We start from the raw sequence: 115,343 nt of genomic DNA on the forward strand, positions 1-115,343 counted from the left end.
GAAGCCGCCTTTTTCCGCGTCGATGATGGCCTGCATCTCGGCGGCCTCCTTCTTCGCGTTGGCGACGGCGGGCGGCCCGAGCTGGGCGAGGAGCTTGTTGACGACGTCGACGGAGCCGGCGGTCTGTTCCTCGAGGGAGTAGGCGGCGAAATTCGGTGCGCCGAGGAGTGCGGCGCGTTCGGCGCGTTTCTTCATGATCGCGACGACGATGGCGCGGGTGTCGAACTCGCCGCCGCGGCTGCCGCGGGCGAGGGAGGCGGCCATGAGTTTGTCGCGGGTGGGGCGATGGGTGAGGTTGGTGAGGGGCGGCTGGCCGGTGGTGTTGACGAGGCGGAGGGCGAACTTGCCTTCCTTGCCGTCGGCCTTGGCGAGGTTCGCGGCGGTGGTGATCTCGGCGTCGGAGAGGCCGGCGAGTTCCTCGCGGGTGTCGACGTAGACGGTGGAGGCGGCGACTTCCTTGAGGGTGTTTTGGGTGAACTGCGTGCTGAGCGTGGCGAGTTCGGCGTTGAGTTTCTTCAGCGTGGCCTTGTCGGCGTCGGAGAGTTTGGCGCCGGCGCGGACGAAGTCGCGATGGTAGCGCCAGAGCAGGCGGGCGGACTCGGCGTCGAGGCCGAGGGTGTCGCGGGCGCTGTAGAGGGCGTCGATGCGGGCGAAGAGTTTCGGGTTGAGGCGGATGGCGTCGCCGTGCGCGGCGAGCTTGGGCGCGAGGACGCGCGCGACCTTCTGCATCTCGGGGTTGGTGTTGCTGCCGTTCAGCGAGAAGAAGATCGTGCTGGCGCGGCCGAGCAGGTCGCCGGATTTTTCCATGGCGACGATGGTGTTTTCGAAGGTCGGGGCGGCGGGATTGTCGGCGATGGCCTCGATCTCCTTGAGGTTCTCGGCCATGCCCAGCTCGATGGCGGGCAGGTAGTGCTCGTTCTTGATCTTGTCGAACTGCGGGTAATGCAGCGGCAGCGGACTCTCGGTCAGCAGCGGGTTGTCGTTCATAGCGGCAGGAGCGGGCTCGGCGGCGGTCGCGGACAGCGCGACGCCCAGCGCGAGCGCCACAGGGGCAACGGTGGGTCGGAACATGCCGCGGAACTTGTGCCGGAGCGGGCGCGACGGCAAGTGCGCTTCGACCAACGCGGCGGCGGGGCCGACGAGGCGGTGCCGGCTCAAGCCGACGGCGTCGCGGCGACGGCGAAGAGATCGCGGAGCGAGGTGCGCAGCTGCGCGGGGAAAATCGGCTTCGGCAGGATGCGGTCGACGGCGAGCTGGCGATATTTTTCCTGCACGATCGGGCTGATCTCGGAGCTGAAGACCATGACCTTGCCGCGGTAGGTGCGTTCGCGCAGGCGGCGGACGAGCTCGAGGCCGTTCATCTCGGGCATGTGATGGTCGGTGATGACGAGGTCGAAATGGTCGGGCGCGGCGTTGTTCAATTTCTCGAGCGCGAGGTTGCCGTTGGCGAACGACTCGACGGTGTGGCCGTCGCGGCCGAGCACGATGGTGATGAGCTCGCGGAGTTCCTTCATGTCGTCGGCATAAAGGATTCGCAGCGGCCGGCCCGGCGTGGATTGGGAGGAGGCGGGGGTCGAGGAGGTCACGAGAGTCGTTGTCATCGTAGACGTCAGACGCGAAATTGCACGGATTGGTTCTGCGAAAAGGATGCGAAAGTTTGCCCAGCGCGTCTGTGGGTTTTCCGCCGGGAAAACAGGGATCGGACGGCATGGGCGTCCGATCCCTGCGGGGTGAACGGAAGGCGGGCGCGACGACTCAATGTTCCGCGCGCGCCTTGGCGAGCGAGGCTTGCAGTTTGTCCCACGCGGCGGCCGCCTCGTCGCGCGCCTGGTTCCAGGTGTCCTGCGAGGCGCGGGCGAGCGCAGCGGTCTTTTCGTCGAAGGCGGCTTTGTCGCTTTTCACGGCGGCGAGGGCGTCTTTGCGCGATTGGGAGGCTTTGGCCGCGGAGGCGTCGGCTTCGAGTTGGCTGAGCTCGGCGTCGAGCCGGGCGATGATGGCGCTGAGGCGGGAGTTGAAGTCGCCGCGCTTTTCGTAGGCATACGTGCGCAGCTCGGTCCAGGTGTCGGCCGCGGGTGAGGCGACCGAGGTGTCGGCGTTGCGCGCATCGGTTTCGGAGGAGGAATTGCGGCCACACGCGGTGAACGCGAGCGCGCCGGCGAGGAGGAGGGGAGCGAGGATTTTCATGGGATGGGCAGGGCGGGTGGACGTGACCCGGCCGGAGCGCCACCTGGCGTGGTCGGGCATGCGGCTTCCGACCGCACCGGCGCGTCGGCGTGCGTCTCCCGGTGGCAAAAGGGGAACATCTCCGATGCGCCGCTCGGGGCGGCAGCGGAGGATTGACCGGGCGCGGGGTTTGCGGCGGGCTGCAGCGGTGTCCCGTTCCGTCGTCCTCCGCGAAACTCCGCGCTGCGCGCATTGCCAGCTCACGCCGCGCTGGTGCATTTGCGCGGGCGAGCGGATCGTGGAATCGTCGCTGCGGGTCGATGTGCTGCTGCATTTCATGGAGAGCTACCGGCCGAGCAGCACCGGGCACCTGATCAAGCGCGTCATGCCCGCGTCGGGCCAGCATCTCTTCCGCAAGCAGGCGCCGCTGCGCCGCGAGGACGTCGTGCAATCCGGCCGCGAGTTGTGGATTCTACACCCGCAAGGCGAGGAATTGCCCGCCGCGCCTGAGCCGGCGCGCCTGCAAGTGCTGCTGCTCGATGGCACGTGGACGCAGGCGACGGCAATGGCGCAACAGGTCGGCGCGTGGGGCCGCCGCGTGCGGCTGCCGATGGCGGGCGAGAGTCGCTACTGGTTGCGCACGCAGGCGGGCGAGGGGCGGTTTTCCACGATCGAGGCGCTGTTGTTCCTCCTCCAGGCGCTCGGCCTGGGCGAAGCGCACGCGGCGCTCCGCGCGCAATTTGAACTGCACGTCTACGCGACGCTGCGCGCGCGCGGGTTCAAGGAAAAGGCCGCCGCGTATCTCGCGACGTCTCCGATCCGCGAGGCGTTTCCGGAACTGCTGGCGCGGCTGGACGAGCGGCGCCCGAACCTTCAGGCGGCGTCGGGGGCCGCGGGCGGCTGAGCAGCGGGCGCAGCGAGAAATCTGGCCGCGATCAGCGCGATCGGCAGGCCGACGCACAACAAGTGCGCCAGGAAGGCAGGTTCCCAATTCGCCGGCGGGAAGGTCTTGGGCGGTGTGCGCGTCAGCGGGAGGAAGATGAGCTGCATCGTCAGCCACACCGCGACGCCGTAGAGCGGGCCGGCGATGCCGGGCTGGCGGACGAGATACGGGCGGAATTTTGCGGCCATGCAAAACAGCGCGGCGACGATGAAGGCGATGGCGAAGTGCAGCAGCACGCCGACGATGGCGTAGCCCCAGTCGACGGGATTGCGCGCGGCGGGCCCGAACAACGCGGCGGCGATGCCCTGGAGCAGTGCGACGACGTTGCCGCCGCGGTAAAGCGTCAGCCCGCACACGTAGACCAGATCGAGCGCGCCGGCGGCGAGACCGGACCAGACGATCGCGCGCGCTAGCGGCGAGGTGAGCGGGTTGGCGGAACGGGGCGCAGCGGGCATGGCGCGACGTTGCGGCGCGCGCCGGGGAGGCGCAACGTCCGAGAGCGTCAACGCGCGGCGGGCGCGCCAGAGTCCCCACGCGCCCGCGGCGACGACGCCCCCGAGCCACGGCGCGAGCGCGACCATCGTCGACGGCGCGCTCGCCCCGCAGAGTTCGCGCCCGAAAAGCGCGCCGCCCGCCGCGTAGGCGGCCAGGCAGCACACGCCCTTCGGCGCGAGCGCGAAGAGCGTGAGCGGCGCGGCTTGCCGGACGCGCCGGCGCCACCCGGGCTCAGGCCGTGACGGCGGCGGGCTCATAGGCGTCGTGATAACGCACCCAGGCCATCGGGAATTCCAGCGCGCTTTCGTTGCGGCCCTGCGGCGTGAGGTCGAGGAAGTTGTAGGTGTTCATGAGGTGATCGAGGCCACGGCCGTAGGTGGAGTAGGTGTGAAACACGCCGCCCGACGCGTCGCGGACGAAGACGCTGAGACCCGGCGCCTCCTCGAAGGGGAACGCCGGCATTTCGGCGTAGTTGTAGCGGATGCGCCCGGACGCGAGTTCCTCGGGTGTGAACGAAACGCGGAAGTCGTCGTTGAAGGAGCTGCCGTGGGACGAGACCCAGCGGAAGCGCCAGCCCATGCGTTGCTGGAAGGGCGCCAGTTCGTCGAGCGGCGCGCGCGAGACGACGGCGAGCGCGGTGTCGCGTGCGGCGAGATGCGGCAGCATGGCGTCGAAGTGATCCGACACGAACGAGCAGCTCTTGCAGCCCTCGCCCCAGCCGGGGCCGAACATGAAATGATAGACGATCAGCTGGCGCCGCGGGCCGAAGAGATCGGCGAGCGTCGCCGGGCCGTCGGGCGTGGCGAAGGTGTAGGGCTGCGCAAGGCGCACCCACGGGAGCGCGCGACGGCGCGCCGCGAGGGCGTCGCGCTGGCGGGTGAGTTCCTTTTCGGCGCGGAGGAGTTCGAGCCGGGCGGCGAGCCACTCGGCGGGTGAGGCGATGCGGGGAGCAGGTGTGGTTGGGTTTTTCATGGGAAAAATTCGGGCAAAGCGGCAGCTGCGGCGTGCGGCGGCACGTCGGCGGTGGAGGGAAGAGCGCGCGAGTTTTTCGGCTAGGCGCTCAGGGCGCGTTCGAGCGCGTCGGCCATTTTCTGCCAGGAAGCGGCGGCGCGGTCGGCGAAGGCGGCCCACTCGGGCGCCATTTCATGGTGCAGAGTGAGTTGGCAGGCGGTGGCACCGAGCGGTTCAATCCGGACGGTGACCTTGCTGGTGGCCGGCAGGGCGTCGCGCGTGGCCCAGGTGAAAACGAGGCGGTGCGGGCGTTCGAGCGCGAGGTATTCGCCGACGTGGTCGACGAGGGTTCCGGCGCGATCGACGGCGAAGGAAAACTGGCCGCCGACCCGCGCGTCGACGGTGAGGCGGACGATTTTCTCGTCGCGCACGGCGGGACCGAACATCCAGCGGCCGATCCAGGCGGGATCGAGCCAGGCGTCAAAGACGCGCTCGGCAGGCGCGGCGAAGCGCTTGCTGATGCTGGCGGTGGCGGGCGTGGACATGGCGGCGGATCAGCACGGGACGACCGCGTCGTAGTGCGCGCGCAGGCGGTCGTGCATCGCCCAGAGCTTGGGCGTCGGCTGGTTGCCGAGAATCGCGACGAGGAACGCCAGGTGCGTGTGCCAGCCGGCCGCGTAGTTCTTCTGCTCGGGAATATCGTCGCCCGTGGAACGATGCGTGAGGACGAGGAGGACTTGGCGGCCTTGCGGGGTAAGTTCGAACGTCACGACGGAGTCGTCCGCGCCGAAGGTGTAGCTGAGCACGTGCGGCGGATCGTAGCGCAGAACGCGACCTTCGAAGGTGACGCCGGGCTCGTGGACGTGCGCCCATTTTTCCGGCGGCGTTTCGCCGGGCGAGAGCTTCGAGTGGTGCATCTCGAAGACGACCTTGCCGCCGGCTTTCGGCTCGGTGACGCCGCCGCAGATCCAGCGGGAGCGTTTTTCGGGGTCAGTGAGGAATTCCCAGATCCGTTCGACGGGACCGGGCAGGAGGCGGACGATGCGGAGTTCGCCGCGGGCGGGGAACTGGGCGTAGGAGTCGTTCTGGATGGGCGTGGTCATTTGGAAGCGGATTTCTTTTTGCGTTCGTCGTCGGCGCGGAGTTCGCGTTCGAGGGCATCGAGGCGGCGGCTCCAGGCGCTGCGCGTGCGTTCTAGCCAGTCGGCGAGGTCGTCGAGGCCATCGCCATTGAGCGACTGGATGCGCGTCTGGCCCTCGGCACGAGTGGTGATGAGGCCGGCCTCGCGAAGGACGTTCAGGTGCTGGGAAATAGCCGGGGCGCTGACATCGAACTCGGCGACGATTTCCCCGGTCGTGCGCTCGCGCTCCGCGAGCAGTTCGACGATGCGGCGTCGGGTGGGGTCGGCGATGGCTTCGAGGCTTTGCATGGCACGAAGATTAAGTAATAACTTAATTAAGCAAGGTCAAAAATAAGAATCGCGCGCTGCGGCCCCAACCGCAGCTAACGGACACCCGCTCGCGCGCTTATGAGCGCCAAGCTGGCTCAAGTGCGGGCCGTCGCGCGCCGATAGGGAGACGAAGGCGTCACAAACGGCGCCTTAGCCTCGAAGCGTCGGCTGGGCCCGCCGACGCGCCTTTTGTCATGTCACCTGTCATTCCTCCCGTATCGCTCGCATCCTTTCTCGCGCCGTGCGCCAGCCGCCGCGACCAATGCCAGGCTCCCCAGCGATGAAGAACTGGACTGTTACGCGTCGCGTCGGAGTGGGTTTCGCCTGCGTCATGGCCATCGCTGGCGTGGTGGGCGGCGGCTCGTTCAACGCCTATCTGGCGATCGATCGGCTGACGGCCGAGATGGGCGAGCGGGCGCTGCCGGATGCGCTTCAGATCATGCGGATCCAGCAAGCGGTGAGGGAGACGTTCGGGCTCTGCCAATCGCTGGACGACCCGGCGACGCGGTCGCAGACCGAGCAACGGCTCCAGGCCAACGCCGTGGAGATCGAGGGCTTGGTGGCGCACTGTCGCGGGCGCGTGCAAGATTCACCGCAAGCGAAGGAATTCGGTGCCTTCGAGGAACGGCACAAGGCGTGGGAAGCGACTTGGCGGGAATTCGTGCAACTGCAGCAGGCGGGCACCGCCTCCGCCGCGCTCCGCGAGTGGCGCTCGGCCCGGCTGTTGCCCGCCTATGAAGCGGAAAACGCGAGCCTCGATACGCTCTCGCGCGCGAAGGTGGACCGACTCGAGCAACTGAACCAACGCGTGCGCGCCCAAGCCACGCTCGGGGTGCGCGTGCTCGTCGGCTGCATTTTCGGCGCGACGGTGGCTTCGCTGGTGATCGGATTGATGGTGGCGCGGTCGCTGGGGCGGCAGTTGCGCGACTTGGCGGACGCGCTCATGGGTGGCTCGGACCAAGTGGCGGTCGCGTCGACGCAGGTCGCCGCCGCGGCGCAAGGTTTGGCGGACGGAGCGGCGCAACAGGCCACTGCGATCGAACAGACGAGCGCGACGACCGCTGAGTTGACCGCGACCACGCGGCAAAACGCCGAGCGGGCGCGCGAAGCCAGCGACGGCGCCAAGCGCGCGCGGGAAGCGGCGGACACCGGCGCGCAGGCGGCGGCGAAGCTCAGCGCGTCGATGGGCGAAATGCGCTCCTCGAGCCACGAGGTCGCGCAGATCATGAAGTCGATCGACGAGATCGCCTTTCAGACCAATTTGCTGGCGTTGAACGCGGCCGTCGAAGCGGCGCGTGCGGGCGAGGCGGGAGCTGGCTTCGCCGTCGTCGCCGAGGAAGTCCGGGCGCTCGCCCAGCGCAGCGCCGCGGCGGCGCGCGAGACGGCGGACAAGATCGCCACCGCCCTGCAACGCAGTGACGAGGGCATCCGCGTCAGCGAGGAGGTCGTCGGTTGCCTTGCCACGCTCAGCGAGCGGGTGAAGGGGCTCGACGGGTTCATCGTCGAGATCACCGCGTCGTCGCGGCAGCAGCACGAAGGCGTGGATCAGATCAACGGCGCCGTCACGCAGCTCGATCGCGGCACGCAGGCGAACGCCGCGGCGGCGCAGCAGGCTGCGGAGGCGGCGCGGCGGCTCGACGAGCAGGCGGCGCGGGTGAAGGAGCTGGTCGGCGGCATGATGTCGCTCGTGGGCGGTCGTCGCTCCGGCGATCGCGAGGCCAATATGGGCGAAGCGCGCACCGGCGGACGGCGCGAACGTGACGAACTTCACGGCGAGATGGCATCTCCGGCACCGGCCGTGGTCCGGCCAAAACTTCCGCCGCGTGCTGTGGCGGGTAAAGGTCGCAGCTGATAGCTACGCCGACCGGCGCGGCAGCTGCGACGAGGCTGCGCGGTTTTGGTAAAGGCCCGTTCACCTGAGGGCATTGTCGCTTGCGAGTGGAAGGCGCGGGCACCGCTGCGTCGCCTCTAGCGCGGTGCGCTGGCTGCGGGCGAATCGGGCAGGCGTTTCAGTTGCCGCGCGACCCAATCGGCGTCGTCGAACCAGTCGCGCGCGCGATAGTAGGCGCGGAGTTGCTCGTAGCGCGCGACGGGATTAAAGCGGGCGCCGAACTTCAGTTTGCGCAGGCAAACGGGACACGCGTGCAGCGGCTGCCGGTCGGATTCCTCGAGCGAGTTGGCGCCGTTCATTACGCAATCGAAATGGATGCAGTGGTAGAGACCGAACATGTGGCCGGTCTCGTGCGTGAGAATCTTCGCGGCGCGGCGCAGCGCGATGTCGCGCCAGGCGGGGCCGCGCTTCTCGTCGAAAAAGGCCGGGTCGTAGCGTGCGAAACTGTAGACGCCGACGCGGTCCTCGAGGGAGGCCTGGCCGAAGACGTAGTTCCAGTCCCTGTCCGGGTAGAGGTCGTCCATCGTGACCGCGAGCAGGCAGAACGCGTCGGCGGGCAGGCGTGTGTGCAGCCAGCCGAGGATCGCGCGCGTGAGCCGCTGGCGCTTGTGGGTGAATTCGTTTTCGCGCGGGTCGAACTCGAGGTCGTGCGGGAAATACGCGGGCAGGATTTTCACCTCGAGCTGGAAGAACACGGCGGCGTAGTCGCGGAGCAGCGCGAGCGAGGGTGCGTCGTCGGCGGGAAATTCGCCGAGCGGGAGCAGATAGATCACGCGCCGCTGATCGTCGGCGCGGTGCGGCTCGCTCGCGCGGAACTCGTCGAAGCTCTGGCCCGGTTCGCGGTGGAAGAGCAGCCAGTCGCCGCGAGTCGGCGTGGCGATGGGCGGAAAATCCGCGTCGGGGCGGAACAGCTCGCGCGTGAGTTCCGGTTCTTCGTAGAGATTGCCGATGGCGGCGAGGCGCTCGTTCTCCGACGGACGTTCGAATGTGCCGCGCGCGGACGCTGCGTTCGCGGCAATCGCCAGCAGCAGGATATAGACGAGGTGGCGCGCTCCCGAGGCCATGGAGGGAGATTGTGCCGCCGCGGGACGGATTCAATCGCGGACGCGCACGGCGCGAGAGATTCGGGGTGATTTCGGCGGCGGGTTGGCTCAACCTGTCGCGCATGAAGCGTTCGCTCTCCCTCGTGTTTTCGGTCCTCGTGCTCGCGCTCGCCGGTTGCGGCCCGAAGGAAGCGGAAGCGCCGGCACAGCCCGAAAAGTCCGTGGCGGAGCAGCGGCGCGAAAACTGGTTCGGCGCGAAGCTCGCCGCCGAACCGGGCATCGCGTGGCGCGATAGCGGGCTCGGGATCAAGATGCTGAAGGAAGGCGAGGGCGCGTTGCCGCAGCGCATGGACAAGGTGCGGATGATCTACGTCGGGCGGCTGGTCGACGGCACGGAGTTCGACCGCTCGGCGCCCGACAAGCCCGCGGTGTTTCGCGTGCAGGAGCTCGTCACAGGGCTCGCCGCCGGCATCGGCACGATGCGCGCGGGCGGGAAGGCGTTCGTCTACATCCCGCCGCATCTCGGCTACGGCGGCATCCGCGCGGGCAAGGTGCCGCCGAATTCCGCGCTCATTTTCGAGGTGGATCTGCTCGAGCTGAACCCGAAGAGCTGAGCGGTGGGGCGCGGGTGTCCGGAACGGCGCGAGTGGTTCGTCGAAAGAGCGAACAACACTCATTCTTCAGCTTATGGAAACCCACCCGACTCCCACTCCCACGGCCGAACGCGAACTCGTTCTCCAGCGCACGCTGAACGCGCCGCGCGAAAAACTCTACCGTTGCTGGACGGAGCCGGCGCTCATGGTGCAGTGGTTCACGCCGCCGCCGTGGAAGACCGTGCGAGCCACGACCGACGTGCGCGCGGGCGGCGCGAGCAACATCGTGATGCAGTCGCCGGAGGGACAGGAATTCCCGAACCGTGGCGTCTATCTCGAAGTCGTCCCGAACGAACGGCTGGTGTGGACCGATGCGTTCGTCAGCGCATGGGAGCCGTCGGAGAAGGCGTTCATCGTGGGCATCATCAGTTTCGAGGACGCGGGCGACGGGCGGACGCTCTACACGGCGCGCGTGCGCCATTGGTCGGTCGCCGACCGCGAGGCGCACGAGAAAATGGGCTTCCACCAAGGCTGGGGCATCGCCACGCAGCAGCTCGAGGCGCTGGCGCAGAAAATCTGAAAAAAGGCGACGGCGCGAGTGCGGCGCGGATTCGGTGGCAGCCTGCCCAAATGCTCCGCCAGCTGTGCCGAGGTGGTCGCCGAGGACGGCGCGACCACCTTTCGCTGCGATCGCGCCGCGTCGTTTGCCTGATGTTTCGAGCGGTTAGTCGAAGCGGATCGTCGCGGTCACTGGAAAGTGGTCGCTCGGCGTCTGGCCGTTCTCGGCGTAGTCGAGGATGGCCGCATCGCTGACCGCAGCTGGCGCGCGGGCGAGGATCCAATCGATGCGCTCGCCCTGATGGCGCGGCGGCTCGTAACCGTGAAAGGTGTTCAGGCCCTCGTTGATCCGCTGCGTCGCGGCGAGCCACGCGTCGGTCAGTCCGGCGCGCGTCGTGAGGAGCGTGTAAGCTTCGCTCGCCCCGGCGAGGCAGTTGAAATCGCCGACCAGCAACAGCGGCAGCGCGCGGTCGACGCGGGCGAGGCGCTCGGCGATGAGCGCGGCGGATTTCGCGCGCGCCGCCTCGATCTCGTGATCGAAGTGCGTGTTCCAGAACTCGAATTCGCGGCCCGTGGCGCGTTCGCGGAAGCGCACCCAAGTGACCATGCGCTTGAAGCGATTGCCCCAGGTCGCGGAGCCCACGACGTCCGGCGTGTCCGAAAGCCAGAAGTGATCGAAGGCCACCGGTTCGAGTTTTTCGCGGCGATAGAAAATCGCCATGAACTCGCCGCGGCTGCCGCCCTCGCGTCCGAGTCCGATCCATTCGTAGGCGGGCAGATCGGCCGCCATGTCGCGGAGTTGTCCGTAAAGCCCTTCCTGCGTGCCGATGACGTCCGGTGCCTCGTGCGCGATGAGGTGCTGCATGATCGGACGGCGCTCGGGCCAGGCGTGCGGCGGCTGCGCGCTCGCGAAGCGCAGATTGAACGTCATCACGCGCAGCGTCAGCGGAGCCGGCTTTTCGGTGGCGGACAGCGAACCGAGCAGCACGACGGCGAGGGCGAGGAGGCGGGCGAAGGGCAGGTGCATGCCCGCAGCATGGCGGCGCGCCGGGCGGCCGCGATGCGATTTCTCGCGCGCTGTGCTGGTGCGGTGACGACGGGCGCTTGAGGCGCGGTGCGACTTGGCGCACAAAACGGCCCATGCCATTCGATCCGCGCCCGATTCTCCTCGAAGGCCAGCACGTCCGCCTCGAACCGCTCGATGAGCGGCACCGCGCACCGATGCTCGCCACGGCGCAGCAGCTGCCGGACGTGTTCCAGTGGTTCCTCACCGATACGCTGGCGAAGCCCGAGGTGTTTCACGCATGGTTCGACGATGGCCTGCGCAATTCCGCCGCCGGCACCGACGTCGCGTGGGCGGTCGTGCGCCGCAGCGACGGCAAGATCGTCGGCTCGACGCGCTACCTCGACATCCGCCGCGCGAATCGCGGGCTCGAGATCGGCAGCACCTGGTATGCGCGCGAGGCGCAGCGCAGCGCGATCAACACCGAGGCGAAATACCTGCTGCTTCGTCACGCGTTCGAGACGCTCGGCGCCGTGCGCGTGCAGTTGAAGACCGACGAGCGCAACGAGGCCTCGCGCCGTGCCATCGCGCGCATCGGCGGCCAGTTCGAGGGCATCCTGCGCAAATACCAGGCGCGCTTTGACGGCTATGTCCGCAACACCGCGATGTTCGGCCTGATCGCGGAGGATTGGCCGGCGAATCGCGCGCGGCTCGAGACCATGCTGGCGCGCTGAATTGGTCCGCGGTGGCGGGGCGGATATAGCGCTTGCCGAGCGCGCGGGGCGTTGCCTCGATTCCGCCCGCCTATCAACCCAACACCCCTATGAACGAACTGCGCTCGCGCCTCCTCGCCGGCTTGGCCGTCTTCGGCCTCGCCGCCTCGGCCCTCGCTCAATCCGTCCCGGCCAACCGGACGTTTTCGAATTACTACTTCTTCGGCGACAGCCTCACCGACAGCGGCAACACCTTCGCCCTCACCGGCTCGCCGCCCGCGCCGTATTTCGCCGGTCGCGTGTCGAACGGCATCACCTACGCCGAATATCTCGCGCCCGGACTTGCTGCCGCGGCGACGACCTCGGCCAACGCTGCGAAGCTGAACTTCGCCTTCGCCGGCGCCACGGCCACCGCCGGCAGCGCTGTGCCGAACCTCGCGCAACAGGTCGCGATGTATCAGGCCCGCGGCATCACCGCGAACGCCAACGGCCTCTACGTCCTGCTCGCCGGCGCCAACGACCTGCTCAACGCCGTCCAGGTCCCGGCCAACCAGAACGCCACCGCGATGACCGCCACCGGTGTCGCCGCCTCGACCGCCGTCGCCGGCGCCGTGCAGTCGCTCGCCGGCCTCGGCGCGAAGAACATCCTCGTGCTCAACCTGCCCGACATCTCGAAGACGCCGCGCTTCACCACCGGCTCCGGCGTTTCCGCCGCCTCGCTGATCCAGGCCGGCTCCTACGCGTTCAACGGCGACATCAAGACCCGCATCGCCGGCCTGAGCGGCCTCTCCGGCGTGAACGTCACCGTGTTCGACCTCGGCTCCATCTTCCAAACGATCGTCAACAACCCGCAGACCTTCGGCTTCTCGATCACCAACCAGGACCCGATCGACATCCTCGGCGCCGGCGGCAACCCGGGCGACGTCAGCCGCTACGTGTTCTGGGACGGCATCCATCCGACCACGAAGACGCACGCGCTCTTCGCTGCGGTGCTCACCGAGGTGCTCAACCCCGAGTTCGTGCTCGGCACCTTCGCCGCGCGCGGCACCACGGCGCTCGTCGCCACCGACCTCTCGGCCGACTCCCTGCAATCCCGCCTCGACGCCTCGCGCCTCGAGGTCGCCCGCCATCAGGCCGACGGTTTCGTGAACTTCGCCTCGAAGTCGGGCTCGTTCAACGCCGCCGGCTACCAGGCCGGCTTCGACTATTCCGGCAACGTCGTGACCGCGGGCTTCGACTACAGCCTCGCGTCCAACCTGCTGGTCGGCGTCGCCCTCTCGGCGGAGCACATCGAAACCGATCTGGATGGCGCGGCCGGCTCCTCCGTCATGCGCGGCCAGATGGTGACGGCATTCGCGCAGTGGAAATCCGGCAGCTTCTTCGCCGACGGTTCCTTCGGCGTCGGCACGCAGGATTTCAAGGACGTGACGCGCACCACCGCCCTCGGCGGCATGGCGACCACGGCGAAGAGCGACGGCGACCGCACCGCGGCGCACGTCCGCGCGGGCTGGAACCTCGTGTCCGACGCATGGCGCGTCACGCCGTTCGCCGGCCTCCGCTACGCCAAGGCCAAACTCGGCGGCTACACCGAGAGCGGCGTGCCGGGATTGAACTTCGCTTTCGACGGCCAGAACGCCAAGTCGTTCGACGCGCAAGTCGGCGCCGACGTCGACTACACGATGCGCGTGAACGAGCGGCCGTTCGTGCTCAGCGCGACCGCGATCTATCAGAAGGACGTGAACGAAAACACCCGCAGCCTCTCCGGCCGCCTCGCCGACACGCTGGCCGCCACCGGCACGGCGACGGTGGACGACGGCCTCGGCGAGACCTTCAAGCTCGGCGCGCGCGTCAGCGGCGCAGTGAGCAAGAGCTGGGGCTGGTCGGTCGGCTATCTCGCGGACTTCCGCAAGAACGGCGAGACGGCTCACCAATACTCGCTCTCGCTCTACACCGGCTTCTGAGCCGGCATCCAACGAATCGATTCAACTGCGAAGGCCGCGCGTGCAGCGCGGCCTTTTCTTTGCGGGCATGGGCACCACGAGAACGGGCGTCGTGGAGATTTGGGCTTTGCTCAAGCCGCGTGACAAAAGGTGGTCGCCGCCGTCCCGGCGGCGACAGGCGTCGGCAGGGACGCCGACGCCCACCTCAAGCGCTTTCAGCTAGTCGTCGCCGACCGATGTGGCGCAGGCTTCCAGCCTGCTCCGAGAGCGACAGGAAGGAAGCCGGTGCGACGAGTCCTCGTTTCCGGCCACAGCACTTTTATGAGTGCGCGAAATCCCAGAAGCGACGGGCGACTGGTTCGCCGCGCCCTCACTCCGGCATCCACTGCCGGAGGAATGCGACGACCTTGTCGGGATCGTGGGCGGATTTGCCGTCCTCGAGTGCGCCGGTGTCCTGCGTGGTGAGCATGTGGCCGTTGCGATCGAGCACGACGATGACCGGCAGGCCGTGCTGGATGGGATTGCCGTAGGCCTCGTTTACCTTGTCATTGCGCTTCTTGCCGTCGCGGTGGTTCACGTCGATCCACGCGACGACGTAGTGGGCCTTCAACTCGCGGCGCACGGCGCTGTTGTCTTCAAAAAGCTCGTGCAGGCGGCGGCACCAGATGCACCAGTTCGCGCCGAAGACGAGGAGCACATGCTTCTGGTCGCGCTTGGCGAGGCTGACGGCCTCGGTGACTTGGGCGGCGCCGTCGGCCTGGGTGTCGTAGATGTCGGGGCCGGCCTTGGGATATTCCGGCGCGGCGCGGAGCGAAACGGCGGCGAATGCCGCGAGGAGAGCGAGCGTGAACGTGCGCATGGGCGCGGACGTTAGCGGGCGCGGCGGCAAGCGCTAGAGGAATTTGCAGCGCGTCACTTCGGCCGCACCGGCACGAGAAAATCGAACTCGCACGCCGCGCCGCCGTCGCCGAAGCGCTCGTCCTGCCGGTCGAGATTCGGTCCACCGCTGTGGATGAACTTGGAGCGCGGCAGCCACGAGCCGAAGGCGTAGTTGATCGTCTCGCCGAGCTTCGCGACGGGCCCGCGGTGCGTGAAACACGCGTAGGTGCCGGCGCGGATGCGCCAGAGCGCGAACGGCGGGGCCGCTTGGCGCGACGGGGCGACGTTGATCGCGGCGAGATATTCCAACTCGTCCGGATGACGGCGGTCACCGTCGGCGGGACAGCGCACGGCGCCGTAGACGTATTGGTCGACCTGCGGTTGGAGGCTGGCGATCTGCGGGCAGAAGCGGCCGTAGAGTTTCGGGACGACGTCGGTGTTGTCGGCATCGGGCGACATCGGGCCGATGAAGCGCGCGGTGAGGCCGAGGAGATTGAGCGCGGGCAGTTCGATCAGGGTGGGTTCCATGGTGGTTTGACGGGGAAGGCGTTTGAGGCGGCGCAACGTGAGGCGCGGTCGCGTGCGGTTCCACGCGAGGCCGCCGCGGCGGCGGAATTCGCTCGGCGTGACGTCGAACGCGGCGCGGAAGGCGCGCGTGAAGGCCTCGTGCGACTCGAATTGGAAATCGAGCGCGAGCTCGAGGATGGGGCGGCGCGACTGGCGCAGTTCATCGGCGGCGGCGGTGAGGCGGCGCTTGCGGATGTAGGAGCCGAGCGAGTCGCCCGTGATCTCCGCGAAGATGCGGTGAAAATGCCAGAGCGAGAAACCGGCGCGGCGCGCGATGGCGTCGAGCGAGATCGGTTCGCGCAAGTGGCGCTCGATCGTGTCGGCGGCGCGAATGACGGCTTGGCGGTAGTGCTGCATCGGTGGGAACGCGGCGACTCTAGCAAACCGCGTGGAGGCGTCGCTTGATTTCTTGTGCGAATCCGTTTGGAGCGAGGCGGCCCGCGACCTCCGGGCGCGGGGATGCCGGACTATGCCGGCTTCCGCGCGAGCCAGAAGCGGCATTCGTCGGAGAAATCCTTCACGTCGGAGGATTCGGCGGCGATGCGGCGGCGCATCTCGTCCCACTCGTGCGTCCAGCCGGTGGCGGCGAGGTCTTCGAGAATCTCCGCGCGGTCGGGCAGGTGCATGAAGACGCGGTAGTGGTCGTCGTCGACGAAGTAGCGGTCGCCGAACTCGACGAGCGCCGGGTCTTGTTTGCCCTGCGCCCAGAGTTCGGCGTGGCGCGCCCAGTGGCGGCGCTCCGCCGGTTCGTCATCGCGATCGTGCGTGGTGAACAGCAACGGCGCGCCTGGGCGGACGAGCGCGTGCAGCCCGCGCAGCGCCGCGCGTCGATGCTCGCGTCCGGGAATCTGCATCAGGCCATTGAACAGGAAAAGCACCCCCGCAAACCCCGCCGGCGCCGCCCGGCGCCGGCGGCCCTTGTAACCTATTAGGTTACAAGGGCCGGTGCCTCGCTCGGGAGTGGCGGTGGGATTGTAACCTAATAGGTTACAATGGTCGGGGAGCTGGGTGGCGTCGGCGTGGAGGAAGCGGATGCGGCGGGTGAGTTTTTTCTCGCGGGCGAAGTGGCGGGCCTGATCGAGGAGTTCCTCGGCGAAGTCGAAGGCGGTGAGCTGCGTGTAGCCGAGCTCGGCGAGGGCGAGCGTGACGCGGCCGGTGCCGCAGCCGGCTTCGAGGAGCGGGGCGCGGCGGTCGGGGAAGTGTTGCTCGATGAGTTTCCGCTCGGAGGCCCAGAGACCGAGACGCTCGGCGGCACGCGAGTAGTGCACGACCGACTCGACGGCGTTGAAGTCGGCGCGGACGGTGGCGCCGGTGATCTTTGTCACTTTCTGCGCCATGTGGCGACGAACATGCCGTTGGCGTTCAGCTCGTGGGGGTGGAGGAAAAGCGTGGAGCTGGGAGCCGGGAGCTCGGAGCTGGGAGAGGGGAAGACGGGGGCGGGTTCGAAATCGTGGTGGGCGGCGGTGAAGGCTTCGGCGATGGCGGTGGTCTCGGCGCGGGTGAGGGTGCAGACGGCGTAGACGAGGCGGCCGCCGGATTTCAGCGAGCCGGCGACGTTGTCGAGGAGCTTGGCTTGGATGGCGGCGAGTTCGTGGACGTCCGCCGGCTGCGTGGTCCAGCGCGCGTGCGGGTTGCGCTGCCAGGTGCCGATGCCGCTGCACGGGGCGTCGACGAGGATGCCGTCGAATTTGGTTTTCGTGGGGAGCTTGGCGGAGCCGTCCCACGGGGCGGCGCGGTAGTTGAAGGCGCCGGCGCGCGAGGCGCGTTTCTTCAGGTTTTCGAGACGACGCAGGGAACGGTCGCTGGCCCAGAGGAGGCCTTTGTTCTGCATCAGGTCGGAGAGGTGGAGCGTCTTGCCGCCTTCGCCGGCACAGGCGTCCCACCAGGTTTGGCCGGGTTGCGGCGCGCAGGCGTGGCCGACGAGTTGAGAGGCGAGGTCCTGGATCTCGAAGCGGCCGTCGCGGAATTCGTCGGTGAGGAAGAGGTCGCGGGAGCCGGAGTAGCGATAAGCAGTAAGCTTTAGGCTGTAAGCCTCGGAGGCGGGCGCGCAGTCGCCGAGGCGGGCGGGGAGATCGCGGGCTTCGTTTTGCTTGGCGCGGAGCCAGAGGACGGGTTCGCGCTGGAGTTGGCGGAGCCAGTCGGGCGGGACGTCCATCTCGCTTTTCAGCCAGTCGGGGACGGCGCGGGCGGCGAGGGTTTCGGGTTTGAAGGACGCGGGGGCGTGATCGAAGCGCGCTTGGAGGTCGAGCGCGGCTTGGGTCTGTTTTTGCAGCGACTGCTTCGGCTCGAGCCAGCGGAACCAGCGGAAATAGGCGAACACGGCGCGGCTGACGGCGCGGCGCAGCGCGGGAGCGGAGCCGTGGCGCGTGCGGCCGAGCGTCTCGCGCAGCGCGGCGTCGGCGGGCGTGCCGGCCTGAACGAGTTTCAGGACGCGGGCGGTTTCGTTGAGGACGGCGGAATCGGGCACGCCGTGAAGAGAGCCGGTCAGAGGTGCTTCTTCAAGAATGCTTCGACGCGGGTGAATAACTCGGTGCGGTGCGCGAGTTCGCTGAGGCCGTGCGCCTCGTCGGGGATGAACCACGCTTCGTGGGGCACGCCGGCTTTTTTCAGAGCGCGGACGAGGCTGCGCGATTGGTCGGTGTCGGCGTTGCGGTCCTCCTTGCCGTGGGCGACGAAGATCGGGATGCGGACGTTTGCGACGGCTTGGAGCGGGGACATGGCGTCGAATTTGGCGCGGTCCTTCTCGGGGTCGCCGAAATCGCGGCGCAGCCACGCGTAGCGATACTCGTTTCCGTTGTCCTTGTCCTGTTGCATCAGTTCGGCCCAGTCGAAGACGCCGGCGAAGGTGATCGCGCATTTGTAGAGGTCCGGTTCGAACGCCGCGCCGCTCATGGCGAGGTAGCCGCCGAAGCTGGCGCCGAAGATCGCGAGATGGGCGGGGTCGGAGATTTTGGCGGCGACGAGGGCGCGCACGCCGTCGGTGACGTCGTCGTGCATTTTCCGAAACTCCATGGCCGGCGCGAGGGAGAGCGCGGCGTTGTAGCCGGAGGAGCCGCGGTAGTTCGGGCGGAAGACGACGTAGCCGCGCGAGGCGAGGAACTGGCTCCACGGCTCGTAGCCCCAGACGTCGCGGGCCCAGGGGCCGCCGTGCGGCAGGACGACGGTCGGCGCGGGTTTTCCTTCCACGTAGTTCTGTGGGAGCGTGACGTAGCCGTCGAGCGTGAGGCCGTCGCGCGTGCGGAAGCTCATCAGGCGGACGGGCGCGAGGAGTCTCTCGGGGAGCCAAGGGGCGAGGTCGGCGATCTTGCGGACCTTGTGGGCGGCGAGGTCGATGAAGTAGAGCGTGCCGGGATGGCGGTCGGAGCCGCTGGTGACGAGCAATTTCTGCCCGTCGCGGCTGCGGCTGGTGATGTGGTTGAGACGATCTGGCGGCAGAGCGGAGTCGATTGTCGCCTGCAGCGCCTGATCGGCGGCACGAAACCAAAAACGCGTCGGAGCCTGCTGCGCATAGGTAAGGCTGACGGGTTCACGTCCGTCGGGGGAAAAATGCAGCCGACCGTCGCTGAAATCGTATTTTTCGTCCGTGTAGAGCACGGGGCCTAGAGAGTTATTGCGCGTGTCGAAGCGGCGGAGTTCGCAGCTCCCCTCGTCGTTGAGATGCGCAATTAGCAGCACAGCAGAGTCGGTATCGACTGCGAGTGGAGTGTCGCGCTCAAAGTCGATCTTGATCGGAGTCCATTTGCCGTCGCTCGCCCGGCGGAAGAGTAATTGCTCGGCTTTTATTAGCCCGAATGCGTAGCGAATCTCGCCATCGCGGTCGCACAGCCATCTAGGCACACTGTCCACGTTTTGGGGCCGCGTGATAATCCCGACGACGTTCTTGTTGCGGTCGCCGAAATAGTTGAGGGAGTTTTTCCGCACGTCTATTTCCAGAACGCCGCGGTGATCAGGGACGAAAATTGAATCAGGACGCGTCCGAGGTTTTCCGAGAAATGTCCCGGTGTATCTGCTCAGTGTAACGATCCGTTTTTTCGGATCAGTTCGAAGCATCGAAAAAAATCCCCAATAATAGTGCTGGTCGCGGGCGACGTTGAAAACTACGCGTTCGTCACCAGCCCAGACAAACGAGTATATGTCATAGGTCTGGTCACCTCGTGTGCCATCCATGACATTGGTTGCGGTATCGTAAAAGAAAAGCCCGTAGGCGTCATGGAGAACATCGCAAACTCTCATGCCGATGTGAGTGCCGGAGGGATTAAGCTCGGCGCCGGCGACAGCGGGTGAGCGGAAGAAATATTCCACCGGAATCTGCTCTGGCGACGTAAGCGTGGATGCGGCGGGCAAGGACTGCGCCGGCTTCCCTGCGGCACGGAGCGAGAGCGCTGTCAGTAGTGCTGAACCGGCAAGTAAGATGACGCCGCGAACGGGGAGGCGAAGGTGGAACATGGAAATGTGCTGGCCCGCTCGGGGAAAAGACATGCGCTGCATCGTGGGGTCAAACCGACTTCGCGAAGCTGCGAGTCGGCGCGGGCGTTTGTCGCCGCCGGGACGGCGGCGACCACCTTTCAGCGCGGCCGTGCCAGGCGCAGCAGGGCTGCGTCCCGGCATCGCTGCGGGGTGGCGGGCGGAATCAGCCGCCGAAGGATTTTTTCCCCCAGCGGCGGACTTCTTTCAGTTCGGGGGTGCGGGCTTCGATCAGGGCGCCGGCGACGGCGGGATGGTTGCGCAGTTCTTGAAATGCGGTGCCGGTCACGCGCCATTTCAGCGCGAAGGAGGTTTCCGCGATCGGCGCGACGCGGCCTTCGAAGAGGAAGGCGATCTCGATCTTCGTGTCGCCGTTGGCGGCGTCGATGGCTTTGCGGAGCTTCGGGAGAAAATCGGCGACGCCGGGATGATCGGGCGTGAGGAGCCACGTCACCTTGCGGATGTTGTTCGGGACGTAGGCGTCGAGGTGGTAAACCTCCTTGATGTTCAGGCGCGCGCCGTCGTTGCCTTTCATCACGGAGCCGAGGAGGACGACGGGGAGATTTTCCGCGAGGATCTTGCCGTAGGTCTCGTAGGCGTCGGCATACATGTTGACCGAAATCGTCGCGCGGCGGCTGGCGAGATTGAAGAAGGCCCACGGGCGGTTGTCGCGTTTCGAGAGGCGCTTGGTGATGCCGCTCATCAGGCCGGCGAGGCGGAACTCGACGCGGTCGCCTTCGAGGAGAACGGTCTCCTCGGTGTGCGTGCTGAGCGCTTCGGCGAGGCCGGCGTAGGCGTTGAGCGGGTGGCCGGAGACGTAGAAGCCGAGGAGTTCTTTTTCGAATTGGAGGCGCTCCTGCGAGGTGAAGTCGGCGGCGGAGTCGGAAGCGGCAGCGGGCGTGTCGCCGCCGGGGACGTCGGCGGCCACCTTTTTGCCGCGCTTCGGCTTCTCGTCGGCGAGCATGTCGAGGAACGAGTGCTGGCCGGCGGCCTTGTCGCGAGCGTGGGCGGCTGCGCCGGCAAGAGCGGCGTCGATGCCGTCGAAGAGCGGCTTGCGCGGCGCGTGGCTGTAGTCGAAGGCGCCGGTCTTGACCAGGTGCTCGAGCACGCGCTTGTTGATCGCGCGGCCGTCGACGCGGCGCACGAAGTCGGCGAAGTCCGCGAACGGGCCGTTGGCCTCGCGCTCCTCGATGATTTTCGCGGCGGCGAGTTCGCCGACGCCCTTGATGCCGGCGAGGCCGAAGCGGATTTTGTCGCCGACGGGGGTAAAGTCGCCGCGCGATTCGTTCACGTCGGGGCCGAGGACGGTGATGCCCATCGCCTCGGCTTCGGCGATGAAGTGCGAGACCTTTTCGGCGTTGCCGAGCTCGGCGGTGAGCACGGCGGCCATGAATTCGACCGGGTAGTTCGCTTTGAGATACGCGGTCTGGTAGCTGACGAGCGCGTAGGACGCGGAGTGGGATTTGTTGAAGCCGTAGTTCGCGAACTTGTTCAGCAGGTCGAAGATTTCGTTGGCCTTGCTTTCGCTGATGTCGTTCACGCGTTTCGCGCCTTCGACGAACTTGATGCGCTCCTTCGCCATCGCGTCGGCGTCCTTCTTGCCCATGGCGCGGCGGAGCATGTCGGCGCCGCCGAGCGTGTAGCCGGCGATGATCTTGGCGCACTCCATGACCTGCTCCTGGTAGACAATGATGCCGTAGGTTTCCTTGAGCGATTGCTCGAGCAGTTGGTGCGGGTAGGCGACGGTGGACGGGTCGCGTTTGCCGCGGGCGTAGTCGGGGATGAACTGCATCGGGCCCGGGCGGTAGAGGGCGCAGATGGCGTTGATGTCGTTGATGTCGGTCACGCCGACCTGCTTGCAAGCGTTCTGCATGCCGCCGGATTCGAGCTGGAACACGCCGACGGTCTTGCCGGCGTTGAGGATGGTGTAGGTCTTCGGGTCGTCGAGCGGGATGGTCTCGATGTCGAAGTCGGGCTGCGCGGTGCGGCGGACGTTGGCGACGGCGTCGGAGATGACGGTCAGCGTCTTCAGGCCGAGAAAATCCATCTTCAGCAGGCCGAGTTTGCCGACGGCGTTCATGTCGTATTGCACGGTCACGTCGCCTTCCTGGAGCGTGAGCGGGACGAACTCGTCGAGCGGCTGGTCGGTGATGATGATGCCGGCGGCGTGCTTGCCGGTGTTGCGGACCATGCCTTCGAGCACGAGGCCTTGATCGAGGATTTTTTTCGCGACCGGGTTGCGGTCGTATTCGTTTTTCAGCTCGGCGGATTTTTCGATGGCGGCCTTGAGCTCGATGTTGAGCTCGTCGGGGATCATCTTGGCGAGGCGGTCGGCCTCGGCGAAGGGCAGGTCGTGCACGCGCGAGACGTCGCGCACGACCATCTTCGCGCCGAGCGTGCCGTAGGTGATGATGTTGGCGACGCAGTCGTTGCCGTATTTCTGGCGGACGTAGTCGATGACCTCGCCGCGGCGGCGCATGCAGAAGTCGATGTCGAAGTCGGGCGGCGACACGCGCTCGGGGTTGAGGAAGCGCTCGAAGAGGAGCTTGAAGCGGATCGGGTCGAGGTTGGTGATCCCAAGCACGTAGGCGACGAGGCAGCCGGCGCCGGAGCCGCGGCCCGGGCCGACGGGGATGCCTTTCGATTTCGCCCAGTGAATGAAATCCCAGACGACGAGGAAGTAGTCGATGAAACCCGTGACGCGGATGATCGAGAGCTCGAAGGCGAGGCGCACCACGAGTTCCTCCTCGAGCGGGAGGCCGTTGTAGTCGGGCGCGACGGGTTTCTGGCCGGGCGGGAGGTTGGTGAGTTTCGCGAGGCGTTCGGCGACGGCGGGGCGCGTCGCGACGTCGTCGTAGTTGAAGTTGTAACGCTTTTTCAGGCCTTCGTGGCAGAGCTGCTCGAGGTAGCCGCCGGGCGTGAGCTGGTCCTTGATCTCGGCGGGGAGCGGATACTTCGGGTAACGCTCGGAGCCCTTGGGGAAGGGGATGATGCCCGTCTCACACATCTCGGCGACGGCATGGGTGTTCACGACCGACTCCGGGACCTCGATGAAGAGCTTTTCCATTTCGGCGCGCGACTTCAGGTAGAACTGAGTGCCGTCGAATTTCATGCGGTCCGTCTCGGCGACCTTGGCGCCGGTCTGGATGCAGAGGAGCGAGTCGTGCGGGCCGGCGTCCTCGTGGTTCACGTAATGGACGTCGTTCGTGCAGATGACCTTCAGGCCGAACTCTTCGCCGAGCTTCAGCAGGCCGGGGATGATCTTGCGCTGTTCGGGGATGCCGTGGTCCTGGATTTCGACGAAGAAGTTTTCGCGGCCGAAGATTTCCACGAAGCGTCCGCAAGCCTGGCGCGCTTGCTCGTAGCGGTCGTGGAGCAGGTGCTGCGGGACGATGGCGGCGAGGCAGCCGGTGAAGCCGATGAGGCCGCCGGAATACTTCGCGAGCGTCTCCATGTCCGCGCGCGGCTTGTAGTAAAAGCCCTTGAGGTGCGCGTAGGAGACGAGCTTCAGGAGGTTTTGGTAACCTTGGAGGTTTTTCGCCAAGAGCCCCATGTGGTAGTAGCTCTTGCCGTCCTCGGAGCGGCCCGTTTTCTCGAGCGCGGACGTCTCGGTCAGGTAGATTTCGCAGCCGATGAGCGGCTTGATGCCGGCGGACTTGGCGGCGTTGGCGAACTCGATGGCGCCATACATGTTGCCGTGGTCGGTGAGCGCGAGGGCGGTCATCCCGAGGTCCTTGGCGCGGCCCATCAGGCGGTCGATGCGGCAGGCGCCGTCGAGCAGGCTGTAGTCGGTGTGGACGTGAAGATGGACGAAACTGTTGTCGGGAGCGGCCACGGGGAGGCATCGGAAGCCGCGCGGCGGGGTGCCGCAAGCGGAAAGACCTCACACCTTGCCGACACGCGAAGTTCGTTCATCCACGCAGCCTTAACCATGTCGGGCGGCGTCTCGCGACCGCGCCACGAACGCGGTTGCGGCAGCGCGCGACGGCAGGGCCAGGCGACCCCGCCCTGCATCCGAAAAAATAGCTGTTGACGCGGCTTCGCGCGCCCGGCTTCTTGTGGACCTTTCGACACTTCCCAACCACTCCCTTTCCCATGTCCATCGAGATCAAAATGCGCAAAAACGAGCCGATCGACCGTGCGCTGCGCCGCATGAAGAAGAAGCTCGACCGCGAGAACATCATCAAAGACGTGCGCGCGAAGCGTTACTACGAGAAGCCGTGCGAGAAGCGCCGCCGCAAGGAGAAGGTCGCTGCCTTCACCGCGATGCTCCGCGCCCGCTACGCGAACTGAGTTCCGCGTCGCTCCCGTTTTCCGAACCGGTCGCTGCCTAGTGCGCGCGGCCGGTTTTTTATTGTCCGAATGGCCCGGCGGTCGGCGGCACCACGCCGCTTGCCAGATGCGCAAACAGTTGTCCTAGTGACAGCTCACCCATGAAGCCCATCCTTTCGCTGTCCACCTGCTGGCTCTCGCAGCGGCACCAGGATGGCTACGAGATGCTCAAGGAGATGGCCTCGCTCGGCTTCGAGTGGGCCGAGCTCAGCCACGGCGTCCGCATCACGCTCGTGCCCGGCATCCTGCGCGCGGTCGAGGAGGGCGTGATCAAGATCTCGTCGTGCCACAATTTCTGCCCGTTGCCGACCGGCATCACACACGCGGCGCCGAATCTTTACGTCCCGAGCGCGAAGGATCGCCGCGAGCGCGAGCAATGGCTGCGACACAGCAAGCGCTCCGTGGAGTTCGCCGCGCAGGTTGGCGCCAAGAAGCTCGTGATGCACCTCGGCAACCTGGAGTTCTTCTGGATGAACCCGGTGCGGAAGGTCGAGCGCTACGTCGATGCGCATCCGGGAGAGGACCTCACGAAGGACGTCGCCTACCGGAAGCTGCTCGGAGGCGTGATGAGCAAGCTGCGGGCGCACAAACAGCTTTTCTGGGAGAACACCCGCGCGAGCATCGCGGAGCTGCTGCCCTACGCCACGAAGAACGGCATCGCGCTCGCGCTCGAGAATCGCGAAAAGCTCGAGGAGCTGCCGCTCGACGACGACTACGCGCCATACGTGGAGACGCTGCCACAGGACTTGCTCGCCGGTTACTGGCACGACACCGGCCACGCGCACATCAAGGCGAGTCTCGGCGTCATCGATCATCGCGAGCATCTCACGAAAAACGCGCCGCGCGCCATCGGCTTTCACTTGCACGATGTGAGCGCGGACGGGCACGACCATCAGGCGATCGGCTCGGGCAAAATCGACTTCGCCATGGTGAGCGAATTTTGGCGGCCGGAACACACGCTCGTGCTCGAGTTCAGCCCGCGGCTCACGGTCGAGGACGTGATCGTCTCGAAACAACGCGCCGAGCTACTGATCCGAAATCGATTCGGCGGTTGAGTCGGTAGCCCGCGATCTCCGAGCGCGGGTGAAGTGCGCAGTGGAGTGCGTCGACCCCGACGTGCTCGGATTTCAATCGCGACGCAGTTTCTCGAACGCGTTGAGGTCAACGCGTTCCACCCGCGTCGGCGAGCAACTCCGCGATCCAGCGCTTGTGCGGACCGGACAGCGTGACGCGGTCGAGTGCGTCGCGTGCGATCCACTCGAGCGCGGCGTCCGCGGCGATGCGTTTGCGCAGCGCGGCGTCGAGTTGCACCGCATAGATTTGCTCCGTGATTTGGAAGCGCGTGATTGTGCGCCGTTTCGTGGCGAGCAGGGCGGACGCGGCGGGTTTCACGCCGAGGTCGCTCGCCTCCGGCAGTTCGTGCACGCCGGCGAGGCGTTTGGCGTTCGTGTCGCCCCGGCGCAGCAGAACGCGTCCGCGATCGAGGACGAAAGTCCGCATGACGGACTTCTGCTCGATCTGCTTGGGGGCGAAACGCGGCAAAGCGTCCTGATTGCCCGCTCGGCGCGCGGCGCAGAAATCGGCGACAGGGCACGTCAGGCAAAGCGGCTTGGCACGGAAACAGACGGTCGCGCCGAGTTCCATCATCGCCTGGTTGTGCGTGCCGGGATCCGCGCCGACGATCAGGGCGTCGGCGAGCGGCGTGAAGTGTTTCGCCGCGTCGACTCCGGTGGCGAAGCGCTTCGTCTCGCCGGTGAGGCGGGCGAGGATGCGCACGACATTGCCGTCGACACACGCGGCCGGTTCCCCGAAGGCGATGCTCGTGATCGCAGCCGAGGTGTATGGACCGATGCCGGGCAATTCGCGCCACTCGGCCGGCGTGCGCGGCGGGGCGGGGCGTGCGACGAGGGCGTGGGCGAGTTTGTGGAGATTGCGGGCGCGCGAGTAGTAGCCGAGGCCTTCCCAGAGTTTCAGCACCTTCGTCTCCGGCGCGGCGGCGAGCGCGGCGAAGTCCGGCAGCGTGCGCAGCCAGCGATCGAAGTAGGGCAGCACGGTCGCGACCTGCGTTTGCTGGAGCATGAACTCCGAGACGACGGTCTTGTAGAGCGACGGCGCGTCGCGCCACGGCAGGCGGCGCTGGTGGACGCGATACCAGCCATGCAGCGCGGCATGGAAGTCGGCCCGGCGGGCGGTGAGTTGCGCGGGATGAGAGGCCACGAAGAGGCACGAGAAGACACAAAAAACCAGCAGAGGGAAGGAGGGTTTTGCGCAGACGTCGCCTCGCGGTGACAGAGTGAGGGCTCGGCAAGTTTTTCGTGTATTTTTGCGTCTCTTTGTGGCCACCTCTCCGCATGCCGAAACGGTTCGACGACGCCGCGGAAGAAAAGCCGAAGGCGCTGACCACTTACACGATCAAGCTCGACGATGCGCAGATGGAAAAGCTGCGCGCCGCCGTGGCGAAGAAGTATTGGGAGGAGGTCGAGGTGCCGTATGCGCGGTTCGCGTTCAAAGGCCCGAAGGTCAACGTCACCGCCTACACGAGCGGCAAGGTCGTCGTGGCTGGCAAGGAGACGGAGGATTTCGTGCAGAATGTCATCGAGGCCGAAGTCACGGGTCTCGCGCAACTCGGCTACGACGACGTGCATCATCCCGAATGGTTCGAACCGCACGCGGGCCTTGACGAGTCGGGCAAGGGCGACCTGTTCGGGCCCGTCGTGGCCGCGACCGTCATCGCCGAAAAACCCGCCATCGATGCGTGGTGCAAGGCCGGTGTGCGCGACTCGAAGAGCATCGAGGACTCGCAGATTCTGAAACTCGACGAGCTCATCCGCGGCACGTCCGGCGCGGTCGTCGAGGTCGTCTATTGCGGCATGGCGAAATACAACGAGCTGATGCTCAAGCCGACGGCGAACCTGAACCGCCTGCTCGCGTGGCAGCACGCCCGGGCGCTCGAGGCGGCGTTGCAGAAGAAATGGGTGCCGCGCGGCCTGCTCGACCAGTTTTCCAAGGAGCCGCTCGTGCAACGCGAGTTGAAGAAGCGCGGACTCGAGCGCTTCAACCTCGAGATGCGCACGAAGGCCGAGTCGGACCCGGTGGTCGCCGCCGCGTCGGTCGTGGCGCGCGCGGAATTCGTCCGGCAGATGCGCGAGCTCTCGCGCGAGTTCGGCGACAAGCTCCAGTTCGGCGCCGGCGCGCAGGCCAAGGCGCAGGCGGCGGCGATCGTGGAACGCTTGGGCGCACGGGCGTTGCCGCGGTTCGCGAAGCTGCACTTCCGCACGAGCTACGAAGTCGTGTCCGCTGCGGGCAAGCTCGACGAGCTGCCGCTGAAGGAACCGAAGGAGAAGACGGAATGGCGGCGGTGAGTTGAGTCAGCGATGGTCTCTCAAGCGCAACGAAACCGTCGGGCCTGTGGGAGCGAGCTTGCTCGCGACCCGCGCGCCGCTGTCGTGAGCAAGCTCACTCCCACAAGCAAGTCATGCCGGTGAAACGCCGCCAGCTCCGCGCGTTCGACCTGAAGCAGATTCACGGCTTCGAGGGACTCATCGGCGTCGACGAGGCCGGGCGCGGCGCGCTGGCCGGTCCGGTCGTGGCCGGCGCGGTGCTGGTGACGCGCGAGTTCCTCGAGGGAAAATGGGCGGTCGCGAAAGGTGGACGCGTCAACGACTCGAAGCAGCTCAGCGCGGAGGAGCGGGCGGAGCTGTGGACGGAATTCGACGAGCTGGCGCGCGCCGGACAGATCCACGCGACCTTCGGTGTGGCGAGCGTGGCGGAGATCGAGACGCTGAACATTCTCGGCGCCACGAAGCTCGCGATGCGCCGCGCGCTCGAGCAGATTTATCCGCCGACGGCGTTCGAGCGGAAGATCGAGCCGGATCTTTTCGCGAGCGAAGCGGAGCGCGCGGCCTTCCAGCCGACCGTCTCGTGCAAGGTGCTCGTCGACGGTCTGCCGCTGCGGCACTTCCCGTATCCGCACGAGGGACTGGTGAACGGCGACGCGCGGTCGCTGTGCATCGCGATGGCGTCGATCGTCGCGAAAGTGACGCGCGATCGGATGATGGACGCACTCGACAAGGTGCACGAGGCCTACGGCTTCGCGCAGCACAAAGGCTACGGCACCGAGGAGCATCGCGAGGCCGTGCTGAAGCTCGGGCGCTGCGTGGCGCACCGGGACAGTTTTTTGCGGAAACTCTTCGCCCAGCCACGCGACTTGGAGGGACAGCTGACGTTCTTCGGCGAGGAATCGGCCCCGGAGTCGCAATAGGTAGCCCGCGACCTCCGGGCGCGGGAGCGGCGGTTGCCGCGCATCAAAACACCCGTCCTCGGAGAGGCCGGGCTACCTTCGCTGCCGAGAATTCGCGGCGCGGAGCGGAGTCCGCGCCCTACCTTGACGACCGGCGTCGTGCCGTGCTGATTAGCCGACGCGCTCGCATGGCAGGCAAGAAGCACAGCTCCCTCGACAAGGTTCTCGGCCGGCTCGATCAGCTCGATCAGGCCAACCTGCAGAATCTCGTGCAGCGGCTTGTGCGCGAGCGGGCGTTGCTGGAGTCGGTGTTCAACACCTTGCAGGAAGGCGTGCTGGTGATCGATGCCGACGGCGAGATCGACTACGCGAATGAGGCGGCGATGCGGCTGATCGGCCTGAAGGAGGGCGCGACGGGCGCCTCGCTGTGGCGGCTCGTGCCAGGTTTGCGGGCTTCGCTCGGCGGAGGCGAAGGGGGCGAGGCGGCTGACCGCGGCTCTCCGCTCGTCACGCGCGAGTTCGAGCTGAACTACCCGCAGCCGCGCGTGGTCCGGCTGTATCGCGTGCCGTTTCACGAGGGTGCCAACGGCGGGATGCGCTACGCGATCATCCTGACGGACATCACGAACGAGAAAAAGACCACGGAAGAGCTGATCGAGAACGAGCGCGTGTCCTCGATCCTGCTCCTCGCCGCCGGCGTGGCGCACGAACTCGGCAATCCGCTCAACTCCCTCACGATCCATCTCCAGCTCATCGATCGGCGGTTGAAAAAGCTCCGCGGCACCAAGGATGGCGATGCGCTCGCCGAGTCGGTGCGCGTGTGTTCGGACGAGGTCGCGCGGCTCGACGGCATCATCAAGAATTTCCTCGAGGCCATCCGCCCGCGCCCGCCCGATCTCGCCGAGGTGAACGTCGTCGAGGTGATCGAGGACGTGTTGCGCTTCCAATCGCGCGAACTCGACGACCGCGGCATTACGGTCGACGGGGAACTGCCTTCGAGCACGCCGGTGATCATGGCGGATCGCGATCAGTTGAAGCAGGTGTTCTTCAACCTCGCGAAGAACGCCATGGAGGCGATGGCGCCCGGCGGCCGGCTCAGCGTGCGTGTGCGCACGGACGACGATTCGGTCTACGTCGCCTTCGCCGACACCGGCAGCGGCATCAAGGCGGGCGACATGGCGAAGCTGTTTTCGCCCTACCACACGACGAAGCCGAGCGGTCACGGCCTCGGGCTCATGATCGTGCAGCGCATCCTGCGCGAGCACGGCGGGCACGTCGGCATCGAGAGCAAGGAAGGCGTCGGCACGGTCGTGACGCTGCAATTCCCGCAAAAGCACCGTCGCGTGCGGATGCTGAAGTAAGCATGCGCGGCGTGGCGCGTCTCGTGTCCGGGTTGTGCTGGCTCGCTTTTGCTGCATGCCAGCATTCGGACCGTGCGTTGCCGGAGGCGGGCGTTGGTGCCGCGAGCTACGTCTTGCTCTCCCCGCCGGAGGAAGCGGCCGCGAGGGCAGCGGCGAAACCGGATGGGGACGACGCGGGTGCGGTTTCGGAGTCGGTTGCGGCCGTGTTCTTCCAAGCCGCGGAGCCGCTTGGTTTGCTCGCGGCGCCGCGCTATCCACGCGATTTGTGGCGTCCAGGTGCTTCGGCGGCGATCCTCACCGTGCGGGTGCGCATCGACGCCCACGGGCAGGTGCTCGATGTCGCGACAAGTCCTGCCGGGCTCTCGACGCATGGGCGCGCCGAAGACGTATTCCTGGACGCGGTCCGCGTGGCGGCGCGGGAATGGCGATTCCAGCCGGCGCGAGTGCTGCGCGCCACGCCGCCCCGGGAGCCGGGCGCGGCACCCGGTTTGCACGCCGAAACCGTGGCATCCGAGTTGGATCTCCAATTCACCTTTGTGCCGTAGTGCCGGACGCGAGGCCGCAAAGCTTGCGCAGGGTTGCGCAAAGGGCGGGGGGCCGGGCGCTTCGATTACGGGCAGGATGGCAGAGCCGGAATTCCTTCCCGCAGGTATGCCGCCGCAACTCCAACCCCAGACCGCCAAATACGCTTGGTCCACCATCGGGCGCGCTTCGCCCCCGAAGCGGGCCGCGGAGGAGCGCGTGGCGGATTTTCACGAGATCTACCGGGAGTTCGACGAGGCGACCGTGCGGGCGCAGGCGGCGCGCTGCATCCAGTGCCCGAATGCCGGTTGCGTGCAGGCCTGTCCGCTCAACAACCGCATCCCCGAGTGGCTGGCCCTGACGGCGGCGGGCGATTTTCTCGGGGCGGCTGCGTTGTCCCGCGCGACGAGCAACATGCCGGAAATCTGCTCGCGCGTGTGTCCGCAGGAGAAACTTTGCGAGGGCTCGTGCATCCTCACGTCGAAGACGGACGCGGTGGCGATCGGCGCGGTCGAGCGGTTCATCAACGAATACGCGTTCCGCCACGGCGGCTTCGAGCTTCTGCAGGCGCCCGCGAACGGCCGGCGCGTGGCCGTGATCGGTTCCGGGCCCGGCGGGCTCGCGTGCGCCGACGAGCTGGCGAAGCTCGGCTACGGCGTCACGGTGTTCGAGTCGCAGCTGATTCCCGGCGGCCTGCTGGTGAACGGCATCCCGGCGTTCAAGCTCGAGAAGCACGTGGTCGAGCGCCGCGTCGACCTGCTCGTGCGCCGCGGCGTGGAGTTCAAGCTCGGGGTGCGCGTCGGCTGGGACGTTTCGCTGGAGGAATTGCGGGAAAAATTCGACGCGATCTTCCTCGGGGTCGGCGCGCAGAAGCCGAAGCCGCTCGACATCCCGGGCGCGAATCTGCGCGGCATCGTCGACGCGTTGCCGTTCCTGATTCCGAAGAACGTCGATTCGCCGCTCGCGGAAGGCGCACAGGTCGACGTGACCGGCAAGCGCGTGGTCGTGCTCGGCGGCGGCGACACGGCGATGGATTGCCTGCGGACGGCTTTGCGCAGCGGCGCGAGCGAGGTGACGTGCGTCTATCGCCGCGACCTCGCGAACATGCCGGGCAGCCGCAAGGAATACGCGAACGCGACCGAGGAGGGCGCGCGTTTCCTGTTCCTCACCAATCCGACGGAAATCGTCGGCAACGCGAACGGCGACCTGATCGAGGTGCGTTGCACGCGCATGGAGCTCGGTGCGCCCGACGCTTCGGGGCGGCGCAAGCCCCGCGCGGTGCCGAACTCGGAATTCGCGATCGCGGCGGACATCGTGCTCGTCGCCTACGGCTTCGATCCCGTGCCTTGGCCGGAGGGCAGCGCGTTCGCGCAGATCGAGGTGGACGATTGGGATGGATTGAAGGTCGACCGCAACCAGATGACGAGCGTCGCGGGCGTGTTTGCCGGCGGCGACTCGGTGCGCGGGCCGAGCCTCGTGGTGCACGCGGTGCGCGACGGCCGGAAAGCGGCGCAGGGCATCCACCGCTGGGTGACGGAGCCGCGGGTGTCGGCTTGATCGCGCACGGTAGGTGCGGCGTGGCGGTTTGAAGCGGGCAAGGCGTGGGCGGAGCGCGCGCTTGCTGGCGCTTTCCCGGTGCGTGCCGGTGCGTGGGCGCGCGGTCGGCGCAGCGGCTCAGCGTTCCCGGTCGTTCGTGTTGTTGCGCGGATCGTCCTTGTCGCGGTGGCGTTCGGGGGGCGGAGCGGGAGTCGGGCGCGAAGACGGCGGAGGCGGAGGAGTGTGCGTTTCAGGACGCGGGGGCGATGACACCGGCGGCGGAGAATGCGGGCGCGGGCGATCGCCGTGGTCGCGCGTATCGGGCGGGCCGTCGTGATGGCGATCGTGCGTGTCGGGGCGCCGGGGTGGGACGGCGTCGTCGGGGCGGCGATCGTGGTTCTTGTCGCGATCGTGCGGACGGCTCGGGCGGATCGGAGGCGGCGGTGCCGGAGTGACGACCACGGGCGGCGGCGCGGGGCGGCGCGGTTCGACGGGTTTCAGGTAGTCGCGCGGGTAGTGCGGCCGCAGATAGTCGCGGGGGCGGTAAGGATAATAACCGAACTCAGGCCACGGATTATAGTAATAGCCGAAGTCGAAAAACGGGTCGTAGTTCGACGCGAGCGCCGTGGGCGGATACGTGGCGGAGTCGCGGGACGGAGCGGAGTAGGCGGCGCCGACGTTGCCCGGATTGAAGACGGTGACTTGGAACTCGCCGCTGGCCGTGACAGACACGCGGATGATGCGGTCGGCGGCGGCGGCGTTGCTCACCAGCACGTCGTCCGGCGAGAGCAAGCCGCGTTCCGTGAGGTAGCGCACGATCTCGTCGCGCTTGGCCTGGAGTTGCTCGGCGTTGAGTTGTCCGTCCTCCGAGGCGAGCAGGAGCGCGGTGTTGATCCGGTAGACGGTGCGGGTGACCACGCGCGGCGGGGGCGGCGTGGAGCAGGCGGTCAGCAACATCGCGATGGCGAGGAGCGAGACGGAGAGCGGCCGCAGGAGGGACATGCGAGGACTTTCCGCCCGAATCGGCCGAAGCGCAACCGCGCTCATGGCTCGGCATTCGCGGCGTCGCGTGCGGGGGGGAGCGCGCCGGGGATGTTCATCGGCATGCTGGCGCAGCCGAAGACGAGCAAAGAGAGCAGCGCGGCGGCGATCAACGCGAGCCGGCCGGCGGAGCGCGGGCACAAATTGGGCATGCGGCTTGGGACGTGAGCTGGGCGACGACGTTCCCGGCCGAAAGACAGGAGGGGTGACTTTGAGGAAAATCCCCGCGGCCCTGCACGGGAGCTTGTCCGAGGCGCAGTGGCTTGCCAGCGCCCGATCTCTCCGTGGGCAGCAGGCCGGGTATTCGCGAGCGGGTTCCTGTGCTGGAGAGCGCGCGGACGCAGTCGCCTTCAGCAGCGCTCGTATTTCCAGTTGCGGGTCTTGCCCTCGGCGAGCCAGGCGAGCGTGGTGGCGAGGCGGGTGGCGCGCGTCGCGGGGCGTTTCGCTTCGGTGATCCACTCGACGTAGTCCTTGCGGTGGCTGTAGCTGAACTTCGCCCACGTCGCGGCGGCGGTTTTGTTTTTCTTCAGCGCAGCGACGAGGTCGGCCGGGACGCGCAGCGGGCGGCGCGGCGCGATCTTGCGTTTGGGACGAGGCGGCAGGCCGGCGCGCGTGCGCTCGGCAGCTTGCTTCAGGAAGGTGACGATGACCTTGTCGGCTGGCAGGTCGGCGAGGCTCGCGATGCGGCCGGCGGCGCCCATCGCGGTGCCGTTGGCGTGAAGTTTCTCGAATTCCTCGGTGATGTCGCGACGCCAGAACCCGAAGGCCGTGTGCGCTTTGAACGCGGCGAAGTTGCACAACGGCGTGTTCTCGACAGTGAAGAAGGGCATGCCCCACTTGATAGTTTCGGCGGCGTCGGGCACGGCGCGGTGCACGAGCGCGCGGAGGTGGGCGAGGATCGGACGCGCGAAGGGCGCGGCTTTGGCGAGGTAGGCGTCGATGCGCGGGTCGGCGGCGTGGGGCATGGCGGGTTTCTGGCGGGACCTTGGCCGATTGGCCAGCGCGGAGGTGTGCCATCGCGTCTCGATTGCCGTTGACCGGGTCGGGAGCGGGGGGCTTCATCGCGGCATGGTGCCGAGTGTATTGATCGTCGACGACGAGAAGCACACCCGAGAGGGGCTGCAACAGGCGTTGCAGGACAACTACGACGTGTCGGTCGCGGCCAGCGCCGACGAAGGCTTCAACCTGATGGAAGCGCAGGAGTTCGACGTGATCGTCACCGACCTCCGCATGCCCGGCAAAAGCGGCCTGAAGGTCATCGACAAGGCCCTGACGCTCGCGAACAAGCCGGCCGTGATCATGATGACGGCCTACGGTAGCATCGATTCGGCGGTCGAGGCGATGAAGCGCGGCGCGGTGGATTTTTTGACGAAGCCGGTGAACATCGAGCGACTCGAAATCCTCATCCAGCGCGCGCTGAAGACGCGGACACTCGAGGTCGAGGTGAAGCAGCTGCACGAGCGGCTCGACGAGAAGTTCTCGATGGAAGGCATCGTCGGCCACTCGGCGAAGCTCGCGCAGGTGATCGAGCGCGTGAAGCTCGTGGCGCCGTCACGCGCCACGATCCTGATCGAGGGCGAGACCGGCACGGGCAAGGAATTGATCGCGCAGGCGATCCACCAGGCGAGTCCGCGCGCGCGCGCGCCGTTCGTGCCGGTGCATTGCGCGGCGTTGCCGGCGACGCTGCTCGAGAGCGAGCTGTTCGGCCACGAGAAAGGCGCGTTCACCGGCGCGACGGAGCGGCGCATCGGGCGCTTCGAGGCGGCGGACGGCGGCACGGTTTTCCTCGACGAGATCGGCGAGATCGGGCCGGAGATCCAGGTGAAGCTGCTGCGCTTCCTCGAGACGAAGAGCTTCGAGCGCATCGGCAGCACGAAGACGATGACGGTCGACGTGCGCCTCGTGGCGGCGACGAACCGCAACCTCGAGCAGATGGTGAAGGACGGGAAGTTCCGCGAGGACCTCTATTTCCGGCTCAACGTCGTGCGCATCACGACGCCGGCGCTGCGCGAGCGCTCCGACGACATCCCGGTGTTGCTCGAGCACTTCGTCAAAATCTACGCCAAGGAGAACGGCTACGAGCCGATCACGATCGAGCCCGGCGCGATGCAGCATCTCCAGCGTTACGGCTGGCCGGGCAACATCCGCGAGCTGCGCAATTTCGCGGAAAACATCGTGGTGCTCCAGCGCGGCGGCACGTTGAGCGAGTTCGAGCTCGAGCCGAAATACCGCGGCGATCCGACGATGCCGCCGGCGCTCGCGGCCAATCCGCCGGCCAATCCGCTGTCCGTCGAGGAAAACGAGAAGCGCCTGCTCCGCGAGGCGCTGATCAAGGCGCGCGGCAACCGCACCAAGGCCGCCGAGATGATGGGCATCAGCCGCCGCACGCTGCATCGCAAGATCGCGCAATGGCCGGAACTCGACGTGGTGGACCGCTGAGCGCGGCGCGATGAAGTCGACGCAGGAGTTCATCCATTGGCTGGAGCAGGGAGCCGGCGCGCGGGTGTTGCGCGGCGTGGTGCTGGCGATCGGTGCGGTGCTGCTTACGGCGGTGTTTGCCTGGAAGCAATTTCACGGCGTCCCGAACGAGTGGACGTTGCAGCAGGCCGAGCTCGGCCGGCAGATCGCGCATGGGCAGGGGTTCACCACGCAAGTGAATTACCCGCAGACTTACGCGGTGATGAAGGCGCGCGGCGTGCCGTTGAGCGAGACGCAGCCGTATCCCGAGCTGAGTCACGCGCCGTTGTATCCGCTGTTGCTCGCCGCGGCCTTCAAGCTCGCGCCGGCGAGCCTCTGGTCGCATGTGCCGGAGCCGCCCAATGGCTGGGCGCCGGACTACGTCGTGCTGGGGGTGAACCTGGCGTTGTTCTGGCTCGGCATGGCGTTGGTGTGGCGGCTCGCGCGACAGTTGTTCGATGCCGGTGTCGCGTGGGTCGCGACGCTCGGCGCGGCGGTGTCGGTGACGCTGTGGCAGCAAACGGTCGTCGTCAGCGGGATGCCGTTGATGATGGTGCTGGCGCTGGCGGTTTTCGTGGTGCTGGCGGGCGGCGAGGAGAGCTGGGCGGAGCATCCGGCATGGAATCGCGGACTGGCGGCACGGATGGCGGCGCTCGGTGCGGGTGGGGCGTTGCTGTTTCTCACGGAGTATTCGGCGGGGTTGCTGGCGCTGGCGCTCGCGGGTTATCTCGCCTGGCGCCTGCGCGGGGCGGCACGCTGGCCGGCGCTCGGGGTTTTTGCGGCGACGTTCGTGCTGCTGGTCGCGCCGTGGCTGATCCGCAACGTCGTGGTGGTCGGCCATCCGCTCGGGCTGGCGTGGCAGAATCTCGCGTTGAAGGCGGACGACAACACCGCGTTGCCCAGCGCGGCGCGCACGACGGCGACGGTCGAATACATTGGTCTCGACCTGAAGAAGCTCGGCAACAAGGGCCTCACGGGCATGGAGCGCAACCTGAAGGAGCGCATCTGGTCCGGCGGCGGCCTGCTGTTCACCGCGTTCTTCGTGGCGGGGCTGGCGTATCAGTTCCGGCATGGGCCGACGAATCGCGTGCGGTGGTGCTTCGCCGGGACGCTGCTCGTGCTGCTGGCGGGCCAGCCGTTTTTCAGCGCCGGAGAGAGCCCGCGGCTGCCGGCCTATTACCTCGCGCCGCTACTGATTGTGTTTGGCGCGGGTTTTTTCGCGGTGTTGATCGGCAGCCAGGGCGCGCTCGCGGCGCGTTGGCGCTGGGTCGCGGCGGCCTTGCTGGCGTTGCAGGCGCTGCCGCTGGTGCGCGACTGCCTGGAACCGCGGAAGATTCATTTCTATTACCCGCCGTATTTCCCGAATCTCTTCCTCGAGCTGAAGCGTGACACCCAATCGCGGTTCATGCCCGGCGTGGCCGTCGCGGCCGATGTGCCGGCGGGCACGGCGTGGTATGGCCAGCAACGCGTCTGGGCGAAGCCGGAGCGGCTGCGCGATTTCTACGAAATCACCGTGCAACAACCCATCGGCGCGCTGCTGCTCACGCCGGTGACGCTCGACCGGCCGTTCTTCACGGAGCTGGCGGCACGGCGCGAGGACGCGATCCGCACCTTGTCCGACACCGGCGGCTGGGGACCGGTCTACGCGGGCCTGGTGACGCGTCGCATGCCGGCGAATTTTCCGCTCGCGGGACAGCCCCAGCGGCTGACCGAAAACATGGTGCTCCTCATTGACCCGTCCGCCATTCGGCTAAGGGGAAATTGATTTGCGTCTGGGTGGGGCAGACGGCTTGCTGGCGCATCGGTTTCCCACCGATGCTGACCATGAACACTCCGCTTCGCCTAGCCGCGTTGGCTGTGCTTTTTCCCGCCCTGAGTTTCGCCGTTTACGCCCCGATTCCGGAGCAGGAACAGGGCAAGGCGCTGTCGTTTCAGCTGGGCGCCTCGGTGTATCAGGACTCGAACATTTTCGGCTCCGCGACCGGGGAGATCGACAGCTTGGTTTACTCGGTCAATCCGTCGGTGTCCTACAACGCGTCGGTCGACGACCAGACGTTCGTCTCCGCGAGCTACAGCCTCAACCTCGATCACGTCGTCGATCGCCCGGGCAAGAAGGACCTCACCAGCCACACGCTCAACGCCCGCGTGGCGCACGCGTTCAGCCAGTCGACCAGCCTCGACGTGAGCGACAGCTACCTGATCTCGAAAAACCCGCAATCGCTGCTCGCCGGTCTCACGTTGAACACCGATCAGTCGTTCAAGATGAACCAGTTCAACGCCCGGTTCACCACCACCGCCGGCCCGAAGACCGGCGTGGTGTTCAAATACCGCAACATCGACTACGCCTACGACCTCGACACCCTCGCCACGCAGCTGGACCGCATGGAGCACCTCGCCGGAGTGGAACTGAGCTTCGCCGTGCTGCCCGTGACCAAGCTCGCGGCGGAATACCGCTATCAAAACGTCGCCTACGACGCCGGCTCCGCCGTGAAGGACAAGCGCTCCCACTTCGTCCTCGGCGGCGCCGACTACAATCCCAGCGAGGCGCTCACGCTGACGTTCCGCGGCGGCTTCGAGGATCGCACCCGCGAAGGCGCCGCCTCGACCACCGGCCCCTACGTCGAACTCAGCACGCGCTACACGTATGGTCAGAACTCCTTCGTCGCCGGCGGCTACGTCTACACGCTCGAAGAGGCGTCCGACGTGGCCCGCTTCACCGATACCAAGGTGAACCGCTTCTTCGTGAACGTGCAGCACCGCCTCTCCCCCTTGGTCACGGCCTCGGGATCGCTCACTTGGGAACCGTCCCAACTCCAGGGCCGCGCCGGCGTGCCCGATGTCGACGAGACCACCACTCGCGTCGGCCTCGCGCTCTCCTGGCTGCCGACCAAGAACTGGACGATCAGCGCCACCTTCGACGCCGACCAGATCGCCTCGGACGATCCGGTCCGTGATCAGGACCGCACACGCTACGGCGTCTCGGCGCGCTTCTCCTTCTAACGGACCGCACCCGCCGCAATGGCTTCGTCTTCCGTTACCGGACACGGATCCGCGACCCTCACCGATTTTGTCGGCCTGCTCCGCCTGCGGCTGACCCTCGTGCTGCTGGTGTTCGGCTTGGTGCTCGTGACCACTGCCGGCGTCACCGCCCTGCTCCCGAAGTGGTATCTCGCCACCGCGAAGATCCGCGTCGAGAAGCCCGAGAGCGAGGTGAAGCTCTTCCAAAATCAGAATTCGTCCTACTACGACCCGTATTTCATCCAGGACCAGTTCGAGATCCTACAGTCGGAGAAAATCCTCTACCGCGTCATCGAGAACCTGAAACTGAACGACGTCTTCGGCCGCCAATTCGGCGACGGCCCCGCCTGGCCATCCGCGACCACCTATCAGTTCCTCACGAAAAAGATGTTCACGCCCGAGTCGCGCCGCGCGACCTCGCTCATCGAGCTGAACGTCCAGGCGCGCGACCCACAGCTCGCCGCCGCCATCGCCAACGAGATCGCCCGCGTCTACGCCGCCGACCGCGTCGACCTTGCCACCTCCGAGCAACGCGAGGGCCTCGCCAAACTCCGCGGCGAACTCGAGAAGCAGGAGACCGTCGTCGTCACGCAGCGCGACCGCGTGGAAAAACTCCGCAAGGACCTCGACATCTCCGGCGTCGACCTGAACCAGCGCTACTCCGACATGGAAATCGAGCGCCTGCGCCAGATGCAGAACTCTCTCATCGCGCTCCGCGTCGACGCCATCGGCCGCAAGACCCGCTGGGAGCGCTTCCGCACCATCCCCACCGCCGACCGCCGCAACCTCGTCAACTCCGAGCTCATCTCCGACCCCAACATCCAGAACCTCCTTCAAGCCTTCCTCGTTGCCGACCAGAATCTCACGCGCCTCAAAGGCCGCCTCGGCGAGGCGCACCCCGACTTGATCGCCGCCGTCGATGCGCGCGCGAAAATCCAGGAGCAACTCGACAACCAGCTCCGCGGCTACGAGAGCTCGCTCGAGATGGCCTTCACCGAGTCCGAGGCGCGCGTCACCGAGCTCGAGCGCCAACTCGCCCAAGCCAAGGTCGACCAGATCCTCTCCGCCCGCGAGCGCATGCGCCCCTTCGAGGAAGCCGCCTCGAAACTGGAGGACGAACAGCGCCTCCTCACCACGCTCAAGCTCACGCTCCGCCAGCGCGAAATCGATTTCCAGGTCCCGAAGAAGACCATCGAGATCCTCAACACCGCCGAGCCCGCCCGCTACGCCGCGAAGCCCAGTTGGACGCTCAATCTGCTCTTCGCCACCGTATGCGGCCTGATCCTCGGCATCGGCGCCGCCGTCCTCGTGGAATTTTTCGACACCAGCTTCCGCAACGTTGCCGACGTCGAATCGAAGCTCGGCCTTCCGGTCCTCGGAGTGATTCCCTTCCAATCCGCCCCCGACGCCCGCCACGAGCCCGGTTCGCCGGAAGGCGAGCCGTTCCGCGTGCTCCAGACCAACCTGAATCTCGCGTTGAAAGCCGGCCAACCCGTCGCGCTCAGCATTTTTTCCGCCGGCCCCGGCGAAGGCAAGTCCACCACGCTCCGCCAGCTCGCGCTGACCATGGCCCTCGCGGGCGAAAAGGTCCTCCTCGTCGACTCCGACGTGCGCCGGCCCACGCAGCATCGCCTCGCCAACACCAGCCGGGAGCCCGGTCTCACCGACGTCCTCCTCAACAAGGTTGCGTGGACCGACTGCCTGAAACCGCAGGCGCCCGGCCTCGACCTGATCTCCGCCGGCGCCAGCAGCGGAGTGACGTTGAGCCTGCTCTACGCCAACAAACTCCGGGAGCTCATCGCCGAGTTCAAGGACCGCTACGACAAAGTTCTCTTCGACTCACCGCCGATCATCGGCGTCAGCGACGCCTCGGTGCTCGCCAGCATCACCGACGGCACCGTGCTGCTCATCCAGCACCGCCGCAATCCCGCCAGCATGGTCCTGCGCGCGAAGCAAATCGTCGACGGCGTGAAAGCCCGCGTGATCGGCGTCGCGCTGAATCAGGTGCCCACCGGCACCGGGGAGGATTACGGCTACTACACCGCCAACTACTCCTATTACTCGGAAGGCGACGGGAAACCCGATTCGCCCGCCGACAAGCGCGGCCGCGCGACCGACAAACTCCAGCTGTCCGAACGCGAGCGCGCGAAGGACGCCTGAACGATGAAACCGTTCCGTGGCGCGACGCTGTTGCTCGGAGCCGTTCTGCTGGCCCTGACGATGCGCGCGGCGGAAATCCGCCTCGCCGGCTCTGATCTGCTCGGACGCGCGCTCGCACCCGCGCTCGAGAAATTCGGCCGCGAGAACGACGTCCAGGTCGCGGCCAATCTCGACGGCACGCGGCCGGGGCTCGACCGGTTGCGCGCCGGCGATGCGGACGTCGTGGTGTTCGTGCTCCCGCCGAGCGAGCATCCGCCCGGCGAACCGTTTGTGGTTCGCGCGCTCGGCTATCAGCCGGCCGTCATCGTGGTGCCCGAATCCGCGCCGCTCACGCAGCTCACCCTCGCGCAGGCGCAGGGTATTTTCGCGGCGAGTGGCGCGCAGAGCGTCAGCCTCTGGGGTGAACTCGGCCTCACGGGCGAATGGCGCACCCGCACGATCGCCGTGCACGTCGTCGCTCCCACCGAGGCGCTGACGGTTCCCTTGTTTCGCCGGCTCGCTGCCAACGGCGCGGAGATCAAGACGCTCGCGAGCTTCGGTGCGCTGGATCGTGTCCTCTCGCGTGTCCGCTCGAGCGACAACGCCATCGGTTTGGTGCCGGTGGTGCCGGCGGCCGGCTCGGGCTTGCGCGCCCTCGCGCTGGCCTCGAGCGTGCGTGACCCGGCGCACTTGCCGACGCCCGAGGCGCTGCACGACGGCAGCTATCCGTGGCGGCTCCCGCTGTATATCGCGTTCCGTCGCGAGGCGGCGCCGCGTTTGCTGACGTTCCTCCGGTTTCTGCTCAGCGACGAGTGCGGCGAGGTGTTGGCGCAGGCGCAGTTCGTGCCGCTCCCGGTCAGCGCGCGCAACCAGCTCGTGTTCGAGTTGGAAGAGCTGAATTGAGGCGAAAGCCGCTCCGCCGGCGCGAGTCAGGAACAGGGCTTGTCAGGGTGAGGGCGGCGGCTTTCACTGGCCGGCTAAATTTCTCCCATGGCCTCGATCACCAAGAGCTACGAACCGCGCGACGTTGAGAAGAAGTGGTATGCCGCCTGGCAGGCCGCCGAGGCCTTCGCCGGCCGCGTCACGCCGGGCAAGGAGCCCTACACGATCGTCATCCCGCCGCCCAACGTCACCGGCGTGCTCACGATGGGCCACGTGCTGAACAACACGATCCAGGACATCCTTATCCGCCGCGCCCGTCTCGAAGGCAAGGAAGCCATGTGGCTGCCCGGCACCGATCATGCGGGCATCGCCACGCAGACCGTCGTCGAGCGCGAGCTGCGCAAACAGAAGCAGCATCGCCGCGATCTCGGCCGCGAGAAGTTCCTCGAGAAGGTCTGGTCGTGGCGCGAGGAGAAGGGCGGCATCATCCTGAAGCAGCTGCAGGCGCTCGGCGCCTCGTGCGACTGGAGCCGCACGCAGTTCACGATGGACCCGCACTATTCGCAGGCGGTGCTGAACGTGTTCGTTGACCTCTTCGCCAAGGGCCACATCTACCGCGGCAAGCGCATGGTGAACTGGTGCCCGGTCTCGCTCACCGCGCTCTCCGACGAGGAAGTGATCATGAAGCCCGCGAAGGGCTTCCTCTATCAGGTGCGCTACGAGCGCGTGGACGCGCCCGGCGAGTTCATCACGGTCAAGACGACGCGCCCCGAGACGATTCCCGGCGACGTCGCCATCGCCGTGCATCCCGACGACCCGCGCTACGCCGGCTGGATCGGCCAGAAGGTGCGCCGTCCGCTCGGCCCGACCGCGGAGATCCCGATCATTGCCGACAGCGCGGTGGACAAGGAGTTCGGCTCCGGCGCGCTCAAGATCACGCCCGCGCACGACAAGGTGGATTTCGAGATCGGCCAGCGCCACAAACTCCCGCCGATCGACGTCCTCAACGCCGACGGCACGCTCAACGAGCTCGCCGGCCCCGAACTCGCGGGCATGGATCGCTTCGCCGGCCGCAAGAAAGCCGCCGAGTTGCTCAAAGAGCGCGGTGCCCTCGTGAAGGAAGAGCCCTACGAGAACAACGTTGGCTTCTCCGAGCGCGCCGACGTGCCGATCGAGCCGCGCCTCACGTGGCAGTGGTGGTTGAAGTATCCGCGCGTCGAGGAGGCCAAGACCGCCGTGCGCGACGGACACATCAAGTTCCATCCGGAACGCTGGTCGAAGGTTTACCTCCACTGGCTCGAGAACATCCAGGATTGGTGCATCAGCCGCCAGCTGTGGTGGGGCCACCGCATCCCCGTCTGGTATCGCAAGGGCCTCGATAAGGAAAAGCTCACCGAGGCTGACCTGCGCGACGCCACGAAGGTCCATGTCTCGCTCGCCGGCCCCGCCGATCCGGAGAACTGGGTGCAGGAGGACGACGTGCTCGATACCTGGGCGTCGTCGTGGCTCTGGCCTTTCGCCACCCTCGGCTGGCCCGACGCCGCGAAGATGCAGGAGCGCGGCTACGACTATTTCTACCCGACGAGCACGCTCGTGACCGGTCCGGACATCATTTTCTTCTGGGTCGCGCGCATGATCATGGCCGGCCTCGAATACACGCACGAAGGCCAGCCGCTCGAAAAACGAGTCCCGTTCAAGGACGTCTACTTCACCGGCATCATCCGCGACCAGCAGGGCCGCAAGATGTCGAAATCGCTCGGCAATTCGCCCGATCCGCTCGACCTCATCGCGACCTACGGCGCGGACGGCCTGCGCTTCGGCATCATCTCGATCGCGCCGCAAGGTCAGGACATCCGCTTCCAGGAAGACCGCATCGAGACCGGCAAGAACTTCTGCAACAAGCTCTGGAACGCCTGCCGCTTCCGCCAGATGAGCGGCGACATGGCCGACAACTCCTCGCTCGCAGCCGTCCTCGCGCGCCTCGAGCCCGCGAAGTTCGACGCCGCCGATCACGCGATCCTCGACCGGCTGCTCGAAACCACGCGCGCCGTAAAAGATGCTTTTTTTAGCTTCGAGTTCAGCGGAGCCGTGCAAGCGCTCTACGGATTCTTTTGGAACGATTTCTGCGATTCCTATGTCGAGTTTTCGAAGGGTAAGCTCCAAGACGCCTCCACGAAGGCCAGTTGCCTTGCTATCCAAGATCTTGTGCTGCGCCAGACGCTGCTGCTACTTCACCCGTTCACGCCATTCATCACCGAAGAGCTCTGGCATTTGCTTGGATACGGCGTTGATGGGCAATTCCTGATGCGTGACGTGCGGTTGGAATCTGAAAACGAACTAGCTAAGGCAATTCATGATCGAGGTATCGTGATCGACAAGAATGCTAGTCGCCTTGTGCAGACCGTTCACGAGTCAGCCTCCGTTCTGAAAGCAAGTAAGGCGGCGTCCGGTATGGCCGGTGTGAAGTTTCCGACGATATACATTCAACCGGCTCCAGGCTTCCAAGATTTCTACGCGAACGACCAGTCTTCTAAGTTTGCGAGAATATTCGAGACAGGTTCGTTCCAAGTGGGAAGCATTCACCCTGCCTTAACATCCGTCACGGGATCGGGGACGTTTTATATTCCCATACCCGAAAGAGACACGGCCGCTGAGAAAGCGAAGCACCTAAAGGAACTCGAAACGCTCGCGAAGCACATCGCCGGCACCGAAGCGCGCCTCAGCAACGAAGCGTTCGTCTCGAAGGCGCCGCCGGCCGTCCTCGACGGCGCCCGCAAGCAGCTCGCCGACCTGAAAGCCAAGCAGGCCGAGGTCCAGCGCCTACTCGCGGCGCTCGGTTGAGCGAACGCTTTTCTTTTCGCCCCGGGACGCTTCGTGCGCTCGGGGCTTTTTCGTCGGCGGACGGAAGGAGGCGGGAGTTTGTCTTGTCGTCGAAAAACGACAGGATGGATGCGTGGTGCCTTGCTAAAGTGCTCGGTGAGCTATTCCCGCCTCCCGCAGGGGTTCGCGGCCGGCTCGCGAACACACTCCATGCACCTATCCAAACAAGTATTGTTGCGCGCCGCGGCCGGTTGGCTGGCGGCTTTGACGATCGCAGCGTCCGCTCACGCCGGCCCGAGCAGCCTTTTCTGGGGAGGCGGCTCCGGCAACTGGAGCACCACCGCGAATTGGTCCTCGAATGAGCTCGGGCCCTACACCGACACTTTCTCCGGCAACGCCGCGACGTTCGGCTCCAACACGGGGGGCACGCTCACCTTCACCCAGAATGTATCGTTGGACGTGTTCTACATCTCCGGGAGCGGGGCGTATACCTTCGCGCTCGCCGGCAACGATCTGAGCGTCGCCAACAACGCTTTCATCGTTTCGGCGGCGACGACGTTTGATTTCGGCGGAGGAAATTCGACCCTCAATGTGGGAAGCGGATTTTTGAACTTTTACGTCGAGGGGTTCACGGTCGCCAATTACCAGGCCGGTTCGGACGTGATTCGCTTTGGCACCAGCGCTTCGGCGCTGACTTCGACCGAGCTGAGCCACATCGTGTTTTCGGGCTACTCTCTCGGCGGCGCCGCGCAAATCGACGCGAACGGCTACGTCACGCCGATGGGCGTTTCCGCGGTGCCCGAGCCTTCGACCTACGCGGCGATCTTCGGCGCGCTGGCGCTCGGTGCGGTCGCGGTGGTCCGCCGCCGTCGCACGGCGGTCTTGGCGCAGAACTGAGCGTCCACGTTTCTCTTCTGGCGTATTCTCGCCCCGGTTCGCCTCGCGCGGCCGGGGTTTGGTTTTCTCGGGACAACTGAGATTGCGCTCCGACAGCATCTGTTCGCGAAACGGCGGACTGTCGTCGGAAAACGACAGGAGGCCGCGACGGAAAACCGGTATAGTAGCTCCGCGTTCGCCGTAACGGAAACGCCTCCACACTGACACCCATGTCCCTCTTCCTTCGCTCGACTCTGTTTATCGGCGCCTTGGCGGCTGCGATTTCCGCCTCGGCCCAAACTTCGATTGCCTTCGGCAATCTCGGTGGCACCACGGGCTCAGTCCCGCTGACGGCTGCCTATCCGATCTTCTACGCCGATCCGACGACCGATTTCTGGGGCGCGGTCGGGTTCACCGTCGGCGCCACGAGCTACACGTTCGATCACGTCACCGCGCCGTTCTACAGTCTCTACTCGGACACGCCGACGACGGTTGAAGGTGGCATCTACAGCAACGTCGGTGGCAATCCCGGCACTTTACTGGCGGCATTCAACACGCTCTCCGTCGCGCCGCAGAGCACGGGCGCACAAACCTACGATCTCACGTTGGCTTCCGGCACCCTTCAGCTCCAAACCGGGGTGTCGTATTTCATCGTGGTGCACGACGCTGCCCCCGGACCGATTTGGGTGCGGACGGGATCTGAGACCACGCCGTCGAGCTCCGTCGGCTTCACGTTCGACAGCTACCGCGGCAGCAGCAACGGCGGTGCGGTGTGGGACAGCTCAGGTTACTACGGCATCAGCACGATCCAGCCGAGTTTCGATCTCTACGTCACCTCCGCCGTGCCCGAGCCCTCGACCTACGCGGCGATCTTCGGTGCGATGGCGCTCGGTGCGGTCGCGATTGTCCGCCAGCGTCGTCGCGCGGCGGCGGCGCAAAACTGATTTCCAACCAACTCTCGCACGACCCCGGTTCACGTTCGCGTGGCCGGGGTTTTGTTTGCCAAAGTGGCAGGAGCTTCCAGCTCCCGATTCTTCGCGTGCGTCAAACGCGGGAGCTGGAAGCTCCCGCTACTCTCGCTCCGGAAACGATGCCGGTGCGGTTGGCCTGAGGCGCAGGTCCTTGGCGCTGGGAACTCTCGGCGCGGCGTGAGGGAAGTCGGCCTCGCGTCGTTGAAAAACGACAGGACGGGGCAGCGCGTGACCATGTATAGTCGGAGTCAGGACACGTCGTCGGGCGAGAGCGCGGTGCGTTTTCGGAAGTCACGCTGTTCCTCCTCTTCACCCATGATCACTCGTTCATCATCACGCACCTACCGGCTGTTTCGCGCGACCATGTTTGTGGCGGCGAGCCTTGCGGCGGCGCTTATCGCGGACGCCCAGTTCACTCTCACCTACTCGGGCGTGGCGACGTCGACTGCAGGCGGCTATACTGCGGGCCAGAACGTCACGTTCACCTTCACGCTGGCTCAGAGTCTGTCGCCCACGGTCTATTACGACACCAGCAACCAGCCCATGACGATGCGGTGGAGCCAGCCGGGTCTGTGGACCAGTCTGACCGGCACCGGCTTGTCTGGCACGGTGGGCGGCTACATTGGCATGATCGACGTGAGCAACGACGGCTCGTCCACTTATGGCAAGCTCTCGGCGGCGCTGTTTATGATGGAGTCGGCGGATCTTGCGGTGAACGGGACTCCGATAAACCAAATCCGCTTCCAGAATATCCCTTGGACCGGCCTGTCGATTCCGGTTCTCGGCGCGGCGGTGACCGATCCGAACGCCTATCTATCCACTTACATCACGCCCAGCACCTATCTGGTCAACCAGGACGGCCCCACCGCTTCTCCTTTTATCATGGTGTTACCGTCCAACACGGTGGTGCCGATCAGCATCAGCTCGTTGACGATCGCGAACGCTTCGGCGGTGCCCGAGCCGTCTACCTATGCGGCGATCTTCGGCGCGCTGGCGCTCGGTGCGGTCGCGGTGAACCGCCAGCGGCGTCGCGTGGCGGCGGTCCAAAACTGATTTTCGATCACCTCTCGAATGGCCCCGGTTCACGTTCGCGTGGCCGGGGTTTTGGTTTTTCCAAAGTAGAGGAAGCTTTCAGCTCCCTCTACTTTTGCTCCGGAAACTCGACGTAGAACGTCGCGCCCTTTCCAGGCTCCGATTCGACGTCGAGGCGGCCGCCGTGGGCGACCACGATGTCTCGTGCCAGTGCCAGACCGAGGCCCGTGGAGGGCTCGCCGCCGGTGGGGGCGGCGCTGAGGCGTCGGAAGCGCTGGAAGAGTCCGGCCCGATCTTCGGCGGTGAGACCCGGACCTTCATCGCGCACCTCAAGCCGCACCCAACCTTCTGGAGTGCGACGCACGGCGAGGTGCGTGGTGGTGCCGGCGGAGGAGAACTTGAGCGCGTTGCTGAGGAGGTTATCGAGCACCTGGCGCAGACGCGCGGCATCGCCGTCGATGGTTGCAGGTGTGCCGTCGATGGCGGCAAGAATTTCGATCCGTTGCTGCTTCTGCGCGGCGCGTTCGGCGAAGGCGGCGGCGACTTCACCGGCGAGCGCGGCGAGATCGACCGGTGTGCGATCGAGCGCGAGACGGCCGGCCTCGGCGGCGGAGCCGTCGAGGAGATCCTGCACGAGCGCGAGCAAACGCTGATTTTCGCCGCGGAGTCCGCGCGCGAGTTGAGCGATCTCGGGTCGGTCGGCGCTTTCATCGGCGATCGTCTCGGCGGTGAGCATCGCGCCGACGAGCGGCGCCTTGAGGTCATGCGAGGCGAGGTCGAGCAGGCGGGATTTCAGGGCGGCGGCTTCTTCGGCGGCGTCGCGCGCGCGGCGGGTCTCGGCGTGGATGCGCCGTTCGGCGCGGGTGATGGCGCGCTGCCGGCTGATGATCGCAATCGCGGCGATGAGACCGAAGAGCAGCAGCGCGGCCAGGCCGATGCGCTCAGCGCGCGTGCGGCTCAACTCCTTTTCCGTTACTGCGAGTTCGGCGTCCTGCTTTTGCTGGGCGGCCTTGAGTTCGGCGATCTGGCGCTGACGTTTCTCGGCGTCGAAGCGCTCGCGGAGCTCCGCGATCGTCTTGGCGGTGTTTTCGCTGGCGACGGTGTCGTTTTCGCTCTGCGCCTTCCGCTGGTAGTCGAGCGCGGCGCGGTAGTCGCCGGCGGCGGCGGCGGCTTCGCTATAGGCCGAGTAGAAGTTGCCGAGGATCTCGTGGCTGTCGATTTGCTCGACGATCGGTGTGGCGAGGCGGAGTTGGGCGAGCGCTTCGTCGCCGCGGCCGAGACGTGCGAGCGTGGTGGCGACGGCCATGCGGGCGGACGCGATGTGGCGCGGGACACCGAGTTCGAGGCGCAGCGCGAGCGCTTGCTCGAAGAATGGAAGGGCGCCGGCGGGATTTTTAGCGGTATTCTCGAGCGAGCCGAGGTTGATGAGCGCATTGGCCATGCTGCGGCGGTTCTTCGCCGCGGTGTGCACGCGGAGGTTTTCGAGCAGGAGCGGGCGGGCTTCGTCGAAGCGGTGCTGATCGTAGAGCAGAATCGCGAGATTGTTGCGGATCTGGAGGCGGAAGTCGTCGAAGTCGTTTTTCTCTGCGAGTGCGAGCGCGGCGCGAAAGTGTTGCTCGGATTGGTCGTAAATTTTCTGATGGCGGGCGACGACGCCGCGGCCGTTCAATACGGAGGTGAGGAGGGCATCGTCGTGCAATTCCTCAGCCAGATGCTGGGCGTCCAGGTAACAGGCTTCGGCGGTCGTGTAGTCGCCGCGGTTCCAATGGATCTGGCCCGATTCGTAGACGAGCGCGGCGCGCGCGAGGCGTTCGGCGGGCGTGGAGCCGAGGGGCAGGGCGAGGCCGCCGTCGGTGACTTGGCGGGCTTCGCCGTAGAGGCTGTTGCGGCGGAGGGATTGGCTGAGCTGGGCGCGCGCGCGGAGTTCAGCGACCCGATTGCCGCTCTGTTGGGCGAGTGCGAACGCTTCGCGGGCGAGGGGAATGGCACGGGCGGGTTCGGTGGCGTCGAGCGCGCGAGCTTGCTTGATGAGCGCGTCGATGCGCGCGTCGGACGGGCTCGCCGGCTGGGCGGATGTGGTGGCGTGGAAGAGCGCCAGAATAAGCAGCACCAGCGTGCCAGCCGATCGGCGCGGGAGAGTCCACCACAGGGAATCGCACGGGTTTTTGACGCTCACGGGGGCAAATTTGAATTGATGACTCCAGTGTCGGCACGAACGATGGCGAGTCGATGACGGAAGAGACCGTTGCACGAATTTTGCTGGCGGATGACCACGCGCTCGTTCGCGACGCGTTGAAAGCGGCGATTCGGCGGCGGATGTCCGGGGCGAAGTTCGAGTATGCTGGCACGGCGGGGGAAGTAATGGCCGCCGTCGAACGCGAGCCGTGGAATTTGGTCGTGCTCGACCTGGGGCTGCCGGGGGGCACGGAATTGGAAACGCTGCGTCGCGTGCGGGCATTGCGGCCGGAAGTGCCGATCCTGGTGTTCTCGATGTTTCCGGAGCACAAGATGGGCCTCGCGGCGATCGAGGCGGGGGCGGATGGCTATTTGTGCAAGACGGCGGATCGCGTGACGATCGGGCAGGCGGCGACGGAGACCCTGGCTGGTCGCGGTTACCGCAGTCCGGAGTTGCAGGCATTGCTGGTCAAACGCCCGGGCGCGCGGCGCGGGGCGATGGCGGCGCTGTCGCAGCGGGAAGTGGAAGTGTTGATCGGCTTGGGGCGAGGTCGGTCGAACAAGGAGGTCGCGGCCGCCCTCGACATCAGTGTCACTTCCGTCGGCACCTATCGCGCGCGCATCATGGACAAGCTCGGCCTGAGCACGACGGCGGACCTCCTGCGCTACGTCGTCGAGCATCGCCTGGTTAGTCATTGAGCGGGCGCGACGGAGCGGCCGCGCTGCGAATCCGCGCGCTTGCCTGAGCGCGGAATCTGCCTCTAGCTCCTCAACCCCGCATGAAGAAAGCCCTCATCACCGGCATCACCGGCCAGGACGGTTCCTACCTTGCCGAACTGCTCCTGTCCAAAGGCTACGAGGTTCACGGCGTCATCCGTCGCGCGTCGACCTTCAACACCAGCCGGATCGATCATCTTTATCGTGACCCGCACATCAACGGCGTGCGCCTGTTCCTGCACTATGGCGACCTCGCCGATTCCGTGCAGATGGTGAAACTGCTCTACAACCTACAGCCGGACGAGATCTACAACCTCGCGGCGCAGTCGCATGTCCGCGTCTCCTTCGACATTCCGGAATACACCGGCGACGTCACGGGCGTCGGCGCCGTGCGCATCCTCGAAGCCATCCGCGAGGCCGGCCTCGTGAAGAAATGCCGCTACTACCAGGCGTCGTCCTCGGAGATGTTCGGCAAGGTCCAGCAGGTCCCGCAGGTCGAGACCACGCCGTTCTGGCCGCGCTCGCCCTACGGTTGCGCCAAGATGTATGCGCACTGGCTCACGGTGAACTACCGCGAGAGCTACAATCTTCACGCCTCGTCCGGCATCCTTTTCAACCACGAGAGCCCGCGGCGCGGCGAGACCTTCGTCACCCGCAAGATCACGCGCGCCGCCACGCGCATCAAACTCGGCCTCCAGGACTCGCTCTTCATGGGCAACCTCGACGCCAAGCGCGATTGGGGCTACGCCAAGGAATACGTCGAGATGATGTGGGTCATGCTCCAGCAGGAGCAGCCCGACGACTACGTCGTCGCCACGAACGAGACTCACACGGTCAAGGAGTTCATCCAGGAAACCTTCGGCCTGCTCGGTCTCGATTGGGAGAAATACGTCAAATACGACGCCCGCTACGAGCGCCCGGCCGAGGTCGATCTGCTCATCGGCGATCCCGCCAAGGCCAAGAAGCAACTCGGCTGGGAGCCGAAGGTCCGCTTCAAGGAGCTCGTGAAGATCATGACCGAGGCCGACCTCGAGCTCGCCAAACGCGAGGCGCAGATCGCCGCGCTGCCGAACGTCTCCACGACACCCTTCGCCTGATTTTTGACGGAGCGAGTAGCGGAGAGCGAGTATCACGCTGTTCGGCCATCTACCCGCTACCCACTACTCGCTACTGACAATGAGACTCCACATCGCAGGTCACCAAGGCATGGTCGGCGCCGCTCTCGTGCGTCGCTTCCAAGCCGAGCCCGGCGTCTCGCTCCTGTTGCGCTCCCGCCGCGACGGACTCGATCTGACGAATCAGGCTGCCGTCGCCGCGTTCTACGCCGCCGAAAAGCCCGACGTCGCCATCATCGCCGCCGCCAAGGTCGGCGGCATCCACGCCAACAACACCTACCCGGCCGACTTCCTATTCGAGAACCTCGCCATCGCCGCCAACTGCATCCATGGCGCCTATGCGGCCGGCGTGAAGCGCGTCCTCTTTCTCGGCAGCTCGTGCATCTACCCGAAGCACGCACCGCAACCGATGCCCGAGGATTGCCTGCTCACCAGTGCCCTCGAGCCGACCAACGAAGCCTACGCCATCGCCAAGATCGCCGGCCTCAAGCTCGCGCAATACTACCGCAAACAGCACGGCGTCCTCTACCACTCGGCGATGCCGACGAATCTTTACGGCCCGGCGGACAACTACCACCTGCAGAATTCGCACGTGATGCCGGCGCTGATTCGCAAGTTCCACGAAGCGAAGGAAGCCGGCCGCGCCGAAGTCATCGCCTGGGGCACCGGCTCGCCCAAGCGCGAGTTTCTCCATGTCGACGACCTCGCCGACGCCTGCGCTTTCCTGCTCCACCTCGAAAACCCGCCCGACTGGGTCAACGTCGGCACCGGCGTGGACGTCACGATCAAGGAACTGACCGAAATCGTCGCCGAGGTCACCGGTTTCAAGGGGCGCATCGTCTGGGACAGCTCCAAGCCCGACGGCACGCCGCGCAAGCTCATGGACGTCTCCCGCCTGACCGCCCTCGGCTGGAAAGCCCGCATCGGGCTCCGCGAAGGCGTGGCCCGGGCCTACGCTTCCTTCCTCGCGGAAAAAGCCGCCGGCACGCTCCGCGCCTGAGCCGCATCGTCGGGCCCCTTCGCTCGGGGCCGCGGCTCAAGTCCGCGCGCCAGCGTGACGATGAAGGGACACCATCCACGGTCCCCTTATGCCCGAACCGTCAACCGGAGCGGATGACTCCGCTCTGCCTGTTGCCACCGGCCCCACCGCGCCGGCGGCTGCGCCATTGCCCGCCGGCAACGGCGGCGGCAGCGGTTTGGCCGAAGGGAAGCGCTGGCGGCATTTCCAGATTTCCAAGGCGCACGGGACCGGCTTCCTCGCCTCGGATGCGACCTCGATGGAGGAAGTGCTGCTGCACGCGCGTCCGATCGGCGAGGATGCGGCGGCACACGGCGAAGCGTGGGATCGGATCGCGGCCATGGAATCCGATGGCATGGTCGCTCCGCGCGAGGCGCACGAGGAGAACGGCTGGCGCTACGAAGTGACCGCGCTGCCCGCCGGCGTGCCGCTGCGCGAGTGGCTCGCCGCGCATCAGCCCGAGCTCGCCGACATCGAGAATTTCGTCCGGCAAGTCGGCACGCAGTTGGATCGGCTGCATCAGGAAGGGATCGTGCACCTCCGCCTCCAGCCGCAGTCGATCTTCATCGGCGACGACGGTCACGGCATGCATGTGCAACTGGGCGGCTGGGAGTTCGCCACGCTGCACGCGCAGACGGATCTGATCCCGGTGGCCGTCAATCCCTACTACGCGCCGCCCGAGGCCGCGGGCCTGTTCAAACACAAACCCGGTCCGGCGCTGTGCGCGTGGGATTGGTGGTCGCTGGGTCGCCTCGTGCAGGAAATCGTGCACGGCAGCCACGTCTACGACCTCCTCTTCGAGCGCAACGTCGCCGACGATCCGCCCGAGTTGCGCGCCCGCGCCGAGAACGCGCTGCTGGAGCGCGACCCGTCCGGCGTGCGCGCCGGCGCCGTCGAACTGCTGCCCCATCAGGCGCACCCGCGCGTGCGGTTGCTGCTGCGCGGATTGCTCGCCAGCTCGCGCGACGGACGCTGGCAGGGCGAGCAGGTCCTGCGCTGGGTGCAGCGCGAAGCCGCCCTGGACCGCTACGACCTGCCCCGCGACGCACGCCTGTTCTGGTGGCGCCGCCGGGCGTTCACCGTGCCGGAGGCGGCGGAATTTTTTCTGCAACCCGACAACGCGTTCGACGGCGTGCAGCAGTTTTTCCCCGCGACCAAATCGCCCGAGCCGACCTTGCGGCAATTCCTCGCCGAGCTGCCCGCGCTGCGCGCCGAGCATGACAAGGTCGAGCAGATCCTCGGCTGCGTGGAGTCGTTCGCCTGGCAGCAGCTGCCGCTGAATCCGCGTCGCGCCGCGGTGGCGGGTCTCGCGTGGCGCGCCTTGGCGCCGAACTCGCCGCGTCCGCTCTCGGTGCAGCGCTGGGTGATCGACTCGGCCGGTTTGCAGGAGATGTTCGCCGACGCGCCGCCGGCGGAGGCGCTCGCCTTCGCGCGCGTGCTCAGCACCGGCGCCTATCGCCGGGCGGTGGAGGCGGTCGATGCGGGCGCGGGACGGGCGCTGGCGCTGTTGGCGGAAGCGGGCATGGATGCGCTGCAGCGCGCGCTCCACGCCGGCTGGGCGACTGCGGCCGACGAGGTCGGGCAGATTCGGTTGCTGTGGTTCGCCTTCGAGTCCGACAAGGATCTCGCCAGCCGGCACGAGCGCCTGCGCAGCGCCTACGCGACCGTGGCCGACCCGGCGCTCGCCGCGCTGCTCACCGCCGAAAAGCCGACACGCACCGAGCTGATGTTGCTCGCCTTCGTCGGCGAACGGGCGAAGGAGTTCGGCTTCGTCACCCATGCCGAGTGGCGCGCCCGCCGGGCCGCGGAACTCGGCGCGCAGGCCGCACGATTGCGCGCGGCGATTTTCTGGGGCCGGGCGGCGCGTCTGCTCTCGGCTGCGCCCGCCTTGCTCGGCCGCTGGCCGGTGTTCCTCGGCGTCTGGGCGGCGCCGCTGGCGCTCGCGGTCGCGGCCCAGGCGTGGGTTTGGATGGGAATCCTGGCCGCGATCGCCCTCGGGTTACGCTGGCTGGCCCGGGCGCTGTTCAACGCGACCCGGCAGCACGAAGCGCCCGGCTCGCCGCCGTGGACGTGGCGCGACGGACCGAGCCGTGCGGCGCGGACGGCGCGCGAGATCGGCGCGGCGCTGGGAAAAACGCCGCCGCAACTCGCGGCCGAATTGGCGCAAGTGAGCGCGGATTTGCGCGCGCTGCAATTGAAGGACGCGCCGCCGAGCGAGCCGTCGCGCCTCGGCGAGCTTTGGGTGCTGGCGACGATCGCGAACCTCGTTCCGGTGGCGCTCTGCGTCTTGCCGTGGCTCGGCGTCGATTTCTCCGCGCGGCCGAGCGAGCCGACCGTGCTGCGCCATTTCACGCCGCGTGCGGACGGTGCGGAGGTCGCGAAGGATGGGACGTTGTTTGAGGTCTACAACGACGGCTTCGGCAAGCGCCCGCGCGGTCCGCTGCGGGCGTGGGACGTGCCCGCGATGACGCCGGAGCCGTTGCGGGTCGAACGCGCCACGGCCGCTTCGCCGGGACAACGCGCCTACGCACGCGTGGGCGGCGAGTTGCTGCTCGAGCCGTATCCGCGGCGGGATTTGAAGGTGACGCTCGCCGTGCCGGTGCCGGCGTTGGTCGAGGGGCAGGCGGGGTGGGGCATCGTGCTCTACGACAGCGCGCAGCGGGAACTGGCGGACCGACGGACGTTTTTCCTGCCGGCGCGGCCGGAGGAGAAGCGGTGGTATTGGCTCGGGAATCGCCGGGTCGTCTACCTCGGCGAACCCCCGCGCCTGCCGGAATTGCAAAAAACCCTTGCGGAGCCCTGAGCTTCTTGGGCTCATGGGCGCGACATGATCGCTCCCGAAACTTTCTCGCACCTCGAGCTCATCAAGAAGCGCGCCGGCTACTTGTGGAGGTTTCTTTGACGTCGAACAAAAGCAGCGCGAAATAGAAGCGATGGAGGCGCAGATGGGCGCCCCGGATTTCTGGAACAATACCGATAAAGCCCAGAAACACATCGCCAAGGTCAACGGCCTGAAGAAGACCATCGGCGGCCTCGTCGCCTTCAACAAGAAGCTCGACGACGCCGCTGTCATGGTGGAGCTGATCGAGTCCGCGGACAAAGCCGAGCAGGAGGCCTACGCCAAGGAACTCGACGCCAACGTCGCGACCATGGTCGAGGAACTCGACAAGCTCGAGATCGCATCCTTCCTCACGGGCCAGTTCGACCGCAACAACGCCATTTTCTCGATCCAGTCCGGCGCCGGCGGCACCGAGTCGAACGACTGGTGCGACATGCTTTTCCGCATGTATCTGCGCTGGGCCGAGCGCCGCGGCTTCGAAGTCGAGGTGCAGGACGTGCAGATGGGCGACCAGGCCGGCATCACCAAGGCCACGCTCCTCATCAAGGGTGAGAACGCCTACGGCTACGCCAAAGCCGAGCGCGGCGTGCACCGCCTCGTGCGCATCAGTCCCTTCGACGCGAATAAGCGTCGCCACACTTCTTTCTGCGCGATCGACGTGATCGCGGAGGTAACGGACGAGATCGAAATCGAAATTCCCGACAGCGACATCCGCGTGGACGTCTACCGCTCGTCCGGCAAGGGCGGTCAGGGCGTCAACACCACCGACTCCGCGGTGCGCATCACGCACATCCCGACCGGCTTGGTCGTGGTCTGCCAAAACGAGCGCTCGCAGATCAAAAACCGCGCCAGCGCGATGAACGTCCTCAAGGCTCGCCTCTACGAAAAGAAACAGGACGAGCAGCGCAGCGAGATGGAGAAATTCTACGGCGAGAAAGGCGAAATCGGGTGGGGCAGCCAGATCCGCAGCTACGTGCTGCAGCCTTACCAGATGGTGAAGGACCTCCGCACCGGCGTCTCGACCAGCGATACGCAGGGTGTGCTCGACGGCGACCTCGATCGCTTCGTCTACGCCTGGCTCCGCGCTGGCTGTCCGCGCCACCGCAACAAGGACATCCAGATGGACGACGAGTGAGCGGAAAACGGAGAACCGAGGACCGAGGACGGAGGACTGAAAACGGAGAACCGATAGCACAGCGCCGTCCACTTCCCGCCTAACACGCACGCGCCGTTTGTATTTTCCCGCCCTCCGTATTCCGTCCTCAGTCCTCCGACCATGCCCGGCCTCGCTTATTCTCACATTCAGGATTCCCTCGGCGCCCAGCCGCTCTTCGAGGCGAAGACGTGGCAGCTGTCGCCGGAAGCCTGGCCGCTCACTCCGGAGCAGGTGCAGCAACTCGAGACGATCGGTGCGGCCTGCCTCGAGTTTCACCAGGCGCTCGAGACGCTCTATCTGCGCTCGGCGGCCGGGAAAAATCTTCTGCGCAACAAGCCGCTGCTCGCGCCATGGGTCGCCGACTATCTCGACCGCGGCAAACCCCCCGAGCTCGTCCGCCACGCGCGCGACCCGAAAAACCGCGGCGCGTTTCCCACCGTGCTGCGTCCGGACCTGCTGCTCACCGAGGATGGCTTCGCGCTCACGGAACTCGACTCGGTGCCCGGCGGCATCGGCCTCACCGCGTTCCTGAATCGCCTCTACGCCGACGAGGCCGGCGAGCAGGTGCTCGGGCACGGCGACGCGATGATCGAGAATTTCTACGCCTCGCTCGCCGCGCTCCGCCCCGAAGCGCGCAATCCGCTCATCGCGATCCTCGTCAGCGAGGAGGCCGGCACGTATCGCCCGGAGATGCAGTGGCTCGCCGAGCAGTTCCAACGCCTCGGGCGCCGCGTCTACTGCCTCGCGCCCGACGAAGTCTTCCCCCTCGGCGGCGAACTGTTCTTCGATAGCGGAGGCACGCCCGAGAAGATCGACATCATCTACCGGTTTTTCGAGCTGTTCGATTGGGCCAGCATCCGCGTCGCGCCCCACATTCTGGAAGTCTGGCAAGCTGGCCACGTGGCGATCGCGCCGCCGATGCGGCATTTCCAGGAGGAGAAACTCGCGCTCGCGCTCTTCCACCACCACCTGCTGGGCGATTTCTGGGCGGAGAACCTCTCGAAGAAATCCCTCGCGACGCTCCGCGCGCTGATTCCGCAGTCCTGGATCATGGACCCCGCGCCGTTGCCGCCCGGCGCGGTGCTCGATGGCCCGCGCGTCGGCGGCCGGGCGCTCAACGACTGGCGCGACCTCGTTGCCGCCTCGCAGAAGGAGCGCGATCTCATCATCAAAATCTCCGGTTTTCACGAAACCGCATGGGGCGCGCGCAGCGTTGTGCTCGGCAGCGATTGCTCCCGCGAGGAGTGGCAGGCCGGCGTCGAGCAGGCGCTGAAACTCGCGCCGACGAACCTCCACGTCCTGCAGGAATACCGGAAACCGAAGCGCGTCGAACATCCCGTCTACACGGCCGCCGCCACCGGTCAGCCTCCCGTCGCCGAACGCAAGGCCGGTCGCCTGCGTCTCTGCCCGTATTACTTCGTCGTCGGCGGAGCCGTTCGGCTCTCCAGCGCCCTCGCCACGTTCTGCCCGCCGGACAAGAAAATCATTCACGGAATGCAGGATGCAGCCTTGCTCCCGGCTAAGGTTTTCCCCTTAGCTTGAACGGTGCGCATCGCCGGTCTCCTCGGAGGTTTTCATCGACTCAGCTCATCGCGCCACGGGCGCGTGATCGCGTTTCTCTGCACGTTGCTGGCCCTCGCGGCGCCGCTCCGTGCGGCCGATGCGCCCGCCGCTGACCTCGCGCCGCTGCAACAGCGGGCCGAGGGCGGCGACGTCGAATCCCAAAACGCCCTCGGCAACGCCTTGGCGCAGAACAAGGACTACGCGGGCGCGCTGCGCTGGTATGAACGCGCGGCCGCGAAGGGCTACGCCCCCGCGCAATTCAATCTCGGCCTCGCCAACGAGCTCGGTCGTGGCACCGCGCCCGACGAGAAGGCTGCCTTTCGCTTTTACCTTCAGGCCGCCGAGCAAGGCTATCCCGCTGCGCAATTCAACGTCGGCAACATGTATGCCAGCGGCCGCGGCGTCGCGAAGGACGAGTTCGAAGCCAACGTCTGGTTCAAAGCCGCCGCCGAAAAAGGCCTCGCCGAGGCCCAATACAACCTCGGCCTCGTCTACGAAGTCGGCCGCGGCGTCCGCAAGGACGACGCCCAGGCCGCCCGCTGGTATAAAGCCGCCGCCGACCAAGGCTACGCCCGCGCCCAATACAACCTCGGCCTCCTGTTCGAGGACGGCCGCGGCGTGAAGCAGGACGACGTGCAGGCCGCCACGCTCTACCGCGCCGCCGCGGTCCAGGGCTTCGCCCCCGCGCAGAACAATCTCGGCCTGCTCTACGTCACCGGCCGCGGCGGTTTGCCCGTCGATCCCGCCACCGCCTTTGCCTGGCTCACCCTCGGCACGGAAGGCGGCGCGAATCCCCAAGGCCGCGACTTCGTCGCGAAATCACTCACCGCCGAGCAGCGCGCCCAATCCGACCAGCTTGTCGTCCAGCTCCGCGATCAGCTGAAGGCCGCCGCGTCCGCCGCCCCCGCGATCGCCGCCACCACCTCGTCCGCACCTCGCGCTGGCACGTCGAACCGCGACGACATCGAACGCCTCCAGACCGCCAACAACCGGCTCTCCGAGGTCAACCAGCGACTCACGCTCGAAAAGACGCGCCTCGAGCGCGAGAAGGGCGAACTGGAAAAGTGGGCCAACTCGCTCGAGAAATCCCTCAACGAGCAAGGCAATCCGAAGGCCGAGCTCGAACGCCTGAACCGCGAACTCGCGGACACGAAGCAGCGACTCGAGCAAACCACCGCCACCGCCGCCCAACTCGAAAAGGATCTCGCCGCCGCCCGCGATCAGGTCGCCGCCGCCGCGAACCCCGGCAGCGAAGTCCGCAACCTGCAGGACGAAGTCGCGCGTCTGCGCCGCCTCGCCGGCGAGGCGAGCAATCTCCGTGTCCTCAACCAGCGCCTCGAAAACGAACTCAGTCGCCTGAAGGCGGGAGCCGTTCCCCCGGCCCAACTCGAACAGCTCCGCACGCAGCTCGCCACGTCCGTCGCCGCCGAGGAAAAGGCCCGGCAGGATCTGAAGGCCGCGCAAACCAGCGCCGCCGCCTTGCGCACCGAGGCCGACGCGAGCGCCGCCCAACTCGCCTCGCTCCAGAAGGAACTCGAAACCGCCCGCGCCGCCGCCGCGACCGCCGATGGCGCCACCAAGGATCTCGAGGCGCTCCGCAACCGCGTCCAGCAACTCACGGAGGAGAACGCCAAGCTCGGCGCCGCCGCGCAGCGCAACGACGCGCCGCTGCTCGCCGCGAAAAAACAGCTCGAGGAGCTCCAGTCGCAGTTGTCCATCGCCGAGGCCGACCGCGCCAGCATTCGCGAGGACGCCGGCAAGCTCCGCACCGAATACCAGAACGCCCGGCAAACGCTCGCGGCCGCCGAAAGCCAAAATCAGCAGCTCCAGCAGGACCTCGCGACCTTGCGCGACGCCGCCAAGAGCGCCGAAACCGCCCTCGCGCAGGTCGCCACCCTCCGCGCCGAGAACGAGCGCCTCATCGCCGCCGCGCGCGACACGCGCCTGCTCGATGCCGCGAACGCCCGCATCGCGTCGCTCGAGTCCGACGCCACCACCGCTCGGACGCGCGCCGAGCAGGAGATCACCCAGCTTCGCCAGCAACTCGCCGCCGCCACCCAAACCGCCGAAGCCGCGCGCGATCAGGCCGGCAAGCTGGCGGGATTGCAGGATCAACTTGCCACCGCGAAAGCCGATCTCGCGACGAGCGAAGCCGCCGTGCGCCAGCTGCGTGAGCAACTGGCGGCTGCCGCGAAGGCCGCGGACAGTGCGCAAACCGCGTTGGCCACGGCCAGCGCGCTCCGCGACGAACTGACGGCGACCAAAGCGCAGCTGGCCGCGGCGGAGAAAACCGCCTCGGACAACGCGGACAGCGTGCGCGCGTTGCAGGAGCAGGTGACCGCGCTGCGCGCCACCGCCGCGAACGCGCAGCGGTTGGGCGAACGCGTGTCCGCGCTCGAGTCCGAACTCGCGAACGCCCAGAAGGCGCTGGCGCTTGCGGAGCAGGCCACGAACGAGCGTGCTGCCGAGGTTGAGTCCCTGCGCCAGAAAGTCGCCGGCGCGGAGAAAGCGGGCGAGAAATCCTCGGATATCTCAACCCGCCTCGCCGCCGCCGAGGACGCGTTGAAGAAAGCGAATGCGACGTTGAGCGGCGCACGCCTCGACCGCGAACGCGCCGAACGCCAGGCCGCCACCGCCCAACGCGAGCGCGATGCCGCCGTGGCCGATTTGCAACCGGTGCGCGCCGAACTCGTATCGACCAAGGCCGAGCTCGCGAAGTCCGTCGCGACGACGGAGCAACTGCGCGATCAGCTTTCCGCCACCGCCAAGACCGCGGAGCAGGCGCAGGCTGCCTCGGGCGCCACCGCGTCCCTGCGTGACGAACTCACGGCCGCGAAAGCCCGCCTGGCGACCGCCGAGGCGAACCTCGCCCAGAACGCGACCGCCCTGCGTGCGCTCCAGGAACAGGCCGCCGCCGCGCAAAAGCAGGCGGAACGAGTTTCGGAACTCGAAAGCCAGCTCACCGCCGCAAACCAGGCGGTGGCGGCCGGCGAAGCTTCCGTGCGCGACCTCCGCTCGCAACTGGCGGCAGCCAACGACGCCGCGAACCTGAAGCAACAGCAGAGTGCCGCCGGCGATTCGGCCGCGGAAACCGCGCGGGCGCAGGCCGCTCGCGTCGCCGCACTCGAGGCGGAGTTGGCGGGAACGAAGTCGGCGCTGAGTGCGGCCGAACAAGCCGCGCGCGAAAACGCGACTCAGGCCGAAGCACTGCGCCAGCAGATCGCCCAAGCGGCCAAGACGGGCAATCGCCCGGCGGAACTCGAGGCCAAGTTGGCGAACGCCGAAGCGGCGCTGAAAGCGGCGAACAACAGCCTCACCGGGGCGCGCCTCGATCGCGAACGCGCCGAGCGGCAGGCGACGGCAGCCCAGCGTGAGCTCGCCGCGTTGCAGTCGAAGCAGGCACCCGCGCAAAACGACCTGGCGGCGACCAAGGCCGCGCTGTCGAAAGCCGAGGAGGCCGTGAAGGACATTTCCATCGAGCGCGACGTGTTGAAGAGCCAGCTCGCGAGCGCCCGTTCCGGCAGCGCCGATACCGCCGCGCTTCAAGCCAAGCTCGCCGATCTCGGCGCCGCCTTGGAGAAGAGCCAGGCCGACGCGGCGAACGCGAAGGCCGAGGTGGCTCGCTTGCAGGACGACGTGGCCGGCGCGCAACGCGAGCGTGACGACGCCCGCCGGCAACTGGCGCAAGCCTCCGCCGCGGGGGCGACGGATTCATCAGCCTTGCAGGGCAAATTGGGCGAGGCCAACGCAGCGCTCAACAAGAGCGCGGCCGATGTGGCCGAGTTGACGACCGAGAACGACCGGCTCGAGAAGGCGCTCGCCGCGGCCCGGCAGGAGGCGGCGGCAGCGGCCGGTTTGCGGGCGGAGCTGGCGAGTTTGCGCACGTCGGCCGCGGGCCTGGCGACGCTCCAGAACGAAAATGCCCAGTTGCGCCGCGATGTCGCGCAGGCGTCCGGACTGCGGACCCAATTGGAGCAGTTGCAGCGCGATGCGGCGAAGCGCGAGGCGGAATTGCAGGCAGCGCAGACGCGCCTGACTGCGACGGAAAAACAGCTGGAGGATGCGCGTCTCGTCACCGTGCGCACGCAACCCTCGGCCGACGACGCGGCGACAGCGAAGTTGCGCAGCGACCTCGCGGACGCCAGTCAGGCGAGCGACCGGCTCCGCGCGCAGGTCGCGGACCTCACGGCGACGAACGCGAAACTCGAACAGGATTTCGTCAATGCGCAGAAAACCGCCGAGGCTGCGCTCGCCGCGCAGGCTCAGGCGGTGAATGCCGCCCGGCCCGACGCCTATCAGATGGAGATCCGCACGCTGCAGGATCGCGTGAAGCAGCTCGAGAGCGCGATCGAGGACGACCGCACGGCGGCCGCGCGGGAGATCAGCGCGCTCGCCGAGCAGCTGCAGAAGGCCCGCGAGACCAGCAAGGCGCTCAGCGATGCCAACCGGGCGTTGCTCGCGGCCAAGCAGGCGGACGACGGTCCCAGCCGCGCCGACTTCGACCGCGCGCAGGCGCGGGTGCGCGAGCTGACGGATGCGGCGGAAAATCTGCGCCGGCAGAACGAGCAACTGCTCGCGGACAGCGCGAAGGCCGCGAAGGAACGCGAGACACTGCGCGCGCAACTGGCGGAAGCGGAAAAGGCCGAAGGTTCGCACAGCTCGACGGTCGCGGACCTCACGGAGGCGAACAGCCGGCTCCAGCAGGAGAAGGCGGATTTCAAAACGCAGATCGCGGTCCTGACGCAGAAGCTGGCCGAGTCCGAGCGGTTGACCGGCGCGGAGAATTCCAAGCTGGCGGACGAAAACCGGGCCCTCGACGAGCGCCTGAAGAACGTCGGCGCGCAACTCGTGGCCGCGCAGCGCCAGATCGACCAATTGCAACAGCAGCGCACCGATGCCGTGCAATCGGCCGGCGCGTCGCAATCCGCGGCCGAGAAGGCGCAGGCCGAGATCGCGGCGTTGCGCACGCGCCTCGCCGAGAGTGAGAAGGCGGCTGATTCGCAGGGCTCCTCGGTTGCGGATCTGACGGCGGCGAACGAGAAACTCGGTGAGGAACGCGATGCCTTGAAGGCCCAGCTGGCGAGCGCGCAGGCTGAGGCGACGCGCCTGACGCAGTCGCAACGCAGCGCGGAACAGTTGCGCACGGATGCCGAGCAGAGCGCGGCGCGCAACGTCGACGCGCTCACGGCGCAGATGGCGCAACTGCGCCGCGAGGTGGAGGGACTCCGGGCGTCGAACCAAAACCTGTCCGAGTCCAATCGCACGCTCGATCGCGAGCGTCAGGCGGCGCTCGCGCAGTTGCGCCAGGAGAACAGCGCCTTGGCCGCACGTTTGGCGCAGGCTCAGGGCACGCTCGATCAGATCGCGTCCGCGGCCCGGCTCGGGACGCCGGCGTCGAGCCTGGCTTCCGCCAATTTCCCGCCCGCGTCGAATCCGGGCGCCTCGTCACCGGCTGCGGCGTCCGCGCCCGAGGCGCGTTTTCACGTGGTCAGCGAGGGCGATTCGCTCTCGCGGTTGAGCTTGCGCTACTACGGCACGGCGAACCGGTGGCAGGAAATCTACAACGCGAACCGCGAAGCCTTGCAGGGCGCGAATGCGCTGCGCGTCGGCCAGCGGCTGCGCATCCCCTAAAACGAAAAGCCCGCGCACATGGCGCGGGCTTCCGGACTATGGCTGGAAAGCGAAGCGGCGTCTCAGGCGACCGCGGTCTTGGTCGGCTGCGCCTGGCCGAGCAGGTGCTGGAAGAACGAGTCGCGGCGCTGGCGGGCGACGGTGAGGTCCTTGGTGCCGAGCGAGCGGCGGATGCGCTCCTTGGTGAAGGGCGTCGGGTAGACGGTGTAGTGGAGGAACCACGTGCCGTTGTTGTTCCACAAGTGGTGGTTCGGGTTCTCGGCGTTGACGCGGAGGGCGGGGAGGGTGATGACGTTGGACATGATGCGTGAGCGGTTGATGGTGGTTTAATCGTTCGCGCTTCAGGTTTCTTTCCTGAAAAACGAAAGCCGCCTGAGGGCATCAGGCGGCTTTTCGCTTTTTTCGGAGGAGTTTTTTGTTCGAGCGTTTTACCGCCCGCGCATCCGGGTGACTTTCGCCACTCGGAACCACCGTGATCACTCCTAGACCCGGTTGGCAGAACCGGCGGATTGCTCCGTCGATCCTTTCCTGATGCAGCGTGAAGGGAACAAATCACCGCGCGGTGCGCCAGAAAAATCTTCGCGCGAAATTTCGCGTCGCGATTTGTGCCCGGGCTAGAGGCCTGCGGTTGGCCGGCTTACGAGAGAAATGGCCGCCGGAAAATTTTTTCCTAAAGTCGAATTCGAGCGCGCAAAATGTATCTATTCTGATTCGCTTGCGGCATGGAACAGGACAAACGCCACCGCTTCGAGGAGACGTCGACCGAACGCTTGCGCGAGGAGGGCATCTACAGCGACGTCGAGGCGACGGCGTTGAAACGCGTCATCGCGACGACGCTGATGCACCGCATGGAGCGACTCGACATGTCGGTCTCGGAGCTCGCGCGCGCGCTGGGCACGAGCCGCGCGGCGGTGAATCGCGTGCTCGATCCGCTGAACACGTCGCTGACCTTGAACACGCTGACGCGGCTCGCGGCCGCTCTCGGCTGCCGTGTGAAACTCGAGATTGTGGTGCCGCGCGACTAGCGCGGTGCGCCTGCGGTGCGGACGCCAGTCGGCGGCGCGGTGGCGCGGAGTGCAGGGAAACCTCGACCGCAGTGTAAGCGGCGCCGGTCTGCGCCGCATGCTTCCGTTGGAGGACCGCATTGCGAACGTCCGGGATGCAGCGCGCTGATGCAGTTGGCCTTGTTGTTCCCTGCGGTGCGTATCCCGCGCGAGTTATCCTTGGCCGGAAGCTGGAGTGGGTTTTGGGTTGGTTTCCGACGTCACGCTCCGAGGTTTGAACCGCCGTCTGCCTCACGCCAGCCGCACGTGATGCTTGTCGCCGTCGACGATCGAGAGCGTGAGATGCAGCGCGCTTGGCGGTATCCAGTCGGCGATTTTTTCCGGCCATTCGATCGCCAGCACCCAAGGGCTGATCAGGAATTCGTCGAGCAGCAGCTCCTCCACCTGGGCGGCGTGCTCGAGGCGGTAGGCGTCCATGTGCACGAGCGTGCGGACGGCGCCGCGATGCACGGAGTAGATTGCGAAGGTCGGACTCGTCACGTGTTCGTGCACGCCGAGACCCTCGGCGAGCCCTTGGACGAACGTCGTCTTGCCCACGCCCATGTCGCCGTGCAGGGCCAGCGTGGTGTCGGGCGGCAGCGTCGCGGCGAACTCCGCGGCCAGCCGCCGTGTCGCTTCGGCCGTCGGCGTGGTGATCCCGGCGCGCAGTCTAGCGGAGATGTTCATAGCCGCTGTAGTCGAGCAGGCGGACCGCGCCGGACGGCATGTTCTCCTTCTTGGCGAACACGCCGATCTGCGTGAGGCGGACGCGAGGGAAGCGTTTCTTCCACGCCGCCTCGAATTTCCCCTGGTCGGCGCGGTAGCACATGACGATGAGGAGTTCGTAATCCTCGCCGTCGCCGAGCGCGTGGAAGAGCGGAGTTTGCTTCGTCTGCGTGGCGCACTTCCGCGCGGCGGCGCTGATCGGCACGGAAGGTTCGCAGATGGCCGCCGCGAGACCATCGGGAGTGAGCGAATCGAGATCCTTGGCGAGGCCGTCACTCACGTCCATCATCGCGCAGACTTCGGCGCGACGCGCGAGCCACGCGCCCTCCGCCAGTCGCGGCGTGAACTTGTAGTGATGACCGAGCAGCGAGCCGCCGAGGCTGCCGGTGACGTAGATGCGATCGCCGGGTAGGGCGCCGCCGCGTGTGACGACGCGCTTTCCCGCAGCTTCGCCGTGCAGCGTCAGGAATGCGCCGAAAAATCCCGCCGGCCCCTGCGTGATGTCGCCGCCGACGATCTTGACCTTGAACTGCCGCGCGGTGGCGGCGATCCCGCGGTAAAATTCCCGCAGCCAGACGACGTTCGTGTCGGCGGCCAGCGCGAGCGAGAGCACGGCGGCCACCGGCCGTCCGCCCATGGCGGCGATGTCGCTGAGGTTGCGCTTGAGCAGCTTGGCGCCCACGGCGCGCGGGGGCACGGCGTCGTCGAAATGCTGGCCGTAGATCACCGGGTCGGTGGTGATCAGCATCTGCTTGCCGCTCGAGGGGACGACCGCGCAATCGTCGCCGATGCCGAATGGCGCCTTGGGCGAAGCGTCGCCGAGCCATTTGCGCAGCTCCACGATCAACCGTTGCTCGCCGAGAGCGACGACGGATTCGGCGCGGAGCGGCGTGAAGAGTTTCATGTCTGCGGGAGACCGGAGAGGACGATAACCAGCGTGTTCAAGTTGAATAATCCGTGCGCGATCATGGAGACGCGGATGTCGCCGGTGCGTTGGTAGGCGATCGCGAGTCCGACGCCGAGCACCGTCAGCGGAAGGAAGCCCGCCCAGTTGCCGTGCAGTGCGCCGAAGAGAACACCGCTCACGAGCAGCGCTGCCGCGCGGCCGAAACGTTGGCGGCAGAAGCGGAAAATCGCGCCGCGGAAAAGCAACTCCTCGTTTATCGGCACGAGCGCGCAGGCGACGAACATCATCGTGACGAGCAGCGGTTTCGACTGCGTCCGGGTGAAGATGGCGATCAGATCCTGCGGATCGGACGGCATGCCAAGCGCTTGCAGGATAAACGTCCAAGCCGCGCTGCAGAGCACGATCACCGGCATGATGATCGCAAACGCGGAGACGCCGTGGACGACAACTTTGGTGAGTGGCTCCCGACGCACGAGCGCGGTTGGAGGTGGCGGCGCGCCGTAGTCGTTGTGCAGAAATCGCCGACCGAGCCAGAAGAGCGGCCAGGCGAGCAGGCCGCTGCCATGGAGCGCGATGCCGTAGACGGCGAGTTGACGCGCTTCTTTCTCGGGCGAAGCCTTGATCCACGCGCCAAGAAATTGTTGCGCAATGCCCTGGCCGATTGTGCCGATCAGGAAAATCAGGAGAACGAGGAGAATAACTTCGAAGCCGCTGATTTCCCAATGGCCGAGGCGATTGCGGTCAAATGTTCGGGTGCGAATCTCGGGCATGCCGAGCACGCGTGCGAGGAACAGCGCGCCGATCGCTGCCTCGACAATGATCACAAACTCTTGGTTGAGCGCGAAAGCCATAACTTCGCCGACTCAAGCGGATTCGCGGGCCGTGGGAAGCCCCGAGTCGGGCGTGACTCAGCGGGTTTTCGTCTTGGTCTTCCCGGCGGCTCCGGTGGGCTTCTTCTCACCCGGCGGCTTCGGCTCCGGACTTTGCCAGACGCGCGTGAATTCGGAGGTGCACTCGGCGGCGATCCTTGCGTCGCGGAGCACGATCAGATTTTCCCAGTTGTTCGCCTTGGCGTTGTTGGTCCAGTTGTAGCTGCCGAGCATGACGGTGAGCCCGTCGCAGATGGCCATCTTCTCGTGCATGATGCCACGGCCTTTGCCGTAGCGATAGACGACGCGCTTCGGCCCGAGCGCTTCGACCATCTCGTCACTGAGGGAGTTTTTTTCCTCGCCCTGCGACTTGTCGAAGGCGATGCGCACGTCGATGCCGCGTTTCGTGGCCGCGATCAGGGCGTTGGCGATCTCCTGGTCGGTGAACGAATACATGAGCAGGTAGATGCTTTTCCTGGCACTGTTGATCTCGCGCACGATGATGTTGGAGACCGGGTCGGAGCGGGAAAAATAGATCTGCGGATCGACGGCGTGGGCCGTGACCAACACGAGGCAAAGCAGGACACTCGCGAGGAGCGCGCGGATTTTCATGGGCCGAGAGGTGACGGCGCGGAGCAGAAACGAACTTCGCCAGGCTGTCGAAACAACAGTGCCGCGGTCGTGCCGCATGAGCCATGCACTCACGCCAGTCGGATTGTCACGTATTACGTGACAATTGCAGGCGGCGTTTTTGGGTGAAAACGCGCAGTGGAGAGCGCGACGGCGTTGGCGCGGGGGACGAACGGGCTCCGGTCTCTCCGGGCGGCTAGACTATGGCGCCGTCCGCGAAGACGATCTTGCCGCCGACGATCGTGGTCTTCACCCGGCCGGTGAGTTTCTTGCCATGCCACGGCGAATTGCGGCTCTTCGATTGGCCCTTCGTGGCGTCGTAGGTCCACTGCTCGGTCGGGTCGAAGAGGCAGACGTCGGCGTTGGCGCCTTCGGAGAGCGTGCCGGCGGGGAGTTTGAGGACGTTGGCGGCGCGGCGGGTCATTAGGTCGATGACGGAGGGGAGCTTGAAGCGCGCTTCGCCGACGAGGATGTCGAGTGTGACCGCGAGTGCGGTTTCGAGGCCGATGATACCGTTGGGCGCGTAGTCGAATTCGCGGTCCTTCTCGTCGGGCGAGTGCGGCGCGTGGTCGGTGCCGATGCAGTCGAGCGTGCCGTCCTTGAGGCCGGCGATGATGGCCTGCCGGTCCGCCTCGGTGCGGAGCGGCGGGTTCATCTTGAAATGCGTGTCGTAGGTCGCGAGCGCCTCGTCGGTGAGGGCAATGTGGTGCGGCGTGGCTTCGGCGGTGACGCGGACGCCATCCTTCTTCGCGCGGCGGAGCAACTCGACCGAGTAGGCCGAGCTGATGTGCTGCATGTGGATGTGCGCGTCGGTGTAGTGGGAGAGGATGATGTTGCGGGCGACGATGATGTCCTCGGCGGCGTGCGGCCAGCCCTTGAGGCCGAGGCGCGTCGAGACGGTGCCCTCGTTCATCACGGCCTTTTCGGTCAGCGAGTCGTCCTGGCAGTGGTCGAGCACGCAGAGATCGAACATCTTGGCGTATTCGACGGCGCGGCGCATGAGCTCGTTCGATTGGATGCAGAGGCCGTCGTCGGTGAGCGCGACAGCGCCATTGGCCTTGAGCGTGCCGTGCGGGGCAAGTTGCTTCCCGGCCATGCCGGTCGTGATGCACGCGGTGGGATAGACGCGGACGGCAGCCTTGCTGGCGGCGGCATTGACGAGCTGCAGCGTGCCGGCGTTGTCGATCACCGGGGAGGTGTTCGGCATGCAGACGACGGTGGTGAAACCGCCGGCGGCTGCGGCACGCGAGCCGGTGAGGATGTTTTCCTTGTGCGTCTGGCCGGGCTCGCGGAAGTGGACGTGGATATCGACGAGACCGGGCGCGACGACGAGGCCTTTGGCGTCGATGACGCGCGCCTGTTTTTTCTGCGCGCCGGAGAGGGACGCGACGATCTTGCCGTCGATGGCGAAGACATCGCCGACGGCATCGCGCTTGGAAGCGGGATCGATGACGCGGCCGTTTTTGATCCAGAGAAGGTCGGGCATGGGAGTTATTCGACGGGGGCGACGTGCTCGGGCTGGCCGCCGGCGCAGAGGTAGAGGACGGCCATGCGGACGGCGATGCCGTTGGTCACTTGTTGGAGGATCACGCTGCGGTCGGAATCGGCGAGCGCGCTGTCGATCTCGACGCCGCGGTTGATCGGGCCCGGGTGCATGATGATGGCGTCGGGCTTGATCCAGGAGGCGCGCGTCTGGTTGAGGCCGAACATGCTGGTGTATTCGCCGAGCGACGGGAAAAGACCGGACGCCTGGCGCTCGTGTTGAATGCGCAACAGCATGACGACGTCGGCGTCGGCGAGCGCTTCGCGGAGGTTGTGCGAGACGGTGGCGCCGAGCGGCTCGAACCAGTGGGGAACGAGCGTGGACGGGCCGACGATCGTGACGTTCGCACCGAGTTTGGTCAGCGCGTGGATGTCGGAGCGCGCGACGCGGCTGAAGAGGATGTCGCCGAGGATGACGATCTTCTTGCCCTTCACGGTGCCGAGGTGCTGGCGCATCGTGAAGACGTCGAGCATGGCCTGGGTCGGGTGCTCGTGGGCGCCGTCGCCGGCGTTGACGACCGGGATGCCGAGGCGCTCGCTCAGGTAGCGCGGCGAGCCGCTGGCCGAGTGGCGGAGCACGATCATGTCGGCGTGCAGCGCCTGGATGTTGAGGGCGGTGTCCTTGAGGGTCTCGCCTTTGGTGGTGCTGGATTTGTCGGCGTCGAAGGAGACGACCTCGGCGCTGAGGAGCTTCGCGGCCATCTCGAAGGAGAGGCGGGTGCGCGTGCTCGGTTCGAGGAAGAGGTTGACGATGGTCTTGCCACGGAGGGCGGGGACCTTTTTCACGCGGCGGTCGAGGATGCGGCGGAAGGCGCCGGCAGTGACGAGCACCTGCTCGATCTCAGCGACGCTGAGGTCTTCGACGGTGAGGAAGTGTTTTCGCGTCCAGGGCACGGCGGGGGAGATTTTCGATTTTGGAAGTTAGATTTTGGATTGGGCCGGCGCTTTTTCGGGAGCCCGGGCGAGCACGGCGTCTTTGCTCGGCTCGCGCGGGTCGAGTTGCACGACCACCTTTTCGCCTTCGGCGGCTTCGGCGGTCAGCGCGCAGTAGTTGGCGGCCAATGGCAGGCGGCGGCCGCCGCGATCGACGAGGACGGCGAGCTCAACCGTCTCGGGGCGTCCGTGATCGAAGAGTTCGTCGAGGGCGGCCTTCACGGTGCGGCCGGAGTAGAGGACGTCGTCGACCAGCACGACCGTCGCGCCGTTGACGTCGTGCGGGATGATCGTCGGCGAGAATTCCTTCGGGATCGGGTGGCGGCCGATGTCGTCGCGATGGAACGAGATGTCGATCGTGCCGCGACCGCAGGTGACGCCGTGGCGCTTCAGCGCGAGGGCCAGCCGGTCGGCGAGCACGATGCCGCCGTTGGCGATGCCCAGCAGGAGGAGGCGGGCGGTGTTGCGGTGGCGCGATGCGATGGACGACGCGAGGCTTTCGATGGCTTCCCGGATGCGTTTGGCGTCGTGCAGATTTCGTGTGCCCACGAGACCGTGGTTTTGCAGCCCGTGCGCGGTGGCGTCGAGCTGAGAATCGAAATATTTCTGCGTCAGCAGCGCGGCGCGTGGGAAAAATAAGGCGGGCCGCCCCTCACGAGGCGGCCCGCGGCATGATTGCGGTTTTGCCGGCGCGTAGCTTGCCGACAAATCCTGTGTCCGGTCAGCCGACCAAGGCTTGCTTGGACGCGGGCAGTCTAACCCGGCGCGAGCGCGACCGGAATACGCAGCGCTGCGTAGGGCGATGGCGTGCGAACGGGGTTTGTCTGACGGCGCTTCCAGCGAAACGGGAGCTGGAAGCTCCCGGCACTTTGCCGGCAACTCGACGCGGCTTTCGGCTCAATCGAACAACTCGCGCTCCGGTGCCGGCGGCGTGAATAACGCGATGCAAGCGGGGCCTTCGCAGAGCGGGCTGTTCATCTGCGGGCTGACACGGTGCGAACGCATTTTCGCGGCGGGAAACGGCGCGCAGAGTTCCGCGAGGCGATCGGGCGGCAGCGGCTCGTCGCCGAGCCACGCGTCGACCCGATCCTCATCGAGGATGACGGGCATGCGGTCGTGGATCGGTGCGAGCAGCGCGTTCGGCGTGGTCGTGACGACGACGAAGGCCGGCGGCGCGATCGGCGTCTCCGGGTGCCAGAGTCCCGCGAGGAAGAACGGTTCGCCGGCGCGCAGTTGAAAATAATGCGGGAGGCGCACCTTGCCCTGTTTTTCCCATTCGTAGAAGCCGTCGGCGGGCACCAGACAGCGGCGGCGTTGCGCGGCGTCCTTGAACGCGCCGCGCGCCAGCAGCGTCTCGCCGCGGGCGTTCGCGAGCAGGAGCGGCTTGCCCGTCGGCTCGCGCGGCGGGAGCAGCGCGCCGAACGCGAGCGGTTCGAGCGCGACGGCGCCGCGACGCTTCGTGACGGCGGGCATGCGCGTGCTCAGGGTGGCGTTGTAGACGGCGCGCAGCTCGGCCGGGACCTTCAGGCCGAATTTCTCCAGAGCGCGTTTCAGCACCTCGAGGTTATGGAGCGAGTAGCGCGTGCACATCGAGGGTCATTAAATCCAAGGGAAGTGCATGGGCTGGTCGGAGCCGTTCACGGCCGCTCGAGCGTGGCGCTCATCAGGCCGATCACGACGTCGTTGGCGAGTGCGCGCACGGTGAGGGATTGGAGCTCCTTGGTCGGATCGAGCGCGAGATCGAGCACGGTCGCTGCGCCGCCGGGGATGGTGCGGCCGGCGCCATTGAAGGTCGTGGCGTCGAGGACGCGGACGAGTCCGGTCTTCAGGTCGACGCGCAGCGGCAGGCCGCCGGAGCGCGCGAAGGCGAAATCGTCGACGAAGTAGTCCTGATCGATCGGCCACCAGGTGGTCGGGTTTTCGAGGGCGAGGCGCGTCACGGTGCCGTCGCGATAGGTCACGACGATCTCGCCGTTGTCGAGGCGGCTTTGCATCGCCCAGGTCGAGCCGGCCATGAGCAGATAGATTTTCCGTGCGCGGCCGGCGAGCGGCGTCGTGAGTTCGCGGGGGAAATTCTCCCATTGGGAAACGAAGGCGACGTTCGGCGCGTCAACGGCGGCGGGCGTGGCGAGCGGGACGCCGTTCGGGAGCGACAGCGCGCCGTTGGTCGCGGCGCGGCGCAGGCCGCTGTCGTCGATGGGGAAGGTGGCGTTCGGATGCGTCCATGTGCCGTAGCCGTTGCGGGCGAGGGCGAGCGAGGCGAACGGCGAACGCGGCGCGAGGTAGTCGTGGCGGAAAAGCTCGGTGACGCGGTCGTTGAACAGCGGCGCGAGTGCGAGAGGCTCGCACTGGGCCGGCGCGATGGCGGCGCGCCAGTCGGTCGTAAACACGAGCGGCGCGGCAGTCGCGGCTTCGCTGACGCGCAGCTCGATCGGCTGCCACCAGCGCAGCGGGCCTTGCTCGACGCGGGCGAACAGCGTGCGCGCGCCGGGCAGGCCGGCGACCTGCCCGCGCAAGGTGGCGCCGACAATCCGGGGTTGGGCGAGCACGCGCTGCGGGTCCGCCAATTCGGCGATGCGCGCACCGACGTCGATGTTCACCTCCTCGCCGAGGGCGGCGTCGCGCTCGGCGGGCGGAGCGGGTGGGAGATCGCCGCGCCACTCGATCGAGATCTGCTGCTCGGGGGCGGGCGCGGCGACGATTTCGAGGCAGGGCCGCCCGACGGATTCCGGCAGCGCGGTCCAGGCAGCGGGTTGGCCGTTGACGGTGACGCGGGCCTCGCTGCCGCGTGCGGGGACGCGCAGGCGCACGGAAACCGGAACCGCAAAGCGCGGGGTGAAGCGGTAGCGCGCGACCGCGCCGACGTTGACGAACGCGAAATCGAAATCCGGATGGTGCAGCGTGGCGTGATCCCATTCGACGGGGAAACCGGGACGCAGGACGACTTCGCGCCGGAGGAGGTCGGGTGTGACGCCGAAGAGTCCCTCGACGATCGCGCGCGAGGCGATGCCGATGGCGTCGCCGAAATCGCGTTGCGATTCGCGGCGGTAGGCGTCGAGCGCAGTGGTCAGGCCGACGTTGCCGGGGCAGAGACCGAGGAACATACTGTCGAGCACGGCGCCCTTGAAGAGGGCGTTGGCGGCGTCGGGCCAGCCGGCTTGCCAGAGGGCGAGCGCGGTGTGAGTCGTTTCGGCGAAGACGACGTTGTTGAGCGACCATGTGTAGGGCATCCAGTTCGTCGTCGCGATCGTGTTCGCGCCGGGCGGCACGCCGGGACCATCGAGGGGAAATTGCGGCAGCGCGGTGTCGACGTAGCGCGCGAGTTGCCAGGCTTGGAGCGGAGTGGTGGCTTGCGCGTCGAGGGCGTGATAGACCGTCCACGCGGCGGCGCTGGGGTGCGGACGTTGGAGGCCGAGGAGGTCGCGCGATTCGGCGAACCAGCCTTCGCGCGGGAGCCAGAGATGCTGGTTCAGGCCGCGCTCGATGGCCGCGGCTTCGTCATCGTAGGGCGCGGCATCCAGACCGAGGAGGCGGGCGAGGCGCGCGGCTTCGCGGTGATGAAACAGGTTGGCGGCGGTCGCGTGTGTGGCGCCGCCGCCGGAGTAGGCGAGGTCGTCGCTCGCCCAGATGGCGGCGTAGGCTTCGTAGAGCGGCGACTTGTCCGAACCGAATTCACGGCGGAAGAGGCGGCGTTCCCACGCAAGCGAACGCTCGATCGTGGGCCAGATTTTCCGAGCGTAAGCGAGGTCGCCGGTCCAGCGCAGGTGGCGGAAAATCGTATCCAGCGCCACGAGGTTCATGTCGTAGTGCGAGTTCGTGAGGTCGCCGTTCGAGTGGAGTGCGGCTTCGTGGCGGGCGAGAAGGGCGGCGGCTTCGGGCGCGGGGAGCGCAGCCGGGATCGGCGAGGTGTTTTGTTGCGCGGCGTAGCCGTCGAAATGCACGCGCGTGCGCTCGTGCCAGCCGAGGGCGTCGCCGGCGTAGGCGACGCGCCAGCCGAGCAGGCGCACGCGCCACGCGACGGCGCCGTGGAGGAACGCGTTCTGTCGGTCGTCCCACACGGCGTCGGCGGCGAGGTTCAGCGCCGGCACGGCGGCGTTGAGGAAGGCGTCGGGCGTGTCGACCGATACGCGTCCGGCCACGGCGCGCAGGGCCGATTCCTCGCGCGCAAAGAGCGCCGGCAGGTCGTCGCGCGTCCATGAAGCGGCGTGCGTGGCGCCGGGCGGCAGCGTGCGCTCGGCGGCGACTTCGCGGTAGGTGTCGAGGACTTCGGTGGCGGTTTGCTCCACGCGGAGATTTTGCAGCGCGAGAAAAGTCGCCCGGCCGGTCGTGAGCGGAACGCGCGCGACGGCGACCGGCTTTTCCGGGAGCGTGCCGGCGGGAGCCGGCGTGAGCAGCAGGCCGAGATCGGGATCGAACGTTGCGTCCGCTACGTGCACGCGAGTGCCGGTCGGGAGCAGCGCGGCGACCTGGCCCTTGGGCGCGCGCACGATGAAGGCGTTTTCGCCCAGCGTGACGCTGTTGCCGCGGCAGGCGTCGGCCTGGAAGGCGAAGTAGTCGCGCACGGGCTTGGCTTCGGTGCCGAGGTCTCCGTCGCGTCGGCCACGCTCGCCGGTGACGCCGCCGAAGACGGCGGCGAGTTCCACGGCGGCGTTGCCGTGCAGCTCGGCGCGCAGGAGCAGGCCTTCGGCGGAGCGCGGGGCGAGCGCGGTGAGTTCGAGCGTGCCATCGCCGAGCGCGGTGTCGCGGATCACGTAGACCATGGTGCCGGCGCGGTAGCGCGCGGTGATTTGCGCGGCGGCGCTGAGCCATTTGGCCGACGAGCCGGTGAGCAGCGCGAGGCGAAGCACGCCGCCGCGGCCGGGCAGATAGAGCGAGAATTCGGGCCGGTCGCCGGCGTCGACGCGGAACGCGCTCGCGCCGCCGTAGAGCGGGCGGTTGAAGCGCTCGAGGCCGTTCACGATGACGAAATCGCCACCCTCGGGTCGGTAGCGGAGCGGACGCGCGATTTGGCCGGCGAGGTTGGGGCGCAGCTCGGTGCCAGCGCGTTCGGCGGGCGCAGTTTGGGCGAGGGCGGCGGGCGCGACGAGCAGGACGGCCGCCAGGGCGGCGGCAGTGGGGCGGGTGACCATCGGGCTCCAGCTAGCCGGCAGGCGGCGGTTTCAGCCAACAAAAAAGCCCGCAAGTTGCGGGCGTCGGCGGAGATGGTGGACTCTACTGGACTCGAACCAGTGACCCCTTCCATGTCAAGGAAGTGCTCTAACCAACTGAGCTAAGAGTCCGACGGAAGGCGAGGAGTGAACGATTCGCGCGGGGTCGTGCAAGGATTATTTGGAAAGTTTCCCGACGATACTGCGCGCGGGCTTTTCGCGTGCATTCAAGAGTCTGACCGCTAAACACCTGCCGCATGCTGCAATCGCTCCGCATCCGCAACCTCGCGCTGCTCGAAGAAGTCGAGCTGGAGTTCGAAGGCGGGTTCACGGCGGTGACCGGCGAGACCGGTGCGGGCAAGAGCATCCTGCTTGGCGCGCTGTCGCTGCTGGCCGGCGCGCGCGTCGACAAGACGATCGTGCGCCAGGGCGCCGCGGCGTGCGAAGTGGAGGCGGCGCTGTTCTTCGCGGACACGCGCAAACTCGACGCCGCGCTCGAAGCGCTCGACCTGCCGCCGTGCGACGACGGCGTGTTGATCCTCAAGCGCAGCGTGCCGCGCGAGAAGGCGCCGAAGATCTCCGTCAACGGCTCGCTCGCCACGCTCAGCGCGTTGCAGGAACTCGGCGAGCACTGGATCGATTTCCACGGACCGGGCGAACCGCGCCGCCTGCTCAAGGACGGCTGCCAGCGCGAGCTGCTCGACTTGTTCGCCCGCAACGACGACGCGCGCGCGAAATACGCCGCGGCCTACGGCACGTGGCGCGGGTTGGTCGACGAGCGCGAGCGCCTGCTCGCAGCCGAAAAGCTCTCGCCGGACCAAATCGAGTTTCTCCGCTCGCAGCTGAAGAAGTTCGACGCGCTGGAGCTGACCGACGAGGCCATCGCGGCGCTGGAGCGGGATTTCACCCGCCAGCAGAGCGCGCAGGAAATCGTGCAGCTCGCCGCGGGTTTGAGCACGGGTTTGAGCGGCGAGGACGGCGTGCTCGGACGCGTCGCGGCGCTGTTGCGCGAGGCGCGGCAACTCGAGGCGCTCGACCCGGCGAGCCAGGCTCTGGCGGAGCGGTTGCAGTCGGCGTCGGTCGAGCTCGGCGATCTCGATGCGGAGTTTTCGTCGTTGGCGACGTCGCTGAATTTCGACGCCGAGCAGGCGGAGCTGCTCGCGGAGAAGATGAACGCGTGGCTCGACCTGAAGCGCAAACACGGCGCCAAACTCGAGGCGGTCGTCGCCGCGCGCGAGGAGATGCGCCGCCGGCTCGAGTTGCAGAGCGACGTCGAAGGCTCGCTCGCGAAACTCGAAAAGCAGATCGGCGAGACGCTCAAGGCCGCGAAGAAGGCGGCCGCGGAGCTGCGCGCCACGCGCGAAAAGGCCGGCGCGCAGCTCGAGCGCGCGGCGGCGAAGGTCATCGTCCAACTCGGTTTCAGGAAGGCGGACTTTCGCGTGCGGTTTGCGGCGTTGCCGGAGCTGACGGCGCACGGCGATACGGGCGTGGAGTTTTTGTTTTCTCCCAACGTCGGCGAGGCGCCGTTGCCGCTCAGCCGCATCGCGTCGAGCGGCGAGCTCGCGCGCGTGATGCTGGCGTTGAAGACGGTGCTGGCGGCGATCGACGACGTGCCGCTGCTGGTGTTCGACGAGGTCGACGCCAACGTCGGCGGCGAGATCGGCCGCATCGTCGGCGAAAAGATGGCCGACATCGCGGAGAAACACCAGGTGCTCTGCGTCACGCACCTCCCGCAGGTCGCGGCGCAGGCGGCGAATCATCTCGTGGTGACGAAGGACCAGAGCGGCGACCGCGCGTCGGTGGCCATCGAGCCGATCCACGGCAACCGCAAGCAGCGCATCGGCGAACTCGCCCGCATGCTCGGCGACCGCAACGCGAAGAGCGCGCAGGCGCACGCGGAGGAGTTGCTGGGGAAGCGGTGAGCGAGTGCGTGGGTGGGCGCCGGCGTCCTCGACGGCGCTGGAGCGGCTGCGAGATATCGTCACGCGGCCGCGCGTTTGTCGCCGCCGGGACGGCGGCGACCACCCGTGCAGCGGGAGCAAGATGCTCCCGCTACTTTGCGGCGCGGCTCCAGTAGCCGCTTTTCTCCCCCACTTAGTCCGGAGCATGACAGGAAATCCCGTCGCCTCCCGGCTCGCTTTTGCGCGGCGGGCCACTTCTTATGACGCCGTGTCAGAGTCCATCCATGCCTTCGCGCGTCGTCTCGCGACGATGCGGCCCTCCACGATCCGCGAGATTCTCAAAGTCACGGCGCAGCCCGACGTGATTTCCTTCGCCGGCGGCCTGCCGGCGCCGGAGCTTTTTCCGGTCGCCGAGGTCCGCGCCGCCGCCGATGCCGTGCTCGTGAAGGAAGGCAGCCAGGCGCTGCAATACGGCCCGAGCGAGGGTTACATGCCGCTGCGCGAGTGGATCGCGACCGAGATGGCCGCGCGAGGCATCACGGCGAAGCGCGAGGACGTCCTCGTCACGAACGGTTCGCAACAGGTGCTCGATCTCGCGGGCAAGTTGTTCCTCGATCCGGGCGACGTCGTGCTGACGGAGAACCCGACCTACCTCGCGGCGATCCAGGCGTTTCAGACCTTCGAGGCGAAGTTCGTCGGCGTGCCGACCGACGAGCACGGCCTCATTCCCGAGGCGTTGCCGGAGCTGATCAAACAGCACCGCCCGAAATTTCTCTACACGATCCCGAGCTTCCAGAATCCGACCGGCATCACGCTCATCGCCGAGCGGCGCAAGAAGCTCGCCGAGATCGCCGCGCGCGAGGGCCTGTGGATCGTCGAGGACGATCCCTACGGCAAGCTGCGCTACAGCGGTGTCGACGTCGCCCCGATCAAGCACTGGGACACGGCCGATCGCGTGATCTACGTCAGCACGTTCTCGAAAACGATCGCGCCGGGCTTCCGCCTCGGTTGGGTCGTGGCGCCGAGCGAGATTTTCAACCGCATGCTGATCCTGAAGCAGGCGTCCGACCTGCACACCTCGAGCTTCGACCAGCGCGTGGCCTACGGTTACCTCAGCAGCGGCAAGCAGCCCGAGCATCTGGAAAAAATCCGCTGCGCCTACGGCGAGCGCTTCGGCATCCTCGACGCGGCGCTGCGCGAGCAACTGCCCGCCGGCTACTCGTGGACGAAGCCCGAGGGCGGCATGTTCCTCTGGGTGACGGGGCCGGCCGATCTCGACGCGCTGCAACTCCTCGAGCGCGCCATCGCGCAGAAGGTCGCGTTCGTGCCCGGCCGCGACTTCTTCCCCGGCGACGGCGGCAAGAATCACCTGCGGCTCAACTTCTCGAACTCCACGCCCGAGCGCCTGCGCGAAGGCGTGCGCCGCCTCGCGGCGCTGTGTCGCGCCGTCTGACGCGCCGCCTCGTCCCAAGGCTTATCGGGCGCGAGGTGGTCGAACGGTGCTCGTGCCGCGCGGGCGCCGCTGAATTGACCACGGATTGCACGGATGCGTCACGCGGCGCGATTGCTGGCGTTCAAAAGATGCGCAATGCCCGCCACGGCTTGCGCATGAAACGCACTCGGGTTTTCGCGGCCGATTTCTAGTCTTCGGCCATGAGTTCCGCCGGTCCCACGCCTTCCGGTTTCACGACCTGTCCGGTGCCGTTGCCGCACAAGACCGAGATCACGGTCGGGCATGGCGGCGGCGGGAAGCTCACGCAGGACCTCATCGATTCGGTCTTCCGGCCGGCGTTCGCGAATCCCGCGCTCGAGGCGCAGCACGACGGCGCGCTGTTGAAATTTCCCGGCGGCGGACGGCTGGCGTTCACGACCGACTCGCACGTGGTCAGCCCGCTGTTTTTCCCCGGCGGCGACATCGGCAAGATCGCCGTCAACGGCACCGTGAACGACCTCTGCATGTGCGGCGCGCTGCCGCTGTGGCTCAGCGCGGGCTTCATTCTCGAGGAAGGTTTTCCCGTCGATACGTTGAAGAAAGTCGTCGCCTCGATGAAGGAGGCCGCCGAACGCGCCAACGTTGCCATCGTCACCGGCGACACGAAGGTCGTCGAGCGCGGCAAGGGCGACGGACTCTACGTGACGACCGCGGGCGTCGGCGTGATCGAGACGTCGCTCACCGTCGCGCCCACGAGCGTGCGCGCCGGCGACGCCATCGTGCTCAGCGGCGACCTCGGCCGGCACGGCATGGCGATCATGGCCACGCGCGCCAACCTCAGTTTCGAGAGCGAGATCACGAGTGACTGCGCGCCGCTGGTGGCGCCGGTGCAGGCGTTGCTCGCGGCCGGTTTGGAAATCCACTGCCTGCGCGACCTCACGCGGGGCGGCCTCGCGACCTCGCTCGTGGAAATCGCGGAGCAGTCAAAACTGGCGCTCGCCATCGACGCCGCGAAGGTGCCCGTGAGCGAGATGGTGCAGGGCGCCTGCGAGATTCTCGGCCTCGACCCGCTCTACGTGGCGAACGAGGGCCGCTTCGTGTGCATCTTGCCCGAAGCGCAAGCGGCGCAGGCCGTCGAGATCATAAACCGCACCGCGAGCGACAACGCCGGCGCGGCCACGATCATCGGGAAAGTGAAGCCCGGTCCGGCTGGCCAGGTGACGCAACGCAGCGTCATCGGCGCCGAGCGCATCGTCGACCGCCTGAGCGGCGAACAGCTCCCGCGCATCTGCTGAGCCCTGTGCTGAGAACGCACTTGCTCCTAGCGCCACGCTGGGAAGCATTCGGCTCGAACCGGTTGGCGAATACAGGGCCCGTCGACGGCGAACATTCGACTTGTTACGGGCGTGAAATCCAGAACTTCAGCGGCTCTCCTGCATTCCGACTACCTGCCATGGCTTGCGGCGCTGAAGCAGCGCATTCGCTCCGCGCAGCTCCAAGCCGCCGCTCGCGTCAATCACGAGCTGTTGCGGCTTTACTGGGATCTCGGTCGGGCGATCACCCAGGCCCAGTTGAACGCGCACTACGGCAAACGCATCGTCGAGCGCCTGGCGGTTGATTTGCAGCGCGAATTTCCCGGCGTGGCTGGTTTCTCCGCGCTCAACCTCTGGCGAATGCGCGCCTTCTACGAGGCCCACCGCGCAGCTGCGGAGATTCTGTCACCGGCTGTGACAGAATCCTCACCTCCGAAAGCGGGGTCGCGGGCGCGAAAGTCTCGCTCCGGAAAACTGTCACCGGCGGTGACAGTTTTGGGAGACTCAAGGGCGCTCACGTCTTCCTCCGGCCCGCCGGAGCCTTTCGCCTCTCTGCCGTGGAGTCATAACCTCGTGTTGCTCCACCGCCTCGATTCGGCGGGTGAGCGCGCTTGGTATGCCCGTGCTGCCGTCCAGCACGGTTGGAGCCGTTCCGTGCTCGTCGCCCAGATCGAGCAGGGCGCCCATGCTCGCGCGGGCAAAGCCCTCACGAATTTCGCCGCCACGCTGCCGCCCGCCCAGTCCGACCTCGCGCAGCAAACGCTCAAGGATCCCTACCTCTTCGACTTTCTCGCGCTTGGTCCCGCGGCCAGCGAGCACGACTTTGGACAGAGACTTGTGGAATACGTGCCAAAGTCCCTTGGCGGTTTTTGCCGGCGTCGTTTCTCCGTTGAAGAGAGGCTGGAGCATGGGCCAATTTTTGATCCTCGAATTATGCTCAACTAAAGCTCCTCGTAATCCACGCTCGATTCTATTTTCTGAAACCGGTGCCCCTGCCGTCCACAGTCGCCTATCAATCTACCCACGGATGTGTATCGTGCGATGGCTTGGACGTGCAGAACGGTGACGAGCTTGGTGCATTTTTGACCGGCCCGGTGGCGGCACGGCTCGATGATGCCGAGGGCGGTGCAGAATTCCGCGACCACTTACGGGGAATCAGCCTTACAGGAATGGGGCAGGACGCGTTGGAAGAGGTGCTCGCCGCCGAGGAGCCAGAAGAGCGCGATTGGGCGGCAGGCGAAGCCCTCGCCGAGGCCATGCTGGAAGAGCATCACGAAGTAGTGCTTCCGTGGAATACCGAGCGCGACAAGCGCAACCCCTTCGCCTCGCTGCCAGGAGCGGACATCGTGGGGTTCCAGCGTGATGGAGATTCCCATCGCCTCGCCCTTGGCGAGGTAAAATGCTCGTCCGAAAAACAATCACCCCCGCAAGTCATGAGCGGGCGCAGTGGCAGCACCGGCATGGGGCACCAAATCGATGCCTTGGCTAGCAACCTCGGCACGATTTGCCAGCTCCTCAAGTGGCTGTTGCCCCGCGTCAAAAGCACGGCTCACGAAGCGACCTTCAACCAAGCCTGCGCTCGTTATTTTAACTCTGACCGCCGCGATCTCGCCCTGTTTGGCATTCTTGTGCGCGACCAGGCTGCGCGTGATACCGATCTAAGAGCTCGCGGGCAGGATCTTGGTGGAAGGTTACAAGCTCCAACGCGGTGCAGTCTCATCGCCCTCTACCTACCTTGGCCAATCAGCCGATTGCCGGAACTCATCCGGCAAGGAGGTGCAGCATGAGCCACTGGCTGCTTGACGTGATTGCGGAAAAGCGAGCGAGCGCACTGCGCGAAGCCGACCGCGTCCAATTCTTTCACGAGATGGCGCGGGAGGTGCCAGCTTTTGATACGGATGTAATCCACGAAGTGGCTGCCGCCTTGGAAATCGCCGTGCTCGATTTGGAGGTGGATCGGCTCACTGATGATCCCGGCCGCCGTGCTCTCGGACGTCAGGCAGCGGCAGACGCATTCCGACTCTTGCGGGTGATTCCTCTACCTCCGGCCAGCATCAATGCCGGGTCGCATCTGCTCCGCGCGTCTGCGCTGGCCGTTCTAGGTGATCGTGGAGCAGACGCCGCGCGCTGGTTGCGCGCGTTGGAGGCGGAAAATAGTTGGCCTGATCTGCCGCTAAATTCGCCAAACTGGGGCGAGCGTTGCCGTGCCACACTGACCGATACCTGGCTTCGGCTGGTGCGTAAGAAAGGCTGGAGTGATCGCGACACTGTGCTGGAACGAGTGGCGGCTCTCCGTTCCACGCAGCAGGAATTTGAGCGCGATTATCTGCATGCCTTCACTCCGCTGGAGGCCAAGCGCTCAGCGCTAGAGTTAATCGCCATTTATCATCTGGCGAAAGCGGCCGACGTGCTCGCGCATTTCATCACCGATGGCGTGGTGAACGGCGACCATCAGGTGCAACTACTGCTTGATTCACACTTCGACCGAGCCGTCGCCGCGTGCGAAACCGCCCGTCTTGTAGAACTAGAACCGATGGCGCGACTGCTGGCGCGCGCCGCCGCACAGATGGTCGAAAACTCCATTTGGACAGTTACCCGGGCGGTGAATTCGCGCGTGACAGACTTCGTGCGGGAACTGGTTAAACGAGGCCGCGGCGAGCGGGCGCTGTTCGACGTGTTGCCGCCACAACGTCGCACGCTCGCTGAACATGGCTTACTTGGTTCCAGTCGGCGCGCGGTGGTCGTGAGCCTGCCCACCTCCAGCGGCAAGACTCTCATCGCCCAGTTCCGAACGCTTCAGGCGCTCAATCAGTTTGAGGACCGGAAAGGCTGGGTTGCCTACCTCGCGCCAAGCCGTGCGCTGGTGAATCAGGTCACACGCCAACTGCGCCGGGATTTTACTCCCCTCGGCGTGGTGGTTGAGCGGGTTAGCCCGGCCATGGAGGTCGATGGGGTCGAAGCGGGCGTGCTCAGTGAATCTCGTGACCAAGCGCAGTTCCGCGTCCTTGTTGCCACTCCCGAAAAGTTCGATCTCATGATGCGCCAAGGCTGGGAGGAGAAAATCGGCCGGCCCTTGACCTTGGTAGTCGTGGACGAGGCGCACACCATTCAGGACAAAGAGCGCGGCCTACGCCTGGAGCTGCTGCTCGCCACTATTAACCGCGAGTGCCGGGAGGCACAGTTCTTGTTGCTTACGCCGTTTATTCGCAACGCTCGCGAGGTCGCTCGCTGGCTCGGTGGACCGAATTCCGATGACATCAGCATCGGCGTGGATTGGCAGCCTAATGATCGCGCCATCGGCATTGTTAGCCCTGTGGACGCCGGCCCGAAAAACGGACAAAGCCGCGACTATCGGCTAGAGTTCGAGACGGTTCATACTTCGCGTCAAACGATCAAGGTCGAAGAGGCGTTCTCTTTCGGCAAAGACGAGGCGTTGGCCTCGACATTGTCGAAGGCCCAGGACGTCGGCACCCTGGCAGCCATTGCGGCCCGTAAGTTGAAGACCCGTGGCCCGGTCATCGCCGTGCACAGCAGGCCAGATTTCGTTTGGGGCCTCGCCGGAAAGATCAAGTCCGAGCGGACTGCGAGATTGTCTAGCGATGTGCGCTTTGTTCAGGAATATGTTGCCGCTGAGATGGGCGCGCAGTTCCCGCTAGTCGAACTGCTTGCCCATGGAATCGGTGTGCATCATGGCGGCCTGCCGGAAGAGATCCGAATGCTGATGGAGTGGCTTTTCGAGAAGGGGGAACTCGATGTTCTGGCCGCAACCACGACCATCGCCCAAGGCGTCAATTTCCCTGTGAGCGGAGTGGTTATGGCAGCAACGAACTACTTCTCGGAAGGGCAAGCGGTTCCAATGCCAGCCGAGGACTTTTGGAATATTGCAGGTCGTTCCGGACGCGTCTCCCAAGGTCAACTAGGCGTCGTAGCGCTAGTGGCGAAAAATAGCGTGGAAGTGACTGCTCGGAAGACCTTCATCAATCGCCAGACGGGCGATCTGAACTCCGCCCTGATCGCGGTCGCACAAGCGGCGGGCGACTTAATGTCTGATCTAGGCAGAATCGTATATTCCCGCCCTGAGTGGTCCGGCTTTCTACAGTATCTTGTTCACACCTATCGACAGATGGGCGAACCAGCAAATTTTGCTGACCAAATCGAGCAGGTGCTTCGCGGCACCCTTGGCTTTGAAAAGCTCCGTGCATCGAACCCCGTCGCTGCCCGTCAGCTGTTGATAGGTATCGAAGCTTATGTTGCGGAAATGATGCAACCCCGACAGCCGCTGAAGCTGGTGGATAGCACTGGGTTTTCGCTTCAGAGCATCCGCACAGTCTTGGCAAACAAAGGCAACATCGGCCCTAACTCTTGGGATCGCGACCGCTTGTTCCGTGATGGTGATCGGACGTTACAAGACATGATGGGTGTGCTGTTACGCGTCCCGGAACTGAGGGAAAATCTTAAGGCGGTTCTCGGCGGTCAGGCTCAGGATGGAGACAAACTCGCGCTTATCCTTAAAGACTGGGTAAATGGTGAAGAGCTTACGACCATCGCCGCGCGCCATTTTTCCACCGAAGGCGATGACGGCGTAGACGCCCTGACCAGATGCGGGCAAAATCTCTTTGGCAAACTCGCCCAAACCTCTTCGTGGGGGTTGAACGCATTGTTGGCGATCACAGGCTCTGAACTCTCGGACGAAGCACGTGGCGGTCTGGCCAATTTGCCGTCACAGGTATTTTATGGCGTGTCCACTGACGAAGCGGTTACTCTGCGATTGCTAGGGGTTCCTCGTCGCGCCGCTACGCTTCTGGCGAATAGATTGAGTATCAGAACGGACGAATCGTTGCCTTCGATCCGCCAGCGTCTCGCTTCACTGTCGGATGACGAATGGCGTGCCGCTGTTGGAGTGGCAGGTAGTGCTTACCGCAAAGCGTGGCGCATTATCGACGGAGTGGAGTAACCCCGCAGATAACTTTTTCACCGGTATAGTCTACTGATCAAGTGCACTGTCGTTGGGGTGCACTACACGACTGGTTCCAGCGCGCGGCTGCGGTAGCGGTAGTAGGCGGCGCAGGCGCCTTCGCTGCTGACCATCGGGGCCCCTAACGGGTGCTCGGGTTTGCAGCGGGTGCCGAAGGCGGGGCAGTCGTGCGGCTTTTTCACGCCGCGCATGATTTCACCGCTGATGCATTCGGTGCTGCCGTTTGCGTTCGTGGTCGTGAGCGGGAAGCGTTTCGCGGCGTCGTAGGCGGCGTATTTCTCCCGGACGGCGAGGCCGCTTTGCGGGATGACGCCGATGCCGCGCCAGTCGCGGTCGGCGATTTCGAAGACGGTCTCGACGATCGTGCGCGCGTGGGTGTTTCCCTCGGTGCGGACGGCGCGCGAGTAGGCGTTTTCCACTTCGGTGCGGCCGGACTCGAGTTGTTTCACGCAGAGCAGGATGCCTTCGAGGATGTCGACCGGCTCGAAGCCGGTGATGATGATCGGCGCGCGGTAGTCGCGGGCGATGGGGCCGTATTCCTCGGTGCCCATGATCGTGCAGACGTGGCCGGCGGCGAGGAAGCCTTGGACGCGGTTGTCGGGCGCGCCGAGGATGGCGCGCATCGCGGGCGGCACGAGGACGTGCGAGGTGAGGATGGAGAAATTCTTCACTCCGTCGCGCTCGGCGAGGAGCACGGACATGGCGTTGGCGGGCGCGGTGGTCTCGAAGCCGACGGCGAAGAACACGACCGGTTTCGCGGGGTTGGCCTTGGCGATGCCGACGGCGTCGAGCGGCGAGTAGACGATGCGGACGTCGCCCCCGCGGGCCTTGGCGGTGAGGAGATCGATGCCGTTGCCGGGCACGCGGAGCATGTCGCCGAAAGAGCAGAGGATGGCGCCGTGCTTCAGGCTGAGTTCGACGGCTTGGTCGATGAGATCGGCGCTGGTGACGCAGACGGGGCAGCCGGGGCCGTGAACGAGCGTGATGTTTTTCGGGAGGAGGTCGTCGAGGCCGAATTTCACGATGGCGTGCGTCTGGCCGCCGCAGATTTCCATGATCGTCCACGGGCGCGTGGTGGCGCGGGCGATGGCGTCGGCGAGTTTGCGGACGAGCGCGGCGTCGCGGTATTCGTCGACGTATTTCATGATTTGAAGAGGTTCGGCCCGCCTTCGTGCTGCGCGCTACGGCGCGGTTCGTCCTGAAGCTTCGCTTCAGGCGAAGCGGGCGGCTCGATGCCGTCGAGTTCGCCCATCTGTCTTAGGTATTCGAAGGTCTGCGCGGCTTCCTCGGGGTCGACGGTGCTGATGGCGACGCCGACGTGGACGAGGACGTAGTCGCCGAGTTTGGCGTCGGGGGTGCAGGTGAGGCTGACCTGTTTGATCACGCCGGAGAAGCTGACCTTGGCGGAGCGGAGGAGAGGATCGTCGCCGATGATTTCGACGACTTTACCGGGGACGGCGAGGCACATGCGGTGAAGCGAGTTGAATTTGGAGGTTTAAGTTGAAGTTCGGACGCGGGCGTTGAACTGAACTGTGGTGGAGAAGCAGCGAGCAGCGGGTAGTGAGTAGAGCGGAGGACGGAAGACGGAGGGGCTGAAAGCTGACGGCTGAGAGCTGATCGCTCACCTCACTCGCGGCGGGTTTGGTGGGCGAGGGCGAGGACCACGAGGAAGACGACGGCGGCGGGAGCGAGGAGGACGGCGATCATGAGGGAAGTTCGACGGAGGTGAGGCCCCAGAGCGCGGCGAGCGCCTGGCCGGCGGCGATGGAGTTGTCGTTGGGAGAAAGGTGGCGATGGGTGAGGACTTTGAAGCCGGCGTTGCCGAGCGCCTCGGTGGCGAGGTCGTGGAGCAGCGCGTTTTGGAAACAGCCGCCGGTGAGCGCGACCGTGCCGACACCCGCTTCGGTGGCGACGGCGACCATGGCGCGGGCGAGGCCGCGGTGGAAATCGGCGGCGAGTTCGTCGGGGCCGCGCGGGTCGCGGAGGAGTTGCGAGAGCGCGGGCGCCCAGTCGATGTCGAGATACGCGCCGGGTGTCGCGGCGCGGACGACATCGAATGGCAGCGAGGTGCGCGCGCCGGCGGCGCGGGTGGCGGCGGCTTCGAGATGGAGCGGCGCCTGGCCTTCGAAATTGTTGCGCAGGCAGAGACCGAGGAGCGCGCTGACGCCGTCGAAGAGGCGACCGGCGCTGGAGCAGAGCGGGGAGTTGAGGCCGCGGACGAGCATCTGTTGGAGCGTGGAGTGCTCGATCGGCGAGAAGCGGAAGCGGGCGCAGAGCGGGCCGAGCAGGTCCATTTCGTGGCCGAGGCCGAGGGCGACGCGGCGGGCGTCCTTCACAGCGGCGTCGCCGCCGAGGAGGCGGAACGGCCGGAGGCGGGCGAAGCGCGTGGCGCGGTTTTTCTCGAGGAGAATGAACTCGCCGCCCCAGACGGTGCCGTCCTCGCCGTAGCCGGTGCCGTCCCACGAAATGCCGAGGACGCCGTCGGCGGCGTGCTCATGTTCGAGGAGGCAGGCGAGCACATGGGCGAGGTGGTGTTGCACGGCGAGCTGCGGGAGGCCGGTGCGGTCGGCGAAGTGTGTGGAGGCGTAGTCGGGGTGCTTGTCGTGGACGACGACGAGCGGGCGGGCTTCGTAGAGTTCGCTGAGTGTGGCGATGGTGCGCTCGAAGACGGCTTGGGTGGCGGCGTTGCCGAGATCGCCGAGGTGCGGACTGACGACGACCTGATCGCCCGAGGCGACGGCGATGGTGTTCTTCATCTGCGCGCCGACGCAGAGGGTCGTTTCGTGCAGCGCGCTCGGCAGGCGGAGCGGCGTCGGGGCGTAGCCGCGCGCGCGACGGAGCAGGATGGCCTGGCCGGAGCGCGAGAGGCGGACGACCGAGTCGTCGACGGGGCGGGCGATGATGCGGTCGTGCGCGAGGTGCAGGTCGGCGATGCCGGCGAGGCGTTCGCGCGCCTCGCTGTTGTCGGTGCAGAGCGGTTCCTCGGAGAGATTCGCGCTGGTGGCGACGAGCGGGCCTTGGAACGCGCGCAGCAGCAGGACGTGCAGGGGCGTGTAAGGGAGCAGGGCGCCGATCCAGGGATTCGAGGGGGCGACGCTGTAGGCGAGGCGGCTGTTCTCGAAGCGGCGGACGAGCACGATCGGAGCTTCAGGGGAGGTGAGGAGCTTTTCCGCGACAGGGGACACGTCGGCGTATTCGCGGAGCGTGGCGAGGTCGGGGAACATGACGGCGAGCGGCTTTTCCTCGCGGTGTTTGCGGGTGCGCAGTTCGGCGACGGTGGCTTCGTGGGCGGCGTCGCACATGAGGTGGAAGCCGCCGAGGCCTTTCACGGCGATGATCCGGCCGGCGCGCAGGGCGGCGACGGCGGCGTGGAGCGCGTCAGGCGACGCGGCGACGGGTTGGCCGGAGGGATCGGTGAGGGAGAGTTTCGGTCCGCAGACGCGGCAGGCGTTGGGCTCGGCGTGGAAGCGGCGGTCGAGGGGGTCGTGGTATTCGCGTTCGCAGGCGGCGCACATCCGGAACGCGCGCATGGTGGTGCGCGGGCGGTCGTAGGGGAGCTGCTCGATCAGCGAGTAGCGCGGGCCGCATTGGGTGCAGTTGATGAACGGGTAGAGGTGGCGGCGGTCGGTTGGGTCGAGGAGCTCGCGCTCGCAATCGGCGCAGAGCGCGAGGTCGGGCGGCGTGGTGGCGGCGGGTGCGGTGCCGCGGCTGGTGTCGCTCTCGGAAATGGTGAAATGCGAGCCGACCGGCTGCTCGTCCGCGGACGGGTTGGAGTGCTCGACGGCGACGACGCGGGCGGCGGGCGGAGCCTCGTGATGGAGCGCGTCGACGAGCGCGGCGATGCGCGTGGCCTCGCCGTGCACGCGGAGGAGAACGCCTTCGGCGTCGTTGCGCACCCAGCCGCGGAGGCCGAGCCGGACGGCGGTGCGGTGCACGAACGGTCGGAAACCCACGCCCTGCACGGTGCCGCGAACGCGCAGCAGCGTATCGGTGAGCGTGGGGGTGGCGGACATGGGGAGCGGAGTAGCGAGTAGCGGGTAGTGAGTAGCGAGTAGAGGGGGAGAATCGCTGACGGTTGATCGCTACAGGCTGCGGTCAGGACTTCGGGAGGCGCGCGCGCAGATAGTCATACCATTGCGCGAGGCCTTCGCCGGTGCGGGAGGAGACTTCGATGATTTGCGCCTGCGGGGCGATCTTGCGGATGTTGTCGATCGCGAGCTGCCGGTTGAAGCCGAGGGCGTCGGCGACATCGACCTTGGTGAGGAGGACGACGTGGGCGGATTTGAAGATCGGCGGATACTTCAGCGGTTTCTCCTCGCCTTCGGTGGTGGAGAGGAGGACGACGCGGATCTGCTCGCCGAGATCGAAGGAGGCGGGGCAGACGAGATTGCCGACGTTTTCGATGAAGAGGACTTTCGCGCCGGTGAGGTCGAGGGCTTCGACGCCGCGGGCGATCATGCCGGCGTCGAGATGGCAGACGGTGCCGGTGGTGATCTGCGCGACGGAGGCGTGCGGGCGATTGAGGCGGCGGCCGTCGTTGTCGGTCTCGAGGTCGCCGACGAGCACGGCGCAGCGGACCTCGCGGCCGAACTCGTCGAGCGTGCGCTCGAGCAGCGTGGTCTTGCCGGCGCCGGGGGAGGAGACGAGGTTGAGGGCGAGGAGGCCGCGACCGAGGAAGTAGCCGCGGTTCCGCTCGGCGAGGATGTCGTTTTTCTCCAGCAGCGGAATGCTCAGGTCGAGCGAGCGAACCTGGACTTCGCCCTTCGGGCTGGCTTGGAGCGCGGCGCTGATTTCCGCGGAGAGCGGCGCGGAGAGCGAGCGGGTGGGGGACGAGGCGGCGCCGTTGAGGGCGTTGATGCGGATGCCGTCGTCGGCGAGGGCAGGATTGTCAGCGGACATGTTCGGAGGAGGGGGCGGAGTCGGTGGAAAATTCGAGACGCGAGAGTTCGAGCTCCTTGCCGGAGCGGACGTCGCCGGAGAACGCGCCGCAGCGCGGACATTGGAAAATGAAGCCGCTCTCGACGGTGAAGTCCGTGGCGCAATCCTGACAATGGGCGCGCGCCGGGATGGATTCGATCTCGAACTCGGCGCCTTCGGCGATCGAGCCCGGCGTGCAGGCCTCGAAGCCGAAGCGCAGCGCGTCGACGTCGACGCCGGAGATCGCGCCGATGCGCATCACCACGCGGGTGACGTGCGTCGCGGCGTGGGCGTGCGCCTCGCGGCGAATCACTTCGAGCGCGGACTCGACGATGCCGACTTCGTGCATGGGAAAATGCATTGCACCCGGCGAGCGTGCGCGTCGAGCGGAGAGCGAATTTTCGCCAATGACTGCGCACCCTTTGCCAAGCGGTGCATATGCGCAATCGGCGCGCTCCGCTACTCTGGCGGCGCAGTCGAAACGCACAGGTCCCTTATTGTTTCTATACACAACCCTAACGCGACGTTCCCGCCCCACGCACGAGCGCGCCGCTTCGCAACCATGGAAATCGAATCGGCAACGAAACCCCAAAAAAAGGAAGAGACGATCTACGAACACATGTTGTCGCGCGGCGTGAGCCGGCGTGACTTCCTGCAGTTCTGCGCCTGGATGGGCGCCTGCATCGGGCTGGAGCAAACCGGCGTCGCCCAAATGACCAAGGCGCTCGAGACGAAGAAGCGCATTCCCGTTGTCTGGCTGCATTTCCAGGAATGCACGTGCTGCAGCGAGTCGTTCATTCGCAGCTCGCATCCGATCGTCGCCGACATCCTGCTCGACAAGGTCTCGCTCGATTACTCCGAGACGCTGATGGCCGCTTCCGGCCACCAGGCGGAAAAATCCCTCCGCGACACGATCACGAATTACAAGGGCGAGTATCTCCTCTGCATCGAGGGCTCGGTCCCGACGGCGGACGACGGCGTGTATTGCTGCATCGGCGGCCGCACCGCGCTGCAGATCGCCGAGGAAGTGGCGAAGGACGCCAAGGCCGTCGTCGCGTGGGGCAACTGCGCCTGCTCTGGTTGCGTGCAGGCCGCGAAGCCGAACCCGACCTCCGCCAAGCCGATCCACAAGATCATCGGCGGCAAACCGATCGTGAACGTCCAGGGTTGCCCGCCCATCGCCGAAGTCATGGCCGGTGTCCTCGTGCACCTGCTCACGTTCGACCGCATTCCGCAGCTCGACAATCTCGGCCGCCCGAAGGCGTTCTACTCGCGCCGCGTGCACGACACGTGCTATCGCCGCCCGAATTACGACGCCGGCCTCTTCGTCGAGAGCTTCGACGACGAGAACGCCCGCAAGGGTTACTGCCTCTACAAGGTCGGTTGCCGCGGCCCCTCCACCTACAACGCCTGCGGCACGATCCGCTGGAACGGCGGCGTCAGCTTCCCCATCCAATCGGGTCACCCGTGCATCGGTTGCTCCGAGGCGAATTTCTGGGACAACGGACCGTTCTACCAACGCACGCCGGCCTTCCCGGGCTTCGGCATCGAGCAGACCGCCGACAAGCTCGGCATCGCCGCGCTCGCGGCCTCGGCGGGCGGCGCAGCCGTCCACGCCGTCATGACCAATATCCGCAAGCGCCACGAGATCGGCGAGCACGCCGGCGAGAACGCCGAGCAAGCCGAGAAGGACAACCCGGAGTCCAAATCCTAACCCCGGAGGAGCCATACCATGAGCGAAAGAATTGTTGTTGATCCTGTCACCCGCATCGAAGGCCACCTCCGCATCGAAGCGGAAGTGAAAGACGGCAAGATCGTCGACGCCTGGAGCGCCGGCACGATGGTGCGCGGCCTGGAGATCATTCTCCGCGGCCGCGACCCGCGCGACGCCTGGGCGTTCTGCGAACGCGTCTGCGGCGTCTGCACCACGGTGCACGCGCTGGCCTCCGTCCGCTCCGTCGAGGACGCCCTCGACATCAAGGTCCCCGCCAACGCGGAACTGATCCGAAACATCATGTTCTGCACGCAATACATGCATGACCACGTGGTGCACTTCTACCACCTGCATGCGTTGGATTGGGTCGACGTCGTCAGCGCGCTGAAGGCCGACCCGGCCGCCACCTCCGCGCTCGCGCAGAAGTTGTCGAAGTATCCGAAGAGCTCGCCCGGTTACTACAGCGAGCTCCAGAAGCGCCTCACGAAATTCGTCGAGAGCGGCCAGCTCGGCATCTTCGCCAACGGCTACTGGGGCCACCCGGCCTTCAAGCTTCCGCCCGAGGCCAACCTCATGGCCGTCGGCCACTATCTCGAGGCCCTCGAGTGGCAGAAGGAAATCGTGAAGATCCACACGATCTTCGGCGGCAAGAACCCGCACCCGAACTACCTCGTCGGTGGCGTCCCGTGCGCCATCAACATCGACGAGGCCAATGCGATCAACGCCGAGCGCCTCGCCTTCGTCGGCCAGACGCTGCAGCGCGCGAAGGAGTTCATCGAGCAGGTCTACATCCCCGACGTGCTCGCGGTCGCGCCGTTCTATCTGGACTGGGCCGGCATCGGCGGCGGTCTCGAGAACTACCTTTGCTACGGCGACCTGCCGACGAACGGCTTCGCCGACGTGAAGAGCTTCAAGTTCCCGCGCGGCGCGATCCTCGGCCGCAACCTCAACGAGATCCACCCGGTCGATCCGAAGGACGGCCAGGACGGCATCAAGGAGTTCATCGACCACTCGTGGTATGAATACTCGAAGCAAGGCGGCCTCCATCCGTGGGAAGGCGAGACCAACCTGAAGTATTCGGGCCCGAAGCCGCCCTACGAGCACCTCGACGTCGACAAGAAGTATTCGTGGCTGAAGACGCCGCGCTGGAAGGGCCACGCGATGGAAGTCGGCCCGCTCTCGCGCATGCTCGTCGGCTTCGTCGCCGGCCAGCCCGAGATCAAGGGCGCGGTCACCGACGCGCTCGGCGCGCTCAAGGCGCCGCCGTCCGTCCTCTTCTCGACGCTGGGCCGCACCGCGGCGCGCGCGATCGAGTCGCAGGTTTCCGCCATCTGGGGCCTCGAGTTCTACAATCAGCTCCTCGCGAACATCAAGGCGGGGGACACCCGCACGTTCACCCGCGAGAAGTGGGAGCCGAGCACCTGGCCGAAGGTGGCCAAGGGCGTCGGCTGCACCGAGGCGCCGCGCGGCGCGCTCGCGCACTGGATCGTCATCAACGAAGGCAAGATCGCGAACTACCAGCTCGTCGTCCCGAGCACGTGGAACGCCTCGCCGCGTGACGGCCAGGGCCAGCGCTCCGCCTACGAGGCCTCGCTCATCGGCACGCCCGTGCACGATCCGCACCAGCCGCTCGAAATCATCCGCACCATCCACTCGTTCGACCCGTGTCTCGCCTGCGCTGTCCATCTTTACGAGGACAAGAAGGAAATCGCGCGTCACGAGTTGCTGGTGAAGTAACCCGGAGGCCCCCATGCCCTCACACGACTATCAACGCGTCTACGTGTGGCAGCAGCCGGTGCGTTGGTTCCATTGGATCAACGCGCTGTGCATCGTGGTGCTGTGCACGACGGGCTACTTCATCGCCCATCCGCTGGCGTTCATGAATTCCGGAGAAGCGGCCGACAACTTCTGGTTCGGGAAGTTGCGCTTCGTCCACTTCACGAGTGCCTACGTGTTCTTCGCGAACTTCATGTTCCGCCTCTACTGGTCGCTCGTCGGCAACAAATACGCGAACTGGCGCAACTTCTTCCCGCTCTCCGGCGGGCAGATGAAGCAGGTCGTCGACGTCATGACCGTCGACGTCCTCCAGTCGCGCTACAAGCCGATGCGCAACCTCGGCCACAACTCTGTCGCCTACTTCACCTACACCGGCACGGGACTCCTCACGTTGTTCCAGGTCGCGTCGGGCTTCGCGCTCTACGCGCCGATGAGCGACCACTGGTTCCCGCAGCTGTTCTCGTGGATGGTGCCGCTGTTCGGCAGCGAGCAGAACCTGCGCATCTTCCACTACGCGGTGACCTGGCTGTTCGGCATCTTCGTGTTCATCCACGTTTACCTCGTGATGTATCACGACTACGTGGAAGGCCACGGCGTGCTGACCTCCATCATCGGCGGCTGGAAGTTCATGGAAAAAGGCAAGGTGCAGGCCGAGCACGCCACCGGCATCTCCGGCCTGCCGACCAAACCCTCGAAACCGTAACCAAACATGATCGGACTCGATGAGCTGACCGCCGCGCCGGCGCCCCTGGACCTCGGGGCGCCGCAACCCGCCCCGCAGGTGCTCCTGCTGGGCGTCGGCAACTGGCTCATGGGGGACGAAGGTGTCGGCATTCACGTCATCCAGGCCCTCGAGGCGCAGCCGCCGCTCTTCGGCGTGCGCAAGCTCGATGGCGGCACGGGTGGCGTGAACCTGCTGCTCGAGCTCGAAGGCATGCGCGACGTGGTCATGGTCGACGCGACGCGCGACGGGCAGCCGGCCGGCACCATCACTTTCCTTCAACCGCGCCAAGTGGGCGACCTGCCGCGTGGGCTGGGTGCGCACGACTTCGGGTTGAAGGATCTTTTTGCGGCCGCGGCCCTGATCGGCCAGCTGCCGAACATCCACCTCTACACCATCTCGGTGGAGGAGTTGAAGCCGATGTGCACCAACCTGTCGCCCGCGGTGGCGGCGGCGGTGCCCGAGGTCGTGCACGCGATGCACGCCTTGGCCGCGCGACTCGCGGCGCCAGGGCAGGGGAACGCGTGAACGCGGAGCTTCACGCCCATGTGCTCAGCCGCCCCGAGATGTCGGTGCTGCTGTTGAGCACTGCCGGGGTCGCGGTCCTGCACACGCTCGCCGGTCCCGACCACTACCTGCCGTTCATCGTGATGGGGCGCGCCCGCCGCTGGTCGACGTGGCGGACGGTTTTCTGGACGACGCTGTGCGGAGTCGGGCACGTCGGCAGCTCGGTGCTGCTCGCGCTGGCTGGCGTGATCTTCGGCTACGGCCTCGAGCGTGTGCAGTTCCTCGAGGAGATCCGCGGCAATCTCGCGGCCTGGGCGATGATCGCGTTCGGCGCGGTCTACTGCGCCTGGGGATTGAAGAAGGCCTTCCGCGCGCAGACGCATGCCCACGAACACACGCACGGCGGACGCGGACATGAGCACGCGCACTCGCACGGCGGCGCGCACGCGCATCCGCACGGGGAGACGGAGGGCTTCCGGTTCACGCCGTGGATTCTGTTCACGATTTTCATCTTCGGCCCGTGTGAGCCGATGATTCCGCTCGTCATGTATCCGGCTACCCAAGGGAGCTGGAGCGATGTGGGGGTGATCGTGGGCGCGTTCAGCGCGCTGACGATCGGCTCGATGCTCGTCGTGGTGTTGCTCGCACTGAAGGGCGTGAGCCTGCTGCCGACGAAGCCGCTCGAGCGCTTCTCCCACGCCGTAGCCGGCGGCACGATCTGCGCCGCCGGTTGCGCCATTCAGTTTCTCGGGCTGTGAACGGTCTGCGCATCAGTTGGCCACTGTGTCGCGCGGCTTGCGAATCCGCGGATTATTCTGAAGTCCGGCGCGAGCGGGCCGCTGGGAAATCCACCATGATTGGGATCGCACGTCCGACCGTCTCTTGTCTGCGGGAAAACTCCCACACAACCCCTGCATACACGTGCGCAAGGCCTGCGGAGTCATAAGCAACGCTATCTGACACACTGGCCACGCTGCCCAGATAATTTTTGCGAATAGAACATCAACGGGAGACCCAAACCAAACCTAACCACCCTGCTTCAGCCATGAGCACTCACCCGCGCTGGACAAAAAGCACACTGATCTTCGGAGGAGCCGCCATTTGGGGACTTCTCCTGGTATCGTGCGTCGTTACCGACCGCACGATCGTCGCCCCGCCGCAGATCGCGGGCGCGAATTACGTTGGCTCCGCGAAATGTTCGCAGTGTCACGAGGACACCACCCATAGCTTCAGCGATGCAACGCACGCGAAGCTGATCGCCGACGGCAAGAACGGCCAGGAAGTGGGTTGCGAAAGCTGCCACGGTCCCGCCTCGCTGCACGTCAAGGCGGGCGGCGGCGCCGGCACGATCATCAAGCCGACGGCCGAGACCTGCTACCAGTGCCACCTCGACAAGCGCGCGGAGTTCTCGCTGCCGAATTCTCATCCGATCGCCTCGGGCAAGATGAGCTGCTCCGACTGCCACAACCCGCACTCCGGCGACGCGGTCGCCGAGGGCGGCACCAACCTGGCGGCGATGAACGAGTCCTGCCTCAAGTGCCACACTTCGCAAGGTGGCCCGTATGTGTTCGAACACGAGGCCTCCCGCGAGGGCTGCACCGTGTGCCACACTCCGCACGGCTCGGTGAATCCGAAGATGCTGAAGGCCCGCAACGCGAACCTCTGCCTTCAGTGCCACTTCCAGCAGAACACCTCGAGTGGTCAGATCATGATCGGCGGCCGTGACCACGGCTCCTTCCTCACTCGCGGCACGTGCTGGTCCGCTGGCTGCCACGAAGCCGTCCACGGCTCGCACGTCAGCTCCTCCCTCCGCTTCTAACACCAAACTTTCCCAAGGACATTGCGATGAAAACGCCTGTTTTTCTCCACTCAGTCCGCCGCCCCCTGGCCGCTTGCGCGACCCTGCTGGGGCTGGCCTGCACACTTGGCGCGGCTGATCAAGAGCCCGCGCTCGAAAACTACATCACACTCGGCTCCGGTTACTCGCTGCAAAGCGGCGATCGCGCCGGCTTCCAGCGCGCCACCCAGATGCGCAAGGATGGTTTCTTCGGCATCGAGGATCTGCGTTACTTCAGGCAGATCAACGATACGACGGCCCTCATCCTGCGCGGCCAGGCCATGGCGGGCAACGGCGACTACCTGCTCGACCTCGGCATCACGAAGGACGACGTCGGTTACCTGAAGTTCGGCTACAAGCAGTTCCGCACCTACTACGACGGCTCCGGCGGCGTCTGGCCCTCGACCGGGCAGAGCTTCACGATCTTCGATGAGGCCATGCACATCGACCGCGGCAATCTGTGGTTCGAGGCCGGTCTCAATCGCCCGGATCAGCCGAGCTTCAAGTTCCGTTACGAATACGTCACCCGCAAGGGCGAGAAGCCCACGACGTCGTGGGCTGACAGCGGCTTCCCGGTCAGCGCCTCGAGCACCCGCTATATCATCCCGGGTTTCTGGTCGATCGACGAGAAACGCCACATCGTGCAGGGTGATGTGACCAAGAAAAGCGAGAAGACCAACCTCAACCTCGGTCTCCGCGTCGACAAGGGCGAATACGACAACGCGCGCTACAATCGCCGCCGCGTCGGCGAGCCCACCGCCGACCGCTACGTCACGAATCGCGAAGGTCAGGACTTCGACATGTTCCAGGTGCGCGGCTCCTACGCCGTCGACATCACGGAGCAGATGAAGCTCACCACCGCCGTGTCGCGCACCAAGATCGACACGACCCTCAGCGGCAGCCGCGTGGTCGGCGCCGGCTATGATGCCGCCTACAGCGAGACCTACCCCGGCAAGCAGGCGCGTGACGAAGGCTACTACGCGCTTCCGGGCCACAACCTCGGCGAGGCCGAGATGACCCAGACGATCGCGAGCATCGCCCTGATGTATCGCCCGCTGGAGCACCTCGCCATCGTGCCGGCGCTCCGGTTCGAAAAGACGGACTGGAACAGCGACGCCGACCTGGTCGAGACGAACTTCAATCCCGTCACGGTCACCATCAAGGAAGACCTCCTGAACGAGAGCGACAAATCGTGGAAGACCTATAACTACGGCGTCGAACTGCGCTACACCGGCGTCCAGAACGTCACCTTCAACGTCCGCGCCGACGCCTCCACCTCCGACGGCACACTCCAGGAGACCGAGATCGCCGAGCCGGGCACGCCCGCCCAGTCGATCTCGATCGACCGCGACAGCGAGCTGACGCGCGACACCCAGAAGATCGCGTTCACGACCAACTGGTATCCGCGTCAGGGCCTCACGGTCGCCGCGCAGTATTACTACAAGGGCCGTCAGAACGACTATCGCGCCGTGCGCGACACGACCCCGAATACCATCACCTCAAGCGATCGTTATCCGGCCTACATCACGAACCAGGACTTTGAGACGAACGATTTCAACCTTCGCCTCACCTGGCGCCTCGCCCCGAACTTCCGGACGACGACCCGCTACGACTATATGAACACGAAGATCAACTCGCAGGAAGTGGGGCTGCCGTTTGGCGAGAGCGCCAACGTCGACCAGAGCGTGTTCTCCGAGTCGATCACGTGGAATCCGACCGCGCGTTGGTATATCCAGGGCAACGTCAGCTTCACCCAGGAGGAGATGACCACCCCGGCGGTTTACGCCACTGGCACGGCGGCCAACCTCGTCACGAAGAGCAACAACGACTACGTCAGTTACAACCTCGCCAGCGGTTACGCCTTGGATGAGCGGAGCGACGTGTTTGTCGACTACACGAGCTATGAAGTGACCGACAACTTCATCAACAACTCGGCGGTCAGCACGCCCTACGGCACCCTCGTCAAGACCGACATCGTGGGTCTCACCTACAAGCGTCAGCTCGATCGCCGCACCTCGATCCAGTTCCGCTACTCCTACGTCAACAGCGAGGACCCGGCCTACAACGGCAAGGCTGACTACGAAGCCAACGTCTTCGAAGCGAAGGTTCAATATCGCTTCTGACGTCGCCGGCGGCAAACTCCAGCATCCTACCTATGAAAACCACGTCCAAGATCGCCCTCGCCAGCGTTGTCCTGGCTTTCGCGGCCGGCAGCTCCTTCGCCGCCACCGCCGCTGAGAACTGGGAAAACTCCTGCGCCTCCTGTCACGGCGCGGATGGCAAGGGCCAGACCAAGCAAGGCAAGAAACTCAAGGTGAAGGATTACACCGACGCCAAGGTTCAGGCCGAGCTGAAGGACGAGGAAATGGTGAAAGCCATCCTCGAAGGCGTGAAAGGCGAGAACGGCAAGGAGCGCATGAAGGGCTTCAAGGACGAGGTGTCCGAGCAGGACGCCAAGGACCTCGTGGCCTACATTCGCAAGTTCAAGGCCTGATCCCGCCCATACGCGGCACTCTCGAGAGCCGGCGGCCGATTAACCCGACCGCCGGCTCTTTCTTTCCCGCCCTGTCCGCTCAACCTCCACGACCATGTCCACCGAGACTCCCTCCACCGGCACGCCCCTGAAGGCGCGCTCCCACTACAACAACTGGATCAGCGCCATCGGCGCAGTCATCGCGGTCGGCGCACTCTTCTCGTTCGCGCTCCTGACCTGGATGGACCTCACGGGCTCGAACAAGAACCCGTATAGCGGCATCTTCACCTACCTCGTCGCCCCCGGCTTCCTCATCGCCGGCCTCGCGATGATCCTTTTCGGCGCCTGGGCCCAACGCCGCTGGCTCGAAAAGCACGGCGAGACGATGCCCGACAAGTGGCGCCTCAACTTCGACGACCCGGTCGCCCGCCGCCGCCTGATCATGTTCGGCGTCGCCGGCGTCGGCTTCCTGCTCCTTTCCGCCTTCGGCAGCTACCAGACTTTCCACTACGCCGAATCCAACCAATTCTGCGGCCAGGTCTGCCACGAGGCGATGAACCCCGAATTCCAGACCTACCAGCGCGGCGCGCACGCGCGCGTCGACTGCGTGCAATGCCACGTCGGCTCCGGCGCCGCCGCCTTCGTCAAAGCCAAGCTCAACGGCACCCGCCAGCTCTACGGCTACATCCTCGACAACTACAACCGCCCGATCGACACGCCCGTGCACAACCTCCGCCCGGCGCGCGAGACCTGCGAAAAGTGCCACTGGCCCGAAAAATTCCATGGCAATATCGACATGGCGTTCGACCACTACCTGTCGGACAAGAAGAACACCGCCGTCTCCATCCGCATGCTGATGCACGTGAACTCCGGTCGCGCCGGCAGCCCGCTCGCCGGCATCCACTGGCACGTCTCGCCCGACAGCACGGTCGAATACTACGCCGCCGACGCCGACCGCCAGGACGTCGTCTGGATGCGCGTGACGAACAAGAAGGACGGCAGCGCCCGCATCTACCGCAACGAGGAGTTCAAGGGCGAGCCGCCGGCCGGCGCCGTCCGCGAGATGGACTGCATCGACTGCCACAACCGCCCGGCCCACGTCTTCCCGACCGCCAACGACGCCGTCGAGCGCGCCATGGCCCTCGGCGAGATCCCGACCAAGTTCCCCAACGTCAAGCGCGTCGCCGTCCAGGCCATGCTCCAGAAGGACATCACCAAGGACGCCGAGGCCCCCCAGAAGATCGCCGATTTCCTCCGCAACAAGTTCAAGGACGATCCCGATCTCCCCGCGCTCATCGCCGGTGTGCAGAAGACTTTCGCCGCGACGATCTACGTCGACCGCAAGGCCGACTGGCGCGTCTATCCGAACAACATCGGCCACAAGGACTGGCCCGGCTGCTTCCGCTGCCACGACGACAAGCACAAGACCGCCACCGGCGAGTCCGTCAAAGCCAGCGACTGCACCTCCTGCCATTCCATCATCGCCCAGGGCAAGATCGCCGAGATGGCGACGATTTCGCCCACCGGCCTCGAGTTCAAGCACCCCGGCGGCGAATACGACGAGGAACTCACGTGCGCCGACTGCCACAACGGCGGCATCCAAGGCAAGTGAGCCGCGCCTTTCCCCCCACATGACCCTTTGCGCTTAGTTACCCTGGTTCATAGGTCAGTGACGCCGGCGCGGATCGCAAGGTCCGCGCCGGTTGTTTTGTGACGCCGCGCGCAATTCATGCTCGCGGCTCGGCAACCTCTGCGGAGGCGCGCGCGCCCGCTCGTGGCATAATCGCCGCACTGGGAGCCACGCATCTCGGTGCAGAAAACCATTCGCTGCACGGGGACGACAACCGCGCCGGCTCAACCCACAACGGGAAGTTCGCGGCCGCCCTCGTGTGGTCCCTGAATCCCCATGAAGACTATCTCCAAACTCGCTCTCGCCGGCGTCGTGCTGGCTTTCACCGCCGGTGCGTCGTTCGCCGCGACCACCGCTGAAAACTGGGAGAACTCCTGCGCGTCGTGCCACGGCATCGACGGCAAAGCCCAGACCAAGCAGGGCAAGAAGCTCAAGGTCCGCGACTACACCGATCCGAAGGTGCAGGCCGAAATGAAGGACGACTCGATGCTCGTCGCCATCACCGACGGCGTGAAGGAAAACGGCAAGGAGCGCATGAAGGGCTACAAGGGCGAACTCTCCGAGCAGGAGTGCAAGGACCTCGTGACGTTCATCCGCCAGCTGAAGCCCTGACGCATTTCGCCGCCGGGCCGCCTCGTTGGCCCGACGGTTGATCGAATTCTTAGTTACCCTCGGTTCATAGGTCAGTGACGCCGGCGCGGGCTGCAAAGCTCGCGCCGGTTGTCGTTTGCGGAGCGCGCGCGACGCGCCGGCGCTGACACAATCATTTCCCAACGCGCGCCCAGCCGCAGCCAACCTCTGCGCAGCTGCTCGCGCCGCAAAGGCGCAGACTGTCACGCGAGGACAAATGCATGAATGAGGGAAATGCAGGTTTTCGTCCGGCGCGGCATGCGCTGGCGTGTTTATCGCTCGTCGCGAGCGCGCTGTGCGCCTTCGGCCAGACCGCTCCGACGGAGAAGCCGCCGCCGGTCGTGCAGAACTCGGAGTGCCTCGAGTGCCACGAAGCGGAGTTCAAGTCGCGCAAGGCCGGCCAGCCCAAGGAGTGGGTCGGTGTGCGCCCGGAGGAATTCGCGAAGTCGATCCACGGCAAACTCGCCTGCGTCGAGTGCCACTCTACGATCAAAGAAGCCGAGCACGAGCCGCGCGTCCCGAAGGTCGATTGCCGCGGCTGCCACGACAAGGTGGCGACGACGCACGCGTTCCACGTGCGCCTCGGCCAGTCGAATCCGCCGCTGGACAAGGACACGTCCTGCGTCGGCTGCCACGGCACGCACGAGAGCGTCGGCGTGAAGGATCCGACGTTCGCCTTTGCGCCCGAGCAGCAATCCAAGTCCTGCGGCACCTGCCATGAGCAGGCCACGAAGGACTACCTCGCGTCGGCCCACGCCTTCCGCGGCAAGCGCAGCGACCGCCCCGTGCCCGAGTGCCTCGCCTGCCACCGTGAGCCCATTTCCCTCGAGAAGGGCCGCCCCGACGGCGTCGCGCTCAAGCTCGCGCAGACCAAGCTCTGCGAATCGTGCCACGTCGAGAAGCCCGAACTCGCGGCCAAGCCCGCCATGGGCGCGAAGTTCGTGTCGTCCTTCGAGCAATCCGTCCACGGCGCCGCGTTGCACGCCGGCAAGCGCGAGGCCGCGAGTTGCGTCGACTGCCACGGCGCGCACCAGATGGCGCGCGCGGCCGTCGCCGATGCGAAGGTCAGCCACGCCCGCGTGTCCGACACTTGCGCGAAATGCCACGAGAAGCAGACCACGGAATACAAGAGCAGCGCCCACGCGATCGCGCTCGCCAAGGGCAACGTCGATTCCGCCACCTGCACGAGCTGCCACGGCGAGCACGACATCAAGCTACACAACGATCCGAATTCGCCGGTCAACAAATCCAACCTCGCGCAGAAAGTCTGCGCCGACTGCCACTCCTCGGTTCGCCTGACGAAGAAATACGGCCTGTCGAACGACGCCTTCCGCACGTTCTCCGACAGTTACCACGGACTCGCCGTGCGCGGTGGCGCCGTCGAGGTCGTCAATTGTGCCAGCTGCCACGGTGCGCACGCCATCAAGTCGCAGAAGGATCCGACTTCGACGATCCACCGCGACAATCTCGCGCGCACCTGCGGCGAGTGTCACCCGGGCGCCAACACCCGCTTCGCGCTCGGCCAGGTCCACGCCAACGAGCAGGACAAGGCGCAGGCGCCCATCCTCTACTGGATCGCGAACATCTACGTGATCCTGATCGTCGCCGTCATCGGCGGCATGACGATCCACAACGGCCTCGATTTCTACCGCAAGACGCGCCGCAAACTGGAAATGCAGAAGGGCACGATCGCGGAGCCGCACGTCGCGCATCGCCTCTACCTGCGCATGACGACCAACGAGCGCATCCAGCACGCCGTGCTCGGCCTCAGCTTCACCGGCCTCGTCGTCACCGGCTTCATGCTGCGTTATCCGGAGGCGTGGTGGGTCGTCGGCATCCGCAACCTCAGCGGCAAGGCCTTCGAGTTGCGCAGCCTCGGCCACCGCGTGTCGGGCCTCGTGATCCTCGCCGTCTCGCTCTGGCACATCCTCTACCTCGCGTTCACTGCGCATGGCCGGCAGCTGTTCCTCGACATCCTGCCGCGCTGGCGCGATGTCACCGACCCGTGGAAGGTGCTCAAGTTCAACCTCGGACTCTCGAAGGAGAAACCGCAGTTCCCGCGCTTCTGCTACATCGAGAAAGCGGAGTATTGGGCGATGGTCTGGGGCATGATCGTGATGACCCTGACCGGCTTCATCCTGTGGTTCGACAACACCTCGATGGGCCTGATCGGCAAGCTCGGCTTCGACATCTCGCGCAGCATCCATTTCTACGAGGCGGTGCTCGCGACGCTGGCGATCATCGTCTGGCACTTCTACTTCGTCATCTTCAACCCAGACGTCTACCCGATGAACCTCGCCTGGCTCACCGGCCGGATGTCCGAGCGCGAGATGATGGACGAGCATCCGCTCCAGCTTGAGGAGATGAAGGCCGCCGCGCACAAAGCGAACGGCGAAAAGCCCGACATCACCGGCACCGACGCGCTCAAGCCCGACGCGGAGCCGCCCGCGCCGCCGCCTCCTGATTCTCACTAGAGGCTATCCGAAAACCAGAAATCCCCCGTAGGCAGCGAGCTTGCTCGCGCCCGTTGCTCCCTTGGGGCGCGACCAAGGTCGCTGCCTACCGCGGCGACAAGGGAGGCTCTCGGATAGCGTCTAGCGAACGCCACTATTTGCCTCACGGGCGGGCCGCACTTCGGTGCGGCCCGCTTTGTTTTCCGCTCACCACGAAGGCCACGCCCCAAGGTGGGCGCCGCTGTCCCCAGCGGCGACAACGAAGCCGCGACTGCGGGAAGGGCGTCGGTAGGGACAGCGACTCCCACCCACCACTCGCGTCACGCGCCGGCGTCGTGTCGCCGCCGGGACGTTGGCGACCACCTGCGCGTGTTCCTTGGCGGACGCGGTGGCGTTGACACACTTGAGCAACGAATGCGCGGTCGCGGCGCGGTTTAAGTTTCGCTGATGCGCGCGCGCAGAATCGGTCGCGTGTTGCGCTGCTAATCGTTCCTCAATTTACGCCCCGGCGACGCCAACGTCTGCGCAGCGGTTTCAGGGCAATTTTTGCATACTGCGAACGCGCCATGAAAAAGCCCCTTCGCCTCCTTTGTCGCCTCCTGCCCCTGGCGACGTTTGCGCTCTCCTTCACGTTGATCGCCCGGGCCGCGGAGAAGACCGCCCCTGCGGCGGCCGAGGCCGCGAACGCCCCCGCCGTAGAGGCGAAGGCCGCCGTCGTTCCCAACAGCGAGTGCATGGATTGCCACGAGGCCGAGTTCAAAGCGCGCAAGAAGGGCCAGCCGAAGGAGTGGGTGGGCGTGAAGCCCGAGGTCTTCGCCAAGTCCGTTCACAGCAAACTCAACTGCGTCGACTGCCACGCCGACATCAAGGAGGCGCCGCACGATTCGAAGGTCGCGCCCGCGCAATGCGCCTCGTGCCACGAGAAGGCCACGACGCAATTCGCCACGAGCATTCACGGCATGAGTCACAAAATGGGCTCCTCCGACGCCGCCTCGTGCACCAGCTGCCACGGCACGCACGACATCGTGCCGGTGAAGCAGATCGATTCCCCGGTTTTCAAACTCAACCTCACCAAGACCTGCGGCAAGTGCCACGACGACCCGAAGCTCGCGAAGGAATACCGCATGGGCCAGAAGGACGCTGCGCTGCACTACAGCGACAGCATCCACGGCCAGGCGCTGATGCTGAAGGGCCTGATCGTCGCCCCGTCCTGCAACGACTGCCACGGCGTCCACGACATCAAGCGTTCGATCGACAAGGACTCGCACACCAGCCACGCCAACATCGCCAAGTCCTGCGGCACCTGCCACGTCGGCATCGAGGACACCTACAACGCCAGCGTGCATGGCCAGCTCCTCGCCAAGGGCGACAAGAAGGGCCCGGTCTGCATCGATTGCCACAGCGCGCACGACATCGAGAAGCCGAAGACCGCGCACTTCAAGGAACTCAGCGACCAGAGCTGCGGCAAGTGCCACGAGGATCGCCTCGAACACTACCGCGACACCTACCACGGCAAGGCCATGGCGCTCGGGCGCCCGAACGTCGCCTCCGACGTCGCCGCCTGCTACGACTGCCACGGCCACCACGACGTGTTCCCCGTGAGCGACGCGCGCTCGCGTCTTTCGAAGGAGAAAATCGTCGGCACCTGTCAGCAGTGTCACAAGGGCGCGACCGAGAAGTTCACGCAGTTCCAGGCGCACGCGAACCCGATGGACGGGAAGAACTATCCGATCCTGAACAAGGTGTTCCTCTTCATGACGTGCCTGCTCATCGGCACCTTTGCATTCTTCGGCCTGCACACCGTCCTCTGGCTCGTTCGCTCGGTGTATCTCTACCTCACCGACTCGAAGACCTTCCGCGAGGCCGTCATCAAGCAGCACACCGATGACGTGCTCTACACGCGCTTCACGCCGTTCGAGCGCTTCCTCCACATGCTCGTGGTCACGAGCTTCCTGCTGCTCGTCATCACCGGCATGCCGCTGAAGTTCTACTACACGAGCTGGGCGAAGATGATCTTCAACCTCATGGGCGGCGCCGAAGTCGCGCGCACGCTGCACCACTTCGGTGCGATCATGACCTTCGGCTACTTCGTCCTGCACCTCTCCGAACTCGCGCACTCGCTCTGGAGCAACCGCAAGGCGATCCGCAATCCCGAGACGGGCAAGATCGAGTTCATGCGCATCTTCCGCGCTCTCTTCGGCCCCGACTCGATGGCGCCGTCGATCCAGGACTGGCACGACTTCGTGGCGCACAACAAATGGTTCTTCGGCAAGGGCCCGCGCCCGCAGTTCGACCGCTGGACGTATTGGGAGCGCTTCGACTATCTCGCGGTGTTCTGGGGCGTCGCGATGATCGGCGTCTCCGGCCTCATCCTGTGGTTCCCGAAGTTCTTCACCCAGTTCCTGCCCGGCTGGTCGATCAACATCGCCCACGTGATCCACTCCGACGAGGCGCTGCTCGCGGCCGGCTTCATCTTCACGTTCCACTTCTTCAACACGCATTTCCGCATCGAGAAGTTCCCGATGGATACCGTCATCTTCTCGGGCCGCATTTCGCAGACCGAAATGCTGCACGAGCGGAAGCGCTGGTATGACCGCCTCGTGAAGAGTGGCAAACTCGAGGACTACAAGGTCAAGGACGAGTGGCAGGGCCGCAAGAAGGTCGCGACCGCCGCCGGCTTCCTGTTCTTCGGCACCGGCCTCGTGCTCCTCGTGCTCATCGTCTACGCCATGGTTTCGCGGTTGGTCCACTAATCGCGAACTCGATCCCTCCCACGCCATGTTCGCCTCCGGCCTCGTCGACTCCGCTCTCGTCCGTCTCTTCCGGTTTCGCACCCGCGGCTTCCTCAAAATGCAGGAAGCCGACGGTGCGGTGCCGCCGGTGCCGAAGGAGGGCGGCTGCTATCTCTACGTGCACGTGCCGTTCTGCGAGGTGCTGTGCCCGTTCTGCTCGTTTCACCGCGTGCAGCACTGCCACGAACTCGCGACACGCTACTTCGCGGCGCTGCGCACCGAGATCCGTCGCTACCACGCCGCCGGCTTCAAGTTCTCCGGCGTCTACTTCGGCGGCGGCACGCCCACCGTCGAGGCCGACGAACTCCTCACGACCATCGCGCTCGTGAAGGAGCTGTTCGGCGTGAAGGAAGTTTCCGTCGAGACGAACCCGAAGGACCTGCAGGAGCCGCTGCTCTCGAAACTCCGCGCCGGTGGCGTCACGCGCCTTTCGGTCGGTGTGCAGAGCTTCGACGACCAGCTGCTGCAAGAGATGGACCGCTACGCCAAATACGGCAACGGCGCCGAGACCGCCGAGCGCATCCGCAACGCCGCCGCGATGTTCCCGACGTTCAACGTCGACCTCATCTTCAACCAGCCGCACCAGAGCGTCGCGTCGCTCGAGCGCGATTTGGAAATCTTCCTCTCGCTCGGTGCCAACCAGGTCTCGTGTTACCCGCTGATGACCTCGCCCACGACGCTGCGCCGCATGCAGGGCGCGATGGGCCAGCCCGACCGCCGTCGTCTGCGAAAACTCTTCCACACCATCCTCGGCAAGTTGCGCCCCGCGGGCTTTGCGCCGTCGTCGGCGTGGTGCTTCACGCGCCAAGGGCAGGGGACCGACGAATACATCGTCGCCTCGGAGAACTACGTCGGCGTGGGCAGCGGTGCGTTCAGCTACCTCGACGGCACACTCTACGCCACGACCTTCTCGCTCAACGCCTACGAGCAACGTGTCCGCGAAGGCCTCACCGGCATCGTCACGCGCCATCAGCTTAGCACCGGCGACGCGCTGCGCTACACGCTTCTCACGCGGATGTTCGGCCTCGGGCTCGATCGCGATTGGGCGCGCCAGCGGCACGGGCGGAAGTTCTTCTGGCGGCTTTGGGGCGAGCTGCGGACGCTCGAGATCCTCGGCGCGGCCAACCGCACCAAGCGCGGCTGGGAGCTGACGCCCGACGGCATGTATTGGCTCATGCTGATGATGTCCGAGTTCTTCGAATCGGTGAACAGCTACCGCGACGCCATGCGCGCGCACGTGCGCACCGAGCTCGAATCCCACGGCAAACGCGCCATCCAGCCCAGCGGCCAGCGCGCGCTGGCGTGCGGGTGAGTCGTGGCTCGTCGCGTCCGGTTGCAGAAATGCGGGTTTGAGCGATACGGGAGCTTCCAGCCTCCGTGTTCGGGACGGCGGAAATTGGACGGGAGTTGGAAGCTCCCGCTACTCTGAAAACAAACAGGGCGGGACCACTCGGTCCCGCCCGTTTTGCGAATGGAAGCGGGTGGGAGGACCCGCCCCAAGTCAGAAGGGGAAGTTAGGTAGCGGCTTCGCCAGACGACGAACTCTTCCACTTGTCCTGCGGGATCGCGGCGAGCGCGATGATCAGCAGCTGCGAGATCACGAAGCCGACCAGCCAATAGAACGCGGCTTCCATGAAGCCGTAGCTGTGCAGGCCGACGCCGAGCATGTTCGTGCCGAACCAACTCCAGCTCGTGACGATGTTGCCGAACACCGCCATGGCCATCATGCCGCGCGCCTTCACCATGCCGCCCCAGCGGGCGTGTAGGATGATGGCGTTCCAAATCACGATGATGAGCGCGCCGTTTTCCTTCGGGTCCCAGCCCCAGAAGCGGCCCCACGATTGGTCGGCCCAGATGCCGCCGAGGACGGTGCCGATCAGGCTGAACAGCGTGGCGAAGCACACGATGCCGTAGACCATGCGGTAGAGCGCGTCGGCCGTGCCTTTGTCGAGGGACTTGGTGAACACGCCGCGGAAGACGTAGATGATCGCGAGGAAACCGGCGAGGTAGGTCGCGGAGTAGCCGATCGTCACGGTCACGACGTGCGTCGCGAGCCAGAAGTTCGAGTCGAGCACCGCGCGCATCATCTCGAGCGTGTCGCCGCTGAGCGAGAGGTGGTGCGCAATGAGCAGCGTGGCGAAACCCACCAGGCCGCCGGCGACGCTGCCGACGGCGTTCTTGAAGGTTTTCTCGAGAATGAGGCAGAGCAACACGGTCGCCCAGCCGATGAAGAGCGCCGACGAGTAGAGGTTCGTGACCGGCGGACGCGACTCGAGCCACATGCGTGTGAGGATGCCGGCGGTCGTGGCGACGAAGGCGAGGGCGAGCAGCCAGAAGGCCGAGCGTTGCAGCGTGTCGGGCCACTTGAGCCAGGAGAACACCGCGATGAGGAACGTGAGCACGTAGAGCGTCATGCTGCTGTAGAACGGCGCCGCGGAGTTGAAGCGCGACTCGACGTCGCTCTTCTTCATCGCGTCGGGGTAGCGCTTCGCGAGCTGGTCGTGCAGCGCGGCGACGACTTCGTTGAAGGTCTTCACGTCACCGCCGCGCCAGGCGTGGCCGATTGCGGCGTAGCCGAGAACGGTGGGATTCACGCGGCCGACGGCAAACGAGTCCATGAGCGCGCTGCCGGCGGTGCGCCAGTTGTGCACGTTGGCGTCGCCGGTGTCGGGCGGCACGACGCGGAGGTTGCCGAACTGCTCGATGTAGGAGAAGCGGTTCACCATCGTCGCCATGGCTTTCATGGCGTCCTCGCTGTGCGGCTGGTTGGCCTGCTTGGCGCGGACGGCCTCGATGCCGGCGGGGAGGGCCTTGTCGAAGGCGACGAGCTCCGAGAGGAAGTCGGGCGAATCGGGGGCCTCCACGCTCAGCTTCAGCTGCATGTAGGTGAACACGCGTTGTTGGACGGAAATCACCTGCTTCTGGAAGGGCGTGCGTAGCGGCTCCTCGACGCTGTCGACCATGCGCGCCTGGCGCTCGAGCTCGGGGAGCTGCGGGCGGAGCTGCTCGTAGGAGAAGCGCTTCTTGCCGTCGCCATCCTCGAGGTTGAGTTTCAGGAGGTCGACGACCTCGTGGTTCTCGATGAGGAAGATCTTGTAGGTGTCGGCCTTCGCGGGATTGAAGAGCACGTCGGCGAGCCAGGCGTCGGGCGTGATGGATTTCCCGTCGGGCGTGGCGATGTATTGGCTGCCGCGGATGGTGAGGATCGAGGTGCGCGCGACGGTGTCGAGGGGCTTGATGCGGCCGCCGACGAGGACCGGCACGCGGCCGAAGTCGGTGAGGTTGAAGCCGGCCTTGTCCTTGGGCTCGCGCAAGGTCGAAGCGAGGTAGAGCGCGCCGAGGGCGAGGACGATGAGCGGGAGGAAGCGTTTCATGGCGTGGAGGGCGTGGTTAGGCGCGGGCCGCGGCGGCGTTGGCGGCGGAGCGTTTGCGGATGAAACCGGCGAGGGTGATGCCGAACTGGATGCAGAGGCCGAAGCCCATCATCACGCAGGCGATGTAGGGGAGGAGCCAGCTGGGGTTGCGCACGACTTGGAGGACGGTGGTGGTGTCGTTGTTGTCGAAGCCCGCCTGATAGAACGTGTAGCCGCCGTGACGCAGCGGGTTGTTCATGAAGATGAGGACTTCACGGTCCTCCTTGCCGTCGTCGCTTTTCACACGGACGCGGCTGGAGAAATTCTTGGGGATTTCGGTGCCAGGATACTTGTCGTGGCTGAACTTCAGCAGCGTGAGCGCGAAGGGTTTGTAGGTGCGGACTTGGCGGAAGGCGATTTCCCAGGTCTTGCCGGCGTATTGGAACGTTTGCGGCTGCTGGAGCATCTGCGAGGCGAGCCAGACGCCTTGGCTGCCCTCGGGGGCGACGATCTCGATGTAGGCGCTGGGGATGTTCCGCTCGTTGGGCTTGTAGGTCATCTTTTCCGGCAGGATGACGAGGCCGGTGCCGAAGCCCTGAGTCGCGACCGGGCGCGGACCGGCGAACGGGCCGACGCGCTGGAGATTCGAGTTCGGGTAATACTCCTTCACGTCGACGCGGAAGGGGAGGTCCTTGTGCTGGATCGATTTCTTGTCCGCGACGGCACCTTCGGGAATCGCGACGACGAGGTCCGTCTTCGGGTCGCTGTGATCGATCAGCACGAGTTCGTTTTCCGAAAAGCTCTCCGAGTAGTGCTTCGTCTCGCCGGTATCGAGGCGGAGGAAACTCTCCTTCGACATCAACCCGGTGAAGAGCTCGCCGAGGAGCAGGAGAATCAGGCCGGCGTGTGCGAGCTGGATGCCCGATTTCTTCCATGTGAGGGAGAAACGGTAAATGTGCGCCGCGACGAGGTTGATGAGCAGCAGGCCGCCGATGAAGTAGCCACCCGGGAAGACCGGGATCGAGACGTTCGAGTCCGGAATCTGCCAGAGGACGGCGAAGCTGCGGAAATATTTCGCCTGCACGGCCCAGATGCCGAGGTTGACCTGATCGAGCGTCGCGACGAACACGAGGATCATCGAGAGGATCAGCAGCCAGACGGTGAGCTGGAGCGAGCAGAAGAAATCGCGGAACGAGCGGAGCGTGGCGTTCATGTTCAGCGGGCTTTGACGGTGGAAAGGAAGGTGCGGAACGCCTCGCGCTGACTCGCGACGAGTGTGTCCGGCCCGGTGAGTTTGAAGAACCACGTCTCGCGCTCGTAAGGCACGATCGCGCCGAGCAGCCGGGTCGGCGGATTGCCGGAGGGGCCGACCATCTCGACGAGGATGATTTTCAGGCCGTTGGCCTCGAAGGACGTGATCGATTTCTCGACGTCAGTGTCGCTGAGAGGCGCGAGGCCGACCTGGCCGCGCCAGCGGTTGACGTTGGCGTGCAAGCCGCCGGTGTCGCCGGGGAACGCGGTGATCGAAAGGTCGCCGACCGCGCCGCCTTCACCGGGCACGGTGTAGCTGCCCTTGCGGATCGAGCCGGGCGCGCGCTCCTGCCAGTTGGCCGGCGCGGTCCAGACGAGGGCGTTGTTCTTGCTCACCGCGTCGGTGGGCAGGCCGGCGGCCGCCATGCCACCCATCGCACCGCCGGCCGGCGCATTGGCCGCGGCGCCGCCGATGGGCGGATGGCCGTCAGGCAACTCGGGCTTGGCGCCCGCCATTTTGGGTCGCTCGGGCGGCGGAGCGGAGTCGCGCGGAGCGCGATAGGAAACGACTTCCTTGTCGCGGCAACCGGCGAGAAGGAGTGCGGCAGCAACCAGCGTTTGCGTGGAGAAACGGCGGAATGACATCGTGGAGGAGTAGCACCGTAAACGCGGTTTGGCGCAACACCAAGCCCGCTCGAACGGATACGCGGATTAGTAATTGGCAAAATCTGCACAAAACAGAATTTTACTGCGCGAGTTCGGCCGAGAAGATTAGAAATTTCTCATGCGAATCACTCCGGTGGGCGACAGCGCCCTGCGCATCGAGTTGGGCGAGCGGATCGACGAGGCGACGTCGCAGCGCGTGCACGCCGCGTGCGCGGCGCTCGACGCGGCGGCGATCCCCGGTCTCACCGAACTCGTGCCGGCCTACACGACGGTGACGGCGCACTACGACGTGCCGGCGGCTGTCGCGGCCGGTGCGCCGGTCGACGATATTGCGGGCTGGCTCAGTGCACGCGCGGAGTTGGCGCTCGGAAAACTCTCGGGCAAATCCGCGCGCAAAGCCGCGAACGTCGAGATCCCGGTCTGCTTCGGTGGCGAATTCGGGCCCGACCTCGCGCGGGTCGCTGCGCACGCGAAGCTCTCGCCCGAGGAAGTGGTGAAGCGGCATGCGGCTGCGCACTACACGGTCGCGCTGGTTGGTTTTTCGCCGGGATTTCCGTATCTGATCGGCTTGCCGCCGGTGCTGGCGACGCCGCGGCTCGCGCAGCCGCGTGCGCAGGTGCCGGCTGGCTCGGTCGGCATCGCCGGCGGGCAGACGGGCGTCTATCCGCTCGCGACGCCGGGCGGCTGGAATCTCATCGGGCGCACGCCGCTGCGGCTGTTTCGCCCCGAACAAAATCCGCCCGTGTTGCTGCAACCCGGCGATCGCGTGAGATTCCGCGCCATCACGCGCGAGGAATTTGCGCGGCAGGAGGCGGCGCGATGATCTCCGTCGTCAAACCGGGTCTGCTCACGACGGTCCAGGATCTCGGCCGTTTCGGTTACCAGAAGTTCGGCGTGGTCGTGGGCGGCGCGTTGGACCGCTTCGCGGCGCGGGTCATGAATTCCCTCGTGGGCAACGATGAGGAGGCGGCGCTGCTCGAGTTCGCGCAACTCGGGCCGGAGTTGCGCTTCGAGGCCGATGCGTTGATCGCGTGGACGGGCGCTGACTTCGGTGCGCGGATCGGCGGCGAGCTGCTATCGGCGGATCGGGCGGTGCGAGTGCGCGCGGGCGAAACGGTGGCATTCGGGGCGGCGCGCGTGGGCGTTCGCGGCTGGCTCGCGGTCGCCGGTGGTATCGAAGTGCCGCTCGTGCTCGGATCGCGGACGACTTACCGGCGCGGCGGTTTCGGTGGCTTCGAGGGCCGGCCGCTGCGCGCGGGCGACGGGTTGCGTTGCGGCGATGCCTCGGAGTGGGCGCGCAGATATTTGGGCAAGGCACCGCGGATTTCCACCTGGTCAGTCCGGCCGCCGACGCTCGGCAAGCCACCGCTGGCCGGCGCGGTGCGCGCGATGCGCGGGCCGGAGTGGGATTGGTTCGCGGTGGAGGCGCAGCGGTTGTTTTTCGCGAACGAATGGACGGCGACGAAGGACGCCGACCGTATGGGCGTGCGACTGGCCGGGCCGGAGCTGCCGCAGCGCGCGTCGCGTGAAATGGTTTCGGAGGGCGTGGCCGACGGCGTCGTGCAGGTGCCCGCGGGCGGCGCGCCGATCGTGCTGTTGCCGAGCCGGCAGACGGTGGGCGGCTATCCGCGCATCGCGGTCGTCGCGACGGTGGATTTGGGCCGTTTGGCTCAGCTCGCGCCGGGACGGACGGTTCGTTTTGAGGAAATCAGCGTCGCGGAGGCGCACGGTCTTTACTTGGCGCGGGAACGTGACCTGAATCGCGTCCGCACCGGGCTGGCCCGGCTCGCGCTTTGAATCCCGCATGCGCATCGACCTGAACTGCGACCTCGGCGAAGGGGCCGGCCAAGACGCCGCGCTGATGCCGCTGATCACGTCGGCCAACATCGCGTGCGGCGCGCACGCGGGCGACGAGGCGACGATGCGCGCGACCATCGAACTGGCGGTGCGGCACGGCGTCGCGATCGGGGCGCATCCGGGCTTCGCGGACCGAGAATATTTTGGGCGACGCGAGTTGCCGGTGACGCCGGAGGAGGTTTTTCAGTTGGTCCTCGCGCAGGTGCGCGCGTTGCAGCGCATCGCGGCGGGGGCGGGCGCGCGAGTGCGGCACGTGAAGTTGCACGGCGCGCTCTACAATCTGGCGGCGCGTGACGCGGCGATCGCGGAGGCGGCAGCTTACGCGGTGCGCGATGCGGGGCCGGAACTGATCTGGTTCGCGCTGGCCGGCAGCGCGCACGTGAGCGCGGGACGCGAATGCGGGCTCGCGGTGGCGAGCGAGGTGTTCGCCGACCGCACGTATCAGGCGGACGGCTCGCTCACGTCGCGATCGCGCGCGGATGCGTTGATCACCGACGAGGATGTCGCGGTCGCGCAGGTGTTGCGGATGGTCCGCGAGGGCAAGGTCTGCGCGACGAGCGGAGCCGATGTGGTGATCACGGCCGACACGGTTTGCCTGCACGGCGACGGCGCGCACGCGGTGGCGTTTGCGCGACGGCTGCGGGCGCAACTCGGAGTGGCGGGGGTGATCGTGCAGCCGATTGACCACGGATTCCGCGGATAGAATCGGATGAAAACGGATCAAACCAACGGAGCGTGTGGTGGGAGCGAGCTTGCGCGCGACGACTGGCGACCGAGTCGCGAGCAAGCTCGCTCCCACAATTTCTTCCCGGCACTCAGAATGAGAAAGCGTCGGTTCGGGGGCGGCACTCGCGTGGATTCGCGTGATGCGCTGGAGGTTTCCGGATGATCAAACTCGTCGGCATCCTCGTCGTCGCGGTCGGCTTCGCGCTGCGGTTCAACACGCTGCTCGTCGTGATGGCGGCGGGGATCGTCACGGGACTCGTGGCGGGGATGTCGTTTCACGAGATCATGGAGCAGTTCGGAAGGTTTTTCGTCGATAACCGCTACATGACGCTGCCGGTCGTGCTGATCGTGCCGGTGGTCGGGCTGCTCGAGCGCTATGGATTGCAGGAGCGGGCGGAGACGCTGATTCGGCGTGCGCGGGCGGCGACGGCGGGGCGCGTGATCCTGCTCTACACGGCGGTGCGGCAGGTCTCGATCGCGCTGGGCGTGAACATCGGCGGGCACCCGCAGATGGTGCGGCCGCTGGTCGCTCCGATGGCCGAGGCTGCGGCCCGACAGCAGGCGGGCGCGCTTCGGACGGAAGGCGCGGCGCACGCGGGGCACGACGAGTTGCCGGAGAAGACGAAGGAGGCGATCCGCGCGCATGCGTCGGCGGGCGAGAACATCGGCAATTTCTTCGGCGAGGATGTCTTCATCGCGGTCGGTGCGATTCTGCTGATGAAGGGATTTTTCGACGGTTTGAAGATCGAGGTCAGCGTGTGGGCGATGGCGCTGTGGGGCATCCCGACGGCGCTGGTGGCGTTCGCCGCGATGTGGTGGCGCACGCGGGTGCTCGACCGGCGGGTGGCGCGCGAGGTGGCGGAGCAGGCCGCCGTGCAGCGGAACGAGGCGAAGGAGGACGCGCGATGAACAGCGTGTTTTCGGTCGAGTTGTTCTACGTGATTGCGGGCGCGGTGTTCGCGAGCGTCGCGTGGCGCGCGCTGCGCAATCCGCGGCAGCCGCGGCGGTGGGGCTCGGTGATTTTCTGGCTGTTGCTGGCCGTCATTTATCTCTTTGGCAAAGCGCTGCCGCCGGCGGCGGTCGGCTACGGCGTGCTCGCGATGGTGGCGCTGGCGGCGTTGCGGCAGGTGGAGAAACCGGCGAGCGAGGGCGCGTCGCGCGAGGAGCGGGCGGTGCAGGCGGAGCGGCTGGGCGAGGCGCTTTTTGCGCCGGCGTTGTTGATTCCGGTCACGGCGGTCGTGGGCGCGTTGCTGCTCTCCCGGATTCATTTCGGCGAGGTGTGGCTGCTCGACAAGAAGCAGGCCACGCTGGCGGCGCTGGGAATCGGCGGGCTGATCGCGCTCGGCGCAGGTTTGCGCATCACGGGCGCGAAACCGGCGGTGCCGGTCGCGGAGGGGAGCCGGTTGCTGCAGGCGATCGGCTGGGCGCTGGTGTTGCCGCAGATGTTGGCGGCGCTCGGCGGGATTTTTGCGCAGGCGGGAGTGGGACAGGTCGTGGCGGAGCTGGTCGCGAGCGCGCTGCCGACGCA

General features: G+C 66.3%; 93 protein-coding genes, 1 tRNA gene and 1 riboswitch (2 of these 95 only partly in view). Of the genes, 54 read left to right on the forward strand and 40 right to left on the reverse strand.

The window, feature by feature from the left end; all coding sequences use genetic code 11:
- From KF715_20420 to KF715_20430, 3 genes are all read right to left on the reverse strand, one after another.
- On the reverse strand, positions 1–1,071 hold the 5' portion of the coding sequence (locus tag KF715_20420) for a M3 family metallopeptidase (GenBank protein MBX3739064.1). The gene continues 1,065 nt to the left of window position 1, outside the view; 1,071 of the gene's 2,136 nt are visible here — the first part of the coding sequence; it begins with the start codon at positions 1,069–1,071; its stop codon lies off the left edge, out of view.
- 83 nt (positions 1,072–1,154) lie between these two features.
- Positions 1,155–1,586 carry a response regulator gene (locus tag KF715_20425; protein MBX3739065.1) on the reverse strand — a complete coding sequence of 144 codons (432 nt, stop codon included), beginning with the start codon at positions 1,584–1,586 and terminating at the stop codon, positions 1,155–1,157.
- 169 nt (positions 1,587–1,755) lie between these two features.
- Entirely contained in the window at positions 1,756–2,184 is a 429-nt protein-coding gene (locus KF715_20430; GenBank protein MBX3739066.1) for a hypothetical protein, read from the reverse strand.
- Positions 2,185–2,371: 187 nt separating this feature from the next.
- On the opposite strand from KF715_20430, the gene KF715_20435 reads away from it, so the two are divergent.
- Complete coding sequence (locus KF715_20435) at positions 2,372–3,067, forward strand: DTW domain-containing protein (GenBank protein MBX3739067.1); 696 nt, start codon at positions 2,372–2,374, stop codon at positions 3,065–3,067.
- On the opposite strand, the gene KF715_20440 is transcribed toward KF715_20435, so the two are convergent.
- The 5 genes from KF715_20440 to KF715_20460 form a co-directional block, all read right to left on the reverse strand.
- A complete protein-coding gene (locus tag KF715_20440) occupies positions 3,037–3,858 on the reverse strand; it encodes a hypothetical protein (GenBank protein MBX3739068.1) in 822 nt (273 codons plus the stop codon). The genes KF715_20435 and KF715_20440 overlap by 31 nt on opposite strands.
- A complete protein-coding gene (locus KF715_20445; protein MBX3739069.1) occupies positions 3,833–4,573 on the reverse strand; it encodes a DUF899 domain-containing protein in 741 nt (246 codons plus the stop codon). The genes KF715_20440 and KF715_20445 overlap by 26 nt, the downstream gene beginning before the upstream one ends.
- Before the next feature lie 80 nt (positions 4,574–4,653).
- The gene (locus tag KF715_20450) at positions 4,654–5,097 is read right to left on the reverse strand and encodes an SRPBCC domain-containing protein (GenBank protein ID MBX3739070.1); all 444 of its coding nucleotides are present in this window, start codon (positions 5,095–5,097) and stop codon (positions 4,654–4,656) included.
- Between the two features lie 9 nt (positions 5,098–5,106).
- Entirely contained in the window at positions 5,107–5,655 is a 549-nt protein-coding gene (locus KF715_20455; protein MBX3739071.1) for an SRPBCC family protein, read from the reverse strand.
- The gene (locus KF715_20460) at positions 5,652–5,981 is read right to left on the reverse strand and encodes a winged helix-turn-helix transcriptional regulator (GenBank protein ID MBX3739072.1); all 330 of its coding nucleotides are present in this window, start codon (positions 5,979–5,981) and stop codon (positions 5,652–5,654) included. The genes KF715_20455 and KF715_20460 overlap by 4 nt, the downstream gene beginning before the upstream one ends.
- A 301-nt stretch (positions 5,982–6,282) precedes the next feature.
- Between KF715_20460 and KF715_20465 the strand changes: the two genes are divergently transcribed.
- Positions 6,283–7,854 carry an MCP four helix bundle domain-containing protein gene (locus tag KF715_20465; GenBank protein MBX3739073.1) on the forward strand — a complete coding sequence of 524 codons (1,572 nt, stop codon included), beginning with the start codon at positions 6,283–6,285 and terminating at the stop codon, positions 7,852–7,854.
- A gap of 116 nt (positions 7,855–7,970) precedes the next feature.
- Here KF715_20465 and KF715_20470 read toward each other — a convergent pair whose 3' ends face one another.
- Positions 7,971–8,957: a hypothetical protein gene (locus tag KF715_20470; GenBank protein ID MBX3739074.1), complete on the reverse strand. Its 987-nt coding sequence runs from the start codon at positions 8,955–8,957 to the stop codon at positions 7,971–7,973.
- A gap of 101 nt (positions 8,958–9,058) precedes the next feature.
- Here KF715_20470 and KF715_20475 point away from each other — a divergent pair, with 101 nt between their 5' ends.
- Together KF715_20475 and KF715_20480 are read left to right on the forward strand one after the other, a co-directional pair.
- Positions 9,059–9,550 carry an FKBP-type peptidyl-prolyl cis-trans isomerase gene (locus KF715_20475; protein ID MBX3739075.1) on the forward strand — a complete coding sequence of 164 codons (492 nt, stop codon included), beginning with the start codon at positions 9,059–9,061 and terminating at the stop codon, positions 9,548–9,550.
- A gap of 73 nt (positions 9,551–9,623) precedes the next feature.
- A complete protein-coding gene (locus KF715_20480; protein ID MBX3739076.1) occupies positions 9,624–10,109 on the forward strand; it encodes an SRPBCC family protein in 486 nt (161 codons plus the stop codon).
- 144 nt (positions 10,110–10,253) lie between these two features.
- Here KF715_20480 and KF715_20485 read toward each other — a convergent pair whose 3' ends face one another.
- Positions 10,254–11,114 carry an endonuclease/exonuclease/phosphatase family protein gene (locus KF715_20485; GenBank protein ID MBX3739077.1) on the reverse strand — a complete coding sequence of 287 codons (861 nt, stop codon included), beginning with the start codon at positions 11,112–11,114 and terminating at the stop codon, positions 10,254–10,256.
- Positions 11,115–11,227: 113 nt separating this feature from the next.
- Between KF715_20485 and KF715_20490 the strand changes: the two genes are divergently transcribed.
- Both KF715_20490 and KF715_20495 read left to right on the forward strand, forming a co-directional pair.
- Positions 11,228–11,824, forward strand: a complete 597-nt coding sequence (locus KF715_20490; protein ID MBX3739078.1) for a GNAT family N-acetyltransferase — start codon at positions 11,228–11,230, stop codon at positions 11,822–11,824.
- 89 nt (positions 11,825–11,913) lie between these two features.
- Positions 11,914–13,764 carry an autotransporter domain-containing protein gene (locus tag KF715_20495; protein MBX3739079.1) on the forward strand — a complete coding sequence of 617 codons (1,851 nt, stop codon included), beginning with the start codon at positions 11,914–11,916 and terminating at the stop codon, positions 13,762–13,764.
- A 349-nt stretch (positions 13,765–14,113) separates the two neighbouring features.
- Here KF715_20495 and KF715_20500 read toward each other — a convergent pair whose 3' ends face one another.
- From KF715_20500 to dnaE, 6 genes are all read right to left on the reverse strand, one after another.
- Positions 14,114–14,602: a thioredoxin family protein gene (locus KF715_20500; protein MBX3739080.1), complete on the reverse strand. Its 489-nt coding sequence runs from the start codon at positions 14,600–14,602 to the stop codon at positions 14,114–14,116.
- 53 nt (positions 14,603–14,655) lie between these two features.
- Positions 14,656–15,546, reverse strand: a complete 891-nt coding sequence (locus KF715_20505) for a helix-turn-helix domain-containing protein (GenBank protein MBX3739081.1) — start codon at positions 15,544–15,546, stop codon at positions 14,656–14,658.
- Positions 15,547–15,656: 110 nt separating this feature from the next.
- Positions 15,657–16,526: a class I SAM-dependent methyltransferase gene (locus KF715_20510; protein ID MBX3739082.1), complete on the reverse strand. Its 870-nt coding sequence runs from the start codon at positions 16,524–16,526 to the stop codon at positions 15,657–15,659.
- On the reverse strand, positions 16,511–17,617 hold the full coding sequence (locus tag KF715_20515) for an RsmB/NOP family class I SAM-dependent RNA methyltransferase (GenBank protein ID MBX3739083.1): 1,107 nt from the start codon (positions 17,615–17,617) through the stop codon (positions 16,511–16,513). The genes KF715_20510 and KF715_20515 overlap by 16 nt, the downstream gene beginning before the upstream one ends.
- A gap of 56 nt (positions 17,618–17,673) precedes the next feature.
- On the reverse strand, positions 17,674–19,110 hold the full coding sequence (locus KF715_20520) for a S9 family peptidase (protein MBX3739084.1): 1,437 nt from the start codon (positions 19,108–19,110) through the stop codon (positions 17,674–17,676).
- Between the two features lie 709 nt (positions 19,111–19,819).
- The gene (gene dnaE, locus KF715_20525) at positions 19,820–23,488 is read right to left on the reverse strand and encodes a DNA polymerase III subunit alpha (GenBank protein ID MBX3739085.1); all 3,669 of its coding nucleotides are present in this window, start codon (positions 23,486–23,488) and stop codon (positions 19,820–19,822) included.
- Positions 23,489–23,748: 260 nt separating this feature from the next.
- Here dnaE and rpsU point away from each other — a divergent pair, with 260 nt between their 5' ends.
- The gene (gene rpsU, locus KF715_20530) at positions 23,749–23,946 is read left to right on the forward strand and encodes a 30S ribosomal protein S21 (protein ID MBX3739086.1); all 198 of its coding nucleotides are present in this window, start codon (positions 23,749–23,751) and stop codon (positions 23,944–23,946) included.
- A gap of 203 nt (positions 23,947–24,149) precedes the next feature.
- Positions 24,150–25,040: a sugar phosphate isomerase/epimerase gene (locus KF715_20535; protein MBX3739087.1), complete on the forward strand. Its 891-nt coding sequence runs from the start codon at positions 24,150–24,152 to the stop codon at positions 25,038–25,040.
- 106 nt (positions 25,041–25,146) lie between these two features.
- Here the strand turns inward: KF715_20535 and KF715_20540 are convergent, their stop codons facing one another.
- Positions 25,147–26,064, reverse strand: a complete 918-nt coding sequence (locus KF715_20540) for an A/G-specific adenine glycosylase (protein MBX3739088.1) — start codon at positions 26,062–26,064, stop codon at positions 25,147–25,149.
- A gap of 272 nt (positions 26,065–26,336) precedes the next feature.
- Between KF715_20540 and KF715_20545 the strand changes: the two genes are divergently transcribed.
- The 5 genes from KF715_20545 to KF715_20565 all read left to right on the forward strand — a co-directional run bounded on the left by KF715_20545 (position 26,337) and on the right by KF715_20565 (position 31,665).
- The gene (locus tag KF715_20545) at positions 26,337–27,347 is read left to right on the forward strand and encodes a ribonuclease HIII (GenBank protein MBX3739089.1); all 1,011 of its coding nucleotides are present in this window, start codon (positions 26,337–26,339) and stop codon (positions 27,345–27,347) included.
- Positions 27,348–27,460: 113 nt separating this feature from the next.
- Positions 27,461–28,246, forward strand: a complete 786-nt coding sequence (locus tag KF715_20550) for a ribonuclease HII (GenBank protein MBX3739090.1) — start codon at positions 27,461–27,463, stop codon at positions 28,244–28,246.
- 167 nt (positions 28,247–28,413) lie between these two features.
- Positions 28,414–29,586 carry a PAS domain-containing protein gene (locus tag KF715_20555; protein MBX3739091.1) on the forward strand — a complete coding sequence of 391 codons (1,173 nt, stop codon included), beginning with the start codon at positions 28,414–28,416 and terminating at the stop codon, positions 29,584–29,586.
- Between the two features lie 2 nt (positions 29,587–29,588).
- Complete coding sequence (locus KF715_20560; protein ID MBX3739092.1) at positions 29,589–30,131, forward strand: hypothetical protein; 543 nt, start codon at positions 29,589–29,591, stop codon at positions 30,129–30,131.
- A 106-nt stretch (positions 30,132–30,237) separates the two neighbouring features.
- A complete protein-coding gene (locus KF715_20565) occupies positions 30,238–31,665 on the forward strand; it encodes an NAD(P)-dependent oxidoreductase (GenBank protein MBX3739093.1) in 1,428 nt (475 codons plus the stop codon).
- A gap of 117 nt (positions 31,666–31,782) precedes the next feature.
- Here KF715_20565 and KF715_20570 read toward each other — a convergent pair whose 3' ends face one another.
- The 3 genes from KF715_20570 to KF715_20580 form a co-directional block, all read right to left on the reverse strand.
- Positions 31,783–32,646, reverse strand: coding sequence for a hypothetical protein (locus tag KF715_20570; GenBank protein MBX3739094.1), 864 nt, complete (start codon positions 32,644–32,646; stop codon positions 31,783–31,785).
- 41 nt (positions 32,647–32,687) lie between these two features.
- On the reverse strand, positions 32,688–32,837 hold the full coding sequence (locus tag KF715_20575; protein MBX3739095.1) for a hypothetical protein: 150 nt from the start codon (positions 32,835–32,837) through the stop codon (positions 32,688–32,690).
- Positions 32,838–33,035: 198 nt separating this feature from the next.
- Positions 33,036–33,650, reverse strand: a complete 615-nt coding sequence (locus KF715_20580) for a YdeI/OmpD-associated family protein (protein ID MBX3739096.1) — start codon at positions 33,648–33,650, stop codon at positions 33,036–33,038.
- Between the two features lie 103 nt (positions 33,651–33,753).
- Between KF715_20580 and KF715_20585 the strand changes: the two genes are divergently transcribed.
- The 9 genes from KF715_20585 to KF715_20625 all read left to right on the forward strand — a co-directional run bounded on the left by KF715_20585 (position 33,754) and on the right by KF715_20625 (position 46,901).
- Positions 33,754–35,124: a sigma-54-dependent Fis family transcriptional regulator gene (locus KF715_20585; protein ID MBX3739097.1), complete on the forward strand. Its 1,371-nt coding sequence runs from the start codon at positions 33,754–33,756 to the stop codon at positions 35,122–35,124.
- Positions 35,125–35,134: 10 nt separating this feature from the next.
- Positions 35,135–36,907: a hypothetical protein gene (locus KF715_20590; GenBank protein MBX3739098.1), complete on the forward strand. Its 1,773-nt coding sequence runs from the start codon at positions 35,135–35,137 to the stop codon at positions 36,905–36,907.
- A 59-nt stretch (positions 36,908–36,966) separates the two neighbouring features.
- Positions 36,967–38,142 carry a hypothetical protein gene (locus tag KF715_20595; protein ID MBX3739099.1) on the forward strand — a complete coding sequence of 392 codons (1,176 nt, stop codon included), beginning with the start codon at positions 36,967–36,969 and terminating at the stop codon, positions 38,140–38,142.
- A gap of 18 nt (positions 38,143–38,160) precedes the next feature.
- Positions 38,161–40,320 (forward strand): polysaccharide biosynthesis tyrosine autokinase, encoded by a 2,160-nt coding sequence (locus KF715_20600; protein MBX3739100.1) that lies wholly within the window; start codon positions 38,161–38,163, stop codon positions 40,318–40,320.
- A 3-nt stretch (positions 40,321–40,323) separates the two neighbouring features.
- Positions 40,324–41,202: a substrate-binding domain-containing protein gene (locus KF715_20605; protein MBX3739101.1), complete on the forward strand. Its 879-nt coding sequence runs from the start codon at positions 40,324–40,326 to the stop codon at positions 41,200–41,202.
- 87 nt (positions 41,203–41,289) lie between these two features.
- The gene (locus tag KF715_20610) at positions 41,290–44,022 is read left to right on the forward strand and encodes a valine--tRNA ligase (GenBank protein ID MBX3739102.1); all 2,733 of its coding nucleotides are present in this window, start codon (positions 41,290–41,292) and stop codon (positions 44,020–44,022) included.
- A gap of 759 nt (positions 44,023–44,781) precedes the next feature.
- Positions 44,782–44,898, forward strand: a complete 117-nt coding sequence (locus KF715_20615) for a PEP-CTERM sorting domain-containing protein (protein ID MBX3739103.1) — start codon at positions 44,782–44,784, stop codon at positions 44,896–44,898.
- A 209-nt stretch (positions 44,899–45,107) separates the two neighbouring features.
- Complete coding sequence (locus KF715_20620; protein MBX3739104.1) at positions 45,108–45,821, forward strand: PEP-CTERM sorting domain-containing protein; 714 nt, start codon at positions 45,108–45,110, stop codon at positions 45,819–45,821.
- 570 nt (positions 45,822–46,391) lie between these two features.
- Positions 46,392–46,901: a PEP-CTERM sorting domain-containing protein gene (locus KF715_20625; protein ID MBX3739105.1), complete on the forward strand. Its 510-nt coding sequence runs from the start codon at positions 46,392–46,394 to the stop codon at positions 46,899–46,901.
- An 88-nt stretch (positions 46,902–46,989) separates the two neighbouring features.
- On the opposite strand, the gene KF715_20630 is transcribed toward KF715_20625, so the two are convergent.
- The gene (locus tag KF715_20630; protein MBX3739106.1) at positions 46,990–49,056 is read right to left on the reverse strand and encodes a tetratricopeptide repeat-containing sensor histidine kinase; all 2,067 of its coding nucleotides are present in this window, start codon (positions 49,054–49,056) and stop codon (positions 46,990–46,992) included.
- Positions 49,057–49,109: 53 nt separating this feature from the next.
- On the opposite strand from KF715_20630, the gene KF715_20635 reads away from it, so the two are divergent.
- The 7 genes from KF715_20635 (at position 49,110) to KF715_20665 (ending at position 63,094) form a co-directional block, all read left to right on the forward strand.
- Positions 49,110–49,754 (forward strand): response regulator transcription factor, encoded by a 645-nt coding sequence (locus KF715_20635; protein MBX3739107.1) that lies wholly within the window; start codon positions 49,110–49,112, stop codon positions 49,752–49,754.
- A gap of 80 nt (positions 49,755–49,834) precedes the next feature.
- Entirely contained in the window at positions 49,835–50,869 is a 1,035-nt protein-coding gene (gene gmd, locus KF715_20640; GenBank protein ID MBX3739108.1) for a GDP-mannose 4,6-dehydratase, read from the forward strand.
- A 79-nt stretch (positions 50,870–50,948) separates the two neighbouring features.
- Positions 50,949–51,887: a GDP-L-fucose synthase gene (locus KF715_20645; GenBank protein MBX3739109.1), complete on the forward strand. Its 939-nt coding sequence runs from the start codon at positions 50,949–50,951 to the stop codon at positions 51,885–51,887.
- Positions 51,888–51,975: 88 nt separating this feature from the next.
- Positions 51,976–54,708, forward strand: coding sequence for a hypothetical protein (locus tag KF715_20650; protein MBX3739110.1), 2,733 nt, complete (start codon positions 51,976–51,978; stop codon positions 54,706–54,708).
- Between the two features lie 24 nt (positions 54,709–54,732).
- A protein-coding gene (prfB, locus tag KF715_20655; GenBank protein ID MBX3739111.1) for a peptide chain release factor 2 occupies positions 54,733–55,879 on the forward strand; the annotation gives its coding sequence in 2 pieces (ribosomal slippage) (positions 54,733–54,804 and positions 54,806–55,879; 1,146 coding nt in all).
- Positions 55,880–56,020: 141 nt separating this feature from the next.
- Positions 56,021–57,442 (forward strand): hypothetical protein, encoded by a 1,422-nt coding sequence (locus KF715_20660; protein ID MBX3739112.1) that lies wholly within the window; start codon positions 56,021–56,023, stop codon positions 57,440–57,442.
- A gap of 63 nt (positions 57,443–57,505) precedes the next feature.
- Entirely contained in the window at positions 57,506–63,094 is a 5,589-nt protein-coding gene (locus KF715_20665; protein ID MBX3739113.1) for an SEL1-like repeat protein, read from the forward strand.
- Positions 63,095–63,156: 62 nt separating this feature from the next.
- Here KF715_20665 and KF715_20670 read toward each other — a convergent pair whose 3' ends face one another.
- A complete protein-coding gene (locus KF715_20670; GenBank protein ID MBX3739114.1) occupies positions 63,157–63,396 on the reverse strand; it encodes a hypothetical protein in 240 nt (79 codons plus the stop codon).
- 102 nt (positions 63,397–63,498) lie between these two features.
- Positions 63,499–63,634: riboswitch (SAM riboswitch) on the reverse strand.
- 182 nt (positions 63,635–63,816) lie between these two features.
- Between KF715_20670 and KF715_20675 the strand changes: the two genes are divergently transcribed.
- Positions 63,817–64,119, forward strand: coding sequence for an XRE family transcriptional regulator (locus tag KF715_20675; GenBank protein MBX3739115.1), 303 nt, complete (start codon positions 63,817–63,819; stop codon positions 64,117–64,119).
- 270 nt (positions 64,120–64,389) lie between these two features.
- On the opposite strand, the gene tsaE is transcribed toward KF715_20675, so the two are convergent.
- The 10 genes from tsaE to KF715_20725 all read right to left on the reverse strand — a co-directional run bounded on the left by tsaE (position 64,390) and on the right by KF715_20725 (position 75,023).
- The gene (gene tsaE / locus KF715_20680) at positions 64,390–64,824 is read right to left on the reverse strand and encodes a tRNA (adenosine(37)-N6)-threonylcarbamoyltransferase complex ATPase subunit type 1 TsaE (protein MBX3739116.1); all 435 of its coding nucleotides are present in this window, start codon (positions 64,822–64,824) and stop codon (positions 64,390–64,392) included.
- Positions 64,808–65,767, reverse strand: a complete 960-nt coding sequence (locus KF715_20685) for a thiamine-monophosphate kinase (protein ID MBX3739117.1) — start codon at positions 65,765–65,767, stop codon at positions 64,808–64,810. The genes tsaE and KF715_20685 overlap by 17 nt, the downstream gene beginning before the upstream one ends.
- Positions 65,764–66,621, reverse strand: a complete 858-nt coding sequence (locus KF715_20690) for a CPBP family intramembrane metalloprotease (GenBank protein ID MBX3739118.1) — start codon at positions 66,619–66,621, stop codon at positions 65,764–65,766. The genes KF715_20685 and KF715_20690 overlap by 4 nt, the downstream gene beginning before the upstream one ends.
- Positions 66,622–66,678: 57 nt before the next feature.
- Entirely contained in the window at positions 66,679–67,251 is a 573-nt protein-coding gene (locus KF715_20695) for a DUF1669 domain-containing protein (GenBank protein ID MBX3739119.1), read from the reverse strand.
- Positions 67,252–67,465: 214 nt separating this feature from the next.
- Positions 67,466–68,755, reverse strand: coding sequence for a dihydroorotase (locus KF715_20700; GenBank protein ID MBX3739120.1), 1,290 nt, complete (start codon positions 68,753–68,755; stop codon positions 67,466–67,468).
- 5 nt (positions 68,756–68,760) lie between these two features.
- On the reverse strand, positions 68,761–69,705 hold the full coding sequence (locus tag KF715_20705) for an aspartate carbamoyltransferase catalytic subunit (protein MBX3739121.1): 945 nt from the start codon (positions 69,703–69,705) through the stop codon (positions 68,761–68,763).
- 27 nt (positions 69,706–69,732) lie between these two features.
- Complete coding sequence (gene pyrR, locus KF715_20710) at positions 69,733–70,293, reverse strand: bifunctional pyr operon transcriptional regulator/uracil phosphoribosyltransferase PyrR (protein ID MBX3739122.1); 561 nt, start codon at positions 70,291–70,293, stop codon at positions 69,733–69,735.
- A 348-nt stretch (positions 70,294–70,641) separates the two neighbouring features.
- Positions 70,642–71,334, reverse strand: coding sequence for an SOS response-associated peptidase (locus KF715_20715; GenBank protein ID MBX3739123.1), 693 nt, complete (start codon positions 71,332–71,334; stop codon positions 70,642–70,644).
- 47 nt (positions 71,335–71,381) lie between these two features.
- Positions 71,382–74,873 (reverse strand): DUF4450 domain-containing protein, encoded by a 3,492-nt coding sequence (locus KF715_20720; protein MBX3739124.1) that lies wholly within the window; start codon positions 74,871–74,873, stop codon positions 71,382–71,384.
- Positions 74,874–74,946: 73 nt separating this feature from the next.
- Positions 74,947–75,023 (reverse strand) — tRNA-Val (locus KF715_20725).
- Between the two features lie 125 nt (positions 75,024–75,148).
- Between KF715_20725 and KF715_20730 the strand changes: the two genes are divergently transcribed.
- From KF715_20730 to KF715_20755, 6 genes are all read left to right on the forward strand, one after another.
- On the forward strand, positions 75,149–76,813 hold the full coding sequence (locus tag KF715_20730; protein ID MBX3739125.1) for an AAA family ATPase: 1,665 nt from the start codon (positions 75,149–75,151) through the stop codon (positions 76,811–76,813).
- Positions 76,814–76,997: 184 nt separating this feature from the next.
- Positions 76,998–78,245 (forward strand): PLP-dependent aminotransferase family protein, encoded by a 1,248-nt coding sequence (locus KF715_20735; GenBank protein MBX3739126.1) that lies wholly within the window; start codon positions 76,998–77,000, stop codon positions 78,243–78,245.
- Positions 78,246–78,445: 200 nt separating this feature from the next.
- A complete protein-coding gene (hypE, locus tag KF715_20740; protein MBX3739127.1) occupies positions 78,446–79,519 on the forward strand; it encodes a hydrogenase expression/formation protein HypE in 1,074 nt (357 codons plus the stop codon).
- 111 nt (positions 79,520–79,630) lie between these two features.
- Positions 79,631–80,482, forward strand: a complete 852-nt coding sequence (locus tag KF715_20745; protein ID MBX3739128.1) for a hypothetical protein — start codon at positions 79,631–79,633, stop codon at positions 80,480–80,482.
- Between the two features lie 41 nt (positions 80,483–80,523).
- Positions 80,524–81,324: a hypothetical protein gene (locus KF715_20750; protein ID MBX3739129.1), complete on the forward strand. Its 801-nt coding sequence runs from the start codon at positions 80,524–80,526 to the stop codon at positions 81,322–81,324.
- The gene (locus KF715_20755) at positions 81,321–84,491 is read left to right on the forward strand and encodes a DEAD/DEAH box helicase (GenBank protein MBX3739130.1); all 3,171 of its coding nucleotides are present in this window, start codon (positions 81,321–81,323) and stop codon (positions 84,489–84,491) included. Before KF715_20750 ends, KF715_20755 begins: the two co-directional genes overlap by 4 nt.
- Positions 84,492–84,553: 62 nt before the next feature.
- Here KF715_20755 and hypD read toward each other — a convergent pair whose 3' ends face one another.
- From hypD to hypA, 5 genes are all read right to left on the reverse strand, one after another.
- Positions 84,554–85,657, reverse strand: coding sequence for a hydrogenase formation protein HypD (hypD, locus tag KF715_20760; protein ID MBX3739131.1), 1,104 nt, complete (start codon positions 85,655–85,657; stop codon positions 84,554–84,556).
- Positions 85,654–85,980, reverse strand: a complete 327-nt coding sequence (locus tag KF715_20765) for a HypC/HybG/HupF family hydrogenase formation chaperone (GenBank protein MBX3739132.1) — start codon at positions 85,978–85,980, stop codon at positions 85,654–85,656. Before KF715_20765 ends, hypD begins: the two co-directional genes overlap by 4 nt.
- Positions 85,981–86,215: 235 nt before the next feature.
- The gene (hypF, locus tag KF715_20770) at positions 86,216–88,525 is read right to left on the reverse strand and encodes a carbamoyltransferase HypF (protein ID MBX3739133.1); all 2,310 of its coding nucleotides are present in this window, start codon (positions 88,523–88,525) and stop codon (positions 86,216–86,218) included.
- A gap of 82 nt (positions 88,526–88,607) precedes the next feature.
- Positions 88,608–89,411, reverse strand: a complete 804-nt coding sequence (gene hypB, locus KF715_20775; GenBank protein ID MBX3739134.1) for a hydrogenase nickel incorporation protein HypB — start codon at positions 89,409–89,411, stop codon at positions 88,608–88,610.
- Positions 89,401–89,778 carry a hydrogenase maturation nickel metallochaperone HypA gene (gene hypA / locus KF715_20780; protein MBX3739135.1) on the reverse strand — a complete coding sequence of 126 codons (378 nt, stop codon included), beginning with the start codon at positions 89,776–89,778 and terminating at the stop codon, positions 89,401–89,403. Before hypA ends, hypB begins: the two co-directional genes overlap by 11 nt.
- Positions 89,779–89,991: 213 nt before the next feature.
- Here hypA and KF715_20785 point away from each other — a divergent pair, with 213 nt between their 5' ends.
- From KF715_20785 to KF715_20845, 13 genes are all read left to right on the forward strand, one after another.
- Positions 89,992–91,143, forward strand: a complete 1,152-nt coding sequence (locus KF715_20785; protein ID MBX3739136.1) for a hydrogenase small subunit — start codon at positions 89,992–89,994, stop codon at positions 91,141–91,143.
- 18 nt (positions 91,144–91,161) lie between these two features.
- Entirely contained in the window at positions 91,162–92,880 is a 1,719-nt protein-coding gene (locus KF715_20790; GenBank protein MBX3739137.1) for a nickel-dependent hydrogenase large subunit, read from the forward strand.
- 13 nt (positions 92,881–92,893) lie between these two features.
- Complete coding sequence (gene cybH / locus KF715_20795; protein MBX3739138.1) at positions 92,894–93,622, forward strand: Ni/Fe-hydrogenase, b-type cytochrome subunit; 729 nt, start codon at positions 92,894–92,896, stop codon at positions 93,620–93,622.
- 6 nt (positions 93,623–93,628) lie between these two features.
- Complete coding sequence (locus KF715_20800; GenBank protein ID MBX3739139.1) at positions 93,629–94,168, forward strand: hydrogenase maturation protease; 540 nt, start codon at positions 93,629–93,631, stop codon at positions 94,166–94,168.
- Positions 94,165–94,905, forward strand: a complete 741-nt coding sequence (locus KF715_20805) for a hypothetical protein (GenBank protein ID MBX3739140.1) — start codon at positions 94,165–94,167, stop codon at positions 94,903–94,905. The genes KF715_20800 and KF715_20805 overlap by 4 nt, the downstream gene beginning before the upstream one ends.
- A gap of 287 nt (positions 94,906–95,192) precedes the next feature.
- The gene (locus tag KF715_20810; protein MBX3739141.1) at positions 95,193–95,966 is read left to right on the forward strand and encodes a hypothetical protein; all 774 of its coding nucleotides are present in this window, start codon (positions 95,193–95,195) and stop codon (positions 95,964–95,966) included.
- A gap of 26 nt (positions 95,967–95,992) precedes the next feature.
- Positions 95,993–98,107: a TonB-dependent receptor gene (locus KF715_20815; GenBank protein MBX3739142.1), complete on the forward strand. Its 2,115-nt coding sequence runs from the start codon at positions 95,993–95,995 to the stop codon at positions 98,105–98,107.
- A gap of 32 nt (positions 98,108–98,139) precedes the next feature.
- Entirely contained in the window at positions 98,140–98,478 is a 339-nt protein-coding gene (locus KF715_20820; protein MBX3739143.1) for a cytochrome c, read from the forward strand.
- Positions 98,479–98,572: 94 nt separating this feature from the next.
- Entirely contained in the window at positions 98,573–100,069 is a 1,497-nt protein-coding gene (locus tag KF715_20825; protein MBX3739144.1) for a NapC/NirT family cytochrome c, read from the forward strand.
- A 294-nt stretch (positions 100,070–100,363) separates the two neighbouring features.
- Positions 100,364–100,699 carry a cytochrome c gene (locus KF715_20830; GenBank protein MBX3739145.1) on the forward strand — a complete coding sequence of 112 codons (336 nt, stop codon included), beginning with the start codon at positions 100,364–100,366 and terminating at the stop codon, positions 100,697–100,699.
- A gap of 239 nt (positions 100,700–100,938) precedes the next feature.
- The gene (locus KF715_20835; GenBank protein ID MBX3739146.1) at positions 100,939–103,191 is read left to right on the forward strand and encodes a cytochrome c3 family protein; all 2,253 of its coding nucleotides are present in this window, start codon (positions 100,939–100,941) and stop codon (positions 103,189–103,191) included.
- A 545-nt stretch (positions 103,192–103,736) separates the two neighbouring features.
- The gene (locus tag KF715_20840; protein ID MBX3739147.1) at positions 103,737–105,923 is read left to right on the forward strand and encodes a cytochrome c3 family protein; all 2,187 of its coding nucleotides are present in this window, start codon (positions 103,737–103,739) and stop codon (positions 105,921–105,923) included.
- 25 nt (positions 105,924–105,948) lie between these two features.
- The gene (locus KF715_20845; GenBank protein MBX3739148.1) at positions 105,949–107,274 is read left to right on the forward strand and encodes a coproporphyrinogen III oxidase family protein; all 1,326 of its coding nucleotides are present in this window, start codon (positions 105,949–105,951) and stop codon (positions 107,272–107,274) included.
- Between the two features lie 202 nt (positions 107,275–107,476).
- Here the strand turns inward: KF715_20845 and ccsA are convergent, their stop codons facing one another.
- The 3 genes from ccsA to KF715_20860 are packed head-to-tail and all read right to left on the reverse strand — an operon-like array spanning position 107,477 to position 111,211.
- The gene (gene ccsA / locus KF715_20850) at positions 107,477–109,336 is read right to left on the reverse strand and encodes a cytochrome c biogenesis protein CcsA (GenBank protein ID MBX3739149.1); all 1,860 of its coding nucleotides are present in this window, start codon (positions 109,334–109,336) and stop codon (positions 107,477–107,479) included.
- Positions 109,337–109,352: 16 nt separating this feature from the next.
- The gene (locus tag KF715_20855) at positions 109,353–110,528 is read right to left on the reverse strand and encodes a cytochrome c biogenesis protein ResB (GenBank protein ID MBX3739150.1); all 1,176 of its coding nucleotides are present in this window, start codon (positions 110,526–110,528) and stop codon (positions 109,353–109,355) included.
- Positions 110,529–110,530: 2 nt separating this feature from the next.
- Complete coding sequence (locus tag KF715_20860) at positions 110,531–111,211, reverse strand: hypothetical protein (protein MBX3739151.1); 681 nt, start codon at positions 111,209–111,211, stop codon at positions 110,531–110,533.
- A 139-nt stretch (positions 111,212–111,350) separates the two neighbouring features.
- Between KF715_20860 and pxpB the strand changes: the two genes are divergently transcribed.
- The 5 genes from pxpB to KF715_20885 all read left to right on the forward strand — a co-directional run.
- Positions 111,351–112,055 carry a 5-oxoprolinase subunit PxpB gene (gene pxpB / locus KF715_20865; GenBank protein ID MBX3739152.1) on the forward strand — a complete coding sequence of 235 codons (705 nt, stop codon included), beginning with the start codon at positions 111,351–111,353 and terminating at the stop codon, positions 112,053–112,055.
- Positions 112,052–113,029, forward strand: a complete 978-nt coding sequence (locus KF715_20870) for a biotin-dependent carboxyltransferase family protein (protein MBX3739153.1) — start codon at positions 112,052–112,054, stop codon at positions 113,027–113,029. Before pxpB ends, KF715_20870 begins: the two co-directional genes overlap by 4 nt.
- Before the next feature lie 7 nt (positions 113,030–113,036).
- A complete protein-coding gene (locus KF715_20875; protein MBX3739154.1) occupies positions 113,037–113,792 on the forward strand; it encodes a LamB/YcsF family protein in 756 nt (251 codons plus the stop codon).
- A 182-nt stretch (positions 113,793–113,974) separates the two neighbouring features.
- Positions 113,975–114,724: a DUF969 domain-containing protein gene (locus KF715_20880; protein MBX3739155.1), complete on the forward strand. Its 750-nt coding sequence runs from the start codon at positions 113,975–113,977 to the stop codon at positions 114,722–114,724.
- Positions 114,721–115,343: the 5' portion of a DUF979 domain-containing protein gene (locus KF715_20885; GenBank protein ID MBX3739156.1), read on the forward strand. Its footprint extends 343 nt past the window's final position; the window shows 623 of its 966 coding nt (coding positions 1–623); it begins with the start codon at positions 114,721–114,723; its stop codon lies beyond the right edge, outside the window. The genes KF715_20880 and KF715_20885 overlap by 4 nt, the downstream gene beginning before the upstream one ends.

The sequence above is a fragment of the Candidatus Didemnitutus sp. genome (assembly GCA_019634575.1).
Taxonomy (GTDB): domain Bacteria; phylum Verrucomicrobiota; class Verrucomicrobiia; order Opitutales; family Opitutaceae; genus Didemnitutus.

Excerpts from the sequence above, each read along its gene's own strand:
- KF715_20835 (MBX3739146.1), top strand. The coding sequence starts at position 100,939 with ATGAATGAGGGAAATGCAGGTTTTCGTCCGGCGCGGCATGCGCTGGCG.
- KF715_20470 (MBX3739074.1), bottom strand. The coding sequence starts at position 8,957 with ATGGCCTCGGGAGCGCGCCACCTCGTCTATATCCTGCTGCTGGCGATT.
- KF715_20450 (MBX3739070.1), bottom strand. The coding sequence starts at position 5,097 with ATGTCCACGCCCGCCACCGCCAGCATCAGCAAGCGCTTCGCCGCGCCT.
- KF715_20565 (MBX3739093.1), top strand. The coding sequence starts at position 30,238 with ATGCCGCCGCAACTCCAACCCCAGACCGCCAAATACGCTTGGTCCACC.
- KF715_20550 (MBX3739090.1), top strand. The coding sequence starts at position 27,461 with ATGCCGGTGAAACGCCGCCAGCTCCGCGCGTTCGACCTGAAGCAGATT.
- KF715_20610 (MBX3739102.1), top strand. The coding sequence starts at position 41,290 with ATGGCCTCGATCACCAAGAGCTACGAACCGCGCGACGTTGAGAAGAAG.
- KF715_20845 (MBX3739148.1), top strand. The coding sequence starts at position 105,949 with ATGTTCGCCTCCGGCCTCGTCGACTCCGCTCTCGTCCGTCTCTTCCGG.
- rpsU (MBX3739086.1), top strand. The coding sequence starts at position 23,749 with ATGTCCATCGAGATCAAAATGCGCAAAAACGAGCCGATCGACCGTGCG.
- KF715_20840 (MBX3739147.1), top strand. The coding sequence starts at position 103,737 with ATGAAAAAGCCCCTTCGCCTCCTTTGTCGCCTCCTGCCCCTGGCGACG.
- KF715_20440 (MBX3739068.1), bottom strand. The coding sequence starts at position 3,858 with ATGAGCCCGCCGCCGTCACGGCCTGAGCCCGGGTGGCGCCGGCGCGTC.
- KF715_20700 (MBX3739120.1), bottom strand. The coding sequence starts at position 68,755 with ATGCCCGACCTTCTCTGGATCAAAAACGGCCGCGTCATCGATCCCGCT.
- KF715_20695 (MBX3739119.1), bottom strand. The coding sequence starts at position 67,251 with ATGAAAATCCGCGCGCTCCTCGCGAGTGTCCTGCTTTGCCTCGTGTTG.
- KF715_20855 (MBX3739150.1), bottom strand. The coding sequence starts at position 110,528 with ATGAACGCCACGCTCCGCTCGTTCCGCGATTTCTTCTGCTCGCTCCAG.
- KF715_20460 (MBX3739072.1), bottom strand. The coding sequence starts at position 5,981 with ATGCAAAGCCTCGAAGCCATCGCCGACCCCACCCGACGCCGCATCGTC.
- KF715_20580 (MBX3739096.1), bottom strand. The coding sequence starts at position 33,650 with ATGCCCCACGCCGCCGACCCGCGCATCGACGCCTACCTCGCCAAAGCC.
- KF715_20790 (MBX3739137.1), top strand. The coding sequence starts at position 91,162 with ATGAGCGAAAGAATTGTTGTTGATCCTGTCACCCGCATCGAAGGCCAC.
- KF715_20800 (MBX3739139.1), top strand. The coding sequence starts at position 93,629 with ATGATCGGACTCGATGAGCTGACCGCCGCGCCGGCGCCCCTGGACCTC.
- KF715_20570 (MBX3739094.1), bottom strand. The coding sequence starts at position 32,646 with ATGTCCCTCCTGCGGCCGCTCTCCGTCTCGCTCCTCGCCATCGCGATG.
- KF715_20475 (MBX3739075.1), top strand. The coding sequence starts at position 9,059 with ATGAAGCGTTCGCTCTCCCTCGTGTTTTCGGTCCTCGTGCTCGCGCTC.
- KF715_20635 (MBX3739107.1), top strand. The coding sequence starts at position 49,110 with ATGACGGAAGAGACCGTTGCACGAATTTTGCTGGCGGATGACCACGCG.
- KF715_20810 (MBX3739141.1), top strand. The coding sequence starts at position 95,193 with ATGAGCACTCACCCGCGCTGGACAAAAAGCACACTGATCTTCGGAGGA.
- KF715_20430 (MBX3739066.1), bottom strand. The coding sequence starts at position 2,184 with ATGAAAATCCTCGCTCCCCTCCTCCTCGCCGGCGCGCTCGCGTTCACC.
- KF715_20575 (MBX3739095.1), bottom strand. The coding sequence starts at position 32,837 with ATGCCCAATTTGTGCCCGCGCTCCGCCGGCCGGCTCGCGTTGATCGCC.
- KF715_20730 (MBX3739125.1), top strand. The coding sequence starts at position 75,149 with ATGCTGCAATCGCTCCGCATCCGCAACCTCGCGCTGCTCGAAGAAGTC.
- KF715_20620 (MBX3739104.1), top strand. The coding sequence starts at position 45,108 with ATGTCCCTCTTCCTTCGCTCGACTCTGTTTATCGGCGCCTTGGCGGCT.
- KF715_20785 (MBX3739136.1), top strand. The coding sequence starts at position 89,992 with ATGGAAATCGAATCGGCAACGAAACCCCAAAAAAAGGAAGAGACGATC.
- KF715_20555 (MBX3739091.1), top strand. The coding sequence starts at position 28,414 with ATGGCAGGCAAGAAGCACAGCTCCCTCGACAAGGTTCTCGGCCGGCTC.
- KF715_20720 (MBX3739124.1), bottom strand. The coding sequence starts at position 74,873 with ATGGTCACCCGCCCCACTGCCGCCGCCCTGGCGGCCGTCCTGCTCGTC.
- KF715_20765 (MBX3739132.1), bottom strand. The coding sequence starts at position 85,980 with ATGTGCCTCGCCGTCCCCGGTAAAGTCGTCGAAATCATCGGCGACGAT.
- KF715_20595 (MBX3739099.1), top strand. The coding sequence starts at position 36,967 with ATGAACACTCCGCTTCGCCTAGCCGCGTTGGCTGTGCTTTTTCCCGCC.
- KF715_20735 (MBX3739126.1), top strand. The coding sequence starts at position 76,998 with ATGACAGGAAATCCCGTCGCCTCCCGGCTCGCTTTTGCGCGGCGGGCC.
- ccsA (MBX3739149.1), bottom strand. The coding sequence starts at position 109,336 with ATGAAACGCTTCCTCCCGCTCATCGTCCTCGCCCTCGGCGCGCTCTAC.
- KF715_20825 (MBX3739144.1), top strand. The coding sequence starts at position 98,573 with ATGTCCACCGAGACTCCCTCCACCGGCACGCCCCTGAAGGCGCGCTCC.
- KF715_20670 (MBX3739114.1), bottom strand. The coding sequence starts at position 63,396 with ATGTCCAACGTCATCACCCTCCCCGCCCTCCGCGTCAACGCCGAGAAC.
- KF715_20600 (MBX3739100.1), top strand. The coding sequence starts at position 38,161 with ATGGCTTCGTCTTCCGTTACCGGACACGGATCCGCGACCCTCACCGAT.
- KF715_20690 (MBX3739118.1), bottom strand. The coding sequence starts at position 66,621 with ATGGCTTTCGCGCTCAACCAAGAGTTTGTGATCATTGTCGAGGCAGCG.
- KF715_20870 (MBX3739153.1), top strand. The coding sequence starts at position 112,052 with ATGATCTCCGTCGTCAAACCGGGTCTGCTCACGACGGTCCAGGATCTC.
- KF715_20545 (MBX3739089.1), top strand. The coding sequence starts at position 26,337 with ATGCCGAAACGGTTCGACGACGCCGCGGAAGAAAAGCCGAAGGCGCTG.
- KF715_20590 (MBX3739098.1), top strand. The coding sequence starts at position 35,135 with ATGAAGTCGACGCAGGAGTTCATCCATTGGCTGGAGCAGGGAGCCGGC.
- KF715_20675 (MBX3739115.1), top strand. The coding sequence starts at position 63,817 with ATGGAACAGGACAAACGCCACCGCTTCGAGGAGACGTCGACCGAACGC.
- KF715_20585 (MBX3739097.1), top strand. The coding sequence starts at position 33,754 with ATGGTGCCGAGTGTATTGATCGTCGACGACGAGAAGCACACCCGAGAG.
- cybH (MBX3739138.1), top strand. The coding sequence starts at position 92,894 with ATGCCCTCACACGACTATCAACGCGTCTACGTGTGGCAGCAGCCGGTG.
- KF715_20510 (MBX3739082.1), bottom strand. The coding sequence starts at position 16,526 with ATGGCGCAGAAAGTGACAAAGATCACCGGCGCCACCGTCCGCGCCGAC.
- KF715_20625 (MBX3739105.1), top strand. The coding sequence starts at position 46,392 with ATGACGATGCGGTGGAGCCAGCCGGGTCTGTGGACCAGTCTGACCGGC.
- KF715_20455 (MBX3739071.1), bottom strand. The coding sequence starts at position 5,655 with ATGACCACGCCCATCCAGAACGACTCCTACGCCCAGTTCCCCGCCCGC.
- KF715_20465 (MBX3739073.1), top strand. The coding sequence starts at position 6,283 with ATGAAGAACTGGACTGTTACGCGTCGCGTCGGAGTGGGTTTCGCCTGC.
- KF715_20485 (MBX3739077.1), bottom strand. The coding sequence starts at position 11,114 with ATGCACCTGCCCTTCGCCCGCCTCCTCGCCCTCGCCGTCGTGCTGCTC.
- KF715_20605 (MBX3739101.1), top strand. The coding sequence starts at position 40,324 with ATGAAACCGTTCCGTGGCGCGACGCTGTTGCTCGGAGCCGTTCTGCTG.
- KF715_20830 (MBX3739145.1), top strand. The coding sequence starts at position 100,364 with ATGAAGACTATCTCCAAACTCGCTCTCGCCGGCGTCGTGCTGGCTTTC.
- KF715_20480 (MBX3739076.1), top strand. The coding sequence starts at position 9,624 with ATGGAAACCCACCCGACTCCCACTCCCACGGCCGAACGCGAACTCGTT.
- KF715_20615 (MBX3739103.1), top strand. The coding sequence starts at position 44,782 with ATGGGCGTTTCCGCGGTGCCCGAGCCTTCGACCTACGCGGCGATCTTC.
- KF715_20445 (MBX3739069.1), bottom strand. The coding sequence starts at position 4,573 with ATGAAAAACCCAACCACACCTGCTCCCCGCATCGCCTCACCCGCCGAG.
- pxpB (MBX3739152.1), top strand. The coding sequence starts at position 111,351 with ATGCGAATCACTCCGGTGGGCGACAGCGCCCTGCGCATCGAGTTGGGC.
- KF715_20505 (MBX3739081.1), bottom strand. The coding sequence starts at position 15,546 with ATGCAGCACTACCGCCAAGCCGTCATTCGCGCCGCCGACACGATCGAG.
- KF715_20685 (MBX3739117.1), bottom strand. The coding sequence starts at position 65,767 with ATGAAACTCTTCACGCCGCTCCGCGCCGAATCCGTCGTCGCTCTCGGC.
- KF715_20880 (MBX3739155.1), top strand. The coding sequence starts at position 113,975 with ATGATCAAACTCGTCGGCATCCTCGTCGTCGCGGTCGGCTTCGCGCTG.
- KF715_20540 (MBX3739088.1), bottom strand. The coding sequence starts at position 26,064 with ATGCTCCAGCAAACGCAGGTCGCGACCGTGCTGCCCTACTTCGATCGC.
- KF715_20645 (MBX3739109.1), top strand. The coding sequence starts at position 50,949 with ATGAGACTCCACATCGCAGGTCACCAAGGCATGGTCGGCGCCGCTCTC.
- KF715_20560 (MBX3739092.1), top strand. The coding sequence starts at position 29,589 with ATGCGCGGCGTGGCGCGTCTCGTGTCCGGGTTGTGCTGGCTCGCTTTT.
- KF715_20820 (MBX3739143.1), top strand. The coding sequence starts at position 98,140 with ATGAAAACCACGTCCAAGATCGCCCTCGCCAGCGTTGTCCTGGCTTTC.
- KF715_20535 (MBX3739087.1), top strand. The coding sequence starts at position 24,150 with ATGCTCAAGGAGATGGCCTCGCTCGGCTTCGAGTGGGCCGAGCTCAGC.
- gmd (MBX3739108.1), top strand. The coding sequence starts at position 49,835 with ATGAAGAAAGCCCTCATCACCGGCATCACCGGCCAGGACGGTTCCTAC.
- KF715_20715 (MBX3739123.1), bottom strand. The coding sequence starts at position 71,334 with ATGTGCACGCGCTACTCGCTCCATAACCTCGAGGTGCTGAAACGCGCT.
- hypE (MBX3739127.1), top strand. The coding sequence starts at position 78,446 with ATGAGTTCCGCCGGTCCCACGCCTTCCGGTTTCACGACCTGTCCGGTG.
- hypB (MBX3739134.1), bottom strand. The coding sequence starts at position 89,411 with ATGTCCGCTGACAATCCTGCCCTCGCCGACGACGGCATCCGCATCAAC.
- hypD (MBX3739131.1), bottom strand. The coding sequence starts at position 85,657 with ATGAAATACGTCGACGAATACCGCGACGCCGCGCTCGTCCGCAAACTC.
- KF715_20650 (MBX3739110.1), top strand. The coding sequence starts at position 51,976 with ATGCCCGAACCGTCAACCGGAGCGGATGACTCCGCTCTGCCTGTTGCC.
- KF715_20660 (MBX3739112.1), top strand. The coding sequence starts at position 56,021 with ATGCCCGGCCTCGCTTATTCTCACATTCAGGATTCCCTCGGCGCCCAG.
- KF715_20495 (MBX3739079.1), top strand. The coding sequence starts at position 11,914 with ATGAACGAACTGCGCTCGCGCCTCCTCGCCGGCTTGGCCGTCTTCGGC.
- hypA (MBX3739135.1), bottom strand. The coding sequence starts at position 89,778 with ATGCACGAAGTCGGCATCGTCGAGTCCGCGCTCGAAGTGATTCGCCGC.
- KF715_20490 (MBX3739078.1), top strand. The coding sequence starts at position 11,228 with ATGCCATTCGATCCGCGCCCGATTCTCCTCGAAGGCCAGCACGTCCGC.
- KF715_20755 (MBX3739130.1), top strand. The coding sequence starts at position 81,321 with ATGAGCCACTGGCTGCTTGACGTGATTGCGGAAAAGCGAGCGAGCGCA.
- KF715_20875 (MBX3739154.1), top strand. The coding sequence starts at position 113,037 with ATGCGCATCGACCTGAACTGCGACCTCGGCGAAGGGGCCGGCCAAGAC.
- KF715_20815 (MBX3739142.1), top strand. The coding sequence starts at position 95,993 with ATGAAAACGCCTGTTTTTCTCCACTCAGTCCGCCGCCCCCTGGCCGCT.
- KF715_20860 (MBX3739151.1), bottom strand. The coding sequence starts at position 111,211 with ATGTCATTCCGCCGTTTCTCCACGCAAACGCTGGTTGCTGCCGCACTC.
- hypF (MBX3739133.1), bottom strand. The coding sequence starts at position 88,525 with ATGTCCGCCACCCCCACGCTCACCGATACGCTGCTGCGCGTTCGCGGC.
- KF715_20500 (MBX3739080.1), bottom strand. The coding sequence starts at position 14,602 with ATGCGCACGTTCACGCTCGCTCTCCTCGCGGCATTCGCCGCCGTTTCG.
- tsaE (MBX3739116.1), bottom strand. The coding sequence starts at position 64,824 with ATGAACATCTCCGCTAGACTGCGCGCCGGGATCACCACGCCGACGGCC.